General features: G+C 59.0%; 88 protein-coding genes, 4 tRNA genes and 1 pseudogene. 70 read left to right on the forward strand and 23 right to left on the reverse strand.

Features of this window, described 5'->3' with window-relative positions; all coding sequences use genetic code 11:
- Positions 1–237: 237 nt before the first annotated feature.
- The 49 genes from birA to bfr all read left to right on the forward strand — a co-directional run bounded on the left by birA (position 238) and on the right by bfr (position 35652).
- A complete protein-coding gene (birA, locus tag G7025_RS22660; RefSeq protein WP_181081303.1) occupies positions 238–1197 on the forward strand; it encodes a bifunctional biotin--[acetyl-CoA-carboxylase] ligase/biotin operon repressor BirA in 960 nt (319 codons plus the stop codon).
- The gene (locus G7025_RS22665) at positions 1187–1936 is read left to right on the forward strand and encodes a pantothenate kinase (protein WP_181081304.1); all 750 of its coding nucleotides are present in this window, start codon (positions 1187–1189) and stop codon (positions 1934–1936) included. The genes birA and G7025_RS22665 overlap by 11 nt, the downstream gene beginning before the upstream one ends.
- A gap of 7 nt (positions 1937–1943) precedes the next feature.
- Entirely contained in the window at positions 1944–2390 is a 447-nt protein-coding gene (locus tag G7025_RS22670; RefSeq protein ID WP_181081305.1) for a hypothetical protein, read from the forward strand.
- A gap of 143 nt (positions 2391–2533) precedes the next feature.
- A tRNA-Tyr gene (locus tag G7025_RS22675) sits at positions 2534–2618 on the forward strand.
- A 24-nt stretch (positions 2619–2642) separates the two neighbouring features.
- A tRNA-Gly gene (locus G7025_RS22680) sits at positions 2643–2716 on the forward strand.
- 26 nt (positions 2717–2742) lie between these two features.
- A tRNA-Thr gene (locus G7025_RS22685) sits at positions 2743–2818 on the forward strand.
- 160 nt (positions 2819–2978) lie between these two features.
- Positions 2979–3054 (forward strand) — tRNA-Trp (locus G7025_RS22690).
- Between the two features lie 45 nt (positions 3055–3099).
- Positions 3100–3468, forward strand: coding sequence for a preprotein translocase subunit SecE (gene secE / locus G7025_RS22695; RefSeq protein WP_003194658.1), 369 nt, complete (start codon positions 3100–3102; stop codon positions 3466–3468).
- 9 nt (positions 3469–3477) lie between these two features.
- On the forward strand, positions 3478–4011 hold the full coding sequence (gene nusG, locus G7025_RS22700; protein ID WP_003176436.1) for a transcription termination/antitermination protein NusG: 534 nt from the start codon (positions 3478–3480) through the stop codon (positions 4009–4011).
- Between the two features lie 117 nt (positions 4012–4128).
- Positions 4129–4560: a 50S ribosomal protein L11 gene (gene rplK, locus G7025_RS22705; RefSeq protein ID WP_003176435.1), complete on the forward strand. Its 432-nt coding sequence runs from the start codon at positions 4129–4131 to the stop codon at positions 4558–4560.
- Positions 4560–5255: a 50S ribosomal protein L1 gene (rplA, locus tag G7025_RS22710; RefSeq protein ID WP_003176434.1), complete on the forward strand. Its 696-nt coding sequence runs from the start codon at positions 4560–4562 to the stop codon at positions 5253–5255. The genes rplK and rplA overlap by 1 nt, the downstream gene beginning before the upstream one ends.
- A gap of 198 nt (positions 5256–5453) precedes the next feature.
- Positions 5454–5954 carry a 50S ribosomal protein L10 gene (rplJ, locus tag G7025_RS22715; RefSeq protein ID WP_034101003.1) on the forward strand — a complete coding sequence of 167 codons (501 nt, stop codon included), beginning with the start codon at positions 5454–5456 and terminating at the stop codon, positions 5952–5954.
- 75 nt (positions 5955–6029) lie between these two features.
- Complete coding sequence (gene rplL, locus G7025_RS22720) at positions 6030–6395, forward strand: 50S ribosomal protein L7/L12 (RefSeq protein ID WP_034148078.1); 366 nt, start codon at positions 6030–6032, stop codon at positions 6393–6395.
- 219 nt (positions 6396–6614) lie between these two features.
- Entirely contained in the window at positions 6615–10688 is a 4074-nt protein-coding gene (gene rpoB, locus G7025_RS22725) for a DNA-directed RNA polymerase subunit beta (protein WP_181081306.1), read from the forward strand.
- Positions 10689–10752: 64 nt separating this feature from the next.
- Positions 10753–14952: a DNA-directed RNA polymerase subunit beta' gene (rpoC, locus tag G7025_RS22730; RefSeq protein WP_010206924.1), complete on the forward strand. Its 4200-nt coding sequence runs from the start codon at positions 10753–10755 to the stop codon at positions 14950–14952.
- 216 nt (positions 14953–15168) lie between these two features.
- Complete coding sequence (gene rpsL, locus G7025_RS22735; RefSeq protein ID WP_002555494.1) at positions 15169–15540, forward strand: 30S ribosomal protein S12; 372 nt, start codon at positions 15169–15171, stop codon at positions 15538–15540.
- A 118-nt stretch (positions 15541–15658) separates the two neighbouring features.
- Complete coding sequence (gene rpsG / locus G7025_RS22740) at positions 15659–16129, forward strand: 30S ribosomal protein S7 (protein ID WP_002555493.1); 471 nt, start codon at positions 15659–15661, stop codon at positions 16127–16129.
- 30 nt (positions 16130–16159) lie between these two features.
- Positions 16160–18265: an elongation factor G gene (fusA, locus tag G7025_RS22745; protein ID WP_065909927.1), complete on the forward strand. Its 2106-nt coding sequence runs from the start codon at positions 16160–16162 to the stop codon at positions 18263–18265.
- A 30-nt stretch (positions 18266–18295) separates the two neighbouring features.
- Positions 18296–19489: an elongation factor Tu gene (gene tuf, locus G7025_RS22750; RefSeq protein WP_008374172.1), complete on the forward strand. Its 1194-nt coding sequence runs from the start codon at positions 18296–18298 to the stop codon at positions 19487–19489.
- Between the two features lie 157 nt (positions 19490–19646).
- Positions 19647–19958 (forward strand): 30S ribosomal protein S10, encoded by a 312-nt coding sequence (gene rpsJ / locus G7025_RS22755; RefSeq protein WP_003186070.1) that lies wholly within the window; start codon positions 19647–19649, stop codon positions 19956–19958.
- A gap of 81 nt (positions 19959–20039) precedes the next feature.
- The gene (gene rplC, locus G7025_RS22760; RefSeq protein ID WP_003194649.1) at positions 20040–20675 is read left to right on the forward strand and encodes a 50S ribosomal protein L3; all 636 of its coding nucleotides are present in this window, start codon (positions 20040–20042) and stop codon (positions 20673–20675) included.
- A 12-nt stretch (positions 20676–20687) separates the two neighbouring features.
- Positions 20688–21290: a 50S ribosomal protein L4 gene (gene rplD / locus G7025_RS22765; protein WP_003176424.1), complete on the forward strand. Its 603-nt coding sequence runs from the start codon at positions 20688–20690 to the stop codon at positions 21288–21290.
- On the forward strand, positions 21287–21586 hold the full coding sequence (rplW, locus tag G7025_RS22770) for a 50S ribosomal protein L23 (protein WP_002555488.1): 300 nt from the start codon (positions 21287–21289) through the stop codon (positions 21584–21586). Before rplD ends, rplW begins: the two co-directional genes overlap by 4 nt.
- Before the next feature lie 14 nt (positions 21587–21600).
- Positions 21601–22425 carry a 50S ribosomal protein L2 gene (rplB, locus tag G7025_RS22775; protein WP_003186055.1) on the forward strand — a complete coding sequence of 275 codons (825 nt, stop codon included), beginning with the start codon at positions 21601–21603 and terminating at the stop codon, positions 22423–22425.
- A 16-nt stretch (positions 22426–22441) separates the two neighbouring features.
- Positions 22442–22717 (forward strand): 30S ribosomal protein S19, encoded by a 276-nt coding sequence (gene rpsS / locus G7025_RS22780; protein WP_002555486.1) that lies wholly within the window; start codon positions 22442–22444, stop codon positions 22715–22717.
- Between the two features lie 11 nt (positions 22718–22728).
- Positions 22729–23061: a 50S ribosomal protein L22 gene (gene rplV, locus G7025_RS22785; protein ID WP_003103908.1), complete on the forward strand. Its 333-nt coding sequence runs from the start codon at positions 22729–22731 to the stop codon at positions 23059–23061.
- 13 nt (positions 23062–23074) lie between these two features.
- Positions 23075–23761 (forward strand): 30S ribosomal protein S3, encoded by a 687-nt coding sequence (rpsC, locus tag G7025_RS22790; protein WP_003176422.1) that lies wholly within the window; start codon positions 23075–23077, stop codon positions 23759–23761.
- A gap of 12 nt (positions 23762–23773) precedes the next feature.
- Entirely contained in the window at positions 23774–24187 is a 414-nt protein-coding gene (gene rplP, locus G7025_RS22795) for a 50S ribosomal protein L16 (RefSeq protein WP_003176421.1), read from the forward strand.
- Complete coding sequence (gene rpmC, locus G7025_RS22800; RefSeq protein ID WP_002555481.1) at positions 24187–24378, forward strand: 50S ribosomal protein L29; 192 nt, start codon at positions 24187–24189, stop codon at positions 24376–24378. The genes rplP and rpmC overlap by 1 nt, the downstream gene beginning before the upstream one ends.
- A 2-nt stretch (positions 24379–24380) precedes the next feature.
- On the forward strand, positions 24381–24647 hold the full coding sequence (gene rpsQ / locus G7025_RS22805; protein ID WP_003176419.1) for a 30S ribosomal protein S17: 267 nt from the start codon (positions 24381–24383) through the stop codon (positions 24645–24647).
- Between the two features lie 23 nt (positions 24648–24670).
- The gene (gene rplN / locus G7025_RS22810) at positions 24671–25039 is read left to right on the forward strand and encodes a 50S ribosomal protein L14 (protein WP_002555479.1); all 369 of its coding nucleotides are present in this window, start codon (positions 24671–24673) and stop codon (positions 25037–25039) included.
- Positions 25040–25050: 11 nt separating this feature from the next.
- Positions 25051–25365, forward strand: a complete 315-nt coding sequence (rplX, locus tag G7025_RS22815; RefSeq protein ID WP_007896770.1) for a 50S ribosomal protein L24 — start codon at positions 25051–25053, stop codon at positions 25363–25365.
- A 22-nt stretch (positions 25366–25387) separates the two neighbouring features.
- On the forward strand, positions 25388–25927 hold the full coding sequence (gene rplE / locus G7025_RS22820; RefSeq protein ID WP_003194642.1) for a 50S ribosomal protein L5: 540 nt from the start codon (positions 25388–25390) through the stop codon (positions 25925–25927).
- 13 nt (positions 25928–25940) lie between these two features.
- Positions 25941–26246, forward strand: coding sequence for a 30S ribosomal protein S14 (gene rpsN, locus G7025_RS22825; protein ID WP_003176414.1), 306 nt, complete (start codon positions 25941–25943; stop codon positions 26244–26246).
- A 208-nt stretch (positions 26247–26454) separates the two neighbouring features.
- A complete protein-coding gene (rpsH, locus tag G7025_RS22830; RefSeq protein ID WP_010566853.1) occupies positions 26455–26847 on the forward strand; it encodes a 30S ribosomal protein S8 in 393 nt (130 codons plus the stop codon).
- A gap of 12 nt (positions 26848–26859) precedes the next feature.
- Positions 26860–27393: a 50S ribosomal protein L6 gene (gene rplF, locus G7025_RS22835; RefSeq protein ID WP_003176412.1), complete on the forward strand. Its 534-nt coding sequence runs from the start codon at positions 26860–26862 to the stop codon at positions 27391–27393.
- Positions 27394–27403: 10 nt separating this feature from the next.
- A complete protein-coding gene (rplR, locus tag G7025_RS22840; protein WP_003186037.1) occupies positions 27404–27754 on the forward strand; it encodes a 50S ribosomal protein L18 in 351 nt (116 codons plus the stop codon).
- A gap of 3 nt (positions 27755–27757) precedes the next feature.
- Positions 27758–28258, forward strand: coding sequence for a 30S ribosomal protein S5 (gene rpsE, locus G7025_RS22845; protein ID WP_010566852.1), 501 nt, complete (start codon positions 27758–27760; stop codon positions 28256–28258).
- A gap of 2 nt (positions 28259–28260) precedes the next feature.
- A complete protein-coding gene (rpmD, locus tag G7025_RS22850) occupies positions 28261–28437 on the forward strand; it encodes a 50S ribosomal protein L30 (protein ID WP_003176408.1) in 177 nt (58 codons plus the stop codon).
- Positions 28438–28440: 3 nt separating this feature from the next.
- The gene (gene rplO / locus G7025_RS22855) at positions 28441–28878 is read left to right on the forward strand and encodes a 50S ribosomal protein L15 (RefSeq protein WP_016969471.1); all 438 of its coding nucleotides are present in this window, start codon (positions 28441–28443) and stop codon (positions 28876–28878) included.
- Positions 28879–30207: a preprotein translocase subunit SecY gene (gene secY / locus G7025_RS22860; RefSeq protein WP_003176406.1), complete on the forward strand. Its 1329-nt coding sequence runs from the start codon at positions 28879–28881 to the stop codon at positions 30205–30207.
- Between the two features lie 27 nt (positions 30208–30234).
- Positions 30235–30351: a 50S ribosomal protein L36 gene (rpmJ, locus tag G7025_RS22865; RefSeq protein ID WP_002555468.1), complete on the forward strand. Its 117-nt coding sequence runs from the start codon at positions 30235–30237 to the stop codon at positions 30349–30351.
- Between the two features lie 129 nt (positions 30352–30480).
- Positions 30481–30837, forward strand: a complete 357-nt coding sequence (gene rpsM / locus G7025_RS22870) for a 30S ribosomal protein S13 (protein ID WP_024077676.1) — start codon at positions 30481–30483, stop codon at positions 30835–30837.
- Positions 30838–30867: 30 nt separating this feature from the next.
- Entirely contained in the window at positions 30868–31257 is a 390-nt protein-coding gene (rpsK, locus tag G7025_RS22875; RefSeq protein WP_002555466.1) for a 30S ribosomal protein S11, read from the forward strand.
- An 18-nt stretch (positions 31258–31275) separates the two neighbouring features.
- On the forward strand, positions 31276–31896 hold the full coding sequence (gene rpsD / locus G7025_RS22880) for a 30S ribosomal protein S4 (protein ID WP_003176404.1): 621 nt from the start codon (positions 31276–31278) through the stop codon (positions 31894–31896).
- A 22-nt stretch (positions 31897–31918) separates the two neighbouring features.
- Positions 31919–32920: a DNA-directed RNA polymerase subunit alpha gene (locus G7025_RS22885; protein ID WP_003176403.1), complete on the forward strand. Its 1002-nt coding sequence runs from the start codon at positions 31919–31921 to the stop codon at positions 32918–32920.
- A 41-nt stretch (positions 32921–32961) separates the two neighbouring features.
- Positions 32962–33348, forward strand: coding sequence for a 50S ribosomal protein L17 (gene rplQ / locus G7025_RS22890; protein ID WP_003176402.1), 387 nt, complete (start codon positions 32962–32964; stop codon positions 33346–33348).
- A gap of 235 nt (positions 33349–33583) precedes the next feature.
- Positions 33584–35032, forward strand: a complete 1449-nt coding sequence (locus G7025_RS22895) for a catalase (RefSeq protein ID WP_181081307.1) — start codon at positions 33584–33586, stop codon at positions 35030–35032.
- Between the two features lie 155 nt (positions 35033–35187).
- Complete coding sequence (bfr, locus tag G7025_RS22900) at positions 35188–35652, forward strand: bacterioferritin (protein WP_003176400.1); 465 nt, start codon at positions 35188–35190, stop codon at positions 35650–35652.
- 67 nt (positions 35653–35719) lie between these two features.
- Here the strand turns inward: bfr and uvrA are convergent, their stop codons facing one another.
- Positions 35720–38554: an excinuclease ABC subunit UvrA gene (uvrA, locus tag G7025_RS22905; RefSeq protein ID WP_181081308.1), complete on the reverse strand. Its 2835-nt coding sequence runs from the start codon at positions 38552–38554 to the stop codon at positions 35720–35722.
- Between the two features lie 178 nt (positions 38555–38732).
- Between uvrA and G7025_RS22910 the strand changes: the two genes are divergently transcribed.
- The 3 genes from G7025_RS22910 to tam all read left to right on the forward strand — a co-directional run bounded on the left by G7025_RS22910 (position 38733) and on the right by tam (position 41549).
- A complete protein-coding gene (locus G7025_RS22910; RefSeq protein WP_181081309.1) occupies positions 38733–40127 on the forward strand; it encodes an MFS transporter in 1395 nt (464 codons plus the stop codon).
- Positions 40128–40136: 9 nt separating this feature from the next.
- Complete coding sequence (locus tag G7025_RS22915; RefSeq protein WP_017849542.1) at positions 40137–40652, forward strand: single-stranded DNA-binding protein; 516 nt, start codon at positions 40137–40139, stop codon at positions 40650–40652.
- 135 nt (positions 40653–40787) lie between these two features.
- A complete protein-coding gene (gene tam / locus G7025_RS22920; protein WP_181081310.1) occupies positions 40788–41549 on the forward strand; it encodes a trans-aconitate 2-methyltransferase in 762 nt (253 codons plus the stop codon).
- Between the two features lie 20 nt (positions 41550–41569).
- On the opposite strand, the gene G7025_RS22925 is transcribed toward tam, so the two are convergent.
- Positions 41570–42133: a cysteine hydrolase family protein gene (locus G7025_RS22925; protein WP_181081311.1), complete on the reverse strand. Its 564-nt coding sequence runs from the start codon at positions 42131–42133 to the stop codon at positions 41570–41572.
- A gap of 96 nt (positions 42134–42229) precedes the next feature.
- On the opposite strand from G7025_RS22925, the gene G7025_RS22930 reads away from it, so the two are divergent.
- From G7025_RS22930 to G7025_RS22940, 3 genes are all read left to right on the forward strand, one after another.
- The gene (locus tag G7025_RS22930; RefSeq protein WP_181081312.1) at positions 42230–43201 is read left to right on the forward strand and encodes a GlxA family transcriptional regulator; all 972 of its coding nucleotides are present in this window, start codon (positions 42230–42232) and stop codon (positions 43199–43201) included.
- Positions 43202–43373: 172 nt separating this feature from the next.
- The gene (locus G7025_RS22935; protein ID WP_181081313.1) at positions 43374–44483 is read left to right on the forward strand and encodes a DUF3182 family protein; all 1110 of its coding nucleotides are present in this window, start codon (positions 43374–43376) and stop codon (positions 44481–44483) included.
- The gene (locus G7025_RS22940; protein WP_181081314.1) at positions 44473–45228 is read left to right on the forward strand and encodes an alpha/beta hydrolase family protein; all 756 of its coding nucleotides are present in this window, start codon (positions 44473–44475) and stop codon (positions 45226–45228) included. Before G7025_RS22935 ends, G7025_RS22940 begins: the two co-directional genes overlap by 11 nt.
- A gap of 3 nt (positions 45229–45231) precedes the next feature.
- On the opposite strand, the gene G7025_RS22945 is transcribed toward G7025_RS22940, so the two are convergent.
- Genes G7025_RS22945 through G7025_RS22960 form a run of 4 tightly spaced genes read right to left on the reverse strand, consistent with a single transcriptional unit; the run spans position 45232 to position 49136 of the window.
- Positions 45232–46188 carry a lysylphosphatidylglycerol synthase domain-containing protein gene (locus G7025_RS22945; RefSeq protein ID WP_181081315.1) on the reverse strand — a complete coding sequence of 319 codons (957 nt, stop codon included), beginning with the start codon at positions 46186–46188 and terminating at the stop codon, positions 45232–45234.
- A complete protein-coding gene (gene clsB / locus G7025_RS22950; RefSeq protein WP_181081316.1) occupies positions 46178–47440 on the reverse strand; it encodes a cardiolipin synthase ClsB in 1263 nt (420 codons plus the stop codon). Before clsB ends, G7025_RS22945 begins: the two co-directional genes overlap by 11 nt.
- Positions 47437–48213 (reverse strand): endonuclease/exonuclease/phosphatase family protein, encoded by a 777-nt coding sequence (locus tag G7025_RS22955; protein ID WP_181081317.1) that lies wholly within the window; start codon positions 48211–48213, stop codon positions 47437–47439. Before G7025_RS22955 ends, clsB begins: the two co-directional genes overlap by 4 nt.
- Positions 48210–49136: a DUF72 domain-containing protein gene (locus G7025_RS22960; protein WP_181081318.1), complete on the reverse strand. Its 927-nt coding sequence runs from the start codon at positions 49134–49136 to the stop codon at positions 48210–48212. Before G7025_RS22960 ends, G7025_RS22955 begins: the two co-directional genes overlap by 4 nt.
- A 159-nt stretch (positions 49137–49295) precedes the next feature.
- On the opposite strand from G7025_RS22960, the gene G7025_RS22965 reads away from it, so the two are divergent.
- Positions 49296–51371: a mechanosensitive ion channel family protein gene (locus G7025_RS22965; RefSeq protein WP_181081319.1), complete on the forward strand. Its 2076-nt coding sequence runs from the start codon at positions 49296–49298 to the stop codon at positions 51369–51371.
- 94 nt (positions 51372–51465) lie between these two features.
- Here G7025_RS22965 and G7025_RS22970 read toward each other — a convergent pair whose 3' ends face one another.
- Positions 51466–55713: a DEAD/DEAH box helicase gene (locus tag G7025_RS22970; protein WP_181081320.1), complete on the reverse strand. Its 4248-nt coding sequence runs from the start codon at positions 55711–55713 to the stop codon at positions 51466–51468.
- Positions 55714–55880: 167 nt separating this feature from the next.
- Here G7025_RS22970 and G7025_RS22975 point away from each other — a divergent pair, with 167 nt between their 5' ends.
- Complete coding sequence (locus G7025_RS22975; RefSeq protein WP_181081321.1) at positions 55881–56765, forward strand: sugar nucleotide-binding protein; 885 nt, start codon at positions 55881–55883, stop codon at positions 56763–56765.
- A 118-nt stretch (positions 56766–56883) separates the two neighbouring features.
- Here the strand turns inward: G7025_RS22975 and G7025_RS22980 are convergent, their stop codons facing one another.
- From G7025_RS22980 to G7025_RS23000, 5 genes are all read right to left on the reverse strand, one after another.
- Positions 56884–57582, reverse strand: coding sequence for an OmpW/AlkL family protein (locus G7025_RS22980; protein ID WP_181081322.1), 699 nt, complete (start codon positions 57580–57582; stop codon positions 56884–56886).
- A 94-nt stretch (positions 57583–57676) separates the two neighbouring features.
- A complete protein-coding gene (locus G7025_RS22985) occupies positions 57677–58198 on the reverse strand; it encodes a DUF3299 domain-containing protein (protein WP_181081323.1) in 522 nt (173 codons plus the stop codon).
- Positions 58199–58209: 11 nt separating this feature from the next.
- Positions 58210–59475, reverse strand: coding sequence for an ABC transporter permease (locus G7025_RS22990; protein WP_181081324.1), 1266 nt, complete (start codon positions 59473–59475; stop codon positions 58210–58212).
- A gap of 1 nt (position 59476) precedes the next feature.
- A complete protein-coding gene (locus tag G7025_RS22995; RefSeq protein WP_181081325.1) occupies positions 59477–60187 on the reverse strand; it encodes an ABC transporter ATP-binding protein in 711 nt (236 codons plus the stop codon).
- A gap of 6 nt (positions 60188–60193) precedes the next feature.
- Entirely contained in the window at positions 60194–60793 is a 600-nt protein-coding gene (locus G7025_RS23000) for a DUF2796 domain-containing protein (RefSeq protein WP_181081326.1), read from the reverse strand.
- Positions 60794–60924: 131 nt separating this feature from the next.
- On the opposite strand from G7025_RS23000, the gene G7025_RS23005 reads away from it, so the two are divergent.
- Positions 60925–61272 carry a hypothetical protein gene (locus G7025_RS23005; protein WP_181081327.1) on the forward strand — a complete coding sequence of 116 codons (348 nt, stop codon included), beginning with the start codon at positions 60925–60927 and terminating at the stop codon, positions 61270–61272.
- On the opposite strand, the gene trxA is transcribed toward G7025_RS23005, so the two are convergent.
- Entirely contained in the window at positions 61269–62141 is an 873-nt protein-coding gene (trxA, locus tag G7025_RS23010) for a thioredoxin (protein ID WP_181081328.1), read from the reverse strand. The genes G7025_RS23005 and trxA overlap by 4 nt on opposite strands.
- Positions 62142–62214: 73 nt before the next feature.
- Positions 62215–62628, reverse strand: coding sequence for an Abi family protein (locus G7025_RS23015; RefSeq protein WP_258197724.1), 414 nt, complete (start codon positions 62626–62628; stop codon positions 62215–62217).
- A gap of 12 nt (positions 62629–62640) precedes the next feature.
- Here G7025_RS23015 and G7025_RS23020 point away from each other — a divergent pair, with 12 nt between their 5' ends.
- The gene (locus tag G7025_RS23020; protein WP_181081346.1) at positions 62641–62958 is read left to right on the forward strand and encodes a hypothetical protein; all 318 of its coding nucleotides are present in this window, start codon (positions 62641–62643) and stop codon (positions 62956–62958) included.
- Positions 62959–62992: 34 nt separating this feature from the next.
- Here G7025_RS23020 and G7025_RS23025 read toward each other — a convergent pair whose 3' ends face one another.
- The gene (locus G7025_RS23025) at positions 62993–63646 is read right to left on the reverse strand and encodes a class I SAM-dependent methyltransferase (protein WP_181081329.1); all 654 of its coding nucleotides are present in this window, start codon (positions 63644–63646) and stop codon (positions 62993–62995) included.
- Positions 63643–64098, reverse strand: a complete 456-nt coding sequence (locus G7025_RS23030) for a YbaY family lipoprotein (protein WP_181081330.1) — start codon at positions 64096–64098, stop codon at positions 63643–63645. The genes G7025_RS23025 and G7025_RS23030 overlap by 4 nt, the downstream gene beginning before the upstream one ends.
- A gap of 139 nt (positions 64099–64237) precedes the next feature.
- On the opposite strand from G7025_RS23030, the gene nrdR reads away from it, so the two are divergent.
- The 11 genes from nrdR to G7025_RS23085 all read left to right on the forward strand — a co-directional run bounded on the left by nrdR (position 64238) and on the right by G7025_RS23085 (position 72444).
- Positions 64238–64708, forward strand: coding sequence for a transcriptional regulator NrdR (gene nrdR / locus G7025_RS23035; RefSeq protein WP_034100969.1), 471 nt, complete (start codon positions 64238–64240; stop codon positions 64706–64708).
- Complete coding sequence (gene ribD / locus G7025_RS23040; RefSeq protein WP_181081331.1) at positions 64705–65841, forward strand: bifunctional diaminohydroxyphosphoribosylaminopyrimidine deaminase/5-amino-6-(5-phosphoribosylamino)uracil reductase RibD; 1137 nt, start codon at positions 64705–64707, stop codon at positions 65839–65841. The genes nrdR and ribD overlap by 4 nt, the downstream gene beginning before the upstream one ends.
- Positions 65842–65886: 45 nt before the next feature.
- Complete coding sequence (locus G7025_RS23045) at positions 65887–66549, forward strand: riboflavin synthase (RefSeq protein ID WP_181081332.1); 663 nt, start codon at positions 65887–65889, stop codon at positions 66547–66549.
- A 15-nt stretch (positions 66550–66564) separates the two neighbouring features.
- Positions 66565–67656 carry a bifunctional 3,4-dihydroxy-2-butanone-4-phosphate synthase/GTP cyclohydrolase II gene (ribBA, locus tag G7025_RS23050; protein ID WP_181081333.1) on the forward strand — a complete coding sequence of 364 codons (1092 nt, stop codon included), beginning with the start codon at positions 66565–66567 and terminating at the stop codon, positions 67654–67656.
- An 88-nt stretch (positions 67657–67744) separates the two neighbouring features.
- The gene (gene ribH / locus G7025_RS23055) at positions 67745–68221 is read left to right on the forward strand and encodes a 6,7-dimethyl-8-ribityllumazine synthase (RefSeq protein ID WP_034100965.1); all 477 of its coding nucleotides are present in this window, start codon (positions 67745–67747) and stop codon (positions 68219–68221) included.
- On the forward strand, positions 68218–68718 hold the full coding sequence (nusB, locus tag G7025_RS23060; protein ID WP_181081334.1) for a transcription antitermination factor NusB: 501 nt from the start codon (positions 68218–68220) through the stop codon (positions 68716–68718). Before ribH ends, nusB begins: the two co-directional genes overlap by 4 nt.
- Before the next feature lie 18 nt (positions 68719–68736).
- On the forward strand, positions 68737–69702 hold the full coding sequence (gene thiL, locus G7025_RS23065) for a thiamine-phosphate kinase (RefSeq protein WP_181081335.1): 966 nt from the start codon (positions 68737–68739) through the stop codon (positions 69700–69702).
- Between the two features lie 66 nt (positions 69703–69768).
- Positions 69769–70497 carry a substrate-binding periplasmic protein gene (locus G7025_RS23070; RefSeq protein ID WP_181081336.1) on the forward strand — a complete coding sequence of 243 codons (729 nt, stop codon included), beginning with the start codon at positions 69769–69771 and terminating at the stop codon, positions 70495–70497.
- Between the two features lie 128 nt (positions 70498–70625).
- Positions 70626–71243 carry a GTP cyclohydrolase II gene (gene ribA, locus G7025_RS23075; protein WP_181081337.1) on the forward strand — a complete coding sequence of 206 codons (618 nt, stop codon included), beginning with the start codon at positions 70626–70628 and terminating at the stop codon, positions 71241–71243.
- Positions 71240–71659, forward strand: a complete 420-nt coding sequence (locus G7025_RS23080; RefSeq protein WP_181081338.1) for an MFS transporter — start codon at positions 71240–71242, stop codon at positions 71657–71659. Before ribA ends, G7025_RS23080 begins: the two co-directional genes overlap by 4 nt.
- Positions 71659–72444: a cobalamin-binding protein gene (locus G7025_RS23085; protein ID WP_375139349.1), complete on the forward strand. Its 786-nt coding sequence runs from the start codon at positions 71659–71661 to the stop codon at positions 72442–72444. Before G7025_RS23080 ends, G7025_RS23085 begins: the two co-directional genes overlap by 1 nt.
- A gap of 18 nt (positions 72445–72462) precedes the next feature.
- Here G7025_RS23085 and G7025_RS23090 read toward each other — a convergent pair whose 3' ends face one another.
- From G7025_RS23090 to G7025_RS23120, 7 genes and pseudogenes are all read right to left on the reverse strand, one after another.
- Positions 72463–74352 carry a TonB-dependent receptor domain-containing protein gene (locus tag G7025_RS23090; RefSeq protein ID WP_181081340.1) on the reverse strand — a complete coding sequence of 630 codons (1890 nt, stop codon included), beginning with the start codon at positions 74350–74352 and terminating at the stop codon, positions 72463–72465.
- A 139-nt stretch (positions 74353–74491) separates the two neighbouring features.
- Entirely contained in the window at positions 74492–76390 is a 1899-nt protein-coding gene (gene dxs, locus G7025_RS23095) for a 1-deoxy-D-xylulose-5-phosphate synthase (protein ID WP_181081341.1), read from the reverse strand.
- A gap of 110 nt (positions 76391–76500) precedes the next feature.
- Entirely contained in the window at positions 76501–77388 is an 888-nt protein-coding gene (gene ispA / locus G7025_RS23100; RefSeq protein WP_181081342.1) for a (2E,6E)-farnesyl diphosphate synthase, read from the reverse strand.
- Positions 77385–77627 carry an exodeoxyribonuclease VII small subunit gene (locus G7025_RS23105; protein ID WP_003194556.1) on the reverse strand — a complete coding sequence of 81 codons (243 nt, stop codon included), beginning with the start codon at positions 77625–77627 and terminating at the stop codon, positions 77385–77387. The genes ispA and G7025_RS23105 overlap by 4 nt, the downstream gene beginning before the upstream one ends.
- Before the next feature lie 74 nt (positions 77628–77701).
- Positions 77702–78702, reverse strand: a pseudogene (locus G7025_RS23110) (Fic family protein).
- Between the two features lie 410 nt (positions 78703–79112).
- Positions 79113–79445 (reverse strand): hypothetical protein, encoded by a 333-nt coding sequence (locus G7025_RS23115; protein ID WP_181081343.1) that lies wholly within the window; start codon positions 79443–79445, stop codon positions 79113–79115.
- Positions 79442–80775: RHS repeat domain-containing protein (locus G7025_RS23120; protein WP_181081344.1), on the reverse strand; the 1334-nt coding region annotated here is incomplete at its 5' end. The genes G7025_RS23115 and G7025_RS23120, both read right to left, overlap by 4 nt.

The raw sequence follows: 80775 nt of genomic DNA on the forward strand, positions 1-80775 counted from the left end.
GTGAAACGATGCATCGCCGATGGTAGTGTGGGGTTTCCCCATGTGAGAGTAGGTCATCGTCAAGATTAAATTCCGAAACCCCAATTGCGAGAGCAGTTGGGGTTTTGTTTTGGGCGCTCGAAAAGCGGAGTGAGGGCACTCTGATTTTCTCCTGTTTTCGACGCTAAATTTTGCCCTTTCTATGCAAGCACTCTTCGCATGGCTATCATGCGTGCCTCATTGTGAGGCGATACTTGCATGCTGATGTTGTTGAAGCTTCTTAAAGACGGCCGATTTCATTCTGGTGAGGAGCTCGGTGCGGCTCTGGGTGTGAGTCGTAGCGCGGTATGGAAGCAGCTCCAGAATTTAGAACTTGAATCGAACCTGGCTATTCACAGGGTTCGAGGAAGAGGCTATCAATTGGCTGCTCCTGTGTCCTTCCTGGATGCTGATGAAATTGCCCTGAATGCGCCTTCTTTGTCTTACCCCATTTTCATATCTGAATCTCTTGATTCGACCAACGCTGAAGCCCTGCGCTTGATTACTGCAGGCTCTACTGCGCCCTTTCTCGTGCTTGCGGAGCGGCAAACGGCAGGGCGGGGAAGACGTGGCCGCCAATGGGTAAGTCCGTTTGCGCAAAATATCTATTACAGCCTCGTATTGCGTATCGAAGACGGATTGCGCCAATTGGACGGGCTTAGCCTGGTTGTTGGTTTGGCTGTTATGCGCGCCTTGCAAGCGTCAGGCGTGCATCGTGCGGGACTGAAGTGGCCGAACGATGTGTTGGTGGATGGTAAGAAGATTGCCGGGATCCTGTTAGAGCTCGTGGGCGATCCGGCAGACATCTGTCACGTAGTCGTTGGCATTGGCATCAATGTGAATATGCAAGAAGTCGCCGGTATCGATCAGCAATGGACCTCTGTGCAATTGGAGGCTGGGGCTCCTGTTGATCGCAACCAAATGGTCGCGCAGCTTGGAGCGCAGTTGCAGCATTATCTCGAGTGTCACCGTGAATCTGGTTTTGAGGCTTTGCGAGAGGAGTGGGAGCAGAATCATCTGTGGCAGGGATGCTTGGTCTCCCTTATCGCAGGAGCAAATCAAATTCATGGGCGCGTGCTGGGTATCGATGGCCGTGGCGCTTTGCGCTTAAATGTAGCTGGTGTAGAGAAAGCATACAGCGGTGGTGAGCTAAGCCTGAGGTTGCGTGATGATTCTTGAGCTCGACTGTGGGAATAGCTTTATCAAATGGAGAGTGATCGAACCAATTGGAAAATCGGCGTTTGCCGAGGGGGTCGTTGGTTCGGATATGGCCTTAATTGAAGGGCTGAAGGTCGTTCCAGGCCTAAGCTTGGCGCGCTGTCGAATGGTGAGTGTTCGTGCGGTAGAGGAGACTGAAAGGCTCGTTGAGGCCCTGGTGCGTACCTTTAACCTCGTTGTCTCTGTTGCTGCCCCGGCCCGGGAAATGGGCGGTGTGCGCAACGGGTACCACGAGTTCGAGCGTCTGGGGCTGGACCGATGGTTGGCCATGCTGGGAGCCTTCAAGCTGGCAAATCGCGCGTGCTTGGTACTCGACTTTGGTACTGCGGCCACTGCAGATTATGTTGGGGCGGATGGAGAGCATCTGGGAGGGTTCATTTGCCCAGGGATGCCACTCATGCGTAATCAGCTGCGTACTCACACGCGCAAGATACGTTATGACGATGAGGAGGCCGAGCGAGCCTTGGAACGCCTGTCGCCGGGGCGTACTACTGTGGAAGCTGTGGAGCGCGGTTGTGCGCTGATGCTGAGGGGCTTCGTTTTGACCCAGTTGGAACAGGCGCGGGTTTACTGGGAGGATAATTTCACCGTGTTTCTTACGGGCGGAGATGCGCAATTGATAGCGGATGCGGTGCCTGAAGCTCGGCTTGTGCCCGACCTGGTTTTCGTTGGTTTGGCCATGGCCTGCCCTTTGCCCTGAGGTGTCTATGCGTTGGCTGTTTCTGCTTCTGGTTGTCCTCAATGTCTTCTATTACATTTGGCATCAGCAGGAGGCGCCTTTGCGCGCCAAAGATGTAACGCCTCTGAGTCTTTATCGTGGCTCGTCTCAGGATATAAGGCTATTGAGTGAATCTTCTGATGCTGCTGTCCGTCGGGATCGCTCTAAGACGGCTGAAGCGCAAGATACCTGCCTGTATGTCGGTGGGTTTGCCGATCAGCGCCAGGCGGTCGCGCTTGAGCAGCGACTTACAAGCCTGGATATAAAGGTCCAAGTCCAGTTGCTTAAGTCTTCAGACGCCTCCCGGTATTGGCTTCGGGTCTCGCCAGAAAGCCGGAGGCTGGCAGACGATCTGCCCCTTGAAAACCTTGCTAAGGAATTCAATGAGTTAAAACATAAAATAATGTTGTGCGAAGGCGTTGCAACTGCCGAATAGTTTGCATAGAATGGCGCCCGCTTCGCAGTGAAGACCGTTGAGGTCTACGGTGTGAAGCGAAGGTCAACGCAGCTAACCTCATATTTTTAAATGAGAAATTGCTTGACAGAAGGCTGGCATGATGTAGAATGCCGGCTCGCTTAGGAGGGGTTCCCGAGCGGCCAAAGGGATCAGACTGTAAATCTGACGTCTACGACTTCGAAGGTTCGAATCCTTCCCCCTCCACCATTTTTAGCGTGAGCTGCAGGCTCCGCGGGTATAGTTTAGTGGTAGAACCTCAGCCTTCCAAGCTGATGATGCGGGTTCGATTCCCGCTACCCGCTCCATGTTTGCAGGTTGTGCAAAGTGTTTTGCTCTTGTAGCTCAGTTGGTAGAGCACACCCTTGGTAAGGGTGAGGTCAGCGGTTCAAATCCGCTCAAGAGCTCCATATAACAAGGCAGATATGAAAATATCTGCCTTTGTTTTAACGGCTGCCTCGGCTTGTTGGTGTTTGCTTGGCTGTTTTGCTGGGTGACTTCAAGTCTAGTGGGGTTGGTTGTTGTAAAGTCTTTTTCAGGCCTGCATAATGGTCGGCCTGATTTTGTTTTAGGTCAGTAGCTCAATTGGCAGAGCGACGGTCTCCAAAACCGTAGGTTGGGGGTTCGATTCCCTCCTGACCTGCCAGATTCACGTGGTGTGTCTGGCTTTCTTTTCACAGGATCTTCATAGATGACTCCTAAGGCTGAAGCTCAAAGCTCTCGTTTCGATCTCGTCAAGTGGCTCGCTGTAGTCGCTTTGGTGGTCGTAGGCGTTGTTGGCAATCAGTACTATTCTGCTTCGCCGATCCTGTATCGAGTTCTTGCACTGCTGGCTCTTGCTGCTGTCGCTGCCTTTGTTGGCTTGCAGACTGCAAAGGGTAAGTCGTTTGCAGTCCTGGTGAAGGAAGCTCGCACCGAAATTCGTAAAGTCGTTTGGCCGACTCGCCAAGAAACCACGCAGACCACGCTGATTGTTGTGGCTGTCGTTCTGGTTATGGCGTTGCTGTTGTGGGGGCTTGATTCCCTGCTCGGTTGGCTTGTTTCCTTGATTGTTGGCTAAGGGTGTCCCGTGGCTAAGCGTTGGTACGTTGTGCATGCTTACTCGGGTTACGAGAAGCATGTTATGCGCTCTTTGCTGGAGCGCGTAAAGCTTGCAGGCATGGAAGATGGCTTCGGTGAAATTCTGGTTCCCACTGAAGAAGTGGTTGAAATGCGGAATGGTCAGAAGCGTAAAAGCGAACGCAAGTTCTTCCCTGGCTACGTGCTGGTTCAGATGGACATGAATGAGGGTACTTGGCACTTGGTCAAGGACACTCCTCGTGTCATGGGCTTTATCGGCGGTACTGCTGATAAGCCTGCGCCGATCACCGATAAAGAGGCGGAAGCGATTCTGCGTCGTGTCGCTGATGGTAGCGACAAGCCTAAGCCGAAGACGTTGTTCGAGCCTGGTGAGGTCGTTCGTGTTACAGATGGTCCGTTCGCTGACTTCAACGGAACTGTCGAAGAGGTTAACTACGAAAAGAGCCGGATCCAAGTGGCTGTGCTCATTTTCGGTCGCTCTACTCCGGTAGAGTTGGAGTTCAGCCAGGTCGAAAAGGTCTAGCTGGGCAAGCATCCCAACCCCACAGCCTTAGGCTGTGGGGTTTTGTCGTCACTGGGATAAACGCGCAAGTAACCGGGGAGCCTTTCGAGGCGTTTGAACCCGTAATTGGAGTGCCTCATGGCCAAGAAGATTACCGCTTACATCAAGCTGCAAGTGAAGGCCGCTCAGGCCAACCCTAGTCCACCTGTCGGCCCGGCTCTGGGTCAGCACGGCGTGAATATCATGGAATTCTGCAAGGCCTTCAACGCCCGTACTCAGGGTCTTGAGCCAGGTCTGCCGACCCCTGTGATCATCACCGTGTACAGCGACCGTAGCTTCACTTTTGAAACCAAGTCGACTCCGGCTTCGGTTCTGCTGAAGAAAGCTGCTGGCCTGACCAGCGGTTCCGCTCGTCCTAACACTGTTAAGGTTGGCACCGTCACTCGTGCCCAGCTGGAAGAGATCGCGAAAACCAAAAACGCTGATCTGACCGCAGCTGATATGGATGCAGCCGTGCGTACCATCGCCGGTTCTGCTCGTAGCATGGGCCTTAACGTGGAGGGTGTGTAATGGCTAAGCTGACCAAGCGCCAAAAGGCTATCGCCGGCAAAATCGAAGCAGGCAAGTCCTACAACTTTGTAGACGCCGCCGCTCTGCTGACCGAGCTGTCGACTGTCAAGTTCAGCGAGTCCGTTGACGTTGCTGTGAACCTGGGCGTTGACCCACGTAAATCCGACCAAGTCGTTCGTAGCGCTACTGTGCTGCCACACGGCACTGGCAAGACTGTACGTGTAGCTGTTTTCACCCAGGGCCCTGCTGCTGAAGCTGCCCTGGCTGCCGGTGCTGACCGCGTTGGCATGGACGACCTGGCTGCCGAAATGAAAGGCGGCGACCTGAACTACGACGTGGTCATCGCTTCTCCTGATGCAATGCGTGTTGTAGGTCAGTTGGGTCAGATCCTGGGTCCACGTGGCCTGATGCCTAACCCAAAAGTCGGCACCGTAACTCCAGACGTAGCTACCGCGGTTAAGAACGCCAAAGCTGGTCAGGTTCGTTATCGCACCGACAAAAACGGCATCATTCACACCTCCGTTGGCAAGGTTGGCTTCGACGCCGTCAAGCTGAAGGAAAACGTTGAAGCCCTGATCGCGGATCTGAAGCGTATCAAGCCAGCTTCTTCGAAAGGCATCTACGTTAAGCGCGTTACCCTGAGCACCACTATGGGCCCAGGTCTGGTCATCGACCAAGGTTCGCTGGACGTATAAGACACAGATTGGCGCAAGCAATTGCGCCAATTGAAAAATTGGGGTCCCTGCCTGGCGGGGGCTATCCAAGACCGTAGGCGACGCAAGTCTTAAACCACAAGCCTACGCAGATGGTGCTCCCGGTTCCTTACCGAATCAGACACCAAAACGACATCCGGCTCAGGCCGGATGAAACGGTAACAAGCAGGAGTTAAACCCGTGGCAATTAATCTCGAAGACAAGAAGGCCATCGTCGCTGAAGTCAACGAGGCTGCCAAAGCTGCTCTGTCCGCTGTCGTGGCTGATGCCCGTGGTGTGACAGTAGGCGCTATGACCGGACTCCGTAAAGAGGCTCGTGAAGCTGGCGTATACGTACGTGTTGTACGTAACACCCTGCTCAAGCGCGCTGTTGCTGACACTGAATACAGTGTTCTCAATGACGTGTTCACCGGCCCGACCTTGATTGCATTCTCCACCCAACATCCAGGTGCTGCTGCCCGTTTGTTCAAAGAGTTTGCTAAGGGTCAGGATAAGTTCGAGATCAAGGCAGCTGCGTTCGAGGGCAAGTACCTCGCAGCTAACCAAATCGACGTGCTGGCAACTCTGCCGACCCGTGACGAAGCAATCTCCCAGCTGATGAGCGTGATTCAAGGCGCTACCAGCAAATTGGCTCGTACTCTGGCGGCAATTCGCGACCAAAAAGAAGCTGCTGCAGCCTAAGGCTCGTCAACTTCTCGCGTTTTTTGTTTTTTTCGATGGTCGCGTAGGCCGTCCCCAATATCAGGAATTAGATTCATGTCTATCTCTCAGAACGATATCCTTGAAGCAGTTGGCAACATGTCCGTAATGGAAGTTGTTGAGCTGATCAAAGCTTTCGAAGAAAAATTCGGCGTTACCGCTGCTGCTGCTTCCGCTGGTCCAGCTGCTGCTGCTGCCGTTGTTGAAGAGCAAACCGAATTCAACGTCATGCTGACCGAAGCTGGCGAGAAGAAAGTTAACGTGATCAAGGCAGTACGTGAACTGACCGGTCTGGGCCTGAAAGAAGCCAAGGCTGTAGTTGACGGCGCTCCTGCCATGGTTCTGGAAGCTGTTGCCAAAGACGCAGCTGACAAAGCCAAAGCAACTCTGGAAGAAGCAGGCGCTAAAGTCGAGCTGAAGTAAGCATCGACCTTGCGTCTCCAGCCCAAGCGTTAAGCTGAAGGCTGATGGCTGGTGGCTCTTGCCACCGGCCTTTTTCCGTTCTTGGCTGTCGACTCGGTCGCCGCCATTAACGCGCTGTAGCCACCCGATGCGGTGGTGCAAACCATGGGGTTTGCAAGATTTTCTGGCTGCTCCCGTCGGAGGGGCCAAACAAGCAGGTGACCAAGCTGGGGAACGCTGATGGCTTACTCATATACTGAGAAAAAACGTATCCGCAAGGACTTTAGCAAGTTGCCGGACGTCATGGATGTCCCGTACCTTCTGGCTATCCAGCTGGATTCGTATCGTGAATTCTTGCAGGCGGGAGCGACCAAAGATCAGTTCCGCGACGTGGGCCTGCATGCGGCCTTCAAATCCGTTTTCCCGATCATCAGCTACTCCGGCAATGCTGCGCTGGAGTACGTGGGTTATCGCCTGGGCGAACCGGCATTTGATGTCAAAGAATGTGTGTTGCGTGGCGTTACGTACGCCGTACCTTTGCGGGTAAAAGTCCGTCTGATCATTTTCGACAAAGAATCGTCGAACAAAGCGATCAAGGACATCAAAGAGCAAGAAGTCTACATGGGCGAAATCCCATTGATGACTGAAAACGGTACCTTCGTTATTAACGGTACCGAGCGTGTAATCGTTTCCCAGCTGCACCGTTCCCCGGGCGTGTTCTTTGACCACGACCGCGGCAAAACGCACAGCTCCGGCAAGCTCCTGTATTCCGCGCGGATTATTCCGTACCGCGGTTCGTGGCTGGACTTCGAGTTCGACCCGAAAGACTGCGTATTCGTGCGTATTGACCGTCGTCGTAAACTGCCGGCCTCGGTATTGTTGCGCGCGCTCGGCTATACCACCGAACAGGTGCTGGATGCTTTCTACACCACCAACGTATTCAGCCTGAAGGATGAAACCCTCAAGCTGGAACTGATTGCTTCGCGTCTGCGTGGTGAAATTGCTGTCCTGGACATCCAGGATGAAAAAGGCAAGGTTATTGTTGAAGCTGGCCGTCGTATCACTGCGCGCCACATCAACCAGATCGAAAAAGCCGGTATCACAGAGCTCGAAGTGCCTCTGGACTATGTCCTGGGTCGCACCACCGCCAAGGTTATCGTTCACCCGGCCACAGGCGAGATCCTGGCTGAGTGCAACACCGAGCTGAACACCGAGATCCTGGCGAAAATCGCCAAGGCCCAGGTTGTTCGCATCGAAACCCTGTATACCAACGACATCGACTGCGGTCCGTTCATCTCCGACACGCTGAAGATCGACTCCACCAGCAACCAATTGGAAGCGCTGGTCGAGATTTATCGCATGATGCGTCCTGGTGAGCCACCAACCAAAGACGCTGCCGAAACCCTGTTCAACAACCTGTTCTTCAGCCCTGAGCGCTATGACCTGTCCGCGGTCGGCCGGATGAAGTTCAACCGTCGTATCGGTCGTACCGAGATCGAAGGTTCGGGCGTGCTGTGCAAGGAAGATATCGTTGCGGTTCTGAAGACTCTGGTCGACATCCGTAACGGCAAAGGCATTGTCGATGACATCGACCACCTGGGTAACCGTCGTGTTCGCTGCGTAGGCGAAATGGCCGAGAACCAGTTCCGCGTTGGCCTGGTGCGTGTTGAGCGTGCGGTCAAAGAGCGTCTGTCGATGGCTGAAAGCGAAGGCTTGATGCCGCAAGACCTGATCAACGCCAAGCCAGTGGCTGCGGCGGTGAAAGAGTTCTTCGGTTCCAGCCAGCTTTCGCAGTTCATGGACCAGAACAACCCGCTCTCCGAGATCACCCACAAGCGCCGTGTTTCTGCACTGGGCCCGGGCGGTCTGACCCGTGAGCGTGCAGGCTTTGAAGTTCGTGACGTACACCCGACGCATTACGGTCGCGTATGCCCGATCGAAACGCCGGAAGGTCCGAACATCGGTCTGATCAACTCCTTGGCCGCCTATGCGCGCACCAACCAGTACGGCTTCCTCGAAAGCCCGTACCGTGTGGTGAAAGACGCTCTGGTTACTGACGAGATCGTCTTCCTGTCCGCCATCGAAGAAGCTGATCACGTGATCGCTCAGGCTTCGGCCACGATGAACGACAAGAAAGTCCTGATCGACGAGCTGGTAGCTGTTCGTCACTTGAACGAGTTCACCGTCAAGGCGCCGGAAGACGTCACCTTGATGGACGTTTCGCCCAAGCAGGTAGTTTCGGTCGCAGCGTCGCTGATCCCGTTCCTGGAGCACGATGACGCCAACCGTGCGTTGATGGGTTCCAACATGCAGCGTCAGGCTGTACCGACCCTGCGTGCCGACAAGCCGCTGGTAGGTACCGGCATGGAGCGTAACGTAGCTCGTGACTCCGGCGTTTGCGTCGTGGCTCGTCGTGGCGGCGTGATCGATTCCGTTGATGCCAGCCGTATCGTGGTTCGTGTTGCCGATGACGAAGTTGAAACTGGCGAAGCTGGTGTCGACATCTACAACCTGACCAAATACACCCGCTCGAACCAGAACACCTGCATCAACCAGCGTCCGCTGGTCAGCAAAGGTGATCGTGTTCAGCGCAGCGACATCATGGCCGACGGCCCGTCCACCGATATGGGTGAACTGGCTCTGGGTCAGAACATGCGCATCGCGTTCATGGCGTGGAACGGCTTCAACTTCGAAGACTCCATCTGCCTGTCCGAGCGTGTTGTTCAAGAAGACCGCTTCACCACGATCCACATTCAGGAACTGACCTGTGTGGCGCGTGATACCAAGCTTGGGCCAGAGGAAATCACTGCGGACATCCCGAACGTGGGTGAGGCTGCACTGAACAAGCTGGACGAAGCCGGTATCGTTTACGTAGGTGCTGAAGTTGGCGCAGGCGACATTCTGGTTGGTAAGGTCACTCCGAAAGGCGAGACCCAGCTGACCCCAGAAGAGAAACTGTTGCGTGCCATCTTCGGTGAAAAAGCCAGCGACGTTAAAGACACTTCCCTGCGTGTACCTACCGGTACCAAGGGTACTGTCATCGACGTACAGGTCTTCACCCGTGACGGCGTTGAGCGTGATGCTCGTGCACTGTCCATTGAGAAGACCCAGCTCGACGAAATCCGCAAGGATCTCAACGAAGAGTTCCGTATCGTTGAAGGCGCGACCTTCGAACGTCTGCGCTCCGCTTTGGTAGGTCACAAAGCTGAAGGTGGCGCCGGTCTGAAGAAAGGTCAGGACATCACCAATGAAGTCCTCGACGGTCTTGAGCATGGTCAGTGGTTCAAACTGCGCATGGCCGAAGATGCTCTGAACGAGCAGCTCGAGAAGGCTCAGGCTTACATCGTTGATCGCCGCCGTCTGCTGGACGACAAGTTCGAAGACAAGAAGCGCAAACTGCAGCAGGGCGATGACCTGGCTCCAGGCGTGCTGAAAATCGTCAAGGTTTACCTGGCAATCCGTCGTCGCATCCAGCCGGGCGACAAGATGGCCGGTCGTCACGGTAACAAAGGTGTGGTCTCCGTGATCATGCCGGTTGAAGACATGCCGCACGATGCCAATGGCACACCGGTTGACGTCGTCCTCAACCCACTGGGCGTACCTTCGCGTATGAACGTTGGTCAGATCCTCGAAACCCACCTGGGCCTCGCAGCCAAAGGTCTGGGCGAGAAGATCAACCGTATGATCGAGGAGCAGCGCAAGGTTGCAGACCTGCGTAAGTTCCTGCACGAGATCTACAACGAGATCGGCGGTCGCAACGAAGAGCTGGACACCTTCTCTGACCAGGAAATCCTGGATCTGGCGAAGAACCTGCGCGGCGGCGTTCCAATGGCTACCCCGGTGTTCGACGGTGCCAAGGAAAGCGAAATCAAGGCCATGCTGAAACTGGCTGACCTGCCGGAAAGTGGCCAGATGCAGCTGTTCGACGGCCGTACCGGCAACAAGTTTGAGCGCCCGGTTACTGTTGGCTACATGTACATGCTGAAGCTGAACCACTTGGTAGACGACAAGATGCACGCGCGTTCTACCGGTTCGTACAGCCTGGTTACCCAGCAGCCGCTGGGTGGTAAGGCTCAGTTCGGTGGTCAGCGTTTCGGGGAGATGGAGGTCTGGGCACTGGAAGCATACGGTGCTGCTTACACTCTGCAAGAAATGCTCACAGTGAAGTCGGACGATGTGAACGGTCGTACCAAGATGTACAAAAACATCGTGGACGGCGATCACCGTATGGAGCCGGGCATGCCCGAGTCCTTCAACGTGTTGATCAAAGAAATTCGTTCCCTCGGCATCGATATCGATCTGGAAACCGAATAACACGTGACGCGAATCGAGAGCGGGGCAGTGATGCCCGCTCTCTGCTCCGCCAGGAGGAAAGGCCTTGAAAGACCTACTGAATTTGCTGAAAAACCAGGGTCAAGTCGAAGAGTTCGACGCCATCCGTATTGGGTTGGCATCGCCTGAGATGATCCGTTCGTGGTCGTTCGGTGAAGTTAAAAAGCCGGAAACCATTAACTACCGTACGTTCAAACCTGAGCGTGACGGCCTGTTCTGCGCCAAGATCTTTGGCCCGGTAAAGGATTACGAGTGCCTGTGCGGTAAGTACAAGCGCTTGAAGCACCGTGGTGTGATCTGCGAGAAGTGCGGCGTTGAAGTTGCGCTGGCCAAGGTTCGTCGTGAGCGCATGGCGCACATCGAGCTGGCTTCGCCGGTTGCCCACATCTGGTTCCTGAAATCGCTGCCGTCCCGTATCGGCTTGCTGATGGACATGACCCTGCGTGATATCGAGCGCGTTCTCTACTTCGAGAGCTATGTCGTTATCGATCCGGGTATGACCACCCTTGAAAAGGGTCAGCTGCTGAACGATGAGCAATACTTCGAAGCGCTGGAAGAGTTCGGCGACGATTTCGATGCCCGCATGGGCGCCGAAGCTGTGCGCGAACTCCTGCACGCTATCGACCTGGAGCACGAGATTGGCCGCCTGCGCGAAGAAATTCCGCAAACCAACTCCGAAACCAAGATCAAGAAACTGTCCAAGCGTCTGAAGTTGATGGAAGCCTTCCAGGGTTCCGGCAACTTGCCAGAGTGGATGGTGCTGACCGTTCTGCCGGTTCTGCCGCCGGATCTGCGTCCGCTGGTACCGTTGGATGGTGGTCGTTTCGCGACGTCCGACCTCAACGACCTGTACCGCCGCGTGATCAACCGTAACAACCGCTTGAAGCGCCTGCTTGATCTGTCCGCTCCTGACATCATCGTGCGCAACGAAAAGCGTATGTTGCAAGAGGCCGTCGATGCTCTGCTCGACAACGGTCGTCGTGGCCGCGCTATCACCGGTTCGAACAAGCGTCCTCTGAAATCCCTGGCTGACATGATCAAGGGTAAGCAAGGTCGTTTCCGTCAGAACTTGCTCGGTAAGCGTGTTGACTACTCCGGTCGTTCGGTAATTACCGTAGGCCCGACCCTGCGTCTGCACCAGTGCGGTCTGCCTAAGAAAATGGCGCTTGAACTATTCAAGCCGTTCATCTTCGGCAAGCTGGAAATGCGCGGTCTCGCAACCACCATCAAAGCGGCCAAGAAAATGGTCGAGCGCGAACTGCCAGAGGTTTGGGACGTTCTCGCTGAAGTGATTCGCGAACACCCGGTTCTCCTCAACCGTGCACCGACCCTTCACCGTCTGGGTATCCAGGCGTTTGAACCGGTGCTGATCGAAGGTAAGGCTATCCAGCTGCACCCTCTGGTCTGTGCTGCGTACAACGCCGACTTCGACGGCGACCAAATGGCCGTGCACGTACCGCTGACCCTGGAAGCCCAGCTGGAAGCGCGTGCGTTGATGATGTCGACCAACAACATTCTGTCGCCAGCCAACGGTGAGCCAATCATCGTTCCGTCGCAGGACGTTGTATTGGGTCTGTACTACATGACTCGTGAAGCGATCAACGCCAAAGGCGAAGGTCGTGTGTTCGCTGACCTGCAGGAAGTTGACCGTGTGTTCCGTGCCGGCGAAGCCGCACTGCACGCCAAGGTTAAAGTGCGGATCAACGAAACCGTCAACGACCGTGATGGCGGCAGCGTGACCAACACCCGTATCGTCGACACCACTGTCGGCCGTGCGCTGTTGTATCAGGTTGTGCCAAAAGGCCTGTCGTACGATGTCGTCAACCTGCCAATGAAGAAAAAGGCGATCTCCAAGCTGATCAACCAGTGCTACCGCGTGGTTGGTTTGAAAGAGACCGTGATCTTCGCTGACCAGTTGATGTACACCGGTTTTGCTTATTCGACCATTTCCGGCGTTTCCATCGGTGTTAACGACTTCGTTATCCCGGATGAAAAAGCCCGCATCATCGGTGCAGCCACCGACGAAGTGAAAGAGATCGAAAGCCAGTACGCCTCCGGCCTGGTAACCCAGGGCGAGAAGTACAACAAGGTGATCGACCTTTGGTCCAAGGCCAACGATGAAGTTTCCAAGGCGATGATGGCCAACCTCTCGAAAGAGAAAGTCATCGACCGTCACGGCGACGAAGTTGACCAAGAGTCCTTCAACTCGATGTACATGATGGCCGACTCGGGCGCACGGGGTTCTGCTGCGCAGATCCGTCAGCTCGCCGGTATGCGTGGTCTGATGGCCAAGCCGGACGGTTCCATCATCGAAACGCCGATTACCGCGAACTTCCGTGAAGGGTTGAGCGTACTTCAGTACTTCATCTCGACTCACGGTGCTCGTAAAGGTCTGGCGGATACCGCGTTGAAAACCGCTAACTCCGGTTACCTGACCCGTCGTCTGGTAGACGTTGCACAAGATCTGGTGGTTACCGAGATCGATTGCGGCACCGAGCACGGCCTGCTGATGACTCCGCACATTGAAGGCGGCGACGTTGTAGAGCCGCTGGGTGAGCGCGTATTGGGTCGTGTCATTGCCCGCGACGTATTCAAACCAGGCACCGAGGAAGTTATCGTTCCTGCCGGCACCCTGGTTGACGAGAAGTGGGTTGAGTTCATCGAGCTCAACAGCATCGACGAAGTGATTGTTCGCTCGCCGATCAGCTGCGAAACCCGCTACGGCATTTGCGCCAAGTGCTACGGCCGTGACTTGGCTCGTGGTCACCAGGTGAACATCGGTGAAGCGGTCGGCGTTATCGCTGCCCAGTCCATCGGTGAGCCGGGTACTCAGCTGACCATGCGTACGTTCCACATCGGTGGTGCGGCAAGCCGGACCTCCGCGGCTGACAGCGTTCAGGTGAAGAATGGCGGTACCGTCCGTCTGCACAACCTCAAGCACGTTGAGCGAGTGGATGGCCATCTGGTCGCTGTGTCCCGTTCCGGTGAGCTGGCGATTGCTGATGACTACGGTCGTGAGCGTGAGCGTTACAAGCTGCCGTACGGTGCTGTGATTTCGGTTAAAGAGGGTGACAAGGTCGACGCTGGCGCTATCGTGGCCAAGTGGGATCCGCACACTCACCCAATCGTTACCGAAATGAAAGGTACCGTGACCTACGTGGGCATGGAAGAAGGCATCACGATCAAGCGTCAGACTGACGAATTGACCGGTATGACCAACATTGAAGTCCTCGACGCGAAGGATCGTCCAGCTGCCGGTAAAGACATCCGTCCTGCCGTGAAGATGGTCGATGACAACGGTAAGGATCTGTTGCTGCCAGGCACTGACGTAATCGCTCAGTACTTCCTGCCAGCCAACGCCCTTGTCGGTGTAGCGGATGGTGCGAAGATCGCCATCGGTGACGTTATCGCGCGTATCCCGCAAGAGACTTCGAAGACCCGTGACATCACCGGTGGTCTGCCGCGTGTTGCCGACTTGTTCGAAGCTCGTCGTCCGAAGGAAGCGTCGATTCTGGCTGAAGTCAGCGGCACCATCGCGTTCGGTAAAGAGACCAAAGGCAAGCGCCGTCTGGTCATTACTCCGAACGACGGTAGTGATCCGTACGAAGAGCTGATTCCGAAGTGGCGTCACCTCAACGTCTTCGAAGGCGAACAGGTAAACCGCGGCGAAGTTATCTCTGACGGTCCAAGCGACCCACACGACATCCTGCGTCTGCTGGGTGTGAGTGCGCTGGCCAAGTACATCGTTAACGAGATCCAGGACGTTTACCGTCTGCAGGGTGTGAAGATCAACGATAAGCACATCGAGACCATCCTGCGTCAGATGCTGCGTAAAGTTGAAATCGCTGAATCCGGCGATTCGAGTTTCATCAAGGGCGACCAGATGGAATTGACTCACGTACTGGTAGAAAACGAGCGCCTTGCAGCGGAAGACAAGTTTGTCTCCAAGTTTACCCGTGTGTTGCTGGGTATCACTAAGGCGTCGTTGTCCACTGAGTCGTTCATCTCGGCGGCCTCCTTCCAGGAGACCACTCGCGTACTGACCGAAGCAGCGGTAACCGGCAAGCGCGATTACCTGCGCGGCCTGAAAGAGAACGTGGTCGTGGGTCGTCTGATCCCGGCTGGTACCGGTTTGGCTTATCACAGCGAACGTAAGCGTCGCCGTGATGCTGACAAGCCGTTGCGCGTAAGCGCCAGTGAAGTGGAAGCTGCACTGACCGAAGCGCTGAACTCAAGCGGTAACTGAGTTCTGCGATAGATAAGTCCGGGCCCTGGCCGCTCCGTTCGTCGGATCGAAGCAATTTTGCTCCGGTTCGATGGGCGGAGAGGTCGGGGCCTTGCCTTGACTGGGGACAAGATCCTCTTTAGACTCTTGTACCCCTAAATTTGGCGGGAATTCGTTCCTGCCATTTTGCTTTTCTTGCAAGACAATAGCGTCGCAAGACAACAGTGGAGCTAGTAGATGGCAACTATCAACCAGCTGGTACGTCAGCCGCGTAAGCGTATCGTCGAGAAATCCGACGTGCCTGCGCTGCAGAACTGCCCGCAACGTCGTGGCGTATGCACTCGTGTGTATACCACCACGCCGAAAAAACCTAACTCGGCACTGCGTAAAGTATGCCGTGTGCGTCTGACCAACGGTTTCGAGGTTTCCTCGTACATCGGCGGTGAAGGCCACAACCTGCAAGAGCACAGCGTGGTACTGATCCGCGGCGGTCGTGTAAAAGACTTGCCAGGTGTCCGTTACCACACCGTACGCGGTTCCTTGGATACTTCCGGCGTTAAAGGTCGTAACCAGGGTCGTTCGAAGTACGGTACCAAGAAGCCTAAGTAGTAGCGGCTTTTTGTAAACCTGAATCATCTTATTTTCTGAGTCGATAAGAGTAAGGTCGGAGGCGTCCCGAAAGGGCACCGATTCCGAGCGAACCTGAAGACCGTTTGAGGGCTTATCCATGCCAAGAAGACGCGTAGCAGCCAAGCGCGAAGTGCTTGACGATCCAAAATACGGAAGCCAAATTCTGGCCAAGTTCATGAACCACGTAATGGAAAGCGGCAAGAAAGCCGTTGCCGAGCGTATCGTTTATGGCGCGCTGGAAAAGGTTAAAGAACGCAAGAACAGCGACCCCCTGGAAATCTTCGAGAAAGCTCTCGACGCCATCGCTCCGCTGGTCGAAGTGAAGTCGCGCCGTGTAGGCGGTGCTACTTACCAGGTTCCGGTTGAAGTTCGTCCGTCCCGTCGTAACGCTCTGGCAATGCGCTGGTTGGTAGACTTCGCCCGTAAGCGCGGCGAGAAGTCTATGGCTCTGCGTTTGGCCGGCGAACTGTTGGACGCTGCTGAAGGTAAAGGTGCTGCTGTTAAGAAGCGTGAAGACGTGCACCGTATGGCTGAAGCTAACAAAGCTTTCTCGCACTACCGCTTCTAATTTTAGCTTCACTAATTTTGCGAGGGCTTTATGGCTCGTACTACTCCGATTAGCCGCTACCGTAACATCGGTATCGTCGCTCACGTGGATGCTGGTAAAACCACCACCACCGAGCGCGTGCTGTTTTACACCGGCAAAAGTCACAAAATGGGCGAGGTGCATGATGGCGCCGCGACCACAGACTGGATGGTTCAGGAGCAGGAGCGTGGTATTACCATTACTTCTGCTGCCATTACCGCCTTCTGGAAAGGTTCCGAGAAGCAGTACAAAGACGAGCATCGCTTCAACGTAATCGATACCCCGGGCCACGTAGACTTCACCATTGAAGTTGAACGTTCCCTGCGCGTGCTCGACGGCGCTGTCGTTGTGTTCTGCGGTACTTCGGGTGTTGAGCCTCAGTCGGAAACCGTATGGCGTCAAGCCAACAAATACGGCGTGCCGCGTCTTGTTTACGTAAACAAGATGGACCGTGCTGGTGCCAACTTCCTGCGCGTGATCGGCCAGATCAAGCAGCGTCTGGGTCACACTCCGGTGCCGATCCAGTTGGCTATCGGTTCCGAAGATAACTTCCAGGGTCAGATTGATCTGATCAACATGGAAGCTGTCTACTGGAACGATGCCGACAAGGGCATGGTTCCTGTTCGTAAGCCTATCCCTGCTGAACTGCAGGAACTGGCTGATGAATGGCGCAATAACATGGTCGAGGCTGCTGCCGAAGCCAGTGAAGAGCTGATGAACAAATACCTCGAAGGTGAAGAACTCACCAACGCGGAAATCAAGGCCGCTCTGCGTCAGCGTACTATTGCTGGCGAGATCGTCCTGGCTGTTTGTGGTTCTTCGTTCAAGAACAAGGGCGTTCCCCTGGTTCTCGACGCCGTTATCGATTACCTGCCTGCTCCAACCGACATTCCTGCTATCAAGGGTACCAACCCTGATAACGAGGAAGAAGAGATGGAGCGTCACGCCGATGACAGCGAGCCGTTCTCGGCTCTGGCGTTCAAGATCGCTACCGACCCATTCGTGGGTACTTTGACCTTCGTCCGCGTTTACTCGGGCGTGTTGGCATCCGGCGACGGCGTGATCAACTCGGTTAAAGGTAAGAAAGAGCGCGTGGGCCGTATGGTGCAGATGCACGCAAACGCTCGCGAAGAGATCAAGGAAGTACGCGCTGGCGACATCGCGGCCCTGATCGGCATGAAGGACGTCACCACTGGTGAGACTTTGTGCGACGCTGCTAAGCCAATCATCCTGGTTCGCATGGACTTCCCGGAGCCGGTTATTTCGGTTGCCGTTGAGCCTAAGACCAAGGATGACCAGGAAAAAATGGGTATCGCTCTGGGCAAGCTTGCTCAGGAAGATCCATCTTTCCGCGTCAAGACTGATGAAGAGACTGGTCAAACGATCATCTCCGGCATGGGCGAGCTGCACCTGGACATCCTGGTAGACCGGATGCGCCGTGAGTTCAACGTCGAAGCCAACATCGGTAAGCCTCAGGTTTCCTATCGTGAGCGCATCACGAAGAACTGTGAAATCGAAGGCAAATTCGTTCGTCAGTCCGGCGGTCGTGGTCAATTCGGTCACTGCTGGATCCGTTTTGCTCCTGCTGACGAAGGTCAGGAAGGTCTGCAATTCGTGAACGAAGTAGTAGGTGGTGTTGTTCCTAAGGAATACATCCCTGCTATCCAGAAGGGTATCGAGGAGCAGATGAAGAACGGTGTTGTTGCCGGCTATCCGCTGATCGGCCTGAAAGCAACCGTTTTTGACGGTTCTTACCACGACGTCGACTCCAACGAGATGGCGTTTAAGGTGGCTGCTTCCATGGCAACCAAGCAACTGGCCCAGAAGGGCGGTGGTGAGTTGCTTGAGCCAATCATGGCGGTAGAAGTTGTTACACCTGAAGACTATATGGGTGATGTCATGGGCGACCTTAACCGTCGTCGCGGCATGATCTTGGGTATGGAAGATACGGTTTCCGGCAAAGTGATTCGCGCCGAGGTTCCGTTGGGCGAGATGTTCGGTTATGCGACCGACGTTCGTTCCATGTCTCAGGGTCGCGCAAGCTACTCTATGGAATTCAAAAAATACAACACAGCTCCGGCGCACATCGCTGAAACTGTATCCAAAAAACAAGGCTGATTCAGTCCTTTAGGCAAGGAGTTAATTGTCGTGGCTAAAGAAAAATTTGATCGTTCCCTACCGCACGTAAACGTTGGCACCATCGGCCACGTTGACCACGGTAAAACCACTCTGACCGCTGCTCTGACTCGCGTCTGCTCCGAAGTTTTCGGTTCGGCCGTAGTTGAATTCGACAAGATCGACAGCGCTCCAGAAGAAAAAGCTCGTGGTATCACCATCAACACCGCGCACGTTGAGTACAACTCGACTATTCGTCACTACGCTCACGTTGACTGCCCAGGTCACGCTGACTATGTGAAGAACATGATCACCGGTGCTGCCCAGATGGACGGCGCGATCCTGGTTTGCTCGGCCGCTGATGGTCCGATGCCACAAACCCGTGAGCACATCCTGCTGTCCCGTCAGGTAGGCGTTCCGTACATCGTGGTTTTCCTGAACAAGGCTGACCTGGTAGACGACGCTGAGCTGCTGGAACTGGTTGAGATGGAAGTGCGCGATCTGCTGAGCACTTACGACTTCCCAGGCGACGACACTCCGATCATCATCGGTTCTGCTCGTATGGCTCTGGAAGGCAAAGACGACAACGAAATGGGCACCACTGCCGTTCGTAAGCTGGTTGAAACTCTGGATACCTACATCCCAGAACCAGTTCGTCTGACCGACAAGCCGTTCCTGATGCCAATCGAAGACGTATTCTCGATCTCCGGTCGCGGTACTGTTGTGACTGGTCGTATCGAGCGCGGTATCGTTCGCGTTCAGGATCCACTGGAAATCGTTGGTCTGCGTGACACCACCGTCACCACCTGCACCGGTGTTGAAATGTTCCGTAAGCTGCTCGACGAAGGTCGTGCTGGCGAGAACTGCGGCGTTCTGCTGCGTGGTACCAAGCGTGACGACGTTGAGCGTGGCCAGGTTCTGGTTAAGCCAGGTTCGGTTAAGCCGCACACCAAGTTCACCGCAGAAGTTTACGTTCTGAGCAAGGAAGAAGGCGGTCGTCACACTCCGTTCTTCAAAGGCTACCGTCCACAGTTCTACTTCCGTACTACTGACGTGACCGGTAACTGCGAATTGCCAGAAGGCGTAGAAATGGTAATGCCAGGCGATAACATTCAAATGACTGTTACCCTGATCAAAACCATCGCTATGGAAGACGGTCTGCGCTTCGCTATCCGTGAAGGCGGCCGTACCGTTGGTGCTGGTGTTGTAGCTAAAATCATCGAGTAAGCTCTTTCTTGAGTTAGCTTGGATGTTTTGAAAAAGCCCCCGCTCAGCGGGGGCTTTTTTATTGGGTTGACACCTATCGGGGCCGTCTATAGAATTGCGCCTCCTTTTAACGGGCGTATTGCGCTCGGTGGGAATAGCAGCCGGAGTCTGAAATCCAATGCAAAATCAGCAAATCCGTATCAGGTTGAAGGCTTTTGACCATCGCCTGATCGACCAATCCACCCAGGAAATCGTGGAAACCGCGAAACGTACTGGTGCTCAAGTGCGTGGTCCAATTCCACTGCCTACCCGTAAAGAGCGGTTCACCGTTCTGGTCTCCCCGCACGTCAACAAAGACGCGCGTGACCAGTACGAGATCCGTACTCATAAGCGCGTACTGGACATCGTCCAGCCAACGGATAAAACCGTTGATGCACTTATGAAGCTCGATCTGGCGGCCGGTGTGGAAGTACAGATCAGCCTCGGCTAAGACTTGGGTCTTAGTCGTGTAACGCTCTGAAATGGGCGGCCATAGCGGGTGAAAGCCCCGTACACTCATGAGGTTTACAACATGACTATTGGTGTAGTCGGTCGTAAATGCGGTATGACCCGTATTTTCACCGAAGAAGGTGTCTCCATTCCGGTCACGGTCATTGAGATCGAGCCGAATCGCGTCACCCAGTTCAAAACTGAAGAAACCGATGGCTATCGTGCAGTGCAAGTCACTGTCGGCGAGCGTCGTGCTTCGCGCGTGACTGCTGCTCAAGCAGGTCACTTCGCAAAAGCAAACGTTGCAGCTGGTCGCACTGTTATGGAGTTCCGTCTTGAAGACGGCGACTACCAGGCTGGCGATCTGATCAACGCTGAAATCTTCGCCGCTGGTCAACTGGTTGATGTAACCGGTCAGTCCAAAGGTAAAGGCTTCCAGGGTACGATCAAGCGTTGGAATTTCCGTGGCCAAGACAACACTCACGGTAACTCCGTCTCCCACCGCGTCCCGGGCTCTATTGGCCAGTGCCAGACTCCTGGTCGTGTATTCAAGGGCAAGAAAATGTCCGGTCATATGGGCGCTGAGCGCGTGACCGTGCAGTCCCTCGAAGTAGTGCGCGTCGACGCTGAACGCAATCTGTTGTTGGTCAAGGGTGCTGTTCCTGGCGCTACTGGCGGCAACCTGGTTGTACGTCCAGCGGCCAAGGCTCGCGGTTAAGGGGAAGCTGACATGCAATTAAATGTAAATGACGCTCAAGCGATCGAAGTTTCCGAACTGACATTTGGCGGCGAATTCAACGAGACGCTGGTTCACCAAGCAGTCGTGGCCTACATGGCCGGCGGCCGTCAAGGTAGCAAGCAGCAAAAGACCCGTTCCGACGTTCGTGGTGGCGGTAAGCGCCCTTGGCGTCAGAAAGGTACTGGCCGTGCTCGTGCCGGTACTATCCGTAGCCCAATCTGGCGCGGCGGCGGTACCACTTTTGCAGCTCGTCCGCAGGATCACTCTCAGAAGCTCAACAAGAAGATGTATCGCGCAGCTCTGCGCTCCATCCTTGCTGAACTCGTGCGTACTGATCGCCTGGTCGTGGTTCAGGACTTCGCTGTTGAAAGTCCAAAAACCAAAGATCTGCTGGGCAAACTGAACAACATGAGCCTGACCGACGTTTTGATCGTGTCTGAAGCTGTTGATCAGAACCTGTACCTGGCTGCTCGCAACCTGCCACACGTTGATGTACGTGACGTGCAAGGTTCCGATCCAGTTAGTCTGATCGCATACGACAAGGTGTTGATCACCGTGTCGGCCGTGAAGAAATTCGAGGAGCTGCTGGGATGAACCAGGAACGCGTATTTAAAGTTCTGCTTGGCCCGCACGTTTCCGAAAAGGCTACGGTTCTGGCTGACAAGAAAGGCCAGTTCGTTTTCAAGGTTGCAACTGACGCAACCAAGCTGGAAATCAAGAAGGCCGTCGAAAGCCTGTTCAGCGTGAAAGTAGAGCGTGTTACTACCCTGAATGTTCTGGGTAAGAGCAAGCGCACTGCTCGCGGTCTGGGCAAGCGTAATGACTGGAAGAAGGCAGTTATCTCCCTTCAGCCAGGCCAAGATCTCGATTTCAGCAGCAGTGCTGAGTAAGGAAGGGGTGCATCATGGCAATCGTTAAATGCAAACCGACTTCCCCTGGCCGCCGTTTTGTGGTCAAGGTGGTCAACCAGGAGCTGCATAAAGGCGCTCCTCACGCACCGCTGCTCGAGAAGAAATCGAAGTCTGGTGGTCGTAACAACAATGGTCGTATTACCACTCGTCACATCGGTGGTGGCCATAAGCAGCATTATCGTCTGGTCGACTTCCGTCGCAACGACAAAGATGGCATCGCTGCCACTGTCGAGCGTATCGAATACGATCCAAACCGTACTGCTCACATCGCTCTGCTGCTTTACGCAGATGGCGAGCGTCGCTACATCATCGCCCCTAAAGGCGTGAGCGCTGGCGACCAGCTGATCGCAGGTGCTTTGGCACCGATCAAGCCGGGCAACGCTCTGCAGCTGCGTAACATTCCAGTTGGTAGCACCGTACACGGCATCGAATTGAAGCCAGGTAAAGGCGCGCAAATCGCTCGTTCCGCTGGTGCTTCGGCTCAGCTGATCGCTCGTGAAGGTGTCTACGTGACCCTGCGTCTGCGTTCTGGTGAGATGCGTAAAGTATTGGCTGAATGCCGTGCGACCCTGGGCGAAGTCTCGAACTCCGAGCACAGCCTGCGTTCGCTGGGTAAAGCTGGTGCCAAACGCTGGCGTGGCGTTCGCCCAACCGTTCGTGGTGTTGCCATGAACCCGGTTGACCACCCACACGGTGGTGGTGAAGGTCGTACCTCTGGTGGTCGTCATCCGGTATCGCCATGGGGCTTCCCGACTAAGGGCGCGAAGACTCGTGGTAATAAGCGTACCGACAAAATGATCGTCCGTCGTCGCAAGTAAATAGAGGGATACGACAGTGCCACGTTCTCTGAAAAAAGGTCCTTTTATTGATCTTCACCTACTGAAGAAGATCGAAGTGGCGGCGGAAAAGAACGATCGCAAACCAGTTAAGACCTGGTCGCGTCGTTCGATGATCCTGCCACAAATGGTCGGTTTGACCATCGCAGTACACAACGGTCGTCAACACGTCCCCGTTCTCGTTAACGAAGACATGGTCGGCCACAAACTAGGCGAGTTTGCCGGTACCCGCACTTATCGTGGGCACGTGGCAGACAAGAAAGCCAAGCGTTAAGGGGTAAGGAAATGGAAGTAGCCGCTAAGTTGTCGGGCGCTCGAATCTCCGCCCAGAAAGCCCGCTTGGTCGCCGACCAGATCCGCGGGAAGAAGGTGGGCGAAGCGCTCAACCTGTTGGCTTTCAGCAGTAAGAAAGCCGCCGAGATCATGAAGAAAGTGCTGGAGTCGGCCGTAGCCAACGCCGAGCATAACGAAGGCGCAGACGTTGATGACCTTAAAGTCAGCACCGTTTTCGTCAACGAAGGGCGTTCGCTGAAGCGAATCATGCCACGTGCCAAAGGCCGTGCTGATCGCATCGTCAAGCGGTCTTGCCATATCACTGTCAAGGTTGCTGACAAGTAACGGAGTCGAAGAGATGGGTCAGAAAGTACATCCCATTGGCATTCGCCTGGGAATCGTCAAGGAGCACACCTCCGTCTGGTACGCAGACGGTCGGACTTATGCGGACTACTTGTTCGCTGATCTGAAGGTGCGTGAGTATCTCCAAGACAAACTAAAAAGCGCGTCCGTAAGCCGTATCGATATCCATCGTCCGGCGCAAACTGCACGTATCACCATCCACACCGCTCGTCCAGGTATCGTTATCGGGAAGAAAGGTGAAGATGTTGAGAAACTGCGTCAGGACCTGACCAAGCAAATGGGTGTGCCTGTGCACATCAATATCGAAGAGATCCGCAAGCCGGAGCTCGACGGTATGCTGGTTGCGCAGAGCGTAGCTCAGCAGCTGGAGCGTCGCGTAATGTTCCGTCGCGCTATGAAGCGCGCCGTACAGAACGCCATGCGCATTGGTGCCAAAGGCATCAAAATCCAAGTGAGCGGTCGTCTCGGCGGTGCTGAAATCGCACGTACTGAATGGTATCGCGAAGGTCGTGTGCCACTGCACACCCTGCGTGCCGACATCGACTATGCCAACTACGAAGCTCACACCACTTACGGTGTGATCGGTGTAAAGGTTTGGATCTTCAAAGGCGAAGTAATTGGTGGTCGCCAAGAAGAACTGAAACCACAAGCACCAGCGCCTCGTAAAAAAGCTGCTAAGTAAGGGGTACGCCAAATGTTGCAACCTAAGCGTACGAAGTTCCGCAAGCAGATGACAGGCCACAACCGTGGTCTGGCTCAGCGCGGTAGCAAAGTCAGCTTCGGCGAGTTCGCGCTGAAGTCTGTAGCTCGTGGTCGTCTCACCGCTCGTCAGATCGAGTCAGCGCGTCGTGCTCTGACCCGTCACGTAAAACGTGGCGGCAAGATCTGGATCCGTGTATTCCCGGACAAGCCGATCTCCAAGAAGCCTCTCGAAGTGCGGATGGGTAAAGGTAAGGGTAACGTGGAATACTGGGTAGCCCAGATTCAGCCAGGCAAAGTCCTGTATGAAATCGAGGGTGTTTCTGAAGAGCTGGCGCGTGAGGCTTTCGCCCTGGCTGCTGCAAAGCTGCCGCTCGCCACCTCCTTTGTTAAACGGACGGTGATGTGATGAAAGCGAATGAACTTCGTGAAAAATCCGCACAGCAGCTGAACGAGCAACTGCTCGGCTTGCTGCGCGACCAGTTCAATCTGCGCATGCAGAAAGCAACTGGCCAGTTGGGGCAGTCTCATCTGCTCTCGCAAGTTAAGCGTGACATCGCTCGCGTGAAGACTGTGCTCAACCAGCAGGCAGGTAAGTGATCATGGCTGAAGCCGAAAAGACTGTCCGTACGCTGACTGGCCGTGTTGTCAGCGACAAGATGGACAAAACCATCACCGTTTTGATCGAGCGTCGCGTTAAGCACCCGATCTACGGTAAATATGTTAAGCGTTCGACTAAGCTGCACGCGCACGACGAAACCAATCAGTGCCACATCGGCGACAAAGTCACTATTCGTGAAACTCGTCCGCTGGCCAAGACCAAGTCTTGGGCACTGGTTGATGTTCTCGAACGCGCTGTGGAAGTCTAAGGACTAGGGGTCGGAGAAATTATATGATTCAGACTCAATCCATGCTCGATGTGGCCGATAACAGCGGCGCTCGCCGTGTTATGTGCATCAAGGTGCTGGGTGGCTCCCATCGTCGTTACGCTGGTATCGGTGACATCATCAAAGTTACCGTGAAGGAAGCAATTCCTCGCGGTAAGGTGAAAAAAGGCCAAGTGATGACTGCTGTTGTAGTCCGCACTCGTCACGGCGTACGCCGTGCAGATGGCTCCATTATCCGCTTTGATGGCAACGCTGCTGTTCTTCTGAACAACAAGCAAGAGCCGATCGGCACCCGTATCTTTGGGCCAGTGACCCGTGAACTTCGTACTGAGAAGTTCATGAAGATCGTCTCGCTCGCCCCAGAAGTGCTGTAAGGAGATCCGACATGCAAAAGATTCGTCGTGACGACGAGATCATCGTGATCGCCGGCAAAGACAAAGGTAAGCGCGGTAAGGTGCTGAAGGTTCTCGCTGACGACCGTCTGGTCGTTGGTGGTTTGAACCTGGTCAAGCGTCATACCAAGCCTAACCCGATGTCGGGCGTACAGGGCGGTATCGTCGAGAAAGAAGCGCCATTGCACGCTTCTAACGTCGCCATCTTCAACGGCGAAACCAACAAGGCTGATCGTGTTGGTTTCAAAGTAGAAGATGGTAAGAAAATTCGTGTCTTCAAGTCGACCCAAAAAGCGGTTGATGCTTGAACACTGCTAGGTAGATAAGACCATGGCACGACTACAAGAGATTTACCGGAAGGAAATCGCCCCCAAGCTTAAGGAAGAACTTAAGCTCGGGAACGTGATGGAAGTTCCGCGCGTTACCAAAATCACCCTGAACATGGGTCTGGGCGAAGCGATCGGCGACAAAAAAGTCATCGAGCACGCTGTTGCTGACCTGGAAAAGATCACCGGCCAAAAAGTCGTCGTGACCTACGCTCGCAAATCCATCGCTGGCTTTAAAGTCCGTGAAGGTTGGCCGATCGGCGTCAAGGTAACTCTGCGCCGTGAGCGTATGTACGAATTCCTGGATCGTCTGCTGTCGATCTCCCTGCCTCGGGTCCGCGACTTCCGCGGCCTGAATGCCAAGTCCTTCGATGGTCGTGGTAACTACAGCATGGGCGTGAAAGAGCAGATCATCTTCCCGGAAATCGACTACGACAAGATCGATGCTCTCCGCGGTCTGGACATCACCCTGACCACCACTGCCAAGAACGATGATGAAGGTCGCGCCCTGCTGCGTGCTTTCAAATTCCCGTTCCGCAACTGATTGGAGTAGGACCATGGCCAAGATGAGCATGAAAAACCGCGAGCTGAAGCGTCAGCTCACGGTTGCCAAGTACGCCAAGAAGCGTGCAGCACTGAAAGCGATCATCGTTGATCTGAACGCAAGTCCAGAAGCGCGTTGGGAAGCTACAGTTGCCCTGCAGAAGCAGCCACGTGACGCAAGCGCTTCGCGCATGCGTAACCGCTGCCGCCTGACCGGTCGTCCACACGGCGTTTACCGCAAGTTCGGCCTCGGCCGTAACAAACTGCGTGAAGCGGCAATGCGTGGCGACGTACCAGGTCTGGTTAAAGCCAGCTGGTAAGTACTTTCAGAGTCCAGGCGATTGGTGTCGCAAGATACTGACCGCCGGTGACCTTGAATCTGGAACAAGCCCCTTTTGGGGCTTGTTTCATTTCCGGAGTGTGTCTAGAATACCCGGCTCGCCTGAGCCCGTGTTTTCTATGCTCGGAGATTCTCGGCGACATATGTAGCCGCAAGGCTAATTTTTTTGTATTAGGAGCGTCTAGCCCATGAGTATGCAGGACCCGTTAGCGGACATGCTAACTCGTATCCGTAATGCCCAGATGGCTGAAAAGTCCGTCGTAAGCATGCCATCTTCCAAGTTGAAGGTAGCTGTTGCCAAAGTCCTGAAAGACGAAGGCTACATTGCGGGTTATCAGATCAGCAGCGAAACCAAGCCACTGCTGTCCATCGAGCTGAAGTACTTCGAAGGCCGTTCGGTCATCGAGGAAGTGAAGCGCGTTAGCCGTCCAGGCCTGCGTCAGTACAAGTCCGCTGAAGATCTGCCGAAAGTTCGTGGCGGTCTGGGCGTGTCTATCGTCTCCACCAACAAAGGTGTGATGACGGATCGTGCTGCGCGCGCTGCCGGTGTCGGCGGCGAAGTTCTTTGCACTGTGTTCTAAGGGGGGATAAGCATGTCTCGCGTCGCTAAGAACCCCGTTAAGCTGCCAGCCGGTGTCGAAGTCAAATTCGCAGGCCAACAGCTTTCGGTGAAGGGTGCCAAGGGCACTCTTGAACTGAACATCCATTCGTCCGTTGAGATCGTTGAAGAGGCTGGTGAGCTGCGTTTCGCTGCTCGCAATGGCGATCAACAAACTCGCGCAATGGCCGGTACCACGCGTGCGTTGGTAAACAACATGGTCCAAGGCGTAAGCCAAGGCTTCGAGCGTAAGCTCCAGCTGGTCGGTGTTGGTTACAAAGCGCAAGCAAAAGGCACGGTTTTGAACCTGGCCCTTGGCTTCTCGCACCCAGTGGATTACGAACTGCCGGAAGGCATCACCGCTGAGACTCCTAGCCAGACCGATATCCTGATCAAGGGCATCGATAAGCAACTGGTAGGTCAAGTGGCTGCTGAGATCCGCGACTTCCGTCCACCAGAGCCGTACAAAGGCAAAGGTGTGCGCTACGCGGACGAAGTCGTCCGTCGTAAAGAAGCCAAGAAGAAGTAGGGCATAGCAAATGACCGACAAAAAAGTTACTCGACTGCGTCGCGCTCGCAAAGCACGCCTGAAAATGCACGAACTCGAAGTCGTGCGTCTCTGCGTGTTCCGCTCGTCGCAGCACATCTACGCCCAGGTCATCTCGGCCGACGGCAACAAAGTCCTGGCAAGCGCCTCGACTTTGGATAAAGAACTGCGTGATGGTGCCACTGGCAACATCGACGCGGCCACAAAGGTTGGCCAGCTGGTCGCTACGCGTGCTAAGGCCGCTGGCGTCTCGCAAGTGGCTTTCGACCGCTCTGGCTTCAAGTACCACGGCCGCGTTAAAGCGTTGGCTGATGCTGCTCGTGAAGCTGGGCTGGAGTTCTAAGTTATGTCAAATAACGACCAAAAGCGCGACGAAGGCTACATTGAGAAGCTGGTTCAAGTTAACCGCGTAGCCAAAACCGTTAAAGGCGGCCGTATCTTCACTTTCACCGCGTTGACCGTGGTTGGTGATGGTAAAGGGCGTGTTGGCTTCGGCCGTGGCAAGTCGCGTGAAGTGCCTGCTGCGATCCAGAAGGCAATGGAAGCTGCTCGTCGCAACATGATCCAAGTTGATCTGAACGGCACCACCCTGCAATACGCCATGAAGTCCGCCCATGGCGCTTCGAAGGTGTACATGCAGCCTGCTTCTGAAGGTACCGGTATCATCGCTGGCGGCGCTATGCGTGCGGTCCTCGAAGTTGCTGGCGTTCAGAACGTTCTGGCCAAGTGCTACGGCTCGACTAACCCGGTAAACGTGGTTCACGCCACTTTCAAAGGTTTGAAAGCTATGCAGTCCCCTGAATCCATTGCCGCCAAGCGTGGCAAAAGCGTCCAGGAGATTTTCTGATCATGGCTACCGTTAAAGTAACGCTGATCAAAAGCATGACCGGCCGCATCCCTAACCACAAACTGTGTGTTAAGGGTCTGGGTCTGCGTCGCATCGGTCACACTGTAGAAGTCCAGGATACTCCCGAGAATCGCGGGATGATCAACAAGGCTTACTACATGCTGCGTGTCGAGGGTTAATCGATGAAACTCAATGATCTGAGTCCAGCGCCGGGTTCCCGTCGCGAAAAGCATCGTCCGGGCCGTGGTATCGGTAGCGGTTTGGGTAAGACTGGTGGCCGTGGCCACAAAGGTCAAACCTCCCGCTCCGGTGGCACCATCGCTCCAGGCTTTGAAGGCGGTCAACAGCCGCTGCATCGTCGCCTGCCTAAGTTCGGTTTCGTATCCCTGAAAGCTATGGATCGCGCAGAAGTGCGTCTGTCCGAGCTGGCTAAAGTGGAAGGCGACATCGTTACTCTGCAGACCCTGAAAGATGCCAACGTGATCAACGTCAACGTACAGCGTGTGAAAATCATGCTGTCCGGTGAAGTGACTCGCGCTGTCACTATCGGCAAGGGAATCGGCGCCACCAAAGGTGCGCGTTCGGCTATCGAAGCAGCTGGCGGCAAGTTCGAGGAATAAATGGCTAAGCAAGGTGCTCTCTCAGCGCTCGGCAAAGGCGGTATGTCTGAACTCTGGGCTCGTCTGCGTTTTCTGTTCCTGGCGATTATCGTCTACCGAATAGGCGCACACATCCCGGTTCCAGGTATCAACCCGGACCGACTCGCAGACCTGTTTCGACAGAATGAGGGGACCATTCTTAGCTTGTTCAACATGTTTTCCGGCGGCGCGCTGGAACGGATGAGCATCTTTGCGCTGGGGATCATGCCGTATATTTCGGCATCGATCATCATGCAACTGATGACCGCCGTCAGCCCGCAGCTGGAGCAGTTGAAGAAGGAAGGTGAAGCTGGCCGTCGCAAGATTAGCCAGTACACCCGCTACGGCACTGTTATCCTTGCCCTTGTTCAAGCTATCGGCATGTCCGTTGGCCTGGCGGGGCAGGGTGTTGCGTTCACTGGTGACTTTGGCTTCCATTTCGTTGCGGTATCCACTTTTGTGGCTGGCGCAATGTTCATGATGTGGCTGGGTGAGCAGATTACTGAGCGTGGTGTTGGTAACGGTATCTCGATGTTGATTTTCGCAGGTATCGTCGCCGGTCTTCCGAGAGCGATTGGGCAGTCTTTCGAGTCTGCACGTCAGGGTGATATCAATATCTTCGCCTTGGTTGCCATCGGTTTGCTGGCAGTAGCGATTATCGGTTTTGTGGTGTTCATTGAGCGTGGTCAGCGTCGTATTGCTGTTCACTACGCCAAGCGTCAGCAGGGCCGTAAGGTCTTTGCTGCGCAGACCAGCCACTTGCCGCTGAAAGTGAATATGGCCGGTGTTATTCCGGCAATTTTCGCGAGCAGCATTCTGCTGTTTCCGGCTTCGTTGGGTACCTGGTTTGGTCAGTCTGAAAATATGGGCTGGCTACAGGACCTCTCTCAGTCGATCGCTCCTGGTCAGCCGTTGAATATTCTGCTGTTTAGTGCAGGGATTATTTTCTTCTGCTTCTTCTATACGGCGTTGATGTTCAATCCGAAAGACGTAGCGGAAAACCTGAAGAAGTCCGGTGCCTTTATTCCGGGCATCCGTCCAGGTGAGCAGTCTGCGCGCTACATTGATGGCGTTTTGACTCGCTTGACCCTGTTCGGTGCTCTATATATGACGGCCGTGTGCCTGTTGCCCCAGTTCCTGGTGGTTGCAGCAAACGTTCCGTTCTACCTTGGCGGGACCTCGTTGCTGATCGTGGTCGTGGTTGTGATGGACTTCATGTCCCAAGTACAATCGCACCTCGTTTCGCACCAGTACGAATCCCTGATGAAGAAAGCCAACCTGAAGGGTTACGGCAGCGGCATGTTGCGCTGAGTACCCATAAGGTTCGAGGAGTTGGTGATGAAAGTTCGTGCATCGGTGAAAAAGCTGTGCCGTAACTGCAAGATTATTCGCCGCGAAGGTGTTGTTCGAGTAATTTGCAGCGCGGAACCGCGTCACAAACAGCGCCAAGGCTGAGTGTGATCCGCTTGAAGCCCGGCAGCTAGTGCGCTGCCGGGTTGATTATTTGTTATTACAGCGATATTATCTCGCGCCCTATTTCTTGGCTTCCGGGGCGTAGGTAGCTGTCAATTGGAGTCCCACTGAATGGCCCGTATTGCAGGCGTTAACATTCCAGATAACAAGCACACTGTTATCTCGCTGACCTACATCTATGGTGTTGGTCGCACTACTGCGCAGAAAATTTGCGCAGTTGCTGGGGTAAACCCAGCCGCTAAGATCAAGGATCTGAGCGACGAGCAGATTGAATTGCTGCGTGGCGAAGTGGCGAAGTTCACCACTGAAGGTGACCTGCGTCGCGAAATCAACATGAAAATCAAGCGTTTGATGGACCTCGGTTGCTATCGCGGTCTGCGTCATCGTCGTGGTCTTCCAGTACGCGGTCAGCGTACCAAGACTAACGCGCGTACCCGTAAAGGTCCGCGTAAGCCGATCCGCAAGTAATCGCCCCAGCGAATCGACAGGAAAATTATCATGGCAAAACCTGCTGCTCGTCCTCGTAAAAAAGTTAAAAAGACAGTGGTTGATGGCATCGCCCACATCCATGCTTCTTTTAACAACACCATCGTGACCATCACCGACCGTCAAGGTAACGCGCTTTCTTGGGCTACCTCCGGTGGTTCGGGTTTCCGCGGTTCCCGCAAGTCCACCCCGTTTGCTGCTCAAGTAGCTGCTGAACGTGCTGGTCAAGCTGCGCTGGAATACGGCCTGAAAAACCTCGACGTTAACGTCAAAGGTCCAGGTCCGGGTCGTGAGTCTGCTGTCCGTGCTTTGAACGGCTGTGGCTATAAGATCGCCAGCATCACCGACGTGACGCCAATCCCGCACAACGGGTGCCGTCCGCCGAAGAAGCGCCGCGTGTAATCCAGGAGATTGTAAAGAATGGCTCGTTACATTGGTCCAAAATGCAAACTCGCTCGTCGCGAGGGCACCGATCTCTTCCTGAAGAGCGGCGTGCGCGCGATCGAATCGAAGTGCAACATCGAAGCAGCACCTGGCATCCACGGCCAACGCCGCGGTCGCCAGTCCGATTACGGCACCCAACTGCGTGAAAAGCAGAAGGTCCGTCGTATCTACGGCGTTCTCGAGCGTCAGTTCAGCGGCTACTACAAAGAAGCTGCTGGCAAGAAAGGTGCAACCGGTGAAAACCTGCTGCAACTGCTCGAATGCCGTCTGGACAACGTTGTATACCGTATGGGCTTTGGTTCGACTCGTGCCGAATCCCGTCAGCTGGTATCGCACAAGTCGATCAGCGTTAACGGTCAGACCGTAAACGTTCCGTCTTACCAGGTTCGTGCTGGTGACGTGGTCGCAGTTCGCGAGAAAGCTAAAAACCAACTTCGCATTGTCCAAGCTCTCGATCTGTGTGCCCAACGTGGCCGCGTAGAATGGGTAGAAGTAGACACTGAGAAGAAGTCGGGCGTTTTCAAGAACGTTCCAGCTCGCAGTGATCTGTCCGCCGACATCAACGAAAGCCTGATTGTCGAGCTCTACTCCAAGTAAGGGCTAGAAAATAGGTGCATCCATGCAGATTTCGGTAAATGAGTTCCTGACACCCCGCCATATTGATGTGCAGGTTGTCAGTCCAACCCGCGCCAAGATCACTCTCGAGCCTCTCGAGCGTGGTTTTGGCCACACCCTGGGCAACGCGCTGCGCCGCATCCTGTTGTCCTCAATGCCCGGCTGTGCAGTAGTCGAGGCCGAGATTGACGGTGTGCTCCACGAGTACAGCGCCATCGAAGGTGTACAGGAAGACGTAATTGAAATCCTGTTGAACCTTAAAGGTCTGGCTATCAAGCTGCACGGCCGTGACGAAGTTACGCTGACCTTGTCGAAGAAGGGTTCGGGGGTGGTTACCGCTGCCGATATTCAGCTGGATCATGATGTCGAGATCGTTAACCCCGATCACGTAATCGCTAACCTGGCGTCTAACGGCGCCCTGAACATGAAGCTCACCGTAGCTCGTGGTCGTGGTTATGAACCGGCCGACTCGCGTCAGAGCGATGAAGACGAAAGCCGCAGCATTGGTCGCTTGCAGCTTGACTCTTCGTTCAGCCCGGTTCGCCGTATCGCATACGTGGTGGAAAACGCCCGTGTCGAGCAGCGTACTAACCTGGACAAGCTGGTTATTGATCTGGAAACCAACGGTACCCTGGATCCTGAAGAGGCTATCCGCCGCGCTGCAACCATTCTGCAACAGCAGTTGGCTGCGTTCGTCGACCTCAAAGGTGACAGCGAACCAGTGGTAATCGAGCAGGAAGACGAGATCGATCCGATCCTGCTTCGCCCGGTTGACGATCTGGAACTGACTGTACGTTCGGCTAACTGCCTTAAGGCGGAAAACATTTACTACATCGGCGACCTGATTCAGCGTACCGAAGTAGAACTGTTGAAGACTCCGAACCTGGGCAAGAAATCCTTGACTGAAATCAAGGACGTTCTGGCCTCCCGCGGTCTGTCCCTCGGCATGCGCCTCGACAACTGGCCGCCTGCAAGTCTTAAGAAGGACGACAAGGCGACTGCCTGATCGTCGTAATCACCGAACGTGAGTTTGGTAAGGAATGAACCATGCGTCATCGTAAAAGTGGTCGTCACCTGAGCCGTACCAGCTCGCACCGCAAGGCCATGTTCCAAAACATGGCGGTGTCGCTGTTCGAGCACGAGCTGATCAAAACTACACTGCCGAAAGCTAAAGAACTGCGTCGCGTTGCTGAGCCGCTGATCACTTTGGCTAAGACAGACAGCCTGGCTAACCGCCGTCTGGCTTTCGACCGTACTCGTTCGAAAGCTATCGTTGGTAAGCTCTTCAACGACCTGGGCAAGCGCTACGCTACCCGTGAGGGTGGCTACCTGCGCATCCTCAAGTGCGGTTTCCGCGCTGGCGACAACGCGCCTATGGCGTACGTCGAGTTGGTTGATCGTGCTACTGCTGGCGAAGCTGTAAGCGCCGAGTAAGACGACAGTCTGTAACGAAGAACCGGGCCTAGTGCCCGGTTTTTTGTGGGCGTGATAAAAGCGCGAATGTACAAGCTTCCTCCAGCAGCGCTTGGCACTATCGTATCGGAACTTGTTGGTAGTTATTTTCTATTGATGTCTACAATTTAATGAATTTGTAGGTGTCAGGTGGTTGATCAATACTTCCTCCAAGCCGATTAGCCGGCAGCTCCATCTGACCTGAGGAAAATTGAGCATGAGCCAGAATAAAATCCTTACCACCGCCAGTGGTGCACCCGTTGCGGATAATCAGAACTCCCGCTCCGCCGGCCCGCGCGGACCATTGTTGCTCGATGATTTTCATCTGATCGAGAAGCTCGCCCACTTCAACCGTGAGAACATTCCCGAACGCCGCGTCCACGCTAAAGGCTCGGGTGCATATGGCACGTTCACTGTGACCCGCGACATCACTCAATACACCAGTGCCAAGCTGTTTTCAGCGGTGGGCAAACAGACCCCGACTTTCCTGCGTTTCTCCACTGTGGGCGGTGAGCGTGGCTCGGCTGATACTGAGCGTGACCCCCGCGGTTTCGCCTTGAAGTTCTATACCGAAGAGGGCAACTGGGACATCGTGGGTAACAACACGCCAGTGTTCTTCATTCGCGACCCGCTGAAATTCCCAGACTTTATCCATACTCAAAAACGCCTGCCGCAAAGCAATCTGAAAAGCGCGCAAATGATGTGGGACTTCTGGTCGCACTCTCCAGAAGCACTGCACCAGGTCACGATTTTGTTCTCTGACCGCGGTATCCCTGATGGCTATCGTCACATGCATGGCTTCGGTAGCCATACCTACAGCTTGATCAACGCCCAGGGTGAGCGGCACTGGGTCAAATGGCACTACAAGACCAAGCAGGGCATCAAGAACCTCACGCCTGCAGAAGCCGCGCGTTTAGCGGGTACTGATCCTGATTACGCTCAGCGTGACCTGTTCGGGGCAATCGAGCGTGGTGACTTCCCGAAATGGCGCGTCTGCATCCAGATCATGACCGAAGCCCAAGCCAATGTTCATTACGAGAACCCTTTCGACGTGACTAAAACCTGGTCGCAAAAGGAGTTTCCGTTGATCGAAGTCGGCGAACTGGAGCTTAACCGTAACCCGCAAAATTACTTCGCTGAAGTAGAGCAAGCTGCGTTCGGTCCAAGCAATATGGTTCCGGGTGTGGGCTTGTCGCCCGACCGCATGCTGCAAGGTCGTGTATTTGCCTACGCAGATGCGCACCGCTACCGTGTCGGAACCAACCATCAGCAGCTGCCAGTGAATGCGCCGCGCAGCCCGGTGAATAGCTACCAGCGTGACGGCTCCATGGCCTTCGGTAGTAATGGCGGGGCGGCTCCCAACTACGAACCGAACAGCTATTCCGACGCGCCGAAACAGGCGCCTCAATATGCTGAACCCGCGTTGGCATTGAGCGGTGCGGCGGACCGCTACGATCATCGCGAAGACACCGACTACTACAGCCACGCCGGTGCGCTGTTCCGGCTGATGAACGATGAGCAGAAAGCTCTGCTCATCAACAACATTGCCGGTGCGATGTCTGGGGTTTCGAGTGATGTAGTTCAGCGTCAACTGCACCACTTCTACAAGGCGGACCCCGCTTATGGAGAAGCAATCGCAAAGGCGTTGGGTGTATCGCTTAACTGACTCTAAACGAGAAGCAGAACCGCCCTCATTTGGGCGGTTTTTGCGTTATTTCAGCTAGGTTTCTCTGAAAAACTTCGCTTTTCTGCCGTTGGTCCCGTGACCTTCGGCGCAGCATGGTTCAAACTACAGACTTTCAAGCAGGGAGATGTAGGGCGATGCAAGGTCACCCCGACGTAATCGATTACCTCAACACGTTGCTGACGGGCGAACTGGCTGCTCGTGACCAATATTTCATCCATTCACGCATGTACGAAGACTGGGGCTTTACCGAGCTCTACGAGCGTATCAACCACGAAATGGAAGAAGAGGCACAACACGCCGACGCGCTGATGCGCCGTATCCTGATGCTCGAAGGCACGCCACGCATGCGCCCCGATGACTTGGATGTCGGGACCACCGTACCAGACATGCTCGCGGCCGACCTTCGCCTGGAGTACAAAGTACGTGCCGCGCTCTGCAAGGGCATTGAGTTGTGCGAACAGCACAACGACTACGTCACCCGGGAAATCCTGCGTGTACAGTTGAACGATACCGAAGAAGATCACACCTACTGGCTGGAGAAGCAGTTGGGCCTGATCAAGTTGATTGGCCTGGAAAATTACCTGCAATCGCAGTTCTGATTCTCGGCTATAAAAAAAGCCCCTGCCACCGATGAGGTGACAGGGGCTTTTTACTACACCCGATAAATCAGGCTCGATCACGTTCCAGCAAGGGTTTCAAATAGTAACCCGTGTGCGATTGCGACATCTCGGAAACCTGCTCCGGCGTGCCCACTGCGATGATCTGGCCGCCCTTGGAGCCACCTTCCGGCCCAAGGTCCACCAGCCAGTCGGCTGTCTTGATTACATCCAGGTTGTGTTCGATCACCACCACGGTATTGCCATGGTCGCGGAGCCGGTGCAGTACATCCAGCAGCTGCTGGATATCCGCAAAGTGCAGACCGGTGGTTGGCTCATCGAGGATGTACAGGGTCTTGCCGGTATCGCGCTTGGACAGCTCGCGAGACAACTTCACCCGTTGCGCCTCACCGCCCGATAACGTAGTCGCCGACTGCCCCAGCTTGATATACGACAAGCCTACATCCATCAAAGTCTGCAGCTTGCGCGCCAGCGCCGGAACCGCGTCGAAGAACTCCCGCGCCTCTTCGATCGTCATCTCGAGGGTTTCGTGGATGCTCTTGCCCTTGTATTTGATCTCAAGGGTTTCACGGTTGTAGCGCTTGCTCTTGCACACATCGCACGGCACATAGATGTCCGGCAGAAAGTGCATTTCCACCTTGATCAGGCCATCGCCCTGGCAGGCTTCGCAGCGGCCACCCTTCACGTTGAATGAGAACCGCCCAGGCCCATAGCCACGGGAGCGCGACTCAGGGACGCCCGCGAACAATTCTCGAATTGGCGTAAACAGCCCGGTGTAGGTCGCCGGATTAGAACGCGGCGTGCGTCCGATCGGGCTTTGGTCGATATCGACCACCTTATCCAGGTGTTCCAGGCCCTTGATGCTGTCGTGAGCCGCCGCTTCGAGCGTGGTCGCGCCATTCAAGGCGGTGGCACTCAAAGGGAACAGCGTGTTGTTGATCAGCGTCGACTTGCCGGACCCGGAAACCCCGGTCACGCAGGTGAGCAGGCCCAACGGAATTTCCAGATCGACATTACGCAGGTTGTTGCCGCGCGCGCCCTTGAGGTGCAATGCCATTTTCTTGTTGCGCGGTGTGCGTTTGGCCGGCACTTCTATCTTCACCCGCCCCGACAGATATTTGCCTGTCAGCGAGTCCGGGTGAGCCATGACCTCGGCGGGTGTGCCCTCGGCGACAATATGCCCACCATGCACGCCGGCGCCGGGGCCGATGTCGACCACATAATCCGCCAGGCGGATCGCGTCTTCATCGTGCTCCACCACGATCACCGTGTTACCGATATCGCGCAGATGTTTGAGCGTGCCCAGCAACCGGTCGTTATCGCGCTGGTGCAAGCCGATCGACGGTTCGTCGAGGATGTAAAGTACGCCCACAAGTCCCGCGCCGATCTGACTGGCAAGGCGAATGCGCTGGGCTTCACCGCCGGACAGCGTGTCCGCACTGCGATCCAACGAAAGGTAGTCCAGGCCCACGTTCACCAGGAACTGCAAGCGTTCGCGGATTTCCTTAAGGATCTTGTCGGCAATTTCCCCGCGACGCCCGGTAAGCTTGAGCTCACCAAAGTATTCACAGGCATCGCCAATCGGCAGGTTGGTCACCGCCGGCAGGGTCTTCTCACCGACCCAGACATGACGCGCCTCGCGACGCAGGCGCGTACCCCGGCAATCCGGGCACGGCTGGGTGCTGAGGAACTTTGCCAGTTCCTCGCGCACGCTGGCCGACTCGGTCTCGCGATAGCGGCGCTCCAGGTTCGGCACGATGCCTTCGAACGGGTGAGAGCGCTTGACGATATCGCCACGGTCGTTCAAGTACTTGAAATCGACATTCTGCGAGCCGCTGCCGTTGAGAATGACCTTCTGCTGGTCCGAAGGCAGTTGGTTGAACGGCACTTCCAGGCTGAACTTATAGTGGGACGCCAGCGAGCCGAGCATCTGGAAGTAATAGACGTTACGCCTGTCCCAGCCGCGAATCGCGCCTTCGGCAAGTGTCAGATCACCATTGACCAGGCGCTTGATGTCGAAGAATTGCTTAACTCCCAGACCATCGCAGGTCGGGCAGGCGCCGGCCGGGTTGTTAAAGGAAAACAGCTTGGGTTCCAGCTCGCTGATGGCGTGACCGCAGATCGGGCAGGCGAAGCGCGCGGAGAAGATGATCTCTTCGCCCGGTTCGTCATCCATCGGAGCGACCAGCGCAATACCGTCCGCCAGCTTCAATGCGGTTTCAAAAGATTCCGCCAGGCGTTGCTGCAGGTCGGCTCGCACTTTGAAGCGGTCGACCACAACATCGATAGAATGCTTCTTCTGCTTGTCGAGCTTCGGCGCTTCATCCAGCTCATAGAGCTTGCCGTTGATGCGAGCCCGCACGAAGCCCTGGGCGCGCAGCTCTTCGAATACGGAAAGGTGTTCACCCTTGCGCTCGCGGATCACCGGCGCCAGCAGCATCAACTTGGCGCCTTCGGGCTGCGCCAATACCAGGTCGACCATCTGGCTGACGGTCTGGGCTTCCAGGGGAATGTCGTGGTCCGGGCAGCGGGGGATACCTACCCGCGCGTACAGCAGGCGCAGGTAGTCATAGATTTCGGTAATGGTGCCCACGGTGGAGCGCGGGTTATGGGAGGTCGACTTCTGTTCGATGGAAATGGCCGGCGACAGACCTTCGATGGTGTCGACGTCGGGCTTTTCCATCATCGACAGGAACTGGCGGGCGTAGGCCGACAGCGACTCCACGTAGCGACGCTGACCTTCGGCATACAGCGTATCGAATGCCAGAGACGATTTGCCGGACCCGGACAGGCCGGTGATCACGATCAGTTTGTCCCGCGGCAGGGTCAGGTCGATGTTCTTCAGGTTGTGGGTTCTAGCCCCACGAATCAGGATCTTGTCCAAGATGGCCTCGCACGGCGGGCGTAAATAATGCCGGAGTATACGGCTAAAGACTGGATGAATATACACTGTCAAAAGGCCGCTTGCAGCCTTACATGAAAGCTGCGCGGCAAACCGCCGCATATACCCTCTCAATCGATGGGACTGGTAGAATCGCCGCCGGTTCACACGAGGTTTTTCCATGCACGATCCCCACAGCGAACGCATGAGTAGCGGCGAGACCCGAGCGGCAGGCGGTCTGGCCCTGGTGTTCGCCTTCCGTATGCTTGGCATGTTCATGGTGTTGCCAGTGCTGGCGACTTATGGGATGGATCTCGCGGGCGCGACCCCCGCTCTGATCGGCCTGGCCATCGGCGCCTACGGCCTGACCCAGGCGATTTTTCAGATTCCGTTTGGGATCATTTCCGACCGTATTGGCCGCCGCCCGGTGATCTACCTCGGGCTGATCGTGTTTGCCCTCGGCAGCGTGCTCGCGGCGCAATCCGATTCGATCTGGGGCGTGATCGCCGGACGCATCCTACAGGGTGCCGGTGCTATTTCCGCTGCTGTAATGGCCTTGCTGTCGGACCTGACCCGCGAGCAGCATCGCACCAAGGCCATGGCGATGATCGGCATGACCATCGGCCTGTCGTTTGCCGTCGCCATGGTGGTAGGCCCGCTGCTGACGCGCGCGTTCGGCCTGCATGGGCTGTTTCTGGCCACCGGCGGCATGGCGCTGTTCGGCATCGTGATCGTAGCCTTCATGGTGCCGCGTTCCACCGGCACGCTGCAGCACCGCGAGTCCGGCGTGGCGCGCAAGGCATTGTTGCCGACGCTCAAGCACCCGGATCTGCTGCGCCTGGATTTAGGTATCTTCGTATTACACGCCATGCTGATGTGCAGCTTCGTCGCCTTGCCCCTGGCCCTGGTGCAAAAGGCCGGTCTGCCCAAGGAACAGCACTGGTGGGTGTACCTGACCGCGTTGCTGATTTCATTCTTCGCCATGATCCCGTTCATCATCTATGGCGAGAAGCGACGCAAAATGAAACGTGTTTTGCTGGGCGCCGTCGCGACATTGATGCTCACTGAACTATTCTTCTGGCAGTTCGGCGACAGCCTGCGGGCACTGGTGATCGGCACAGTGGTGTTCTTCACCGCGTTCAACCTGTTGGAGGCTTCGCTGCCTTCGCTGATCAGTAAAGTTTCACCGGCCGGCGGCAAGGGCACGGCGATGGGGGTGTATTCCACCAGTCAGTTCCTGGGCTCTGCACTGGGCGGCATCATGGGTGGCTGGATGTTCCAGCATGGCGGTTTGTCGGTTGTGTTCCTTGGATGCTCAGGTCTGGCTGCCCTCTGGCTGGCCTTTGCTGTTACCATGCGCGAACCTCCCTATGTAACGAGCCTGCGCTTGCCGTTGTCGCCAGAAGCGATCCGCGAAGCTGGCCTGGTCGAGCGCCTCAAGGCTGTTACAGGGGTTACCGATGCCGTGGTTGTTGCTGAAGAAGCCGCCATCTACATCAAATTGGACACCGAATTATTGGATCGCGCGACGCTCGAGCAACTGGTCAACCCAGTGCCGACAGCGCGCCCAGCTTAGGAGAACGTTATGGCCCGTGGGGTTAACAAAGTCATATTGGTCGGTACATGCGGCCAGGATCCCGAGGTTCGCTACTTGCCTAACGGTAATGCCGTGACCAACCTGAGTCTGGCGACCAGCGAACAGTGGACCGACAAGCAGACCGGCCAGAAGGTCGAGAAGACCGAATGGCACCGCGTATCGATGTTCGGCAAGGTCGCGGAAATCGCCGGCGAGTACCTGCGCAAAGGTTCGCAGGTCTACATCGAAGGCAAACTGCAGACCCGCGAGTGGGAAAAAGACGGCATCAAGCGTTACACCACTGAGATCGTGGTCGACATGCAGGGCACCATGCAATTGCTGGGCGGCCGTCCACAGGGCGACCAGCAGGGCCAGGGCGGCATGTCCAATTCGGCACCGCGTCCCCAGCAGTCGCGTCCACAGCCAAGCCAGCAGCCACAGCGTGAGTCGCGTCCAGCGCCACAGCAGGCGGCACCGCAGCCGGCGGCGGATTTCGACAGCTTTGATGACGATATTCCGTTCTAAGGCTTAAAGCGTCGAAACGAAAACCCCCGATAGTCCAGGCTTCGGGGGTTTTTTATTGCCCGTTAATCCACTTGGTTGTTCTCGTGGGTGGCAGAACTTAGGCTAGGGCCAACTTCCAAAAAAAGGAAAGCCACAATGACCTGGTCTGCCAAGCAATACACAATGTTCGAACAGCAGCGCACCCGCCCGGTACGCGACCTCGTCGCCGCCATCCCCGATACCCATGTGCGCAACGCCGTTGATCTGGGGTGCGGCCCGGGCAATTCCACCGAAGTATTGGCTGCGCGTTTCCCACAGGCGCACATCACTGGCATCGACAGCTCTGACGATATGTTGAGCGACGCCCGTCAACGCTTACCGACCTTGAACTTCGAACTGGCGGACATCGGCGCGTGGCAGCCGTCGCAGGCTTTCGATGTGATCCTGGCCAATGCCTCGCTGCAATGGTTGCCGGACCACGCCACGTTGTACCCGCACCTGATCCAGCAGCTGACGCCCGGCGGCACCTTGGCCGTGCAGACCCCGGACAACCTTGATGAGCCCGCGCATCGGCTCGCCCGCGAAGTCGCCGCCGATGGCCCGTGGGCCGCAACGATCGGTGGGTTCCAACACAACCAGCGGCACGCGCCTGCCTACTACTACGAATTGCTGAGCAAGCACTGCGGCACTGTCGACGTATGGCGCACGACCTACCAGCATCCATTGGCCGATCATGCGGCCATAGTGGAGTGGTTCAAGGGCACGGGGCTGCGGCCGTTTCTAGCGCCTTTGAACGACGAAGAAAGGGCCGCTTTCCTACGTGAATATCAGGCGCGCGTCACCCAGGCTTATCCGGCCCTGGCGGACGGCACGGTGCTGTTGCCGTTTCCGCGTCTGTTTGTCATCGCCACACGCTGACAACAACCGCACGGTGGCGGTCAGGCCGCCGCCGCTTGCGCCTTCAGGAACTCATCCGCCGACACCACACCCGCGTACCCGAACGCCAGCGACGCCATATACGCCCCATGCACCTGCGCGGCCGGAATCACCTGCCCATTGAATTCCAGATCACGGGTGGCGCAGGCGTCATGGACCACCGTGACGGTGTAGCCCAGGTCCGCCGCGGCCCGTACCACGCCGTCGATGCACATGTGGCTCATGCTGCCGACCACTACCAGGTCAGTGATGCTGCGTTGTTCGAGCAGCGCACGCAGGTTGGTTTCGCGGAACGCATTCACGAAATGCTTGAGCACCACCGGCTCGTCGCCTTGATTGAGCACCTGGTTGTGCAAAAGCGCGCCGTCGGAGCCCGGGGTGAAGAACGGTGCATCCTCGGACGTGAACTCATGGCGCACATGAATCACCGCATCGCCGGCCTGGCGAAAGGCTTGCAGCACTTGCAGTGCCTTGTCGGCAGCGGCTTGCACGCCGTCAAGCGGCCACTTGCCCTGGGGGAAGTAGTCGTTCTGGATATCGATTAGGATGAGCGCCTGCTTGGCCATGGAGGTTGCCTCGTGATGGGTTGATGGGCCCAGTATCTTAGCTGGCGTCGCGCCCGAGGATTGGCTGCACCGACAATAACAGGGGGAAAACTGACAATGGCCGTGGAACGCTCCACCGTTGAGCTGGGTGTGTTGATCTACCAGGGCGCGCAATTGGCGGCTGTGCATGGGCTGACCGACCTGTTCGGCGTGGCCAATCGCATCGCCGCCGGGCACGCGTCCGCTCAGTTGCCGTTGCTGCGCATCAGCCATTGGCACGTGCAGGCCGAGGGTGAGCCGATGCGGGTATTCGACAGCCAGCCCGGCCCGGATCTGCCACTGATGGCTCTGCTTGTGCCGCCCTCGATCTGTGGCTTCACCGATGAGCAGGCGCCGCCGTCTCTGCTGGCTTGGCTGCGCAAAACACATGCCGGCGGTACGGTGCTTGGCGGCGTGTGCATCGGCTCGATCATGCTGGCGCGCAGTGGTCTGCTGGACGGGCGCAGCGCCACCACTCATTGGTCATCCGCCGAGTCATTTGCCGCCCTTTACCCGGCGGTGCGCCTGGAGGCGGACAAGCCCATTGTGGACGACGGCGACTTGATCACCACCGCCGGGCTGATGGCATGGTCCGAATTGGGCCTGCGCCTGGTCGACCGTTTGATGGGGCCGAGTATCGCCGCCGACACCGCGCGTTTCCTGGTGGTCGAACACAGTGACAGCGCCAGCCAGTGCGGCAGCAACTTTGCACCCATCCTCGGCCATGGCGATGGCGCGATCCTCAAGGTCCAGCATTGGTTGCAGGCCAGCGGCGCGGTGGATGTGTCCGTGACCGCCATGGCCCAAGCGGCAGGGCTGGAAGAGCGCACGTTCCTGCGCCGGTTTCGCAACGCCACCGGGCTCAAACCCACCGAATACTGCCAGCACCTGCGGGTGGGCAAGGCGCGGCAGATGCTGGAGTTCACCACTGGCACCATTGACCACATCGCCTGGACCGTGGGGTATCAGGACCCCAGCGCGTTCCGCGCTATCTTCAAGAAAATAACCGGGCTGGCGCCGAGCGACTACCGCAGCCGTTTTGGTGTGTAAATCGTGCAGAACGCCTGTTGCTCAAGGCGAGGTCGTGCAGAATCAAACAGGCCATTGGCTATCGCCTTGCCCCTAACTGACTGATTTGCCGACGCTGTCAGCCTTAGGGGGATTGGCCTGATCCCTGCAACTGTCCCCCTTACACACATGGCAGGATGGCCAAGGGGGACGCATGACCCCGATGCAATGCAAAAAAAGCGTGGTGGCGCATTCGACACGCAAAGGCGCGCCCCGGCATGAAGTCGACACCAACCGCGCCCTGGCCCGTTGGCTGGCGCAGATTCTGGGGCTCAAGTTCGGCGGCAGCTACGATCCGCAGCAACACGCGGGGCGTGATCTCTACCTGCTGCCCACGCAAACCATCGTCGGTCCGGCCCAGGCCCGTGCCTTGAATATCCAAGGCCCGGACGACCTGTGGGGCGGGTATGTGGAGCACGATTTCATCTGCACCAAAGCCATTACCCATGGCTTGCTCGGACCGAACGCCAAGGCACCGGATGGCTGGTCGCCGCAGTTCTGCGAGCAAGTGCGCGATGTGGTGCTCGACGGCCTCAGCGTATTCGCCTTGGGTGACGCGCGGGAGGCCGCCACGCGCCTGCTGTACAGCGGGCCGATCCGTCTGAAACCTGTGCACGCCTGCGCGGGGCGCGGACAGCAGGTCGTCCGTAGTCTGGACGAACTCGATGCCGTGCTGGCGCACCCGCAGGCGACGGCGATGTTCAATGACGGTGTGGTGCTGGAGCAGGACCTGCGCAACGTGGTCACTCACAGCGTGGGTCAGAGTTTTATCGGCGATTACGTGCTCAGTTACTGCGGCCAGCAATACCTGACTCAAGACGGGCAGGGCGAAGAGGTCTACGGCGGCTCCGACCTGCTGGTGGTGCCGGGGGATTACGCCGACCTGCTGGCACTGAAGCTGCCCGACGACGTGCGCCTGGCCGTCGAGCAGGCCAGGGTTTTCGACGCCGCCGCCGACCAGTGCTATCCGGGGTTCTACGCATCGCGACGCAACTACGATGTCGCCCAGGGCCTGGACAGCGAGGGCCAGCGCCGCAGCGGCGTGCTCGAACAGTCTTGGCGCATGGGCGGTGCCAGCAGCGCCGAGGTTGCGGCGTTACAGAGTTTTATCAACCACCCGGGCCTGCAAGCCATTCATGTGTCCTCGGTGGAAACCTATCACCACCAAGCGCTGCCGGCGGATGCCATCGAGGTGTACCGAGGCCCGGCGGAACACAGCGAATTTCTTCTCAAGTACGTAACGGTCAAATCTTATGACGGCTAGAAGCGAAAGCATTTCCATCGATATCGACGACGAACAAATGAGCGGCACGTTCCTGAGCCCCAAATCCAAAGTGCCCGGCGTGTTGTTTGTGCATGGTTGGGGCGGCAGCCAGGAGCGGGATTTGGAACGCGCCAAAGGTATCGCGGGCCTGGGCTGTGTCTGCCTGACCTTCGACCTGCGAGGTCACGCCGGCACCGGTATTCCACTGTCGCGAGTGACGCGCGAAGACAACCTGCGCGACCTGCTGGCCGCCTATGACCGGCTGATCGCGCACCCGGCCATCGACACCTCGGCGGTGGCGGTGGTGGGCACCAGCTACGGCGGTTACCTGGCGGCGATTCTCACCTCATTGCGTCCGGTGCGCTGGCTGGCCCTGCGGGTACCGGCGTTGTACCGCGATCAGGAATGGCTCAAGCCCAAGCGTGACCTGGATAAAGCTGACTTGATGGATTACCGCAGTACCCTGGTGCACGCCGAAACCAACCGAGCCCTGCACGCATGCTCGGCGTTTACCGGGGACGTGTTGATCGTGGAATCCGAAACCGATGACCACGTGCCTCACGCCACCATCATGAGCTACCGCGCGGCGTGCCAGCATACCCATTCGCTGACCCACCGCATCATCGACGGCGCCGACCACGCTCTCAGCGACCCGGTGTCCCAGCAGGCCTACACCTCGATTCTCGTGGACTGGATCACCGAGATGGTAGTGGGCGAGCGCTTGAGCATCATCCAGTCGCGGTAACCCTTAGGCGGGTGTTTTCTTCACCCGCAATGCCTTGGCCTTGGCCTCAACGCCCAGGTACATCACCAGGGCGATCAGCAGCGGGCATATGAAATAGATCGCCCGGTACGCAATCAGCCCGGCCAGCAGGCTGCCCCGCGATGCCTCGTGTTGCAGCAGCGCGATAAACACCGCCTCCAGCACCCCGAGCCCGGCCGGGATATGAGTGACCACCCCGGCAATCGCGCTGATCAGCAGCACGCCGAGCACCAGTGGGTAATCCAGTTTGGACGGCAGCAGCGTGAAAATCACCGCCGCCATCAACGACCAGTTCAGCGCGCCCAACGCCAATTGCAGGCACGCCATGCGCAACGACGGCAGGTTTATTTCGATACCGCGGATCGACCACGCGCGCTTCTTCGAGAACCGGCATGCCGCCAGATAAGCCAGGCTCGCCAGCACCAACAACACCCCCACACCTTGCAAGGCGCCGCTGCTCAATTTCCAGCCGGGTGGCAGTGTCACCAGCCCGCTGCTGAACACCACGCCGGCCAGGGCCATATAGCCGAACCAGTTGGTGGCCAGGCTCAGGCCGAGGATTTTAGCGATATTGCCGGTGCTCACCCCCAACCGCGAATACAGCCGATAGCGCATCGCAATACCGCCCACCCACGCGCTCAGGTTGAGGTTGAACGCATAGCTGATGATGCCCACCGGCAAAATCTGCTTCCAACGCAACGGCTGGCGAATGTAGGTGCGGCCGATCAGGTCGAAGCAGGCGTAGACGATAAAACTGCACAGGGTCAGCGCGCTGGCGATCAGGAGCGTGCGCAGCTTGAACTCGCTCAAGGTCTGTACCACTTCGCTCCAGTCGATGCGACGCGCGAGCATCGTGAACAACACAATCAGCAGCAGGAAGAACGCGATGGTCAGCGGTTTCTTCCAGCGCTTGAAGCGCGAACCGCCGGTTTCAGTGGTCATGGGCCTGGCTCTCGAAAGGTTTCAGACGCGGTTTGTGGGCCGGCAACCAACCCGTCAGTACGGGAAAATGGCGCATCACATGGAACACCAGGAAACCCACGGTCAGGCGCCACAGCCACAGGCGTGGCTTGCGGTTTTCCGGCATGGTCTTGCAGTGGTTGTTCGCCAGCGTTTCCAGGCGCTCGTACAACTGCTGGTTGAACCCGCGGTCGCGGATCAGCACGTTGGCTTCCAGGTTGAGCGACAAGCTCAACGGGTCCAGGTTGCTTGAGCCCACGGTGCTCCATTCGTCATCCACCAGCGCCACTTTGCCGTGCAGCGGGCGCTGGCAGTATTCGTGGATCACCACGCCGTCCTTGAGCAGGTAGTCATAGAGCATCCGCGCCGCCAGCTTGGCCAGCAACACATCGGGTTGGCCCTGCATGATCAGTTGCACGTGCACGCCACGTCGCGCCGCGTTGCGGATCTCGCGCAGCAGGCGGTAGCCGGGGAAGAAGTAAGCATTGGCGATCACCGCGCGTTTTTGCGCTTTGCTCAACGCATGGATATACGCTTCTTCGATGTCGTCGCGGTGCTGCAGGTTGTCGCGGTAAATCAGACGCACCAGGCCATCGCCTTGCTCGGCCGGCCACACCGCCGGCCGTTGCTGGCGCCGCCGCCAGCCGCGTCGTGTGCGCACCTGCCGACCGCTCTGTGCCAGGGCGAAGTGATGCAGGTCGGCGACCGCCGGGCCGGTGATTTGCACCGCGTAATCCTGCTTGGCTTCGGGGCCGAAATCGCCGAGGTGGTCGGCGGAAAAATTGATCCCGCCGATAAACCCCACGGTAGCGTCCACCACCACGATCTTGCGGTGCAGGCGGCGAAACCAGTTGGTGCGAATGCCCAGGGTCTTGGATGCCGGGTCGAACATTTGCACGGCCACGCCCGCATCCGCCAACGCACCGAGGAACGATGGGCTCAGCTCGCCGCTGCCAAAACCGTCGAGGCTGGCGACCACCTTGACGCCCCGCTGCGCCGCCTCGATCAAAATACGCTGAAGCTCATTGCCCACCTTGTCTTCGAACAGAATAAAGGTCTCCAGCAGGATCTCGCGCTGGGCTTGGCGCATGGCCTCAAACACCCTGGGGAAGTACGCTTCACCGTTTTCCAGCAGTTCAACCCGGTTACCGCTCTGCCAGCCGTAATCGAGGTCGCGGGCCTTGGCTTCGTCCGGTGGCTGATCGGTGGAAATGTGTTCTACCGCAATGTTCATAGTTCGATCTCCACGGACAGCGGCACGTGATCTGACAAATGGGACCACGGCCGTGCGGTCAGCACGCGCGGGTTATGGGCGGTGAGGTTGCGCACGTAGATACGGTCCAGCGCCAGCAACGGCAGGCGCGCTGGAAAGGTGCGCGCCGGTTTGCCGTGGGCGCCGACGAAGACTTCGGTCAGCCCGCTCTGGCTCAGGTCGGCTTTTTGTCGCCAATCGTTGAAATCCCCTGCCACCAGCACCGGCGCATCCGCCGGGATTTGCGCGATACGCTGCTCCAGCAAACGCAATTGCTGCTGGCGATGCACCTCGCGCAGGCCCAGGTGGATGCAGAACGCATGCACTTCCTGGCCGGTGCCCGGCAGGCGCAGTACGCAATGCAGCAGGCCACGGTTTTCATGGCCGCTTTGGGATATGTCGAGGTTGTCGTAGCGCACGATCTGGAATTTGGACAGCAGCGCATTACCGTGGTCGCCGTGGGGGTAGACCGCGTTACGCCCATAGGCGAACTGCGGCCAGATACTGTCGGCGAGAAACTCGTACTGCGGCATGTTCGGCCAGTTGCTGTAACGCTGCGGGTGCTGCTCGTGGGTGCCGTGGATCTCCTGCAGAAACACTATATCGGCGCCGATGCTGCGCACCGCTTCGCGCAGCTCGGGCAGGATGAAACGACGGTTGAGCGCGGTGAAGCCTTTGTGGATATTCACCGTGAGCACGGTAAAGCGCGTGATCGGCGTCGTCGGGGTGATGGGGATCAACTCGGGATGGGTCATGGCAACACTCCAGGTTCCGGCAGTTTCCCCGGCTCTGTGGCGAGGTGCGTATCCAGCTCGAAACGCTTGAGTAACTGGCGCGCATCGAAAGGCGCGCGCACTTTGATGTCATTGTCGAAAAAACAGAACACGTCGCGCTGCTTGCGCGCACGCGGCTTGTGCTGCGGGTCGGCCAGGTGCGCATCGGTTGGCTGCTTGCCCTTGCACCAGCGCTCGATGCGGTCGCCCCAACGCGTCAAGGCTTCGGGGGTATAGCCGCTGGCATACAGCTGTTTGTCTCCGTGCAGGCGCAAGTACACAAAGTTGGCGGTGACGTCTTCGAGATAAGGCCACTTGCCCGCTGTGTCCGCCACCACCAGGGCCACGCCGTACGTGTCCAGCAGGTGTACGAACTCGGGCACGGCAAAACTTTTATGTCGAATTTCCACCGCGTGCCGTAGCGCGCGCTTGCCGTGCGCCTGCAGGCTCGCCTTGCCGTTCAGGCGCGGCTCATGCTGGCGGGCGAGGGTGGCGGCTTGTTGGGTGTCGGTGGGCAGCTCCTTTAGAAACGCCTCGAACAAGGCCGGATCGAACTTAAAACTGGGCGGAAACTGCCAGAGAATCGGGCCGAGTTTTTCCTTCAGCTCCAGCACCCCGGAGGCGAAGAAATTCGCCACCGGTTTATGCACGTCCCGCAAGCGCAGGATGTGCGTGATGTAGCGCGGCGCCTTGACGCTGAACATAAAACCGTCAGGCGTATCGGCGTACCACTCTGCGTAGCGCTTGGGCGTCTGCAGCGCGTAGAACGAGCCGTTGATTTCGATACTGTTGACGGCGCGTGACGCAAACTGCAATTCGCGTTTCTGGGGCAGCCCCTCGGGGTAGAAGTCCCCGCGCCAGGGCGTGTAGCGCCAGCCGGATATGCCGATGTGAATCGCCGCCATGGTTGCTCCTGTCAAGGCAAGGCCGGTTTGCCTGCGTGGTTGGATGACTGCCGGATTTGACGGAAAGTTTCGCGATTCCTACAGACGGCACATTCTCGGGAACGATCAGCACGCAAACCCGTCAGTTCCTTACAGACCCATGCGAAGGAGCCCGGTGTTTTGCTGAATTCAAAGACTGCATTACTGCTCGGCGCGCTGCTGTTGTGCGGCAGCGGCGCATTGCATGCCGCGGCCGCTGCGCCTGAACCCCAAGCCCCGGCCAAACCGGAGTTGCTGGTGGAGGGTGGCCTGCTCGGCGCGATCAGCTCCAGCATCGACGACGTGCAGGACAAGCTCGATCTCAACCAGAACCTTATCGACGCCTGGCGCCTGCGCGCGGACCGGGCCGCCGATGAAGTCGGGCGGTTGGTCGACCAGACCGCGCAGCGTTCGCCGTGGAGCATTGCCGGGGACTTTGTGCTGCTGTCCTGCGTGTGGATCGGTGCCTTTACCCTGTTGACGTTGCTGGGGCGCCTGATCGTGCGGCGCCTCGGGCAACGCTCATTTTTCCAGCGCCGCGAGCGCCTGCTGGGTGTGCTGGGTTACGTGGCGCCGTATACGATTCCGGCGCTGATCTGTTTGCCGTTGACCCTCTACGTCAGTCATTTTCTGCCCAGCTCCATCGGTCGCGCGCTGGCGCTGTGTTTTGCCTACGCCACCAGCAGCGGGATCTTCTCCACGTCGATGCTGTTGTGCGTGATTGTCATGTTCAACCTCGGACACAAGCGGCGTGCGGTGCAGATCATTCGCGCGTACTGCCCGCGGCCGCTGTTCCTGATCGGCTTCCTTGCCGCCCTCAGCGACGCGCTGACCAGCCCGCAGATCGCACGCCAGCTGGGCGGCAATATCACCAGCAGCATCGCGGTGTTCACCGGCCTGTTCGCGGCGGTGATCTTTGGCGTGCTGGTGGTGCGCCTGCGCCGGCCGGTGGCGCATCTGATCCGTAACCGGCCGCTGGCCCAACGCCTCAAGCATCCGGCGTTGCAGCAATCGCTGCGGGTGTTTTCCGGGCTGTGGTACTGGCCCATCCTATTGATGGTGCTGGTCTCGGCGATCAACTTGATCGGCGCTGGCGACGACAACCAGAAGGCCCTGCGTTGCGCGCTGTTCACCACCATTTTGCTGATCGGTACGGTGTTTCTCAGCACGGTACTGCAGCACCTGTTCAAGTCCCGCAGCCAGGTGGCGATCCAGCGCAGCAGCGCCTACAAGGAACGCTTCCTCAGCCTGTTGCACGCGATCCTGCGCATCGTCATGGCGATTGCGTTTATCGAGATACTCGGGCGCATCTGGGGCGTGTCGCTGTTCGAATTCGCCCAACGCAACTCGGTGGGCCGGGCGATCAGTGATTCCCTGAGCAGCATCGGCCTGATTCTGCTGGTGACGTGGCTGTTCTGGGTGGTGCTCGACACGGCGATTCAGGAAGCGCTCAAGCCGCCGGTGAACAAACGCTCGAGCCGCCAACCCAGCACGCGGGTCAAGACCATCCTGCCGCTGCTGCGCAATGCGGTGAAGATCATCCTGGTGGTGATCTGCGCGATCACTACCATGGCCAACCTGGGAATCAACGTCGCCCCGCTGCTGGCGGGTGCCGGGGTGGTCGGCCTGGCGATCGGTTTCGGTTCCCAGCAACTGGTGCAGGATGTGATCACGGGGCTGTTCATCATTATTGAGGACACGCTGTCGATCGGCGACTGGGTGGTGCTCGACTCCGGCCACGCCGGCACCGTCGAGGGCCTGACCATCCGCACCCTGCGGCTGCGCGACGGCAAGGGCTTTGTGCATTCGGTGCCGTTCGGGCAGATCAAGGCGGTGACCAACCAATCGCGGCAGTTCGCCTACGCGTTCTTCTCGGTGCAGTTCACCTACGACACCGATGTGGACAAGGCCGTGGAGCTGATCCGCGAGGCGGGGCAGTCGATCCGCGACGACGTGTTCCTCAAATACAACCTGCAAGGCCCGCTGGAGGTGTTCGGGGTCGACAAAATGGACCTCAACGGCGTGGTGCTGACCGCGCAGTTCCGCACCGTGTCGGGCGGGCAATATGCAGTGAGCCGTGCGTTTAACCAGCGCTTGAAAAAGCTTGTGGATAACTGTGACGAGGTGCACTTCGCGCAGACTTATCCACAGCAGGTGTTGCTGCCCAAGCGCATGGCCCAGGCGGATGAGCCGGACGCTGAGATGCCGGTGGTGTGATGGCGTCTGTCAGGGCCTCATCGGGGGCAAGCCCCTCCCACATTTTTTGCCGCCACTGTGGGAGGGGGCTTGCCCCCCTATGAGGCCCTCAAGCTTACAGCCTGATCAACTTCTCCTGCAGCGCCTGCTGATCTTCCTCCACCAGCAATTGCTGCTTGCTGCCGACCCTCACCGCCGCCGGCAGCCCGTCGCGATACACGATGCGATTGCCACTCACCGCTGGCACCTTGTTGCCCGGCAATAACGTCCCCACCAGGTTCAACGGGTCCGCACCGCACACCGCCACCAGGCGCCCGTCATGGGGCCGACGCCGCACTTCGCGCAGTAACGGTATCGCTTCCGGCAAGGCAAATTGTTCACCGGCCAGGCCACTCACAAACCGTCCGCCGCGGATTTCCCCACGGGCTTCCAAGCGGTGGAAGGTGCGCAGCAATTCGCGCCAGCTCGGCAGCCAATCGGCCTCGCGCTCCAGCAGGCGCCAGAACACCACGCCGTAGCGGCGCAGCAGGGTCATCGCCACGTGCTCCAGGGTTTCGGCCGAGTGCGGGCCGGCGGCGCTCGGTGGGCGACGAATCAGCGCCCAGCGCCCGGCATCGTCCATGCCGCCGATAAACGCACCGCGTCCGCGTCGGCTGCTGCGGGCCTGGCGCTTGCTGGCGGGGGTGGTCAGTGCGCGCAGGCCGGCGAAGCTGTCGGCATTCACCAGGCCGGCGCCCACCAGTTCCAGCAGCGCGGTCTCCAGTTCGCTGCGCAGCAGATGGGCCTCGTGCACCAGCTCGTCGAAAAACAGCGCGCCGTGTTCGCGCAGCGCCCCGTGGGCTTTCTGCGCCTTGGGCGACAGGGTTGTGCAGTCGGCCGCGTCGGCCAGGCCGCTCCACATACCCACTTGGCTGCGCGGCAGCAGTACCACCGGCGTGCTGCGCTGGGCACTCGCGCTGGGTTTGTCAGTCAGGCGCATCCATACCCATTTGCCGCTGCGGCATAGGTCATCGAGCCAAGTCGGTGAGTAATCCTTGAGCCGAACGTTGAGTAGATCGCTGTCCCACGCCGACGCGGCGGCGGCATAGCCTTCGAATTGCCCGATAATCTGCGCCAACATGGCGCTGCCTTGGCCCCGGGTTTCATCGGACAGGTGCTGCCAATCGAACAGAAACCGCATGAAATCCTGCAGCGCCACCGGTTCGATTTCCCGGCGCAGACGCTTGACGGTGTAGCGATGGATGCGCGCCAGCAGGTGGCGCTCGCACCACTGTTCGCTGTCGGCGTCGGGGCTGAAGTGGCCGCGCAGCACGTAGCCTTCCTGCTCCAGCCGGGCCATGCCCTGGGCGATGTCGGCCGGCGGCAAGGCCAGGGGCGCGGCGATCTCGGCCAGGGTCTGCGGGCCGAAACCACTGAGGCGTGCGCGCAGCACTTCCGCCAGAGCGTCCTCATGGCTCCAGGGCTCGTCGAAGCCCGGCAGCAGCGGCAGGTGGTGGGGCACGAGCGCCTGCCAGATATTCAGGCGCTCCACCGCTGCCCACAATCCGTTGGGCAAACGATGGGCGCGCCCGGCTTTGGCCAGCGCCTGCAGCCAGTTGGCCCAGGGCGGCGTGATTTCGCTGGCGGCGATGCCGCCCAGGCTCATCAGCGCTTCGTGCATTTCATCCACGCCCTGAGGCGCCGGCCAGGCCTCTTCGCGCACGCCGGCGATGGCCTCGGCATCCAATGCACCGAGGTCGTCGGTGCTCTGCGGGTCGCTCCAGCGGCGATTGAGCACGGCCTGGGTACGACGTTCTTCCAGCGGCGCGTCATCCAGAAAGGTGTAGGGGCGCGCGCTGAGAATTTCCGCGGCCATGGGCGAGGGGGCCGGCAGATCGCGGCTGACCAGGCGCACCTGGCCGCTTTCCATGCGCCGCAGCAGGGCCAGCCAGCCATCGCTGTCCATGGCGTCGTGCAGGCAATCGTCGAGGGTTTGCTCGACCAATGGATGCTCGGGTACTTCGCGCTCGCCGGCGAGGTTTTCCAGGCAGGCGATCTGGTCGGGGAACACACTGGCGATCAGGTCTTCGCTTTTCATGCGCTGGATTTGCGGGGCCACCTTGCGCCCACCGGTGTAGCGTGGCAACGCCAGGGCCACGCCGGCGTTCCAGCGCCAGCGCACGCCGAACAGCGGCGCGTCGAGCACGGCCTGGATCAACAGGTGTTCGGCGCTCTGGCTGTTGAGGTAACGCCACACCTCGTCCAGCGCGAAGCTGTGGCTGGTGGACAGCGAGAGCACGATCGCGTTTTCGCTGGCCGCCGCCTGCAATTCGAAATTGAAGGTGCGGCAGAAACGCTTGCGCAGCGCCAGGCCCCAGGCGCGGTTGATGCGACTGCCGAACGGTGTATGGATGATCAACTGGGTACCGCCGGAAGCGTCGAAGAACCGCTCCATGATCAGCGTGTCCTGGGACGGCAGCGCGCTGAGGGCCAGGCGCGTGCGGGCCAGGTAATCGAGGATCTGCTCGGCGCTGGCGTGGTTCAGGCCCAGGGTTTCGGTAAGCCACGCCGATGCCCCGCGCAGGTCCCCGGGTGTGGCGCTGAGCAGGCTGTCCATCTGCCCCTGCAGGCGGGCCACGGCGGCCGATAATTCATGGCTGCGCCCTGGTGCTTCGCCCAGCCAGAACGGAATGGTCGGCGGCTGGCCGTGGGCGTCCTCCACGCGTACTTTGCCGGCGTCGACCCGCAGGATGCGGTAGGAGGTATTGCCCAGCTGGAAGATATCCCCGGCGATGCTTTCCACCGCGAAATCCTCGTTGACGCTGCCGATGTTCAACCCCTGGGGTTCGAGCAAGACGCTGTAGTCGGCGTTATCCGGGATCGTGCCGCCGCTGGTCACGGCGGTCAGCCGTGCGCCACGTCGGCCGCGCAGGGTGTGGGTCAGGGCATCGCGGTGCAGGTAGGCGCTGCGGATGCCCTGGCGCCCGTTATAGCCGTCGGCGAGCATGTGCAGCAGCGCCTGGTAGTGGCGCTCATCCAGCTCGGCATAAGGCGCGGCGCGGTGGATCAGCGCCAGCAGGGCCTGCTCCGACCACTCCTGGGCGCTGACCTCGGCGATGATCTGCTGCGCCAGCACATCCAGCGGTGCAACGGGGATGTGCAGCGTGTCCAGTTCGCCGCGCCGCACACAATCGAGCAGTGCGGCGCATTCGATCAGATCATCGCGGGTGAGGGCGAATAAACGTCCTTTGGGTGTGCCGCCCACATGGTGGCCGGAGCGCCCGACCCGTTGCAGAAACCCGTTGATGGACCCGGGCGAGCCGATCTGGCACACCAGGTCGACGTCGCCGATATCGATTCCCAGCTCCAGGGAGGCAGTGGCGATCAGCACTTGCAGCTCGCCGGCCTTGAGGCGTTGCTCGGCATCCAGGCGCATTTCCTTGGCCAGGCTGCCGTGGTGGGCGGCCACCGCGGTTTTACCCAGGCGTTCGCTCAAGTGCCGGGCCAGGCGCTCGGCCAGGCGCCGGGTGTTGACGAAGATCAGCGTAGTGCGGTGTTCGCGGGCCAGATCGGCGAGGCGGTTGTAGACCAGCTCCCAGACATCGTTAGCCATCACCGCGGACAGCGGCACCGGCGGTACTTCGATGTCCAGGTCACGGGGGCGCGCGTGGCCGATGTCGACAATGGCGCATGGGCGGCCGGTGCCGACCAGAAAGCGCGACACGGCGTCGATGGGTTTTTGCGTGGCCGACAAGCCGATGCGTGTCAGCGGTTCGCTGCACAAGCCTTGCAGCCGCTCCAGGCTCAGCGCCAGGTGGCTGCCGCGCTTACCGGCGGCAATGGCGTGGATTTCATCGACGATCACCGTGCGCGTGGTGGCGAGCATCTGCCGGCCGGAGTCCGAGCCCAGCAGTACATAGAGCGATTCCGGTGTGGTCACCAGGATATGCGGCGGGCGTTTGCGCATCTGTGCGCGGTCTTTTTGCGGGGTGTCGCCGGTGCGCACGGCTGTGCGTATCGCCAGCGCTGGCAGGCCTTGCTGTTGCAAGTGCCGAGTGATGCCCGTCAGTGGGGTTTGCAGGTTGATCTGGATGTCGTTGGACAGCGCCTTGAGTGGCGACACATACACCACGAGCGTCTCATCCGGCAGTTCGCCGCCGTTGGCCAGCCCTTGGTGGACCAGCTCATCAAGCACTGCCAGAAACGCTGTCAGCGTCTTGCCGGAGCCGGTGGGCGCAGCGATCAGGGTCGAGCGGCGCTGGCGAATCAGCGGCCACGCCTGCGCCTGGGCGTCGGTCACCGAGGGGAAGCTTTCGCGGAACCAGGCGCTGACGGCGGGGTGGAAACCGCGCAGGGCTGTGTCGATGGATTCAAGTGCGTTCATGGAGTGATTGATACTGCCAGTTCCAACAAGTTGCAAACCCGTACTTTATCCGTGACGGTTGCGCTACAAACCCGCAAAATGCAACGATTCTGGCAACTATCCACGGCACGGCCCACAGCCCTGCCGACCCCAACCATCGTTCCAAACAGACCGGGCCTGCTCAATCTATGCGAATGCGCCTTATGTTACTGGGCGGCGGGAATGCCCTCGGGCAGGCGCTGATTCGCCTCGGTGCGGAGGAAGACATCGGTTTCCTCGCCCCCAAACCGCCCCAAGACGGCTGGGATGCCGCAAGCCTTACCCAATTGCTCGACGACACCCGTCCCGATGCGTTGATCAACCTCGCCTACTATTTCGACTGGTTCCAGGCCGAAGCGGTCAGTGAAACGCGCCTGGCCGCCCAGGAATTCGCTATCGAGCGCCTGGCCGAACTGTGTCAGCACCACACCATCACCTTGTTGCAACCGTCCAGCTACCGCGTGTTCGATGGCTCGCGCGCCACCGCCTACAGCGAAAAGGACGAGCCTGTGCCGCTGGGCCTGCGCGGCCAGGCGTTGTGGCGCATTGAACAAAGCGTGCGCGCCGCGTGCCCGCAACATGTGTTGCTGCGTTTTGGCTGGCTGCTGGACGACAGTGTCGATGGCACCCTCGGGCGCTTTCTGGCCAAGGCTGAGCAACCGGGGCAATTGCTGATGGCGGACGACCGTCGCGGCAACCCGACGCCAGTGGACGACGCCGCTCGGGTGATCATTTCGGTACTCAAGCAACTCGATTGCGCGGCGCCGCTGTGGGGCACGTACCACTACGCCGGCCATGAGGCGACCACGCCGCTGGCGCTGGGGCAGGCCATCCTTACCGAAGCGCGCAGCTTTCACCCGTTGGCCATCGAATCACCCACCGCCCAGGCCCACGCCGCCCGCCCGGATGCCAGCGAAGAACCCCAGCACGGCGTACTGGCCTGCAAGAAAATCCTGCACACGTTCGGCATCAAGCCCCGCGCCTGGCGTGCGGGGCTGCCAGCCTTGCTGGACCGCTTCTACCGCCGCAGCTGAATGTGAGAGGGGGCTTGCCCCCGACAGCGGTGGGTCAGTCAATGAACCGGTGACTGACACTCTGCTATCGGGGGCAAGCCCCCTCTCATATTGGTGACGCAGTGTTGGTTGCAGCGGCTTAGAACTTGTAGCCGATACCCACCATGTAGACCATTGGGTCCACGTCCACATTGACCTTGGCGCGAGTGCCGGCGGCCAATGCGTTGTTGTCCACGGTGGCCTTGGTGCTGATGTCGATGTAGCGCGCCTGGGCGTTGATCATCCACTTGTCGTTGATCATGTAGTCAGCGCCGATCTGCGCCGCCCAGCCCCAGGAGTTTTCCGCCTTGAAGTTGCTGAAGCCCGCGCCCTCGGCACGGCTGCCGACGTGTTCGTCATAGATCCAGGTGTAGTTGATACCGGCACCCACGTAGGGCTGGAAGGCGGACTTGTTATCCAGCGGGTAGTACACGACGCTCAAGGTCGGTGGCAGATGTTTGAGAGTACCGAGCTTGCCATTGGCGGCACCGAGCGCGGTGTTCTTGATCTTCACATCGTGCTCGAACGGCGTGGCCGCCAGCAGTTCGATCCCGACGTGGTCGGTGAGCATGTAAGCGAAGTTCAAGCCCAACTGGGTATCGCTGCTCATGGTCGCCTTGCCACCCAGGTTGGCGCCGGCCAGTGGGCCTTGATCAACCTTGACGCTGCCACTGTCGGCCTTCGGGTTCACGGTGATTGCACCGGCGCGAACCAGAATGTCGCCCGCTTCGTGAGCATGGGCGGCAGGGGCGACGAGGGCGAGCGCGAAGAGGGACGCGCCGAGCAGAGACTTGTTCATGGGAGCTCCAAAGGACGTTTAAAAGTTGTAGGTCCAATGGTAAAGATCGTTCCGTTCGGTCTTTTGACTCAGCTCAATGAAAGGGCGATAAGCGTTATTCCTGCAGCTCGTACATATAAATCTTTTCGGCATCCATCTGGTAACCGGCGTCGGCCAGTTCGCTGGTGGAGGGCTTGACCTGCATCGCCCCCTCGATCCAGTACGGCTGGTACAGCTCATCGAGCTTCACGCCGACTTCGCTTTTGACATGCACGATCTGGTTCGACGGCGGCGGCGGCACATGGATACACGCGCCGAAGTACGGCACCAGCAGGAACTCGGTGGTACGGCCTTCCTCGCTCACTTCCAGCGGCACGATATAACCGGGCAGGCGAATATGCTGGCCGTCGAGGCCCTTGACCACCGGGGCGTTGGGCAAATCCTGCTTGGCCGCCGGCGCCGCCTCGACGGACAAGGCATCGGCCATGTTCGACAGGTCGTGCAGCGGTTTCATATTGGGCACTTCCGGCGGCGCATCCGGCGGAATCATTTCCTGCCAGGACAGATCCCTGGGTTGCTCATCGGCCCAGGTCGGCGCGGCCACCACCAGCAACAGGGCAAACAGGACACGGCGCATCGAAACCTTCCTCATAAACGTATGGACAGGCCGTCGGCCAGGGATTGTCGATAGGCGCGCCACGCGGGCACGCTGCCCATCAACAGCGCGGCGGCCAGGATACCGGCGAGCAGGGTCCATTCATATTCGCTCGGCCATGACATCGGCAGGTCCAGGCCATAGTTGGCCTGCAGGTAACCGCGCGAGGCGGCGATGCATACGTACAGCAGGCCGACGCCGGCGATCACCCCGGACAGTGCCAATGCAAACGCTTCGAAGATCAGCAGCGTCGCGATATGCCAGGGCCGCGCGCCCACCGAACGCAAAATCGCCATTTCGCGACGGCGTTCGTTGAGGCTGGTGAGGATCGCCGTGAGCATGCCGATCAAACCGGTCAGCACCACGAACAGCGAGATCACGAACAGCGCTTTTTCAGCGGTGCCCATCATGCTCCACAGCTCCTGCAACGCCACGCCCGGCAGAATCGCCAGCATCGGTTCGCCACGAAACTCATTGATCTGCCGCTGCAGCGCGAAGGTGGAAATCTTGTTGTTCAGGCCCAGCATGAAGGCCGTGATGGCTTGCGGCGTGAGGTCCATGTTGCGCGCCTGGTCCGCGCTGATCCGGCCTTTGCCTTGGGCGGGAACGCCGTTGTGCCAGTCGATGTGAATCGCTTCCATGCCACCAAGGCTGATATGCAGCGTACGGTCCACCGGCGTACCGGTGCGCTTGAGAATACCGACCACGGTGAAGGGTTTGTCATCGTGCTTGACCAGGCTGACCACCGCTACGCCATGGGCCAGCACCAGTTTGTCGCCGAGTTTGTAGTGCAGCGCATCCGCCACTTCCGCACCGAGCACCACTTCGAACGGGTCGCTGGCGAAGGCACGGCCGCTGGCCAGTTCGAGGTTTTGCTTGCGGCCGTACTGGTAGTGCTCGAAGTAGGATTGGTTGGTGCCCATCACGCGATAGCCGCGGTGGGAGTCCCCGAGTGAAATCGGGATGGCCCATTTCACCTGAGGGTTGGCGGCGAAGTGCTCGTAGCTGTCCCAACGAATGTTGTTGGTGGCGTTGCCGATGCGGAACACCGAGTACAGCAGCAGATTGACCGAACCGGAGCGCGCGCCGACGATCAGGTCGGTGCCGCTGATGGTGCTGGCGAAACTGTTGCGTGCCTCAACGCGTACGCGCTCCACCGCCAGCAACAGGCACACCGACAGGGCGATGGCGAAGGCGGTGAGGATCGCGGTAAAGCGGCGGTTAGCCAGGCTGGCCATGGCTAGACGAAACAGATACATCTCAAACCTCTGCGGGCGTGGCGGCGCGATTGAGCTCGGCCAGCGAAAGATGACGGTCGAACAGCGGCGCCAGGCTCTGGTCGTGGCTGACAAACAACAGGCTGGCACCCGCGTCGCGGCACTCGGCGAACAGCAATTGGATGAAGGCTTCGCGGGCGTCGTAATCCAGGGCCGAGGTGGGTTCGTCGGCAATCACCAGTTCCGGTTGGCCGATCAACGCACGGGCGGCGGCCACCCGTTGCTGCTGGCCGATGGACAGCGAATCGGCACGACGCGCCAGCAGGTCTTTGTCCTTCAGGCCCAGGTGCGCAAGCAGAGTGGCGGCCGCCTGGTCGACGCTGCCGTGACGCTGGACCGCGCGTTGCGCACGCAGCCTGGAAAAGTGGCAGGGCAACTCGACGTTCTCGCGCACCGACAGAAACGGCAGCAGGTTGAACTGCTGGAAAATGTAGCCGGTGTGGTCGACACGGAACCGATCGCGCGCGCCCGCCGACAGCGCGGTAAGTTCCTGGCCGAGCAGGCGAATGCTGCCGCGACCGGGTTTCTGCACGCCGCCGAGCAACCCTAACAGGGTGGTCTTACCGCTGCCGCTGGGGCCTTTGAGAAACAGGGTTTCGCCGCGCTCCAGGCGGAAGGCGGGGATATCCAGCAGTTGAGGATGACCGGGCCAGTTAAAGCCCAGGTCGGACAGTTCGATCAATGGCTGGGTCATGGGCACTCAGAACTTCAGGGTGGCTGCGGTGGCCGTCGCGTCGACGCCTTGCTGGCCGCTCGGGCCGATCAGTTGTACCTGGATTTTCTGGGTGGCGGGGAAGGTCTTGAACACTTGGGTCAGGTCCAGATTGCCCAGGGCGGTCGGTGTGGCGCAGGTGAATTGATAGTGAGCGTGGATCTCGCTGTGGTCGTGATGGTGCTCATGGGCGGCTGCGCCTTTGCCGTCGGTGGCGTCATCATCGTCGTCATGATCGGCTTCGGGCTTGTCACCGAACAGCGGGCTGTTGAGTTCCTGGGAGCTGACCTTGCAACCGGCGGCCTTGGGCAGGTTGAACAGGGCGACAGGGTTTTCCAGTTGCTCGCGCGCGGCGGCGACCTTGGCTTTGTCGGCGGCGCTGCTGGCCACGTGCTCGAATCCCACCAGGTTCATCGCCGGGCTGTCCAGCTCAAGCTCCAGCGTCTGACCATCAAGCACGGCGTTAAGGCGAGCAACACCGTGTTCGTGGGCGCCGAGGCTGCCGTGTTCGTGATCATGGTCATCATGCGCCTGGGCGACAGCCAGTGGCAGCAGGGCAAACGGCAAGGCAAGCAACAGACGGCGCATGGAAAAGCTCCCGGAGATGAAAGTTTTGTTATGTAATCTTATAACAATGTGTCGAGAGTTTGCCCGCCCGCTTGGCGTTGTGCAAGCCACATGGGAGCATGCCGGTCGGAAAAACTGCGGGAGTAGGGGCGATGTTGCGAATTCGTGGAACCATCGGCGACCTGCCGGTGGATTTGACTGTAGAGATGGACGACGGCGATTGGGCACGCCTGGGCGCGCAATTTCAGGCCGCGCCAGTAGCCCCGGCGAGCGCTGGCCCGGCTGCGGCGGCGAAACCCGGTGATGATCTATGGCAGAGCGCCCAGGACCTATTACGCAATGCCGGCCAACTCAGCGGCCTGGAATTGCTCGATCAACTGGAAGGCTTGGCCGGCGATGCGGCAGTGGGCAAACGCCTGCTGGTGCGCCTGCGCCACAGCGCCAAGGTCAAGGTGGTCAGCGGCGGGGATACGCCGCTGTACCGTTGGCTCGGCGATTAGTACAGCGCAGCGAACAACTTGCGGCGGTACACGGTGACCAGCGGGTGATCATTGCCCAGCAGTTCGAACACCTGCAGCAAGGTCTTGTGCGGCAGGCCTTCGTTGTAGCTGCGGTTGCGGACGAATAATTTGAGCAGACCGTCCAGTGCCGCATCGTACTGCTGGCGCGCCAGTTGCTGGATAGCCAGCTGATAGGCCGCTTCGTCGTCCTGCGGGTTTTGCGCCAGCCGGCTTTTCAAGTCGGCGGCGTCCGGCAGCTCGGCGGCCTGGCGCAGGAAGGTGATCTGTGCCTTGGCCCCGGCGAGAGCGGCTTTGTGGTCGTCGCTTTTCACGGCATCGAGCACGGCCTGGGCTTCACCCAACTCACCGCGTTCAGCCAGGCAGCGCGCGTACAGAATCAGTGCGGCGGCGTGAGTGTTGTCCTCGCCCAGCAGCGCGACCAATAGGGCTTCGGCGTCACTGATACGGCCTTCTGCGAATAACGCCTGGGCCTGCACCAATGGATCAGCCGCCTTCGGCGCAGGCATCTGCACATGCGGCTCAAGCATCGCCCGCACCGCCGACTCCGGCTGTGCCCCGGCGAACCCGTCCACCGGCTGACCGTCCTTGAACAGCACCACCGTCGGCAGGCTTTGAATGCCAAACCGCGCAACGATGTCCTGCTCGGCCTCGCAGTCGACCTTGGCAAGCAGCAACTCACCCTGATAACTCTCGGCAATCTGCGCCAGCATCGGCATCAACGCCTTGCACGGCGCGCACCACTCGGCCCAGAAATCTACGAGTACAGGTTTGTGGAATGAGTTTTCGATTACCGCCTGGTCGAAGGTGGCAGTGGTGGCGTCGAAGATATACGGGGTGGGCTCACTCATGGGGCGTCTCGAAGAAAGCGGGAATGGGGGCAACTATAAGGGCTGGCGAAAGCTACCGGAAGCAGCAGGGCGCTCAGTTTTCAAGCGCATGCCAAAAAGGGTCCTGATACCAATTGAGAGGGAAGCCCATCGCTTTAAGACTAACGTCGGGAAAATCGCAAATCAGTTGATGCAAGCGTTGATCCCAGTGGCTGTCGGGGCTCACTTGATGTGTCAGATGATTCAAAATGCAGAGTGCTGCAAAAATGCGGGTGTGCGGCCCGGGCTGAAAGAGATGTTTGGGCCATAAAAAGTTGGCTTTCTTTGGCAGTTCGGGACGAATACCTAATTCTCGGTTCCACAGCCGTGAATGATGGGCGCATATGTTTCGAATGGTGGTCAGGGTGTGCAGCCAAGACTGCCCATCACGAAAGCGATGATCGATATCCTCCGGTTGTTGAAACGGTCGCATATAGGGGCTGAGCCTAAAGAAGCTGACCGATTGCAAAAAAGACTCTGCATGAACCTTATCCTGAACATTCAGCCCGCGGTGCTTGAGCAGCTCAAGCTGGGCGCGAACGTCAATGGCGGGTTTGCTGAATGTCCTCATGCTCAAAAAATACCGGGCAAAAAAAACCCGCACAATTTGTGCTTGGTTGCTAACGCAACCAGAGGCATGGCGGGTGTATTGCTGCAAAGGTTAGGTAGGCGCCCGATTTTTTGCAAGGGCGTTAAGCGCTCAGCAATGATTGAAATTGTTTGGAAAAGCATGCAGATCGATGGTCCAGGCCGCTTGCGAAGAAGGGCATTTTCCATGCGCCTGCTTTTGCTGTCTTAACCAATCTATTGCTGAAAATCTGTAACGTGCGGGTTTAACGCTTCGAATGGTACAGGCTCACCTTGCGAAACTCCCACGGCTCGGCCAGGTCCGGCAGGGTCAGGGCATCCAGTATGTCCAGGCGTCGATAGGCGGGGTGTTGGAAGTCCCGCACGCGGGAGTCCGCCACCAGTGCTTCGCGTCCACGGCTGAGGAAGTGATCCAGCAGCGGCAGGTTAGCGCGGTCGTAGAGCACGTCGGCGACCAGGATCAGGTCGAAGCGGTCGGCTTCGGCGAAAAAGTCCGCCGAGTAACTGAGTTTCACACCGTTGAGTTCGGCGTTCGCCCGGCAGGACGCTAATGCCAGCGGGTCCAGGTCGCAGGCCACCACTTCCAGCGCACCCGCTTTAACCGCCGCAATACCGGCCACACCGGAGCCGGCGCCGAAATCCAGCACGCGCTTGCCTTTCACCCATTCCGGGTTTGCCGCCAGATACCGCGCCAGCGCCAGGCCGCTGGCCCAGCAGAAACTCCAGTAGGGCGGTTCATGCAGGATGCGCCGGGTTTCCTCCTGGCTGAAGGCGCGGTCCATGTTGTCCGCGTCCAGCAGCCATAACGACAGGTCGGTGCCCGGCAGCGCGCAGGGCACCAGGTGTGCGTCGCCGATCAGATCGCTCAGGGCGCGTTGCAGGTCCAGCGGTGGCGTCATGGTGCCTTGACGAGTTGCAGGGGGCCGGTGGTCTGTGTGATCGCCTGAGTAATGCGCACGGCGGGCAGGTGCAGGATCAACTGGCCGGACTGGCTGGCACGACCGCGCAGCTCAACCCGCGCGCCGGCCGGGAAAGCCTCGGGGTTGAACCGCAGGCGAAAGGCCAATGGCTTGCCGTTGCCGGTCAACACACTGCTGGCGAGCAGTTGCTGCGGGCGCGAGCGGTCGTCGATCACCAGCAGGGCCATTTCGACTTCGGCCCCGGCAGGCACATTGGTCAGGCTGCCGTTGATTTCACGCTGATAGGCCGGCAGTGGACCGAGGTCTTCGATTCCGGGGACTTTTTTCTCCTGCGCGGGCGCCGGCTGGGGCGCGCTCGGCTTGGGGGCTTCGCTGCTGCAGGCGACCAGAACACTGAACAAAGCGAGCAAAACAACGGGTCGTAACTGCATGTACGGCTCCAGAAGGGACAAAATCCGTGGCTTAAAAGAGAAGAAACATAATTGTCAGCCTATATACCGTAAAGGCTATGGCTTGTCTTGCCATGGGGATGCGCTACCATGGCCCTCCCATTTTTTGTTGCCTGCCACCATGCACTGTCCCTTCTGCGGTGCCAACGACACCAAGGTCATCGACTCGCGACTGGTCGCCGAGGGCGATCAAGTACGTCGCCGGCGCGAATGCCTGGCCTCCGGCTGCGGTGAACGTTTCACCACCTTCGAAACCGCCGAACTGGTGTTGCCACGGCTGATCAAGTCTGACGGCAGCCGCCAGCCCTTCGACGAAGAAAAACTGCGCGCCGGTATGCAGCGCGCCCTGGAAAAACGCCCGGTGAGTGTCGAGCGGCTGGAAGCAGCCCTGGCGCATATCAAGCACAAGTTGCGAGCGACCGGCGAGCGCGAGGTCAAGAGCCTGGTCGTGGGCGAGTTGGTGATGGGCGAGCTGCAAAAACTCGACGAAGTCGCCTATATCCGTTTCGCCTCGGTGTATCGACGCTTCCAGGATCTCAACGAGTTCCGCGAAGAGATCGACCGCCTGGCCCGTGAGCCGGCCAAACAATGAACCCACCTTCCGCTGAACAGGCCGTGCTTGACGCCCACTACATGGCCCGTGCCCTGGAGCTTGCGCGCAAGGGCGTGTACACCACCCATCCCAACCCTCGGGTCGGCTGCGTGATTGTGCGCGATGGGCAGATCGTCGGCGAAGGCTGGCATGAGCGCACCGGCGAGCCCCACGCCGAGCCCAATGCCCTGCGCGCCGCCGGCGATAAAGCGCGCGGCGCCACGGTGTACGTGACCCTCGAACCTTGCAGCCACCATGGCCGCACACCGCCATGCGCCGATGCGCTGGTGAGTGCTGGCGTGGCGCGGGTGGTGGCCGGGATGCAGGACCCCAATCCGGAAGTCGCCGGGCGCGGCATGCAGCGTCTGGCTCAAGCCGGGATCGAGGTGCGCAGCGGCGTGCTGGAAAGCCAGGCGCGAGCGCTGAACCCGGGCTTTCTAAAGCGTATGGAGCAAGGCCTGCCTTTTGTGCGCGTCAAGCTGGCGATGAGTCTGGACGGTCGCACCGCAATGGCCAGCGGCGAAAGCCAGTGGATCACCGGCCCCGCCGCGCGCGCCGCCGTGCAACGGCTGCGCGCCGAAGCCAGCGTGGTGTTGACCGGTGCCGACACTGTACTGGCCGACGGCGCGCGGCTGACCGTGCGTGCCGCCGAGCTCGGCCTGGACGCGGCCACCACCGCCCTGGCGATGTCTCGCCCGCCGCTGCGCGTGCTGATCGACGGCCGCCTGCGGGTACCGCTGAACGCACCGTTCTTCAAGGCCGGGCCGGCACTGGTCATCACCTGTGTGACGCCGGAAAACCAGTTCCCGCGTGGCCCCGAATGCCTCGTAGTGCCGGGCGTCGACGGCCAGGTCGACCTGCGTTCGGCGCTGGTGGCCCTGGCCGCCCGTGGCGTCAACGAGATACTGGTGGAGGCCGGGCCAAGCCTGGCGGGCGCTTTTGCGCAGCAGGGCCTGGTGGACGAATACGTGATATTCGTCGCCGGTAAATTTCTCGGCTCCGCCGCCCGGCCGTTGCTGGACTGGCCGCTTGAGAAACTGGCGGACGCTCCCCAACTCAAGATCACTGACATGCGCGCTGTAGGCGACGACTGGCGAGTCACTGCCATCCCTCTGCCAGCAGCCAGCGTATAATTTCCGGCCTGCGCATCGCGCGGCCCCGTTTTCCAGGAGAAGGCCATGTTCACCGGCATTATCGAATCCATCGGCAGCATCCGCGCCATGACCCCCAAGGGCGGCGACGTTCGGCTGCTGGTTGAAACCGGCAAGCTCGACCTGGGCGACGTCAAGCTGGGCGACAGCATCGCCGTCAGCGGCGTGTGCCTGACCGTCATCGAGTTGCCGGGCAACGGCTTTGCCGCCGACGTCAGCCGGGAAACCCTGGACTGCACGGCGATGAGCGACCTCAAGGCCGGCAGCCCGGTCAACCTGGAAAAAGCCCTCACGCCGACCACCCGCCTGGGCGGCCACCTGGTCAGCGGCCACGTCGACGGCGTTGGCGAAGTGGTATCGCGCAGCGAAAACGCGCGGGCGGTGGAATTCCGCATCCGCGCGCCAAAAGAATTGGCCAAGTACATCGCGCACAAAGGCTCGATCACCGTCGACGGCACCAGCCTGACCGTGAACGCCGTCAATGGCGCAGAATTCGCGTTGACCATCATCCCGCACACCCTGAGCGAAACCATCATGGCCGCGTACCAGCCGGGCCGCCGGGTGAATCTGGAAGTGGACTTGCTTGCCCGTTACCTGGAGCGCCTGTTGCTGGGCGAAAAGGCCGCAGAGCCGACTGCCGGGAATATCACTGAAAGTTTTCTGGCCGCTAACGGCTACCTGAAATCCTGACCAAGGGGGTGCCGCGTGGCGCTCAATAGCATCGAAGAACTGGTTGAAGACATCCGCCAAGGCAAGATGGTCATCCTGATGGATGACGAAGACCGCGAGAACGAAGGCGACATCATCATGGCTGCCGAGGCCTGCAAGGCCGAGCACATCAATTTCATGGCCAAGCACGCTCGCGGCCTGATCTGCATGCCTATGAGCCGCGAGCGCTGCGAACTGCTCAAGCTGCCGTTGATGGCGCCGCGCAACGGCTCGGGTTTCGGCACCAAGTTCACCGTATCCATTGAGGCCACCACCGGCGTCACCACCGGCATCTCCGCCGCCGACCGTGCGCGCACGGTGCAGGCCGCCGCCGCCAAGGACGCCAAGGCTGAAGACATCGTCAGCCCCGGCCACATCTTCCCGTTGATGGCCCAGCCCGGCGGCACCCTGGCCCGCGCCGGTCACACCGAAGCCGCCTGCGACCTGGCGCGCATGGCCGGGTTCGAGCCCAGCGGTGTGATCTGCGAAGTGATGAACGACGACGGCACCATGGCCCGTCGTGTCGAACTCGAAGCATTTGCCGCCGAGCACAACCTCAAGATCGGCACCATCGCCGACCTGATTCACTATCGAATGATTCACGAACGTACCGTTCAGCGGATTGCCGAGCAGCCGCTGGACAGCGAACTGGGCCAATTCAACCTGGTGACCTACCGTGATTCGGTGGAAGGCGACGTGCATATGGCCCTGACCCTGGGCACCATTTGCGCTGAAGAGCCGACCCTGGTGCGCGTGCACAACATGGACCCGCTGCGCGACCTGTTGATGGTCAAGCAACCCGGCCGCTGGAGCCTGCGCGCCGCCATGGCCGCGGTTTCCGAGGCCGGCAGTGGCGTGGTGCTGTTGCTGGGCAACCCGGTGGATGGCGACGTCCTGCTCGCGCATATCCGCGAAACCGCCGAGCACACCCAGGTGAAAACGCCGACCACCTACAGCATCGTCGGTGCCGGTTCGCAGATCCTGCGTGACCTGGGTGTGCGCAAAATGCGCTTGATGAGCGCACCGATGAAATTTAATGCGATATCCGGTTTCGATCTGGAAGTTGTAGAATACGTGCTCTCCGAATAAAGGCCGGCGATTTCTGCCCCTTGTTCGCGGTTAAATCATCACTGAGGGACGCACATTTCGCGTCCCGGCTCTTTAAGAGATTTGTCGAATGACCCTGAAGACCATCGAAGGTACCTTTATCGCCCCCAAAGGCCGCTATGCCCTGGTGGTTGGCCGCTTCAACAGCTTCGTGGTTGAAAGCCTGGTAAGCGGTGCCGTGGACGCCCTGGTTCGCCACGGTGTGAGCGAGAGCGATATCACGATCATCCGCGCCCCTGGCGCCTTCGAGATTCCGCTGGTTGCGCAAAAAGTCGCCCAACAGGCCGAATACGCCGCCATCATCGCCCTGGGCGCGGTCATTCGGGGCGGCACGCCGCACTTCGAATACGTGGCCGGCGAATGCACCAAGGGCCTGGCCCAGGTGTCCATGGAGTTCGGCGTGCCGGTTGCGTTCGGCGTGCTGACCGTGGACTCCATCGAACAAGCCATCGAGCGTTCCGGCACCAAGGCCGGTAACAAAGGCGCCGAAGCGGCCCTGTCCGCCCTGGAAATGGTCAGCCTGCTGTCGCAGTTGGAGGCCAAGTGATTTCCGACGAGAGCGATCAGTTCAACCCTCAGGACCCACGCCCTGCGGATGCCGGCAAGCCGTCCAAGAGCGAGAAGCGTCGCAAGGCGCGTCAACTCGCGACCCAGGCGCTGTATCAGCGTCACCTGGCAGGCGCTGCGCTGAACGAAATCGAAGCGCAGTTTCGCGTCGATAACGACTTTACCTTCGCCGATCAGAGTTACTTCCACGACATCCTGCACGGCGTTCACGCCAACCTGACCGAGATCGACACGGCCCTCGCACCTTGCCTGGACCTGACGATCGAGGAACTGGACCCGGTTGAACTGTGCGTGATGCGCCTGTCCACCTGGGAACTGCTCAAGCGCGTCGATGTGCCGTACCGCGTGGTGATCAACGAAGGTATCGAGTTGGCGAAAGTCTATGGTTCGACCGACGGTCACAAGTTCGTCAACGGCGTGCTCGACAAACTGGCCCCGCGCCTGCGCGAAGCCGAAGTGAAGGAACACAAGCGCTGATCCGCGCTTGAGTTCTCGATGGGCGAGTTTGAGCTGATCCGCACCTACTTCGCCGCCGCGCCTTGTGCGCAGGGCGGTGAAGGCATAGCCCTGGGGATCGGCGACGACTGCGCCTTGCTGGCACTGCCCCCTGGGGAGCAACTGGCGATCTCCACCGATACCCTGGTGGCCGGCGTGCATTTTGCCGACCCCTGCGATCCATTCCTGCTCGGCCAGCGCTCGCTGGCCGTGGCGGTGAGCGACCTGGCCGCCATGGGCGCCCACCCGCTCGCGTTTACCCTTGCACTCACCACTCCGACCGTCGATGCCGATTGGCTGCAACGCTATGCCCAGGGTTTGAACGCCATGGCGCAACACTGCGGTGTGGGCCTGGTAGGCGGCGACACCACGCGCGGGCCACTGAGCCTGACCCTCACGGTGTTTGGCCGTGTGCCGGCGGGGCAGGCCCTGACCCGCAGCGGCGCGCAGCCAGGAGACCTGTTATGTGTGGGCGGCGAACTGGGCAACGCCGCTGGCGCTTTGCCGCTGGTGCTGGGCCAACGCAGCGCCGATGCTGGCGTTGCCGAGCCGCTGCTGGCCCATTACTGGTCACCACAACCGCAACTGGCCCTGGGGTTGGCGCTGCGCGGTAAGGCCACGGCTGCGATGGATATCTCCGACGGGTTGTTGGCCGATTGTGGGCATATCGCCAAGGCTTCGGCTGTCAGCCTGCTGATTGAGCGCCAGGCGCTGCCTTTGTCCAAGGCGTTGCTGGCGTTCGTGGGGGACGAGCAGGCGCGGGTGGCCGCTCTGAGTGGGGGCGACGACTACGTGCTGGCCTTCACCCTGCCACCCGCCGAGCTGGCGCCGTTGCTGGCCGGTGGCTGGCCGATTCATGTGATCGGCCGGGTCGAGGCAGGGCAGGGCGTGACGCTGCTTGATGCCGGCGGCCAGGACATCACACCAGCCGTCCGCGGTTACCAGCATTTTCGCGAGACGCCCTGAAGCGGCGTCCTGCGCTACCCTCAATAGCGTAATCCCTGATGCATGGCTCTGTAGGAGGTCGTCCCGATGGATGTACGCCGCTGGCTGCTGACACTGCTGTGCACTGCTGCGACGTTGTTGCAGGCGCAGGACGCTCCGGTGGTGCCCTCCAAGGTCACGCTGGCCAGTGAGGCCTGGGACGGCTACACCAACGCCGATGGCAGCGGCCTGGCGTGGGATGTGATGCGCAAGGTATTCGAGCCGGCGGGTTTGCAAGTACAGCCCCGCACCGAGCCCTACACCCGAGCGGTTGGCCTGGCCCAGCGCGGCGAGGTGGATGGCTGGGTCGGTTCTTACCGCGACGAGGTCACCGGCGTGCTGTACCCGCGCTGGCATTACGATTCGGACCCCATCTACGCCCTCGGCCTGGCGACCTCGCCCGCACCGAGCCTGGCCACGCTGGGGCGTTATCGCCTGGCCTGGGTGCATGGCTACAAATACGAGGCATACTTGCCGAATGTGCGACGTTTCAACCAGATACATCGGCGTGACGGCATCCTGCCGATGCTTCAGTACGGCCGGGCTGATTTCTACATTGATGCGCTCACCGAAGTCCGCGAAGTCCTGAATCAGGCGCAGGACCCGGCCACCTTTCGGCTTACACACCTGACCCAGCTGCCGCTCTACGTGGGTTTTGCCGACAACGAGCGGGGGCGGGACCTGCGGGCAGTGTTTGATCGGCGTATGGATGCGCTGGTGAAGAGCGGCGAACTCAAGCCGATTTTTCAACACTGGAAACAGCCGTATCCGTTCTGACCTGCATAGAACCGAGTGGAAGGCCAATCGAACCGATTGATCTTTATCAGCGAACATTCAGCTTAAGCGTCTGTAGGAACCTGCTGTTACAATGCCGCCTCTGTAAAATCTGAAATCAGGAGCACCCGGTGCCCGTCGTTTTCGTCGCCGCTTCCAAGCTGCCTACCCCTTTTGCCACGTTCACCATGAGCGGCTTTCTTGAAGAAGCCACCGGGCGCGAGCACGTTGTGCTCAGCCTGGGCGACATCGCCGATGGCGAACCCGTGCTCGGCCGCCTGCACTCTGAGTGCCTGACCGGCGATGCGTTGTTCAGCCAGCGCTGCGACTGCGGCTCGCAGCTCGAAGCCGCGCTGCAGGCAATCGCCCGGGAAGGCCGTGGCGTACTGCTGTATCTGCGTCAGGAAGGCCGTGGCATTGGCCTGCTGAACAAAATCCGCGCCTACGAACTGCAGGATGGCGGCGCCGATACCGTGGAAGCCAACGAGCGCCTGGGTTTCGCGGCCGATCAGCGCGATTATGCGATCTGCCTGCCGATGCTTGAGCACCTGGGCGTGAAATCCCTGCGCCTGATGACCAACAACCCGCGCAAGGTCAAAGCCTTGGCCGACATGGGCATTACCGTGGCCGAGCGCGTGCCGCTGCACACCGGGCATAACCCGCACAACAAACTCTACCTGGCGACCAAGGCCAGCAAGCTCGACCACATGATGGGCAACGAACACCAGGGCGAGGTCGACCGCGCGTGACCCGGGGCCAGGTCAAGCGTCGGCTGTCCGTCAACTGGTGGCAGTATCTGGCCCTGGCGCTGCTGCCCCTGTTTGTGGTCAACCTGGTGTTTGGCCAGGCTGAGTCCCTGCTGCCGGTGTTGGCCTTGCCGTTCTTTATCGCCGGTGTGGCCTCGATGTTCCTCAGCCTGCGCTACTTCAATGGCTATAAACACGCGTTGATCGCCACCTCCAAAGCCCTCGACACCGCCGAAGAGCCCGCCGCCTGGATCACCCTGGCGGCCCGTCGCCGCACGGCGTTGCTGGTGGCCGCGCTCCCCGCGTGGGTGGGTGCACTGGCAGTGTTTGTCGGCCTGGAGGCGGTGCCGTTGTTTCTGTTGGCGCTGTCGACGATGGTGCTGTTTTACCTCTACCGCATTCCGCGTCAGTTGGGATGATGCGCCGCTGGCTGGTGCTTGTGCTGCTGGCGCTGAGCGCCCAGGTCCTGGCGGCCGAGCGGGTGGTCAGCCTGGCGCCGTCGCTGTCGGAAATCGTAATGGAACTGGGCGCCGCCGACTTGCTGGTGGGCGTGCTCGACGGCGGCGAGCGCCCGGTGGCATTGGCGCAGGTACCTTCGGTCGGTCGCTATGGTCAGTTGGATATGGAGCGCCTGCTGAGCCTCAAACCGGACCTGATCCTGCTGTGGCCGGGCAGCGTCGGCCCGGCCCAGCGCGAGCAATTGCAGCGTTTGAATATCCCGGTGTATATCGCCGAGCCCCACAACCTTGAACAACTTACCGTCCAGGTCCAAGCCATCGCCGCGCGGCTGGGACGTGCCGACGCCGGGCAGCAACTGGCCGCGCAGTTGCGCCAGCGCCTGGCCGAATTGCGCCGGCGCTATCGGCGTGCCGAGCCCCTACGAGTGTTTTACCAGGTGTGGAATTCGCCGCTGTACACCGTGGGCGGCGGGCAGATCATCAGCGATGCGTTGACGGTCTGCGGTGCGCGCAATGTGTTCGACGACCTGAACCTGCCGGCGCCGCAAGTCAGCATCGAGTCGGTGTTGCAGCGCAATCCCGAGATGATTCTGGTCAGCGATCAAGCGCAGATAGACGCGTGGAAAGCCTGGCCAACCATGGCCGAGCGCGTGCGGCAAGTGCCCGATAAAGGCCTGGAACGGCCCAGCGGGCAGATGCTGGAGGCGCTGGGGCGATTGTGTCGGGTGATTGCGCCGGACCTGTGACACCGTTGCGCAGGCGCGTCAGGTCTCCGGGGTCCAGGTCACGCCGAACAGCCATGTCCGGCCTTCCTCGCGATAATCCTGGTTATTCATGAACGCCGGATCGTCATAGCTGTAGCGCGCCCGCACGTAAGACCGGTCCAACAGGTTATCGACCTTCAGCGACAGCGCCACTTGCCGATTGATCGCCCAGCTGCCACGCAGCCCAAGCAACGCATAGCCGCCCAAGCGTTGAGTGTTGTCGGCATCGTCATAACTGCTGCTGATAGCCTGCCAGCTGGCGCCCACGCCAAGTTGATCGAATTGCCGGTCCAGGTCCAGGCTCAACGTGCGCCGTGCGCGACGGGCCAAGGTATAGCCGGTGCTACGATCACGCGGATCGATGATCGACAGTCCCAGGTTGCCCTGCCAGCCGAACAGTTCCTGCTTGAGCGCCGCTTCCATGCCGTTGATGCGCGCCGACGCCACGTTCTGCGGCTTGCCCGTGCTGTCGAGGATGATCGCGTCGCTCAAGTCCGTGCGGTACAGCGAGGCTTCCAGGCGTGTGCTGTCACTGAGCTGGCTGCGCCACTGCAACTCGTAGCTCTTGGAGGTTTCGGGCTGCAGACTGGGGTTGCTGTAGTGTGTGTCGGGGTAATACAGGTCGTTGAAGGTCGGCGCGCGAAAACCTTCGCTGTAGCTCAGCAGCACGTCATTGTCGGGGTTGATGGGCAAAGTCAGCGTGCCACTCCAACTGTTCTGCGCACCGAACTGCTGATTCTGGTCGCGGCGCAGGCCTAGTTCCGTGGAGAACCATTCACTGTGAAAGCGATGCTGCACAAAGGCCGCGCGGTTCCAGCGGCTGTTTTCGCTGAACGCGGTGGAGCCATGGAAGCGATCCTCGTACCAATCGCCGCCGAGGATCAGGCTGTTGTGTTCGTTCAGGGTCAGGTCGTTCTGCCAGTTGATCGAGTCGCGGTAGGTGTTGAACACGCTGAAGTCGTCGCTGAGGGTGTCGCGCTTGGTGTCGCGGTTTTCGCTGTGGCCCAGTTCCAGGCGTGACTGCCAATGCGCATTGAGCGTGGCATCCAGGTAGCCGCTGGCGCTGCTGACGGTGTAATCGGTGTAAGGCTTTTGCCCCAGCGTCTGACCACTGGCGACGTCGTAGCGGCCGAAGCTGTTGTCGTACTCCGATTTGCCACGGTTATCGAGCAGGTTGAAACCAGCCTCCAGCGCATCGCTGAACGAATGGCTGAGATTGAGGCTGAGCGACTGGTTGCGGTAGGCATCGTGGTCGCCGTCACTGGGAAAAGACGCACGGGTCGAGTTGATGCCGGCGGTTTCATCCAGGCTCGCTCCCAGGTTGAACCGCGTGTGTTCGTCCCCGCCTGCCAGACCGAGGCTGCGCTGCCAGGTCCGGCGGTTGCCGAACTCCAGCTTAAGACGCGGCTGCAAGCCTTGCTCGGCGTTGCGTCGGGTGAAGACCTGGATCACCCCGCCTATCGCATCGCTGCCATACATGACTGAGCGCGAACCGCGCAGCACTTCCACGCGCTCGATTTGATCGACATTGAGGTATTGCAGGCCGCTGTCGCCGGAGGTGGTATTGGCGATGCGCTGGCCGTCCACCAGCACCAGGCTTTGGGCGGATTTGGTGCCGCGCAGGTAAATCCCCGGCAAGCTACCGCGCCCGCCGGTGGGCGCCACTTGCACGCCAGGCACACGGCTGAGCAGGTCGGTGAGGCTGGTCGGTTGCAGGCGGTTGATATCGTCGCGGGTGAACACCGTGTTGGCGGCGCTGCTGTCATTGCGCGCCTGCACCTGGCGGTTGGCGCTGATGACCACGTCGGGGAGCTTAAGGGCCTCGTCGCGGGTGTCGGCGAGCAATTGCGGGGAGGGCAGGAGCAGCAGGGCAAGGTACAGGTGTTTCATGAGCTGTCCATGGCGTGGAGGAGGGCACAAACCAAATGTGGGAGAGGGCTTGCCTCCGATTGCAGGGGGTCAGACTCAGTATCGGTAACTGATCCACCGCTATCGGGGGCAAGCCCCTCCCACATGTTGTTCCAGGTTTTTACAGACCCAGCAGTGCCATGCGGTTGCGCACAGAGGCTTCAATCCCTTCCTCGTCCAGCCCGCACTCAGCCAGCATCTGCGCCGGCTTGGCATGTTCGACGTACACATCCGGCAAGCCCAGGTGCAGCACCGACTTGAGGATATTTTCCCGCGCCAGGTACTCACTGACCGCTGCACCGGCGCCACCCATGATGGCGTTTTCTTCAACTGTGACCAGCAACTCATGGCTGCCGGCGATCTCGCGCACCAGGGCTTCGTCCAGGGGTTTGACGAAGCGCATGTCGACCACCGTGGCGTCGATCTTCTCGGCGACTTTCAAGGCTTCGGCCAATTGCACGCCGAATACCAGGAACGCAACCCGGTTGCCCTGGCGACGCACGATACCCTTGCCGATCTCGATGGGTTCAAGGTCTTTTTCGATCACTGCGTTTGGGCCGTTGCCGCGCGGGTAACGCACCGCGGCCGGGCCGTTGTACAGGTGGCCGGTGCTGAGCATCTTGCGCAATTCGTTTTCGTCGCTCGGGGTCATCACCAGCATGCCGGGGATGCAGCGCAGGTAGGACAAATCGAAACTGCCGGCATGCGTCGGGCCGTCTTCTCCCACCAGGCCCGCGCGATCGATGGCGAACAGCACGTCGAGGTTCTGCACCGCGACGTCATGCACCAGTTGGTCGTAACCGCGTTGCAGGAACGTGGAGTAGATCGCAACCACCGGTTTGGCGCCTTCGCAGGCCATGCCGGCGGCGAACGTCACCGCGTGTTGCTCGGCAATCGCCACGTCGAAGTAGCGCAGCGGGAACCGCTCGCTGAACGCCACCAGATCAGAGCCTTCCTTCATCGCCGGGGTAATGCCCACCAGGCGCGAGTCGGCGGCGGCCATGTCGCACAGCCACTCGCCGAACACCCCGGAATACTTCGGCCCGCTGGGCTTTTTCGGCGCGGCGGCGGGAGCGTCCAGCGGTTCGAGCTTGGTGATTGCGTGATAACCGATCGGGTCGACTTCCGCCGGGGCGAAGCCTTTGCCTTTCTTGGTGACGATATGCAGGAACTGCGGGCCCTTGAGGTCCCGCATATTGCGCAGCGTGGCGATCAGCGTCGGCAGGTCGTGGCCGTCGATGGGGCCGATGTAGTTCCAGCCCAGCTCCTCGAACAAGGTGCCGGGCACCAGCATGCCCTTGGCGTATTCTTCGGTGCGTCGGGCAATTTCCCACGCGCCGGGCAGACGCGAGAGTACCTTTTTGCTGCCTTCTCGCATGCTGGCGTAGGTGCGGCTCGACAGGATCTTGGCCAGGTAGTTGGACAGGCCGCCGACATTGCGCGAGATCGACATGTCGTTGTCGTTGAGGATCACCAGCATATTGGCGTCCACTTCCGGCGCGTGGTTCAGCGCTTCGAACGCCATGCCGGCGGTGAGTGCACCATCGCCGATCACTGCAATCGCTTTGCGATCACTGTTTTGCAGGCGGGCGGCAATCGCCATGCCCAGTGCTGCACTGATGGACGTGCTGGAGTGGCCGACGCCAAAGGTGTCGTACTCGCTCTCGGAGCGACGTGGGAAAGCGGCAACACCGTCCTTCTGGCGCAGCGTGCTCATGCGCTCGCGGCGACCGGTCAGGATCTTGTGCGGGTACGCCTGATGGCCCACGTCCCACACCAGCCGGTCGTCCGGGGTGTCGAACACGTAATGCAGGGCGATAGTCAGCTCGATGACGCCCAGGCCGGCACCGAAATGCCCACCGGTCTGGCCGACCGTGTAGAGCAATTCCAGGCGCAATTCATCGGCCAGGGTTTCCAGCTCGGCTTCACCCAGACGACGCAGGCCGTCCGGCGTGGCAGCACGGTCGAGCAGGGGCGTGGACGGGCGCTTGCGGGGAATCTCTTGGAACGTCGTGGGCATCAGGCGAATCGTTATAGGTATAGAAGAGGCGGCAGTTTACCTCAAGCATCGCAAACTGCCCACGCAGAGCGCCGAACTTGGCCGATAGGCGGCCATGATGGCCGTGCCGATCAGTGGCGACGTTCGACGATATACCGCGCCAGGTCGCGCAATGGCTCGGCCGCCGCGTCGAAAGGTCGCAGGGCGGCCAGGGCCTGGTCGCGCAGTTCCAGGGCGTAGGCCTTGGCGGCTTCGAGCCCGAGCAGCGCAGGATAGGTCGGCTTGTCCCGTGCGATATCGGCGCCCTGGCGTTTGCCCAGCGTGGCGGTGTCACTTTCTACGTCGAGAATGTCGTCCTGCACCTGGAACGCCAGGCCAATCGCCTGGGAATAGGTCTGTAACGCCGCCAATTGCGCAGGCTGCGCCTGACTACTGGCCAGCGCGCCCAACTGCACGGCGGCTTCGATCAGCGCGCCGGTCTTGTGGCGATGCATGTGTTCAAGGGCTTGCTGGTCCAGCTTGAGGCTGACCGAGCCCATGTCGATTGCCTGCCCGCCGACCATACCGGCCGGGCCCGCAGCCTGCGCCAGAGTGGTGACCATGCGCAGGCGGATCTCGGCGTTGACGCTGCTCAAGCGCGGGTCCAGCAATGCGCTGAACGCCAGGCTCTGCAGACCATCGCCGGCGAGGATCGCGTAGGCTTCATCGAAGGCTTTATGGGTGGTGGGCTGGCCGCGACGCAGATCGTCGTCGTCCATTGCCGGCAAATCGTCGTGTACCAGTGAGTACGCGTGGATCAACTCCACCGCGCACGCCGCGCCATTAGCCTGTTCGGCCGGCGCGCCCAGCGCCTCGCAGGCCGCATATGCCAGCAACGGGCGCACGCGCTTGCCGCCATTCATCACGCTGTAGCGCATGGCTTCATAGAGGCGATTCATTTCCGGGCTTGGCGCAACAAACAAGGGCTCCAGCGCCGCATTCACCCGGGCTTGGCTACTGGCCTGATACGCGTCGATCATTCCGGCTGTTCCGCGTCGAAAGGTTCTTCGGCCAACTCCCCGTCACGCTCCAGCAACACCTGCACCTTCTGCTCCGCCTGCGCCAACGCGCTCTGGCAGTCACGGGTCAGGCCGATGCCTTGCTCAAACGCCGTCAGCGAGTCCTCCAGCGACAACTCGCCGTTCTCCAGACGCTCGACCAGGGCTTGCAGGTCGGCGAGGGATTGTTCGAAATCGAGTGCAACTTTTTTGCGGGCCATGGCGGCTATTCCGGTAGACGGTAAACCGGCGCGACACTAGCAGACATGGGGATTCTGGGCAAATGAGCGGGGTGTCACTCGCCTGCTGTATTGACCTGATAACGCGTGCTGCGGCCGCCTCCTGGGAGGCGGACCAGGCAGTTTTTTTCCAGCAGGTCCGCCAGGTGTCGCGTCGCTGTCGCCTTGGAGACCTTTGCGACCGCCTGGTACTGCGCCGCGCCGATGCCGTGTTCGAAGCCCTTCTCACCACCGTCGAGCAGTCGATTGAGGACCTTGATCTGTTCAGCCGACAAAGGGACGTCGCGGTGCTGCTGCCAGAACCGACTCTGTTCCAGCACCCGGTCAATCCGCGCCATGGCCTGCTGCACGCTGCGTAACAGGGTTTTAAGGAACCACTCCAGCCAGGCAGTGATATCCAGGGAGTCCTTCTGGCTGGATTCCAGCGCGCTGTAGTAGCCGGTGCGGTCTTCGAGGATGCTGGCTGACATAGCATAGAAACGGATGGCCTGGTGTTCACCCTGGGCCAGTGCCAAATCGGTGATAGCGCGTGTCAGGCGACCATTGCCGTCATCGAAGGGGTGCAGTGTGACAAACCAGAAGTGCGCGACACGACTTGCATTGGCTCATCTCCCCTCAAGGATCCAATATTGAGCGCTCGAGCGGCATAGCCCGCTTCCGGGGCCGGGAACAATAAGTGATGCCAGTTCAATGGGCGGGCGAGGGTAAACGGCTGGGTGAATTGTTGAGTGGCATCCATCATCAACTCGGCGAGGGCTTCGCTGCGGCGGCTTACCTGACCGTCTTCCATCGCTTCCAGGCCCATCCGCCTTGCCAGGGACGAGCGCACCGAGCCGACATTCAACTGTTCACCCTCAATCGCCGAGGACGTCAGGATATTTTGCAGCAGCGCATCCAGTTCATTCTGTGCGCTGACCGGCTGGCTGACGGAGCCGAGCATGCCCAGCAACTTGCCCTGGGCTTGTCCGCACTCGCGCAGCAACGCCGCGAGGCGACCGGGTTGCCAGTGGAAGTGAGGCCAGTCGGCGTGTTGCCAGATCCAGTGCGGATGAGCCATGGTGGAATGCCTGGGGTGCGTGAGCCGAATAAAGAGGTTATTCGGCTCATTTGGTGAGCCGATTGTGCTGCGGATTTGGCTCAGGGTCTAGGCTGGTGGTGGGTGTGTTCGTAAGCACGCCATAACGTCCACCTTCTAGGCCGAAATCTAATGACGGATGCTGGACTCTCCGATTTTTCAGGAGCAGTCATCCATGATGCGTCCCGACGTCAAAGTCGAATAAGTGTGTCTCTATACCAAGCCCGTAGGTGACGTTCTGCTCAGATATATGTTGGATAAAGAAAAATTGTCAGTTGATCTCACTTCGAAAAAAGCTGGAGTAGCGAGTGATTAGCTTATCAAACTCAATATTTTAGTTGCGCTATGCAGAAATGGTTGTAAATGACCATTTACCAAGTACCTGTATTAAGCTAAAAGAAGAAAAATAGCCCTGTGTGGCTCTTGATTGCGATTGTGTTCAGGTGGATCAATTTTTTCATTACTGATGAGTTTTCAGGCGTCAGGTGGTCTTTAAATATCGCTAGCGCCTTGATGAGGTCCTCATTGGTGTTGATAGTCTCGTCTTCGTAGTCGTCAATTATCTTTCCCAAGGTGTTATTTATAGTTTCCACTGCGCCAGAGATCAGTAGTTTTTTATAATCTTCATCGGTGAGGTGAATGATTTCAAGCAGAGAGTCCGGGCAATCATTTATGTCCAATAACCTCATAGCCTCTAGCGTAAGTGGGACACAAATCATCTTCATTGTTTTAGTTCCTTATTGAAATGGGTTGCTTCATTGTATTCACTTTGTGTTCTGCCCATTTGCTTTCCTGAGGGAGATGTCTTGTTGTTGGGCACGACGCCTTCAAGGCTTAAGTATCGTCTCGATCCCGGCAATGATGGGTCGTAGATTCTAAAGTAGTTTCCATTGATGTCCTCTACAACTTCAACTCCATTGAGAGGGTTCTTGTATATTTTTTTGCCTTTGTCTGTTGTGGTTACAGTTGGATCGGTGCCGGCAAATTTGACAATGTTTTCATTCAGGTTAGCTGTTTTCCAATTCGCTGAGTATTTAGCTGATCGCTCAGCTCCTCCTGTTTTTGGTAGTACAGCATCTCCTTCATCAGCTTTTACAGTTTTGGCCGGTTCATTAGCAGTTACCTCTGGCTTACAACCGTCTCCCCCGGGGCAGGTGTTTAAGCCTAACGGATCTACCCATCCTGTAGGGTTTGGAGCGTACTGGTAGGAGTTGATTCCCCCCGCCAACTTCACGGGGTCCGGTGTGAGGTAACGACCAATATCCGGATTGTAGTAGCGATGGCGGTTGTAGTGCAGGCCGCTTTCTTTGTCGAAGTATTGGCCCTGGAAGCGCAGCGGGTTGTCGAGTTTGCCTACGTCGAGGCGGGCGATTTCGCCGTAGGCGCGGTAGTGGGCGGACCAGACGATATCGCCCTCGGGGGTGGTGAGTTCCTGGGGTGTGCCGAGGTGGTCGAGTTGGTAGTGGTAGGGTTTTGTCTTTTTGGGACCGAAGCCTTCTAAAAGTGCCAACGGCCGAAAGCTGTCGGGTTCGTAGAGGTAACTGCGATGGCGGTCGGCCTGGTGTTCGGCAATCAGCTTGTCGCCTTGCCAGAAAAACTCTGTCGTTATGCCATCGACTGTCTTACTGATGCGTCGCCCAAACGGGTCGTACCGGTAGCTGGCGGTTTGGCCGTTGGGTTGGCTAATGCCGATCAGCCGATGCTGAAAGTCGTAGCGGTATTCGGTGACGAGTTGATGGGCCTTGCCACGCCGTTCCTGGATCAGGTTGCCGAAGGCGTCGTAGGTGTAGTGGCGGTCGCCCTGGATCATCAGGCGGTTGCCGGCGACGATGTCGGGGCCGGGGCGGTTTTGCATCAGCAGGTTGCCGGCCGGGTTGTGGGCGAAACGCTCCTGTACGTCGTGGGAATGGTCGGCGCGGGTCAGGCGTTGGAGCGGGTCGTAGCGGTAGTGGTGTTCGCCTTTGCGGGTGTCGAGCAGGCGGGTGAGGTTGCCGGCTTGGTCGTAGTCGTATTGGCGCTGGTAGAGCGGGTGGGTCTGGTGGGTGACAGCGTGGG

It is taken from the genome of Pseudomonas lurida (assembly GCF_013522705.1).
Taxonomy (GTDB): domain Bacteria; phylum Pseudomonadota; class Gammaproteobacteria; order Pseudomonadales; family Pseudomonadaceae; genus Aquipseudomonas; species Aquipseudomonas quebecensis.

Coding starts and splice junctions, on each gene's coding strand:
- rplR (WP_003186037.1), top strand. CDS start 27,404: ATGACCGACAAAAAAGTTACTCGACTGCGTCGCGCTCGCAAAGCACGC.
- ispA (WP_181081342.1), bottom strand. CDS start 77,388: ATGATCGACGCGTATCAGGCCAGTAGCCAAGCCCGGGTGAATGCGGCG.
- rpsN (WP_003176414.1), top strand. CDS start 25,941: ATGGCCAAGATGAGCATGAAAAACCGCGAGCTGAAGCGTCAGCTCACG.
- rplN (WP_002555479.1), top strand. CDS start 24,671: ATGATTCAGACTCAATCCATGCTCGATGTGGCCGATAACAGCGGCGCT.
- rplD (WP_003176424.1), top strand. CDS start 20,688: ATGCAATTAAATGTAAATGACGCTCAAGCGATCGAAGTTTCCGAACTG.
- rpsC (WP_003176422.1), top strand. CDS start 23,075: ATGGGTCAGAAAGTACATCCCATTGGCATTCGCCTGGGAATCGTCAAG.
- rpsJ (WP_003186070.1), top strand. CDS start 19,647: ATGCAAAATCAGCAAATCCGTATCAGGTTGAAGGCTTTTGACCATCGC.
- G7025_RS22975 (WP_181081321.1), top strand. CDS start 55,881: ATGCGAATGCGCCTTATGTTACTGGGCGGCGGGAATGCCCTCGGGCAG.
- rplB (WP_003186055.1), top strand. CDS start 21,601: ATGGCAATCGTTAAATGCAAACCGACTTCCCCTGGCCGCCGTTTTGTG.
- G7025_RS22895 (WP_181081307.1), top strand. CDS start 33,584: ATGAGCCAGAATAAAATCCTTACCACCGCCAGTGGTGCACCCGTTGCG.
- rplE (WP_003194642.1), top strand. CDS start 25,388: ATGGCACGACTACAAGAGATTTACCGGAAGGAAATCGCCCCCAAGCTT.
- tam (WP_181081310.1), top strand. CDS start 40,788: ATGACCTGGTCTGCCAAGCAATACACAATGTTCGAACAGCAGCGCACC.
- G7025_RS23045 (WP_181081332.1), top strand. CDS start 65,887: ATGTTCACCGGCATTATCGAATCCATCGGCAGCATCCGCGCCATGACC.
- rpsM (WP_024077676.1), top strand. CDS start 30,481: ATGGCCCGTATTGCAGGCGTTAACATTCCAGATAACAAGCACACTGTT.
- rplL (WP_034148078.1), top strand. CDS start 6,030: ATGTCTATCTCTCAGAACGATATCCTTGAAGCAGTTGGCAACATGTCC.
- thiL (WP_181081335.1), top strand. CDS start 68,737: ATGGGCGAGTTTGAGCTGATCCGCACCTACTTCGCCGCCGCGCCTTGT.
- G7025_RS22665 (WP_181081304.1), top strand. CDS start 1,187: ATGATTCTTGAGCTCGACTGTGGGAATAGCTTTATCAAATGGAGAGTG.
- G7025_RS23085 (WP_375139349.1), top strand. CDS start 71,659: ATGCGCCGCTGGCTGGTGCTTGTGCTGCTGGCGCTGAGCGCCCAGGTC.
- rpoB (WP_181081306.1), top strand. CDS start 6,615: ATGGCTTACTCATATACTGAGAAAAAACGTATCCGCAAGGACTTTAGC.
- G7025_RS22960 (WP_181081318.1), bottom strand. CDS start 49,136: ATGGCGGCGATTCACATCGGCATATCCGGCTGGCGCTACACGCCCTGG.
- rpsQ (WP_003176419.1), top strand. CDS start 24,381: ATGGCTGAAGCCGAAAAGACTGTCCGTACGCTGACTGGCCGTGTTGTC.
- G7025_RS22945 (WP_181081315.1), bottom strand. CDS start 46,188: ATGACCACTGAAACCGGCGGTTCGCGCTTCAAGCGCTGGAAGAAACCG.
- bfr (WP_003176400.1), top strand. CDS start 35,188: ATGCAAGGTCACCCCGACGTAATCGATTACCTCAACACGTTGCTGACG.
- G7025_RS22995 (WP_181081325.1), bottom strand. CDS start 60,187: ATGACCCAGCCATTGATCGAACTGTCCGACCTGGGCTTTAACTGGCCC.
- G7025_RS22955 (WP_181081317.1), bottom strand. CDS start 48,213: ATGACCCATCCCGAGTTGATCCCCATCACCCCGACGACGCCGATCACG.
- G7025_RS22980 (WP_181081322.1), bottom strand. CDS start 57,582: ATGAACAAGTCTCTGCTCGGCGCGTCCCTCTTCGCGCTCGCCCTCGTC.
- rpmD (WP_003176408.1), top strand. CDS start 28,261: ATGGCTACCGTTAAAGTAACGCTGATCAAAAGCATGACCGGCCGCATC.
- secE (WP_003194658.1), top strand. CDS start 3,100: ATGACTCCTAAGGCTGAAGCTCAAAGCTCTCGTTTCGATCTCGTCAAG.
- rplQ (WP_003176402.1), top strand. CDS start 32,962: ATGCGTCATCGTAAAAGTGGTCGTCACCTGAGCCGTACCAGCTCGCAC.
- secY (WP_003176406.1), top strand. CDS start 28,879: ATGGCTAAGCAAGGTGCTCTCTCAGCGCTCGGCAAAGGCGGTATGTCT.
- G7025_RS22915 (WP_017849542.1), top strand. CDS start 40,137: ATGGCCCGTGGGGTTAACAAAGTCATATTGGTCGGTACATGCGGCCAG.
- fusA (WP_065909927.1), top strand. CDS start 16,160: ATGGCTCGTACTACTCCGATTAGCCGCTACCGTAACATCGGTATCGTC.
- rpsG (WP_002555493.1), top strand. CDS start 15,659: ATGCCAAGAAGACGCGTAGCAGCCAAGCGCGAAGTGCTTGACGATCCA.
- G7025_RS22910 (WP_181081309.1), top strand. CDS start 38,733: ATGCACGATCCCCACAGCGAACGCATGAGTAGCGGCGAGACCCGAGCG.
- G7025_RS23005 (WP_181081327.1), top strand. CDS start 60,925: ATGTTGCGAATTCGTGGAACCATCGGCGACCTGCCGGTGGATTTGACT.
- rpmJ (WP_002555468.1), top strand. CDS start 30,235: ATGAAAGTTCGTGCATCGGTGAAAAAGCTGTGCCGTAACTGCAAGATT.
- rplC (WP_003194649.1), top strand. CDS start 20,040: ATGACTATTGGTGTAGTCGGTCGTAAATGCGGTATGACCCGTATTTTC.
- rplF (WP_003176412.1), top strand. CDS start 26,860: ATGTCTCGCGTCGCTAAGAACCCCGTTAAGCTGCCAGCCGGTGTCGAA.
- clsB (WP_181081316.1), bottom strand. CDS start 47,440: ATGAACATTGCGGTAGAACACATTTCCACCGATCAGCCACCGGACGAA.
- nrdR (WP_034100969.1), top strand. CDS start 64,238: ATGCACTGTCCCTTCTGCGGTGCCAACGACACCAAGGTCATCGACTCG.
- G7025_RS23090 (WP_181081340.1), bottom strand. CDS start 74,352: ATGAAACACCTGTACCTTGCCCTGCTGCTCCTGCCCTCCCCGCAATTG.
- trxA (WP_181081328.1), bottom strand. CDS start 62,141: ATGAGTGAGCCCACCCCGTATATCTTCGACGCCACCACTGCCACCTTC.
- birA (WP_181081303.1), top strand. CDS start 238: ATGCTGATGTTGTTGAAGCTTCTTAAAGACGGCCGATTTCATTCTGGT.
- ribH (WP_034100965.1), top strand. CDS start 67,745: ATGACCCTGAAGACCATCGAAGGTACCTTTATCGCCCCCAAAGGCCGC.
- G7025_RS22930 (WP_181081312.1), top strand. CDS start 42,230: ATGGCCGTGGAACGCTCCACCGTTGAGCTGGGTGTGTTGATCTACCAG.
- rplP (WP_003176421.1), top strand. CDS start 23,774: ATGTTGCAACCTAAGCGTACGAAGTTCCGCAAGCAGATGACAGGCCAC.
- G7025_RS23000 (WP_181081326.1), bottom strand. CDS start 60,793: ATGCGCCGTCTGTTGCTTGCCTTGCCGTTTGCCCTGCTGCCACTGGCT.
- G7025_RS22990 (WP_181081324.1), bottom strand. CDS start 59,475: ATGTATCTGTTTCGTCTAGCCATGGCCAGCCTGGCTAACCGCCGCTTT.
- G7025_RS22885 (WP_003176403.1), top strand. CDS start 31,919: ATGCAGATTTCGGTAAATGAGTTCCTGACACCCCGCCATATTGATGTG.
- G7025_RS22670 (WP_181081305.1), top strand. CDS start 1,944: ATGCGTTGGCTGTTTCTGCTTCTGGTTGTCCTCAATGTCTTCTATTAC.
- G7025_RS23020 (WP_181081346.1), top strand. CDS start 62,641: ATGAACCTTATCCTGAACATTCAGCCCGCGGTGCTTGAGCAGCTCAAG.
- rpsH (WP_010566853.1), top strand. CDS start 26,455: ATGAGTATGCAGGACCCGTTAGCGGACATGCTAACTCGTATCCGTAAT.
- G7025_RS23025 (WP_181081329.1), bottom strand. CDS start 63,646: ATGACGCCACCGCTGGACCTGCAACGCGCCCTGAGCGATCTGATCGGC.
- G7025_RS23030 (WP_181081330.1), bottom strand. CDS start 64,098: ATGCAGTTACGACCCGTTGTTTTGCTCGCTTTGTTCAGTGTTCTGGTC.
- G7025_RS22940 (WP_181081314.1), top strand. CDS start 44,473: ATGACGGCTAGAAGCGAAAGCATTTCCATCGATATCGACGACGAACAA.
- G7025_RS23105 (WP_003194556.1), bottom strand. CDS start 77,627: ATGGCCCGCAAAAAAGTTGCACTCGATTTCGAACAATCCCTCGCCGAC.
- G7025_RS22985 (WP_181081323.1), bottom strand. CDS start 58,198: ATGCGCCGTGTCCTGTTTGCCCTGTTGCTGGTGGTGGCCGCGCCGACC.
- G7025_RS22925 (WP_181081311.1), bottom strand. CDS start 42,133: ATGGCCAAGCAGGCGCTCATCCTAATCGATATCCAGAACGACTACTTC.
- rplO (WP_016969471.1), top strand. CDS start 28,441: ATGAAACTCAATGATCTGAGTCCAGCGCCGGGTTCCCGTCGCGAAAAG.
- ribD (WP_181081331.1), top strand. CDS start 64,705: ATGAACCCACCTTCCGCTGAACAGGCCGTGCTTGACGCCCACTACATG.
- rpsE (WP_010566852.1), top strand. CDS start 27,758: ATGTCAAATAACGACCAAAAGCGCGACGAAGGCTACATTGAGAAGCTG.
- rplA (WP_003176434.1), top strand. CDS start 4,560: ATGGCTAAGCTGACCAAGCGCCAAAAGGCTATCGCCGGCAAAATCGAA.
- G7025_RS23070 (WP_181081336.1), top strand. CDS start 69,769: ATGGATGTACGCCGCTGGCTGCTGACACTGCTGTGCACTGCTGCGACG.
- G7025_RS22970 (WP_181081320.1), bottom strand. CDS start 55,713: ATGAACGCACTTGAATCCATCGACACAGCCCTGCGCGGTTTCCACCCC.
- rpmC (WP_002555481.1), top strand. CDS start 24,187: ATGAAAGCGAATGAACTTCGTGAAAAATCCGCACAGCAGCTGAACGAG.
- dxs (WP_181081341.1), bottom strand. CDS start 76,390: ATGCCCACGACGTTCCAAGAGATTCCCCGCAAGCGCCCGTCCACGCCC.
- rpsL (WP_002555494.1), top strand. CDS start 15,169: ATGGCAACTATCAACCAGCTGGTACGTCAGCCGCGTAAGCGTATCGTC.
- rplV (WP_003103908.1), top strand. CDS start 22,729: ATGGAAGTAGCCGCTAAGTTGTCGGGCGCTCGAATCTCCGCCCAGAAA.
- rplK (WP_003176435.1), top strand. CDS start 4,129: ATGGCCAAGAAGATTACCGCTTACATCAAGCTGCAAGTGAAGGCCGCT.
- rplW (WP_002555488.1), top strand. CDS start 21,287: ATGAACCAGGAACGCGTATTTAAAGTTCTGCTTGGCCCGCACGTTTCC.
- G7025_RS22935 (WP_181081313.1), top strand. CDS start 43,374: ATGACCCCGATGCAATGCAAAAAAAGCGTGGTGGCGCATTCGACACGC.
- rplX (WP_007896770.1), top strand. CDS start 25,051: ATGCAAAAGATTCGTCGTGACGACGAGATCATCGTGATCGCCGGCAAA.
- rpsD (WP_003176404.1), top strand. CDS start 31,276: ATGGCTCGTTACATTGGTCCAAAATGCAAACTCGCTCGTCGCGAGGGC.
- G7025_RS23115 (WP_181081343.1), bottom strand. CDS start 79,445: ATGAAGATGATTTGTGTCCCACTTACGCTAGAGGCTATGAGGTTATTG.
- rpsK (WP_002555466.1), top strand. CDS start 30,868: ATGGCAAAACCTGCTGCTCGTCCTCGTAAAAAAGTTAAAAAGACAGTG.